Below are 111,428 nucleotides of genomic sequence, written 5' to 3'. Positions count from 1 at the left end.
CACGCTGGTGTTCGTCGTCGACATCCGCGGCTCCTTCAACGGCAAGAGCTCCGCCAAGGGCAAGGAGGTCGCCCAGGACAACATCGACCTGCCCAAGGTCGGCACCAACACCGACGGCAAGGCCCCCTCCATCGACGTACCGAAGAAGCCCGCGCCCAAGGACCTGGTCGCGAAGTACGTCCTGGAGGGCGACGGCCCGGCCGTCAAGCCCACGGACAAGCTGCTGCTCCAGTACAAGGGCGTCCTGTGGGACGGCGGCAAGGAGTTCGACGCCAGCTACAAGCGGGGCGAGCTGGCCGAGTTCCCGCTCCAGAGCCTGATCAAGGGCTGGCAGCAGGGCCTGGCCGGCAAGAAGGTCGGCAGCCGCGTGATGCTCGTCGTCCCGCCCGAGCTGGGCTACGGCGCCCAGGCGTCCGGCGACATCCCCGCCAACTCGACCCTGGTCTTCTCACTCGACATCCTCGCCGTGATGTAAGACTGTCCCGGTTGATCTGTACATCTCTGAGGAGCACTGTTTTTCGTGAACATCGACAAGCCCGAGATCGACTTCCCCGAGGGCCCGGCGCCGACCGAGCTCCAGATCGAGGACATCTGGGAGGGTGACGGTCCCGAGGCCAAGGCCGGTGCCACGGTCCAGGTCCACTACGTGGGCGTGGCCTTCTCCACCGGCGAGGAGTTCGACGCGTCCTGGAACCGTGGCAAGCCGCTGGCGTTCCAGCTCGGTGCCGGCCAGGTCATCGCGGGCTGGGACCAGGGCGTGCAGGGCATGAAGGTCGGCGGCCGCCGCAAGCTGACCATCCCCGCGCACCTCGCGTACGGCGACCGCGGCGCCGGTGGCGGCCTCATCGCGCCCGGCGAGACGCTGATCTTCGTCTGCGACCTGGTCTCCGTCTGACGGTCACCCCGAGGGCCCGTGCCGCACGGCACGGGCCCTCGGCCTTGCCACGAGGCCCACGAGGCCCGCGGGGCCCGGTGCGGGGGCCGGACGTGACTTTTGCCGCGACACCCCGGGGCGGTACGTTGAGCGGTAAAAGTGACTCCATAAGAAGAGGTGCAGGGCGTCGATGGCCATTGCCAAGGCCGAGCGGCTCATGAATCTGGCGCTGTGCCTGCTGGGGACCCGGCGCCCGCTCAGCAAGCGGGAACTGCGCAGCTCGATCGAGGCCTACCTGGAAGCCGGCTCCGACGACTCCTTCAACCGGATGTTCGAGCGCGACAAGGACGATCTGCGCGAGCTCGGCCTGGTCATCGAGACCGTGGAGAACCTGGACGGCGAGACCGGATACCTCGCCCGCCGCGACTCCAACCGGCTGCCCCCCATCCAGCTCGACGCCGAGGAGGCCGCCGCGCTGGGCCTCGCCGCCAAGGTCTGGCAGCAGGCCCGCCTGGCCGGTGCCGCGAGCGGCGCCCTCCAGAAGCTGCGCGCCGCCGGCATGCCCGAGGCGGAGGACTCCTACGACATCCCGCACAGCGCCCTCGAACCGCGCATCCCGGTCCACGAGGCCGCCTTCGAGCCGCTGATGCTGGCCTGCCGGGACCGGCGCCCCGTCGTGTTCGAGTACCGCAAGGGCAACGCCGCCCGTCCCGAGACCCGGCACGTCGAGCCGTGGACGCTGGAGTGCTGGCGCGGCCACTGGTACCTGGCCGGCTGGGACCGCGACCGGGGCGCCGAGCGCGTCTTCCGGCTCTCCCGGATCACCGGCAAGGTCCGCTCTCGCGCCGGGGTGTTCACCGCGCCCGTACCGGACGTGTCGACCGTGCGCGAGACCGTCGAGAGCTGGGCGGGGGAGACGGCGACGAGGTCCGCCCGCATCCGGCTGCGCACCGACTGCGGCTACCCGCTGCGCGCCCGTGCCCTGTCGGTGCGGGAGCTGGGGGACGGCTGGGACGAGCTGGAGATCCCGTACGGGCACGGACTGGACGCCTGGCTCGTCGAGTTCGGCCCGGACGTCGTCGTACTGGAACCGGCCGATCTGCGGGCCGATGTGGTGGACCGGCTGCGCGCCGTGGCCAAGGGCTGAGGGGGACGGAAAGACGATGGCCGCGAACGCGATCGACCAGACCAGGCGGATGCTGTCCCTGGTGACCTATCTGCGCGAGCGCCCCGGTGCCCACGTCGGGGACGTCGCCCGGGCGTTCGGCATCACCGAGGACGAGCTGATCTCCGACCTGGACGTACTGCCCATGTGCGGGACCAGTTTCCGGGGCGGTGACCTGCTCGACATCGACACGGACGGCGAGCAGATCTGGTGGCACAACCCCGACGACGTCGCCGAGCCGCTGCGGCTCGCCGCCGACGAGGCCACCGCGCTGCTGGTCGCCGCGCGGGCCGTCGCCACCCTGCCCGGGCTGCGCGAGGGCGACCGGGAGGCGCTGCTGCGCGCCACCGCCAAGCTGGAGGCGGCCGCGGGCGAGGCGGCGGGCGCGAGCTCCCGGCTGTCGGTGACGTTCGAGTCCGAGGGCGGTGTGTTCGCCGAGGTCGACCGGGCCATCTCGGAGCGGCGCCGGCTGTGGCTGCGCTACTACTCGCCCGCGCGGGACGAGCTCACCGAGCGCGAGGTGGACCCGATCCGGCTCTTCGCCGTCGGCCACACCTATATGGAGGCCTGGTGCCGCCTGTCCGAGGACCGGCGCACCTTCCGCCTCGACCGGGTGGCCGAGATCCGGCTGCTGGACGAGCCCTCCGCACCGCCGGAGATCGAGCTGCGCGACCTGTCCGAGGGCCTGGTCCAGCCGTCGGCCGACGACCCCGAGGTCGTGGTCGAGGTGGGGCCGGGCGGCCGGTGGGTGGCCGAGTACTACCCGCACGACAGCGCGGAGGAGCTGCCCGACGGGGGCTTGCGCATCACGCTGCGCACGCCGGACCCGGCGTCGCTGCGGCGGCTGGCCCTGCGTCTGGGCAGGGAGGGCCGGATCGTCTCCCCGCCGGAGCTGGCGGCGAGTGCCCGGCAGGCGGCGTGCGAGGCGCTGGCCGCGTACGACGACCAGGAGTAGGGCCAGGACCAGGAGGAGGACCAGGACAGGAGCAGGCGGTGCCGCGCCGGTCGAGGCGCGGTACAGATCCCGTGCAGACCTGCACGGAACCGCCTACGGGCCCGGTACAGCCCCGGTTCAGGCAGCCGTTGAGGGAATTGATGGAATTGAGGGATTCGTCCGTGATGTCCGGAGTCATCTCGTCGCCGTCGGCCTCGGTCGGCCCGGTCCTCTTCAAGGCCGCCTGCCCCGAGTGCCAGGCCCGCTTCGAGCTCTCGGCCGGCTCCTTGCGGCTCGCCATCGGGGCCAGTCGCCGCACCACCTTCTACTCCTTCACCTGTCCCGAGTGCGGCTCGGCCGTGCGAAAGCCCGCCGGTGAGCGCATCGTCGAGCTCCTCACCGGCGGCGGAGTGCGGACGCTGCGCCTCCACTCCACCGTCTGAGCGTCGTCTAGGCTCTGCGCATGTTCTGGCCCATGCTCGCCATCGCCCTCGGGTTCCTCGGTATCGCCGTCCTCGGCGTCCTCGGCATCCGGGTGTTCATCGAGGCGCAACGCCTCGGTCGTCAAGTGACGCACACCACACAGCGGATCAACCGTGCCGCCGAGGACCTGGAGCGGGCGGCCACCGATCTCGCCCGTACCGGCGACAGTTTGCGATGACGCGCGGTCTCCTCGCACGCAGGTGCGGGAGGTACGCTGCTGATTCCGGTGCGGGTGTTCGCGGGTGTTGAGGCACCTGCCCGGAACGCGGAGTATGCACGGGGATTGCCCGGCGTTTACCCGTGCGAGTTACGATCCTTGCAGCATGGGGCTGGACAACCGTCCGGTCGCACAGGTAAGTCCCACTCCCCCCAGCCGCCACGGTGAGAAGGAAGTAGCACATGATCGGCAATCTGAAGCCCCTCGAGATCGTTCTGATCATCGTCGTCATCCTGCTGCTTTTCGGTGCCAAGAAGCTTCCTGAGATGGCTCGTTCGCTGGGCAAGTCGGCTCGCATCCTCAAGAGCGAGGCCAAGGCCATGAAGAAGGACGACGCCGAGTCCGCCCCCGCGCCCACCACGGACACGACGGCCCAGCAGCAGCCCGCCCCGCGCACGATTCAGGCCGCCCCCGGCGACGTGAGCAGCGCCCGCCCGGTCGCGGAGCAGAACACCACCAAGAGCTGACGCACACGCGCGCGGATGACGCGCTGCGCGTTACGCGCTGACGGCTGCCGCACATCGCACGAGACAAGGGAAGTGGGTTGCTCAAGTCTGCCCGCAAGCGGGAGAAGAACGACGAGGGGCGGATGCCCCTTGTCGATCATTTGCGTGAACTGCGGAACCGGCTGCTGAAGTCGGTAATCGCCATTGCGGTAGCGGTGATCGTCGCGGCCTTCTTCCAGAAGGCCATCTTCGAGTTCCTGATGGAGCCGATCCTGGAGTCGGTCGGCTGTACGGGAGGCCGGGTCGTCACCAAGGACGGCAGGCCGTGCGCGGACATGACGACCAACGGTCTGTTGTCGCCGTTCACGATCGCGCTCAAGGTGGCGCTGATGGCGGGCGTCCTGGCGGCCACCCCCGTCTGGCTCTACCAGCTCTGGGCCTTCGTGGCCCCGGGCCTGCACAAGCAGGAGAAGCGCTACGCGCTCGGCTTCGCGGCCATCGGCGTCCCGCTCTTCCTCCTCGGGGCGTGGGTCGCGTACACGATCCTGCCTCAGACGGCGGAGATCATGCTGAGCTTCACGCCGGACGGCGCGAAGAACCTGATCCCGCTCGACGACTACCTCGACCTGATCACCCGTATGGTGATCGTCTTCGGACTGGCCTTCGAGCTGCCCCTGCTGCTGATCCTGCTGAACTTCACGGGCGTCCTCACCGGTCGGCGCATGCTCCGCTGGTGGCGGGGCATGATCATCGGCCTCACGGCGTTCGCCGCGATCGCCACCCCCGGCGGTGACCCGCTCTCGATGATCCTGCTGGCCGGTCCGCTGGCGGTGCTCTACTTCATCGCGGTCGGCATCTCGCTGCTCAACGACCGGCGCCGGCAGTTCGGGAACCCCGACCGCGGGCTGTCCGACGACGAAGCCTCCGAGCTGGACCTCACCCCCGCGTCCATCGACGCGGCCGAGCCCATCCCCTCCGTCCCGGCGCTGCCCGAGCAGGCGGACGGCAGCCGCTCACAGCGGGTGAACGGGTACGACGACATCACCTGACCTGTGCGCCCCCGGCGCACGCCCATGCGGAGCGAAGGCCCTCCAGGAGCCCCCTGGTGGGCCTTCGCCCGTTCTCGCTGCGTAGCCCCATGGTCACGGGCTGCCGGGCCGATTAAAGATCGGCTGACTGTCAGTGCCGGCGGGTAGGCTCGATAGCAAGATGACAGAAGAACTCACACCCGCGGAGGCGTACGCGGCCGCCAGGCTCCGCGCCGCCGAGCAGGCAACCGCGCTCGCTGCTTTCCGCGCCCTCTACGACTTCGAGCTGGACCCGTTCCAGGTCGAGGCCTGCCGTGCCCTGGAGGACGGCAAGGGAGTACTCGTCGCGGCGCCCACCGGCTCGGGCAAGACCATCGTCGGTGAGTTCGCCGTGCACCTCGCCCTGGAGCAGGGGCGCAAGTGCTTCTACACCACGCCCATCAAGGCCCTGTCGAACCAGAAGTACGCCGACCTGGTCAGGCGGTACGGACCGGGCAAGGTCGGCCTGCTGACCGGCGACAACAGCGTCAATTCCGAGGCCCCGGTCATCGTGATGACCACCGAGGTCCTCCGCAACATGCTGTACGCGGGGTCGCAGTCCCTCCGGGGGCTGGGCTATGTGGTGATGGACGAGGTGCACTACCTCTCCGACCGGTTCCGCGGGGCCGTCTGGGAGGAAGTGATCATCCACCTCCCCGAGTCCGTGACCCTGGTGTCGCTCTCCGCGACCGTGTCGAACGCCGAGGAGTTCGGTGATTGGCTCGACACCGTCCGTGGCGACACCGAGGTGATCGTCTCCGAGAGCCGGCCGGTGCCGCTGTGGCAGCACGTCCTGGCCGGGCGCCGGATCTATGACCTCTTCGAGGAGGAGACCGACCACGGCGGCCGCGGTTCCGCCCGGCGGGAGGTCAACCCCGACCTGGTCCGCCTGGCCCGCATGGAGAACTCCCGCCCGTCGTACAACGGCCGGGACCGGCGCCGCGGCCGGGAGGCCGACCGCGAGCGCGAGCGGCGGCAGCGGTCGCGGATCTGGACGCCCGGGCGGCCCGAGGTCATCGAGCGGCTGGACGCCGAGGGGCTGCTGCCCGCCATCACGTTCATCTTCAGCCGGGCCGGCTGCGAGGCCGCCGTACAGCAGTGCCTGTACGCGGGCCTCCGCCTCAACGACGAGGAGGGGCGCGCGCGGGTCCGGGAGATAGTCGAGGAACGCACCGCCTCGATCCCCACCGAGGACCTGCACGTCCTGGGCTACTACGAGTGGCTCGAAGGCCTGGAGCGGGGCATCGCCGCGCACCACGCGGGCATGCTGCCGACCTTCAAGGAGGTCGTCGAGGAGCTGTTCGTACAGGGCCTGGTCAAGGCCGTGTTCGCCACCGAGACGCTGGCGCTGGGCATCAACATGCCGGCCCGGTCGGTGGTGTTGGAGAAGCTGGTCAAGTGGAACGGCGAGCAGCACGCCGACATCACCCCGGGCGAGTACACCCAGTTGACCGGGCGCGCGGGCCGGCGCGGCATCGACGTCGAAGGCCACGCGGTGGTCCTCTGGCAGCGCGGCATGGACCCCGGCCACCTCGCGGGCCTCGCCGGCACGCGGACGTACCCGCTGCGCTCCAGCTTCAAGCCCTCGTACAACATGGCGGTCAACCTGGTCGACCAGTTCGGCCGGCACCGCTCGCGCGAGCTGCTGGAGACGTCTTTCGCGCAGTTCCAGGCGGACCGGTCGGTCGTCGGCATCTCCCGCCAGGTCCAGCGCAACGAGGAGGGGCTCCAGGGCTACCGGGAGGGCATGACGTGCCACCTCGGGGACTTCGAGGAGTACGCGCGGCTGCGCCGCGAGCTGAAGGACCGTGAGACGGAGCTGGCCAAGCAGGGCGCCGCACAGCGCAGGGTGGCCGCCGCCACGTCCCTGGAGCGGCTCAAGCCGGGTGACGTCATCCATGTGCCGACCGGCAAGTTCGCCGGGCTGGCGCTGGTCCTGGACCCGGGCCTGCCGGCCGGGCGGTCCAACGGACACCGCGGCTTCGAGCACGTCGACGGGCCGCGCCCGCTGGTGCTCACCGCCGAACGGCAGGTCAAGCGGCTCGCGTCGATCGACTTCCCGGTGCCGGTCGAGCCGCTGGAGCGGATGCGCATCCCGAAGTCGTTCAACCCGCGCTCCCCGCAGTCGCGGCGCGACCTGGCGTCCGCGCTGCGCACCAAGGCCGGGCACATAGCCCCGGAGCGACACCGCAAGCAGCGCTCCGCGGCCGCCGACGACCGCGAGATCGCCCGCCTGCGCGCCGCGCTGCGCGCGCACCCCTGCCACGGGTGCAGCGAGCGGGAGGACCACGCGCGGTGGGCCGAGCGGTACCACCGCCTCCAGCGCGACACACGCCAGTTGGAGCGGCGCATCGAGGGGCGGACGAACACCATCGCCCGCACCTTCGACCGGATCGTCGCGCTCCTGACCGAGATGGACTACCTGCGCGGCGACGAGGTCACCGAGCACGGCAAGCGACTCGCGCGCCTCTACGGCGAACTGGACCTGCTGGCCAGCGAATGCCTGCGCGACGGCGTCTGGGAGGGCCTCAACCCGGCCGAACTGGCCGCGTGCGTCTCGGCCCTGGTCTACGAGGCCCGGCAGTCGGACGACGCGGTCGCCCCGAAGCTCCCGTCGGGCAAGGCCAAGGCGGCCCTCGGCGAGATGGTGCGGATCTGGGGGCGGCTGGACGCGCTGGAGGAGGAGTTCCGGATCAACCAGGCCGAGGGCGTCGGCCAGCGCGAACCGGACCTGGGCTTCGCCTGGGCCGCCTACCAGTGGGCCTCCGACAAGAGCCTCGACGAGGTGCTGCGCGAGGCCGAGATGCCGGCGGGCGACTTCGTCCGCTGGTGCAAGCAGGTCATCGACGTACTCGGTCAGATCGCGGCGGCCGCGCCCGGCGAGGGCAGCACGGTCGCCAAGAACGCCCGCAAGGCGGTCGACGCCCTGCTGCGGGGCGTCGTCGCCTACAGCTCGGTGGGCTGACGCGCCCGTCGTCGTACGTGAGGGCCCGGCCGGGGTTTCCCCTGGCCGGGCCCTCACGTCACCGTGGGGAGCGGCTCAGCTCGGGGGACCGGCTCACCGAGGTGGCCGGCTCAGCCCGAGGTGGCCGGCTCAGCCCGGGGGCGGCCGCGAGGGCCTCGGCCAGCGCGATGAGCTCCGGCGCGCGCAGCACCCGCCCGCCGTGACCCGGCAGCGGCACGTGCAGGGCGGCCGCCCAGCGTCCCGGAACCGCCCCGGCCCCGTACACGGCGCCCGCCAGCATGCCCGTGACGGCCGCGACCGTGTCGGTGTCGCCGCCCAGGTCGATCGCCGCCGCCAGGGCGTCCTCGAACGAACCGGTCGTCCGCAGCGCCCAGAGCGCCGAACCCAGGCACGGCCACACCGCCCCGTTGAACTCGGTGGCCAGGTCCGGGTGCCAGTCGGGGGCCAGGACGGTTGCCCAGCGTTCCCGGTGATCCGCGTGGACGGCGGCCAAGGCGTCCGGCACGGCCGCCAGAGGGTCCGCCCCGTCCAGGGCCACCCGGACCAGCTCGTGCAGTACGGCCGTGCCCTCCCACGCGGCACGGTCGCCGTGCGTGAGCGCGGCGAGCCGCCGGGCGGCGTCCATGGTCCCGGTGCGGCCGGCGTTCGCGAAGTACACGGCGGACGTGGAGGCCCGCATCAGCGAACCGTTGCCCGCGGCGCGCCCGTTCAGGGAGAAGTGGAGCGCGGCCGCGCGGTTCCAGGGCGCGCCGTTCGTCAGGACGTCCTCGGTCTGGAGCCCGATGTCCTTCGGCTCCCCGGCCGCCCACCGCCGGAACCGTTCGAAGACGTCCGGGAGGTCGAGCCCGTGGCGTTCCAGCAGTGACTCGCCGACGAGGACGGCCATCTGCGTGTCGTCCGTGGCCTCGCCGGGGTCCCAGCCGCCCCCTCCGCACATCTCACCGACGCCGTCCGGGAAGCGGGCGGAGTAGACGCCCGGCAGCCCGAACTCGAAGGGCGCGCCGAGGGCGTCACCGACGGCGGACCCCAGGACGGCGCCGCTGACGCGGTCGGCGCGGCCGACACGGTCGGCAGGTTCCGTCCGGCCGAGCCCGTCGGCGGGGTCGGTGCGGTCGGTGGGGCCGGGGGCTGACATGCGGTCAGCCTAGGGGCCCTGGGGTCAGGCGGCGGTGGGCGGGGTTTCCTGCTCGCGTTCCACCTGCTCGTTCCAGTCGCGCTTGATGGCGCGCCAGGCCTCGTCCGTCTTGCCCAGGCGCCAGTAGCCGGAGATGGAGAGGCGTTCGCGCGGCACCTGGCGCTCCAGGCGGAGGTGGCGGCGCAGGTCCTTGACGAAGCCCGCCTCGCCGTGGACGAAGGCGTGCACGTCGCCGGGCGGGAAGTCCAGGGCCTGGACGGCGGCCAGCAGCGCGTCGCCGACCGGGCGGCCGGCGCGGTGGAGCCAGCGGAGCTCGACGCCGGCCGGCAGGGCGATCTTCTGCTCGTCGTCCGGCGACTCGACCTCGATCAGGGCGTGCCCGACGGCGCCCTCCGGGAGCCGCTCCAGCGACGCGGCGATCGCGGGCAGGGCGCTCTCGTCGCCCACCAGCAGGTGCCAGTCCGCCGCCGGGTCCGGCGCGTAGCCACCGCCCGGCCCGAGGAAGCGGACCGTCTCGCCCACGCGGGCCCGCGCCGCCCACGGGCCGGCCAGGCCCTCGTCGCCGTGGACGACGAAGTCGACGGTGAGCTCCCGCTGGGCGGGGTCCCACGCCCGTACCGTGTACGTACGCGTCGTGGGCCACTGCTCGCGCGGGAACTCCTCCCGGATCCGCGTCATGTCGAACGGCTCCGGATACGTCACGCCCGGCGCCGCGAAGATCAACTTGATGTAGTGGTCCGTGAACTCGTCCGCGGCGAACCCGGCCAGCCCCTCGCCGCCGAGGACGATGCGCACCATGTGCGGCGTGAGCCGCTCGGTGCGCACGACACGCGCCTCCTGCGCCTTGGGTGCCTTACGGGCCGGCTGTTCCGCCACGGTGGTCTCCCGGGGAGTGTGGTTGCTTAGGCTTACCTAAGCTAACACCTCAGCCCCGGAGAGTCGTGAGAAGCCGCTCCAGGGAGCCCCCCAGCCCCCACCGCGCCGCCAGCGCCTCCAGTGCCGCCGCGTCCCGCGGCTCCGCCGGCAGCGCCGGGTCGAACGCCGGCAGCGGTACGTCGTCGGCGACCCGCACCACCTTCGGCGCGACCGCCAGGTAGTCCCGGGACTCGTCCAGCCGCCTCCGCTGCGCGGGCGTCAGCTTCGAGCGCGGATCGTCCACCGCCGCCATGATCCCGGCCAGGTCGCCGTAGCTGTCGAGCAGCTTGGCCGCCGTCTTCTCACCGATGCCCGGCACGCCCGGCAGCCCGTCGCTCGGGTCACCGCGCAGCAGCGCCAGGTCCGCGTACCCCGGCCCGTCCACCCCGTACTTCGCGCGCAGCCACGCCTCGTCCGTCACCTGGAGCGTGCCCACCCCCTTGAGCGGATACAGCACCCGCACGCCCCGGGCGTCGTCCACCAACTGGTACAGGTCCCGGTCGCCCGTCACGATGTCCACCGGCCCCGCCGCCCGCCCGGCCAGGGTGCCGATCACGTCGTCCGCCTCGTACCCGGCGACGCCCACGCGGGCGATCCCCAGCGCGTCCAGCACCGCCTCGATCACCGGCACCTGGGGCGACAGCGTGTCCGGGATCTCCTCCTCGTCCGGGCCCACCTCCGTCTCCTCGGCGACCCGATGCGCCTTGTACGACGGGATCAGCTCCACCCGCCACGCCGGCCGCCAGTCCGCGTCCATGCAGGCCACCAGGTCGTCCGGCCGCCGGTCCTGGACCAGCCGGGCGATGAAGTCCAGCAGCCCGCGCACGGCGTTGACCGGCGTGCCGTCCGGCGCCCGCACGGAGTCGGGGACCCCGAAGTAGGCGCGGAAGTAGAGGGAAGCGGTGTCGAGGAGCATCAGGCGTCGCGTCACATCTCCGATCATGCCGCACCCCACTGACACCCACGGGCGCTCGACATGACGCCGCGTGAAGTGGATCACCTTTCCGTTTGTCCGGTGTGCGCAAGGGCAGGTGCGGCACCGGAGCGGGGTCTGTCCTGTTTCAACCAACCCGTTCCGTTCGTTCCCACGCGTGAGGTGTATGTGTCCAGGCTCCAGGCGGAGCACCTGTACAAGGTGTTCGGCAGACGACCCGACGAAGCGGTACGCAGGCTCCAAGCCGGTGCGGACCGCGACGAGTTGCGCGCCGACGGGGCGACCGCGGCGGTGATCGACGCCTCGTTCGCCGTCGAGCCGGGCCAGATCTTCGTCGTGATGGGGCTGTCCGGATCCGGCAAGTCCACGCTGCTGCGCATGCTCAACGGACTGCTGGAACCGACCGCCGGACGCGTCCTCTTCGACGGCGAGGACCTCACCGCGCTCAGCCCGCGCGAGCTGCGCCGCGTACGCTCCACGAAGATCAGCATGGTGTTCCAGCACTTCGCGCTCTTCCCGCACCGCAGCGTGCTGGAGAACGCCGCCTACGGCCTCGAAGTGCAGGGCGTCCCGCGCCGCGAGCGCGAACGGCGCGCCGCCGAGGCCCTGGAGCTGTGCGGCCTGGGCGGCTGGGAGGCGTGCTGGCCGGACGAGCTGTCCGGCGGCATGCAGCAGCGCGTCGGCCTGGCCCGCGCGCTCGCCACCGACGCCGACCTGCTGCTGATGGACGAGTCCTTCAGCGCCCTCGACCCACTGATCCGCCGCGACATGCAGGACCAGCTCCTGGAGCTCCAGAAGCGGCTGAAGAAGACGATCGTCTTCATCACCCACGACCTCAACGAGGCCATGCGCCTCGGTGACCGCATCGCCGTCATGCGGGACGGCCGGATCGTCCAGCTCGGCTCCGCCGAGGACATCCTCGTCCGGCCCGCCAACGACTACGTCGCCTCCTTCATCCAGGACGTCGACCGGTCACGCGTCCTGACGGCCGGCGCCATCATGGCCGCCCCGGACACCGTGTTCGGCACCGCCGACGCGAGCGGCGATGAGCCGCGTACCGCCGCCGACGTCCTGGCCGCCGCGCCCGCCACGGTCCCGCTCGACACGCCGCTGGCCGAGCTGTGCACCCCCTGCTCCACCAGCGGCGCCGCGGTCGCCGTCACCGACGACACGGGCGAGCTCGCCGGCGTGATCACCCGTGCCCGCCTGCTCGCGGCCCTCGGCGAGCCGGTCACGGAACGCCCGTCCACCGACCGGCCGACCGCCGACCAGTCGGCCACCGGCGAGCCCGCCGCCGACCAGCACGTCACCGACCAACCGGCCGACGAACCGACCCCCCACCAACCGCCTTCCACCTCGCCCGTGCCGGAAAAGCCCGCGGCCATCACAGCCACCATCACCACCGACACCACGACCCCGGCCACCACGACCAAGGAGGCGCCCCGTGCCTAGGCTTCCGCTCGGTGAGTGGGTCGACCGTGGTGTCGACTGGCTCCAGTCGCACCTGTCCTGGCTCTTCGACGCCATCAGCTCCGTCGTCACCGGCATGTACGACGGCATCGACGCCGCCCTCTCGGCGCCCGAGCCGCTGCTCTTCGCCGGAATCCTCGCCGTCCTCGCCTGGTGGCTGCGCGGCCTGCCGGCCGGCGTGCTCGCCTTCGCGGGCCTCGCGCTGATCGACGCCGTCGACCTGTGGGACGACGCCATGTCGACCCTCAGCCTGGTGCTGGTCGCCACCGTCGTCACGCTGGCCATCGCCGTCCCGCTGGGCATCTGGGCCTCGCGGTCCAAGGCCGTCAGCGCCGTGACGCGGCCCGTCCTGGACTTCATGCAGACCATGCCCGCCATGGTCTACCTGATCCCTGGGATCATCTTCTTCGGCGTCGGCGTGGTCCCCGGCATCATCGCCACCATCATCTTCGCCCTGCCGCCCGGCGTGCGGATGACCGAGCTCGGCATCCGCCAGGTCGACAAGGAGCTGGTGGAGGCCGCCGAGGCGTTCGGCACCACCCCGCGCGACACACTGCTGCGCGTCCAACTGCCGCTCGCCCTGCCCACGATCATGGCCGGTGTCAACCAGGTGATCATGCTGGGCCTGTCCATGGTCGTCATCGCCGGCATGGTCGGCGGCGGCGGACTCGGCGGCGCGGTCTACCGGGCCATCGGCAACGTCGACATCGGTCTCGGCTTCGAGGCCGGCATCTCCATCGTCATCCTCGCCATGTACCTGGACCGGATCACCGGGGCGCTCGGCCGCCAGGTGTCGCCCCTCGGCCGCCGCGCCCTGGCCAGGGCGAAGGCCCTCACCGGGGGCCGTGCCACGGTCCTCAACCACCGCCCCCGGCCGGCCGTCGCGGTCGTCGGCGCCGTCATCCTCGCCCTCGTGGCGGGCGGCATGAACGTCTTCGGCGGCGCGGCCACGTCCACCGCCGCCGGCGGCGGCACGGACGTCGGCCAGGGCAGGAAGATCTCCCTGGGCTACATCCCGTGGGACGAGGGCATCGCCTCCACCTTCCTCTGGAAGGAGGTACTGGAGCGGCGCGGCTTCGAGGTCGACGCCAAGCAGTACGAGGCCGGCGCCCTCTACACCGGGATGGCCAACGGCCAGATCGACGTCCAGACCGACTCGTGGCTGCCCGTCACGCACGCCACCTACTGGGACAAGTACCACGACCAACTGGAGGACATGGGTGCCTGGTACGGCCCCACCTCTCTGGAGCTGTCCGTCCCCTCGTACCTCAAGGGCGTCGACTCCCTCGCCGACCTCAAGGGCAAGGCGGACCGCTTCAAGGGCCGGATCATCGGCATCGAGCCGAGCGCCGGAATGATGGGCCTGCTCAAGGACAAGGTCCTGAAGGAGTACGGCCTCGCGGGCGAATACGAGGTCGTCGACGGCTCCACACCCGGCATGCTGGCCGAGCTGAAGCGCGCGTACGCCAAGAAGGAGCCGGTCGTCGTCACCCTCTGGTCGCCGCACTGGGCGTACTCCACCTACGACCTGAAGAAGCTCAAGGACCCGAAGGGCACCTGGGGCAAGGGCGACGGCGTGCACACCCTCGCCCGCGAGGGCTTCACCGCCGACAACCCCGAGGTGGGCCGGTGGCTGAAGAGCTTCCGCATGACCGAGCAGCAGCTCACCAGCCTTGAGGCGACCATCCAGCGGACCGGCAAGGGCAAGGAGCAGGAGGCCGTCCGCACCTGGCTCGACGCCAACCCGGGCGTCGCCGACAAGATGGCACCCGTGTAGCCGTCCGGTGGGGCGGCCCTGTCGCGGGCCCGCCCCACCGCGGCTTTCCCTCCGGTTGCGCTACTCGGCGGTACCGCCGCTGCGTAAGGTGGTCGCAGAGGGAGGGAGCCGAGGAGATGGACGACAAGGAAACGCTTCGGGTGGGCGTGGCCGTCCGCAGGAGGCGAAGAGCCATGGCGCTCACCCTCGCCGCGGTCGCCGAGCGCAGTGGGCTGTCCGTGCCCTTCCTGAGCCAGATCGAGAACGAGCGCGCGCGGCCCAGCGAGCGCTCGCTCCAGCAGATCGCCGACGCCCTGGAGACCACCACGGTGGCGCTGCTGGACGCCGCCGACCCGGCGCGCACGGTCGACGTCGTACGCGCCGCCGACGACCCCGGCCGGCCCGGCGCGCGGGCCCTGGTGCGCGGCGAGCACCAGATGCACGCCGAGGAGTTCACCGGCGAGCACGACGCGGGCCGGGAACTGGTGCTGCGCAACGACGCCATGCTGTACGTCGCCGACGGCGCCGCCCAGGTGGAGGCCGAGGGCCGGGCGTACCGGCTGGAGCGCGGCGACACCCTGTACCTCTCCGGCGGCGTCCGCCACCGCTGGCGGGCCGGCGACCCACGCACGCGTGTCCTCGTCGTCTCGGTCGCCGACCACATCGAGACGATGACCCCGGCCGCGCCGACGGCACCGCCCACCACGCCCCCGGCGACGTGATGCGGGTCGTCTCCCTCGTCCCCTCCCTCACCGAGGCCGTCGCTGTCACGGCCCCCGGCCTGCTGGTCGGTGCCACGAACTGGTGCACCCACCCCGCCGGGCTCGATGTCACCCGTATCGGCGGAACCAAGAACCCGGACGTCGCCGCGATCGTGGCCCTCCGACCCGACCTGGTGGTCGCCAACGAGGAGGAGAACCGGGCCCCCGACCTCGCCGCGCTGCGCGCCGCCGGGCTGGACGTCCTGGTCACCGAGGTCCGTGACCTGGACCGGGCGTTCACCGAACTGGACCGGGTGCTGCGCGCCTGCGGGGTGCGGACCCGGCCGCGCTGGCTGGACGCGGCGGAGGCGGCCTGGGCGGCGGTGACACCGGACCCGTACCGCCGTGCGATCGTGCCCATCTGGCGCCGCCCCTGGATGGTGCTGGGCCGCGACACCTTCGCGGGCGACCTGCTGGACCGCCTCGGCGTCGGCAACATGTACGGCGAGCACGCCGAGCGCTACCCGCGCGTCCCGCTCGACGAGCTGCGCGCCTCCGGGGCCGACCTCGTCGTCCTGCCGGACGAGCCGTACCGCTTCACCGCCGACGACGGGCCCGAGGCGTTCGGCGGGCTGCCCGCCGCGCTCGTCGACGGGCGGTACCTCACCTGGTACGGGCCGTCGCTCGCCGGGGCACCGGAGGCGCTGCGAGCAGCGCTCCGCCGGCCAGTCCCCGGGCCGTCCTGACGGCGGCCGTCAGCCACGCCGCCACCAGCAGGGCGTACAGCCCCACCGCCAGCCACCGCAGCGCCGCCAGCCCGGTGTGCTGGGCCAGCCCCGCCGCGCCCGTGACGCACGTCCCCACCGGGAAGGTGAACGCCCACCACGTCATGGCGAACCCCATGCCCCGGCGCCGGGCCCGCAGCACCATCGCACCGGCCAGCGCCAGCCACATCAGGGCGAAACCCATCACGGGCACCCCGTACAGGACCGCGATCTCTCCCGCGTACGGCACGCCCGGCGCCGCGTCGGCGAACTTGGTGGCGGCCGTCGTGGACTGGCCCAGCGGCCCCAGCACCAGGAACAGCGTCGGCGTCAGGGCGAGCGGCAGCGGCCCGCCGGTCAGCAGCCGGCCGAAGACCAGCGGCAGCATCACCAGCGTCGCGAGCAGGCTCAGCCCGAACATCCCGTAGCAGGCGATCAGCAGCGTCCGCTGCCACTGGCCCGGCGGGAGATGCGGTACGAGCAGGGGGCCGAGCGCGGCGGACACCATGGGCGACACGACGGGCAGCAGCCACACCGGCGAGGCCGACTCGGCCCGGTGGTGCACCACCATCAGGTACGGGATCGTCACCGCGACGGTCAGGCCGATCGCCGTCCCCGCCACGAACAGCGCCGCGTCGAGGGCGACCGCCGCGTCCGCCCCGATCCAGTCCACGCCGACGACGAGGGCGCCGCCGCCGACCGAGACCAGGGCCATGGCCAGGCACCCGTAGAACGGGGCAATGGCCGGGTCCAGGAGGTGGGCCCGGGCCTGGTCCCTATGGTGCGTCCAGTGCAGTGCGCGCGCCACGAGCAGGGTGAGCAGCATCAGCAGGGACAGCGCCCACACGGCCGCGCAGGCGGTGCGGAGGCCCGGTACCCGGAGGGGCAGCGTGGCGCCCGCGTTGGCGACGATCGCGGTGCCCATCACCGTCGCGTACCAGTTGGGTCCGAGGTGTCGGACGGCCGTGGTGCGGGATACGCGGGGGAGTGGTGGGTGCTGCGCCAGAATTGCCATGGAAACACCCTGACCTGCGGTGATGCCCCCCACCAGAGATCGCTTCCCTATGACGTCATAAACTTAATTTATGAGCGTCTCGCATCGCGTGCCCGATCTCGGGGCCCTGGAACTGCTTCTGGCCGTGGCCCGGCACGGCAGCCTGGGCCGGGCCGCGCGCGAGGTCGGGATCACCCAGCCGGCCGCCAGCAGCCGCATCCGCTCCATGGAGCGGCAGTTGGGCGTCGCCCTGGTGGACCGCTCCCCGCGGGGGTCCCGCCTCACCGACGCGGGGGCGCTGGTCACGGACTGGGCGCGGCGCGTCGTCGAGGCCGCCGAGGCGTTCGACGCGGGCGCCCAGGCGCTGCGCGACCGGCGCGACTCGCGACTGCGGGTCGCCGCGTCGATGACGATCGCCGAGTACCTGCTGCCCGGCTGGCTCATCGCCCTGCGCGCCGAGCGCCCCGACACGGCGGTCTCGCTCCAGGCGGGCAACTCGACCGCCGTCGCGGCCAGCCTGCTCGCCGGGGAGGCGGACCTCGGGTACGTCGAGGGCCTCACCGTCCCGGAGGGCCTGGACGCGGTGGTCGTCGCCCACGACAGGCTGGTGGTGGTCGCCGCGCCGTCCCACCGCTGGGCCCGCCGCCGCGCCCCGCTGACCCCCGCCGAACTGGCCGCCACCCCGCTCGTGCTGCGCGAGTACGGCTCGGGCACCCGCCAGGTCCTGGACGCGGCACTGGCCGAGCACGGCGGCCTCGCCGACCCCCTGCTGGAGCTCGCCTCCACGACGGCCGTGAAGGCGGCCGCGGTCACCGGAGCGGGCCCGGCGGTGCTCAGCGAACTCGCGGTCACCGAGGAACTCGCCTCCCGCCGCCTCGTCGAAGTCCCCGTCGAAGGCGTCCACCTCCACCGCGCCCTCCGCGCGGTCTGGCCCACGGGCCCCCTCCCCACCGGCCCGGCCCGCGACCTGCTGTCCCTGGCGCGGGGGTAGGGGGACGTATCCCCGGCGCGGGATCGAGCCGGCCGTATCCCCGCGGGGCGGCGCCCGACGGGCTCATCCGGAAGCGGCGACCAGTCCCTCCATCACGCGGAGGTCCTTGCCCATCTCCGGGTGCCACTGGACGCCCAGGGCCCAGCGCACGCCCCCCAGTTCGACCGCCTCCACGGTGCCGTCCTCGGCGTGCGCGCACGGCATCAGGCCGTCGCCGAGCCGGTCCACGGCCTGGTGGTGGTACGTCGGGACCGTCGTCGTCTCGCCGACGAGCGAGGCGTACCGGGTGCCCGGGACCGGCTTGACGGTGTGGGCGCCGAAGACGCCGACGCCGCCGGTGTGGCCGTCCAGGTGCTGGAGCAGGGTGCCGCCGAGGGCCACGTTCAGCAGTTGCATGCCGCGGCAGATGCCGAGCAGGGGCGTGCTGGTGGCCAGGGCCGCCTGGATCAGGGCGAGCTCCCAGGCGTCCCGCTCGGCCGCCTCCGGGCCCGTGCGCGGGTCGCGGTCGGCTCCGTACCGGGAGGGGTCGACGTCCGCGCCGCCCGCGACGACGAGGCCGTCGAGGCGGGCGACCACGTCGGCGGCGAGGGACGGCGCGTCCGGCGGGAGCATCGCGGCGATGCCGCCCGCCGCCTGGACCAGGCGGGGGTACGCCTCCGGGAGCAGGGCGGCGGGCAGCTCCCACACGCCCCACTTCGCGGGGTCCAGGTAGGTCGTGACGCCGATCAGCGGCTTGGGCACGTTCGGGTTCCTCTCAGGTGCGGTCGAGGGTGCGGTCGAGCTCGGCCTCGGCCGCGGCCAGCGCCGCGAACTCCTCCTCGGGCGCGCTCGCGACGAGACGGTGACGACTGTAGAAGGCGAAGTAGGCGAGGGCGACGACGTAGACGCCCAGCGCGATGAACGCCGCGTCCTTGTCCACCAGGAACGTCGCCACCAGCGCGGCCAGCGCCAGCACGAAGGCGACGGAGGACGTCACGATCCCGCCGGGCGTGCGGTACGGGCGCGGGAGGTCCGGCTCGCGGCGCCGCAGCACGATGTGGGACAGCGCCATCAGGGCGTATGAGATGGTGGCGCCGAACACCGCGATGTTCAGCATCCGCGCGCCGTTCCCGGTCCCGGCCGCCAGCGCGAAGCCGAGCGCGCCGGGGATCAGCAGGCCCAGGTACGGGGACTTGCGGCGGCTGGTCAGGGACAGGAAGCGGGGCAGGTACCCCGCCCGGGACAGGGCGAACAACTGGCGGGAGCCCGCGTAGATGAGGGAGAAGAAGGAGGCCACCAGGCCCGCGAGCCCCGCGTAGTTGACGAACCGGCTCAGCGCGGTCGGGTCGCCGTCCCCCTGGAGGGCCACCACCAGCGGGTTGCCCGCGTCCTGGATGGCGGCCGAGCCGCGCACGCCCGTCGAGGCGAAGAACGTCAGCACGGCGAGCAGCACCAGGATCAGCATCGACAGCGACAGCGCCCGCGGCATGGACCGCACCGGGTCCTTCGCCTCCTCGGCGGCGAGCGGCACGCCCTCCACGCCCAGGAAGAACCACATCCCGAACGGGACCGCCGCCCAGATGCCGAGCAGACCGTACGGCAGCCAGGAGTTCGCGCCGAACGCCGCCGGATCGGCCGGGATGTCGTTGAGCCCGTCGGCGTTGAACTCCGTGAACGCGCCCACCACGAAGATGAGCAGGGCCGCCACCGCGATGGCCGTCACGATCAGGCTGAAGCGCAGCGCCTCGCCGACGCCCCACAGGTGGATGCCGATGAAGATGACGAAACACGCCAGGTAGACCGGCCAGCTCGACTCCAGGCCGAACAGGCCGAGGGATTCGACGTAGTCGCCGATGAAGATGGAGATGGCGGCCGGGGCGAGGATGTACTCGATGAGGATCGCCGTCCCCGTGAGGAACCCGCCCCAGGTGCCGAGCGCCCGGCGCGCGAAGCCGTAACCACCGCCCGCCGCGGGCAGGATGGCGGACAGCTCGGCGAGCGCGTAGACGAGACAGGCGTACATCACGCCCATCAGGACGGTGGCGATGGCCAGCCCGCCGAAACCGCCCTCTTGGAGGCCCATGTTCCAGCCGGCGTAGTCGCCGGAGACGACGTACCCGACACCGAGCCCGGTGAGCAGCAGCCAGCCGGCGCTGCCCTGCCGCAGGGCCCGGCGCTTCAGATAGTCGTCGGCGGCGGCCGGTGTGTCCTTGGTTTCTTCCAGCGTCATGGCAGCGTGCTCCCGCGTCAGTGGTCGGGATTCAATGGAGTGGTGCCATACCTTTGCGGTGCTCCCGCCGGAACGCAAGACCCGTGCGTTACTTTCGGGTTACGCCGCCCGGTCCGGCGCGGCTACGTCAGGAACCCGCGCAGCAGCGCCGCCGTCCCCGCGCAGTGCTCCCGCATCACCTCGCGCGCCGCGTCCGCGTCCCCGTCCAGGACGGCCTCCACCAGCGCGGTGTGCTGGTGCTGCGAGTGCTCCAGGTTGCGCACGAGCAGGGGGATGCAGTCGAGCAGGTCGTTCACCGACGCCCGTACCGCCGCGTACTGCGCCGTGAGCGTGGGCGAGCCGGACAGTTCGGCCAGCGTCAGGTGCAGCAGCGTGTCCTGGCGGCGGTAGTCGTCCAGCGGCGCGTCGTGCGTCGCCCGCAGCGCCGTACGCAACCGCTCGGCGCCCTCGTCCGTCAGCCCGTGCGCCGCGCACAGCCCCGCCGCGCCCACCTCCAGCACCTCGCGGAAGCGCAGCGTGTCCTCGACGTCCACCGACGCGATCCGGCGCCGCAGCTCCTCCTCCCCGGAGTCGCCGGCCGCGCGGTCCCGGTGCAGCACGAACGTTCCGCCGTACCGGCCGCGCCGGCTCTCGACCAGGCCCTGCTCCTGGAGCACCTTGAGCACCTCGCGCAGCGTCACCCGGCTGATCCCCATCCGGTCCGCCAGCTCCCGCTCCGCGGGCAGCCGCTCGCCGCCCGGCACCAGGCCGAGCCGTACGACCTGGAGGATCTGCTCCAGCGCCTCCTCGAAGCCGTTGCCCGCCCGCACCGGCCGCAGCACGGGCGCCAGCCGGTCCTCGGACTCACGTCCCGAGCTCTTCTTCGCCACCTCGCGGTTTCCCCTTCCCAAGCAATGGTCTTCCGCAATACCTTATGGCTCCCGGCTGACCGAAGGAGGAGTAATCCCGTGGCAGACCGCAAACCCCCGCTCGGTGTCGAGGAGCTGCGTGCCCTCGTCGCGAGCGGTGAGATCGACACAGTGGTCCTGGCCTTCCCCGATATGCAAGGGCGGCTCCAGGGCAAGCGGTTCGCCGCACCGTTCTTCCTCGACGACGTGCTGGAGCACGGCACCGAGGGCTGCAACTACCTGCTCGCCGTGGACGTGGAGCTCAACACCGTCGACGGCTACGACATGTCCTCCTGGGCCAAGGGCTACGGCGACTTCGCCATGCGCCCGGACCTGTCCACCCTGCGCCGCGTGCCCTGGAACGAGGGCACGGCCATGCTGGTGGCCGACCTCACCTGGAACGACGGCTCACCCGTCGTCGCCGCGCCCCGCCAGATCCTGCGCCGCCAGTTGGAACGGCTCGCCGAGCACGGCTACACCGCCCACGTCGGCACCGAGCTCGAATTCATCGTCTTCAAGGACACCTACGAGCAGGCCTGGAACGCCGACTACCGCGACCTCACCCCGGCGAACCAGTACAACATCGACTATTCGATCCTCGGCACCGGCCGCATCGAACCCCTCCTGCGCCGCATCCGCAACGAGATGGCAGGCGCCGGACTGACCGTCGAGTCCGCCAAGGGCGAGTGCAACCCCGGCCAGCACGAGATCGCGTTCAAGTACGACGAGGCCCTCGTCACCTGCGACCAGCACGCCATCTACAAGACCGGCGCCAAGGAGATCGCCTCCCAGGAGGGCGTCTCGCTCACCTTCATGGCGAAGTACAACGAGCGCGAGGGCAACTCCTGTCACATCCACCTGTCGTTGCAGGACGCCGACGGCCGCAACGTCATGGCGGGTGACGGCCCCGGCGGGATGTCCCCGGTCATGCGGCACTTCCTCGCCGGACAGCTCGCCGCGCTCCGCGACTTCTCCCTCCTCTACGCGCCCAACATCAACTCCTACAAGCGCTTCCAGCCCGGCTCCTTCGCACCCACCGCCGTCGCCTGGGGCCACGACAACCGCACCTGCTCCCTCCGCGTGGTCGGCCACGGCCGCTCCATGCGCTTCGAGAACCGCCTCCCCGGCGGCGACGTCAACCCGCACCTCGCCGTCGCGGGACTGGTCGCGGCCGGCCTGTACGGCATCGAGCAGGAGCTGGAACTGCCCGAGCCGTGCGACGGCAACGCGTACACCGCCGACTACGCCCACGTACCCACCACGCTGCGCGAGGCCGCCGAGCTGTGGGAGAACAGCCCCATCGCCAAGGCCGCCTTCGGCGACGAGGTCGTCGCCCACTACCGCAACATGGCGCGCGTCGAGCTCGAAGCGTTCGACGCCGCGGTGACCGACTGGGAGCTGCGCCGCTCCTTCGAACGCATGTGAGGCCCCTGCCTTGACCACCGAGCACCTCGTACTCAACCCCGCCACCGAAGAGGTCGTCGCGACCGTCCCGGCCACCACCGCCGCCGGCGTCGACGCCGCCGTCACCCGCGCCGCCAAGGCCCAGCGCGACTGGGCGGCCGCCGCGCCCGCCGACCGCGCCCGCCTGCTGCGCCGCTTCGCCGCCGTCGTCGACGAGCACGTCGAGGAACTGGCCCGGCTGGAGGTCCGCGAGGCCGGCCACACCCTCGGCAACGCCCGCTGGGAAGCCGGCAACGTCCGCGACCTGCTCGACTACGCGGCCGGGGGAGTCGAACGCCTGAGCGGCCGCCAGATCCCCGTCCCCGGCGGCCTCGACGTCACGATCCTCGAACCCCTCGGCGTCATCGGCGTGATCGCCCCCTGGAACTTCCCCATGCCCATCGCCGCCTGGGGCACCGCCCCCGCCCTCGCGGCCGGCAACGCCGTCCTCCTCAAACCCGCCGAGACCACCCCCCTCACCGCCCTCCGGCTCGCCGAACTCGCCCTGGAGGCCGGGCTCCCCGAACACCTCTTCCAGGTGCTCCCCGGAGCGGGTGACGTCGCCGGGAACGCCCTCGTCGAACACCCCGGCGTCGCGAAGATCGTCTTCACCGGCTCCACCCGCGTCGGCAAGGGCATCATGGCCAAGTGCGCCGACCGCGTGAAGCGCGTCACCCTCGAACTCGGCGGCAAGAGCCCCAACATCGTCTTCGCCGACACCGACATCGAGGCCGCGGCCGCCGCCGCCCCCATGTCCTTCCTCGACAACTCCGGCCAGGACTGCTGCGCCCGCACCCGCATCCTCGTCCAGCGCGGCGCCTACGACCGCTTCCTCGAACTCCTCACCCCCGCCATCGAGGAGATCGTCGTCGGCGACCCGTCCGACGAGAAGACCCAGATGGGTCCGCTGATCTCCCGCGTCCAGCTCGAACGCGTCCGCTCGTACGTCCCCGATGACGCCGCCGCCATCCGGGGCAAGGCCCCCGAGGGCCCCGGCTTCTGGTTCCCGCCCACCGTCCTCACCGGCCTCGCGCCCGACGCGCCCGCCGCCGTCGAGGAGGTCTTCGGCCCCGTCGCCGTCGTCCTGCCCTTCGACGACGAGGACGACGCGGTGCGGCTGGCCAACGCCACCGAGTACGGCCTGTCCGGCTCCATCTGGACCCGCGACGTCGGCCGCGCCCTCCGCGTCTCCGGCGCCGTCCGGGCCGGCAACCTCTCCGTCAACTCCCACTCCAGCGTCCGCTACTGGACCCCGTTCGGCGGCTACAAGCAGTCCGGCCTCGGCCGCGAACTCGGCCCCGACGCCCTCACCGCCTTCACCGAAACCAAGAACGTCTTCATCAGCACGGAGGCCTGAACCACCATGACCGAAACCCCTGTGTGCCGTCGCCTCACCGGCCGTACCGCCGTCATCACCGGCGCCGGCAGCGGCATCGGCCTCGCCACCGCCCGCCGCCTCGCCTCCGAGGGCGCGAACGTGGTGTGCGGCGACATCGACGAGAAGGCCGGCAAGGCGGCGGCCGACGAGGTCGGCGGCACGTTCGTCCGCGTCGACGTCACCGACGCCGACGAGGTCGAGGCGCTCTTCAAGACCGCGTACGACACCTACGGCAGCGTCGACATCGCCTTCAACAACGCGGGCATCTCCCCGCCCGACGACGACTCCATCCTCACCACCGGCCTGGAGGCCTGGAAGCGGGTCCAGGAGGTCAACCTCACCTCCGTCTACCTCTGCTGCAAGGCCGCCATCCCCTACATGCAGCGCCAGGGCCGGGGCTCCATCATCAACACGGCCTCCTTCGTGGCCATCATGGGCGCCGCCACCAGCCAGATCTCGTACACCGCCTCCAAGGGCGGCGTCCTCGCCATGTCCCGCGAGCTGGGCGTGCAGTTCGCCCGCGAGGGCATCCGCGTCAACGCCCTGTGCCCCGGACCGGTGAACACCCCGCTCCTCCAGGAGCTGTTCGCCAAGGACCCCGAGCGGGCCGCCCGCCGCCTCGTCCACATCCCGGCCGGCCGGTTCGCCGAGGCCGAGGAGATCGCGGCCGCCGTCGCCTTCCTGGCCAGCGACGACTCGTCGTTCATCAACGCCACCGACTTCCTCGTCGACGGCGGCATCTCCGGCGCGTACGTCACCCCGCTGTAGCCCCGGCGGTTCACCTGCCTTCCACCATCCCGACAGCCGGGCGTCGCACGACGCCCGGCTGTCCCGCGTAGACCAGGAGCGTGTACGTGACAGACATACGCCGCTGGGCCGCCGCCGTGGCCGCCCTCACCCTCACGGTCACCGGCCTCACCGCCGCCTCGGCGACGGCCCGTGCGCAGGGGCCGCAGTGCCCGGGCCTCACCGTCGCCGACGGCTGGTACGGCGACAACAAGGCCCGGCTCCAGCAGATGATCGACCGCCACGGCCACTGCGGGGACAACCGCACGGGCGGGCACAAGCCCGTCGCCGTCTTCGACTGGGACAACACCGTCATCAAGAACGACGTCGGCGACGCCACCATGTTCTGGCTGCTCCGCAACAGCCGCATCCGCCCGCCGCAGGGCGGCGACTGGCACACCACCAGCCGCTACCTCACCGACGCGGCCGCCGCCTCCCTCGCCGCCGCCTGCCCCACCGGCGTACGCACCCTCCCCACCGCCACCGACACCGACTGCGCCGACGAGATCCAGAGCGTGTACGCGGACGGGGAGACCACCCACGGCGACCCCGCCTTCGCCGGGTTCGACCACCGGCGCATGGAGCCGCAGTACGCCTGGCTCGCCCAGCTCCTGCGCGGCTGGACCACCCGCCAGGTCGAGTCCTTCGCGGCCGCCGCCCGCGCCGAGAACCTCGCCGCGCCGATCGGCGCCGAACAGCGCGTCGGCAGCGGCACGGCCACCGGCTGGGTCCGCTACTACGACCAGCAGCGCGACCTCGTCCGCACACTCCAGAAGGCCGGGTTCGACGTGTGGATCACCTCCGCCTCGCCCGAACCCGTCGTCGACGTCTGGGCGAAGGGCGTCGGCATCAAGCCGTCCCACGCCATCGGCATCCGCAACGTGACCGAAGCCGGCCGCCTCACCGGCCGGCTCCAGGGCTGCGGCACCGTCCGCGACGGCGACGACTCGATGATCACGTACATCGACGGCAAGCGCTGCTGGATCAACCAGGAGATCTTCGGCGTACGCGGCCCCGCCGCCGAACAGGTCCAGCCCGCCCACCGCAGGCAGGTGTTCGCCGCCGGCGACTCCGACACCGACGTCTCCTTCCTGCGCGACGCCACCGCCCTGCGCCTGGTCCTCAACCGCAACAAGGACGAGGTGATGTGCCGGGCGTACGACAACGACGACGGCCGGTGGATCGTCAACCCCATGTTCATCCAGCCCAAGCCGCGCAAAGCCACCCCGTACCCGTGCGCCACGTCCGGCTACACCACCGCCGACGGCTCCCCGGGCCCCGTGCGCAGGGCCGACGGCAGCGTCGTACCGGACCAGCGGGACACCGTGCACGCCCCCTAGAGTGACCGCATGAGCATGACGCCTCCCGGCTGGTACCCCGATCCGGGCAACCCCGCCGTCGAACACTGGTGGGACGGCACCGCCTGGACCGGGCACACCCGGCCCACCGGCTCCCCGCCCCCGGGGAGGCGGACCGGCCGCCTGGTCGCCCTCGCCGCGGCGGGCGTCGCGGTGGTGGCGGCGGTCGCCGCGGGGGCGGTCGTCCTCGCTTCCGGCGAGGAGCCGGCCGTGGAGGCCAAGAACAGTCCCGCGCCGCCGCCGGTGAGCTCCACGTCCGCGCCGGCGTCCTCGTCCCCGTCCGCCCCGGCCGACACCACCGTCGTCACCGACCAGCTCAACGGCATCACCCTGCCCATCCTCGACGGCTGGGAGAAGCCCGAGCACACCACGGACGACCTGCCGACCGTGTCGACGGTCGCCGACGACCCGTGCCCCGCCGCCGCCAGCCGCACCTGCAAGCGCGGCTCGGTCTTCTCGTTCACCGCCACGGCCACCGGGAGCGACGACCCGCGCGCCATCGCCCGGGAGGACATCAAGGAGGCCGCCGACCGGGCCTTCGAGGAGGACACCCTCGGCGTACGTCCCCACGGCGGCATCCGCTCCCACCAGGTGCTCGCCGAGCGGCCCGCCGTCGTCGCCGGACGCACCGGCTACCTGGTCCGCTGGCGGGTCACCACCAACCAGGGCCCCGGCGGCTACGTCCAGTCCCTCGTCTTCCCGTCGTCGCTCGGCAGCGAGTCGCCGGTCGTCGTGCGGTTCGTCTTCTCCGCCGGACCGGACGCCCCGCCACCGGCCGTCATGGACGAGATCATGAAGGGCATCCGCCCGATCGGCAGCTCGGCCGGCGGGGGAGTCGGCAGCACCATCGGGCCGTGACGTCCAGCCCTCCAGGTCCTACAGGAACGTGCGGCCCTCGCCCCGGTACGTCGGTACGGTCGCCGTGACCCGGTCGCCCTCGATCAGGTGCAGCGCGTCGAACCGCTCGCACAGCTCGCCCGCCTTCGCGTGCCGGAACCACACCTTGTCGCCGATCAGCAGGTCGTCGGCGGGGGAGCCCAGCAGCGGCGTCTGCACCTCGCCCGCACCCTCCTGCGGGTCGTAGCGCAGCCCCTCCGGGAGGTACGGCACCGGCAGCCGGTCACAGCCGGCCGCACCCGAGGCGGGGTAGCCACCGCCCAGCACGGTCACCACGCCCACGCCCGGCCGGCGCACCACGGGCTGCGCGAACAGCGCCGCCGGACGGCCCGTGAACGACGTGTAGTTGTCGAACAGCCGGGGCACGTACAGCCCCGAACCGGCCGCGATCTCGGTCACCGCGTCCTCGGCGGCCGTGTGCTGCACGCTGCCCGTCCCGCCCCCGTTCACGAACTCCAGGTCCGGCGCCACCGCCCGTACCGCCGCCACCACGGCCGCCCGCCGCGCCGCCAGCTCCCTGCGGGCCGCGGCCTGCATCAGCCGCACCGCATGGGAGCGCACCGGCCGGCCCGCGATCGCGTCACCGACCCCGGCGACATGCCCCTCGTACGCCATCAGCCCCACCAGCCGGAACCCCGGCCGGCGCGCCACCGACCGCGCCACCTCCGCCACCTGCGCCGGCGTGCGCAGCGGCGAACGCCGTGCCCCGATCCGTACCCGGCCGCCCAGCAGGTGCAGCGACGTGTCCAGCTCCAGACAGACCCGGACCTCCTCCGCGCCGCAGTCCCGGGCCCGGTCGATCAGGTCCAACTGCGCCGGATCGTCCACCATCACGGTCACCGCGCCGGCGAGCTTCGCGTCCCGCGCGAGCTCCGAGAAACCGGCCCGGTCGGCCGACGGGTACGCCAGCAGTACGTCGCCGAACCCGGCGCGCGCCAGCCACAGCGACTCGTCCAGCGTGAACGACATGATCCCCGCGAACCCGTCCCGTGCCAGCACCCGCTCCAGCAGTGCCCGGCAGCGCACGGACTTGCTCGCCACCCGTATCGGCTTCCCGCCGGCCCGGCGGACCAGATCGTCGGCGTTCGCGTCGAACGCCTCCAGGTCGACGACGGCGACAGGCGCGTCGAGATGGGCGGTGGCCCGGTCGTACCGGGCTCGGTCAGCGGCACGCGGAGTCATGGCCAGAGCCTGCCAGACCTGCCTACCTGGGGGTAGGGGGATGTTCCGGTCAGATCCGCCCCGACCTGCGGCCTCGTTCCCGTGCAGGCGGCCGCAGCCCGTAGAGTTACCCGCACGCGCTGACGAACGGGCCTGCCCCGCAAGGCGATCCGGACGACACCGAGGGGGGCGGATGAGCACCGAGGCACGACACCCCGCGCGTACCTCGATACCGCCCACCACGCCTCCCCACCGCGACCCCGAGCCGCCCACGCCCACACGGCCCGCCCCGCCGGTCGCCGCACCCCAAGCCACGCCGCCCGCACCGCCGGTCGCCGCACCGAGCCCGGCGCCCACCGCACCGCCCGCGCCCGCGCGGCCCGCGTCGCCCACGCCCGCACCGGGCGCGCCGGGCACGCCCGCGCCTGCCGCGTCGCCCACCGCTGCCCCGCCCGCGCCCACCACCGCACCGCCGGTGCCCACCGCGGCCCCCGGCACGCCCGCGCCGCCCCCGGCGCCCACCACCGCGCCCCCGGCGCCCACCGCACCGCCGGTCGCCGCACCGAGCGCACCCCCATCCGCCCCCTCCTCCACCCGGCGGCGGCCGGTCGGGGCCGTCGATATGACTCCCCGTCCGGGGGGCGCCGCGCCGCAGGGGCCCCGGGCGCACTGGGTACCGCCCGAGACGCCCGTGGAGACCACCACGCGGCTGCGGCCGGTTCGCAGCAGGCACCCCCTTCGCGCGGCCGCCGCCGTGGCGTGCCTCGTGCTCGGGCTCGGGCTCACCGGCGGGGCCGCCGCCGGGGCGTGGCTGGTGGGCGACTCGGCCGCGCAGACGTCCGACGGGGACCGGTTCGCCGAGGCCCGCGGCCTCTGGCACACCGTGCCCGTCGACACGCTCTTCCCCCGCACCCTCCACGGCGAGGGGGCCGGACCCGGCGGCGCGGACCGGACGTGGACGCGCGTCGCCGTCGCGCCCGACGGGCCGTGCGCCGGGGCGTTCGACCCGCTGCTGCTGCGGACCCTGCGTCCGGTGGGCTGTGAGCGCGTGCTGCGCGCCACGTACACCGACGCCACCTCCACCAGCGTCACCACCGTCGGCATGGTGTTCACCGACGCCGACCGCCCCGGCATGACCGCGCTGCGCGACCGCTTCACCGACGAGAGCCTCGACGAACGCACCGACCTCCTGCCCCGCACCCTCGCCGGCCCCGGCACCGTGGCCGCGGGCTTCGGCGACGCGCAGCGCGCGAGCTGGCGGGTGAGCGTCCTCACCGACGTACCCGTCATCGTCTACGCGGTGTCCGGCTTCGCCGACGGCCGCACCGTGGAGGACCCCCAGCCCGCCGCCGAGGCGATGGCCGAGGGCCAGACCAGCACACCCGCCCAGGCGGGGCTGGGCCATGACGCCGACGGCATCGCCGACCGGATCGAGCGCGGCCTCCGTACGACGGCGACCACCGGAAAGGCCACCCAGAACCACCGATGACGTACCGACGCCGGACCGCGGCCGCCCTCGCCGCCCTCGCGTTCGCCGTGCTGCCCGCCACCCCGGCCCACGCCGACGCCATCCGCGCCCAGCAGTGGGGCCTCGAAGCCATGAACACGGCCGAGGCCTGGCGCACCACCAAGGGCGAGGGCATCACGGTCGCCGTCCTCGACACCGGTGTCGACGCCACCCACCCGGACCTGGTGGGCAACGTCCTGCCCGGTAAGGACCTGATCGGCTTCGGCGCCAAGCGGGGCGACCGCGCGTGGGCCCGCCACGGCACCGCCATGGCCGGCATCATCGCGGGTCACGGACACGGCTCCGGCCGCGAGGACGGCGTCCTCGGCATCGCGCCCGAGGCGAAGATCCTGCCCGTCCGCGTCATCCTCGAAGGCGGCGACCCGGCCCGCACCAAGGCCCGCAACACCCGGGGCACCGCCCTGGCGCAGGGCATCCGCTGGGCCGTCGACCAGGGCGCCGACGTCATCAACCTCTCCCTCGGCGACGACAGCGAGTCCGCGCACCCCGACGCCGGCGAGGACGCCGCCGTCCAGTACGCCCTCTCCAAGGGCGCCGTCGTCGTCGCCTCGGCCGGCAACGGCGGCGACAAGGGCGACCACATCTCGTACCCCGCCGCCTACCCCGGCGTCATCGCGGTCACCGCCGTCGACCGGTACGGCACCCACGCCGCGTTCTCCACCAGCCGCTGGTACGCCACCGTCAGCGCGCCCGGCGTCGACATCGTGATCCCCGACCCCGACCGCAAGTACTACCAGGGGTGGGGCACCAGCGCCGCGTCCGCGTTCGTCTCGGGCGCCGTCGCCCTGGTCAAGGCCGCCCACCCCGGCCTGACCCCGGCGCAGGTCAAGCGACTGCTCACCGACACCGCCCGCGACCGGCCCGAGGGCGGCCACGACATCGACAAGGGGTACGGGACGGTCGACCCGGCCGCCGCGATCAAGGCGGGCGGGCAACTGCGCCCGGCCGACCTCAAGGCCGCCTCCACCGGCTACGCCAAGCGGTACTTCGGCACGGGACCCACCGCCGAGCCCGAGGAGGACCGGGGCGTCGGCCTGCTCGCGCCCGTCACCGGCGGCATCGGCGTGCTCCTGCTGGCCGCCGCGCTCGTCCTGTGGCGCGGGGGCCGCGCCGCGGGGCGCTGAGCCGCGCGGTTAGGCTCGTCGCGTGGCGCTCAAGAACATCCCGGACCCCGGTTTCTCCGACGACGACGGCACCGCCGACCCCGAGCTCAGCGCGGCCCTCGCCGCCTGGGCCCAGGACCGGGCGGCCGAGCCCCGCGTCCTCGCGGCGCTCAGGGGCGCCCGGCTCCTCGTGCCCGTCGTCGCCGTCCTCGGCGAGGTCGAGGAGGACGCGGAGACCGGCCTGCGCCGCGAGAAGACCAGCGACATGGCCGTGCCGACGCTCACCGCCGGCGACCGCCGCGCGCTGCCCGCCTTCACGTCCACCGAGTCGCTCGCCCGCTGGGACCCGGCCGCCCGCCCCGTCGCCGTACCGCTGCACCAGGCGCTCCAGGCCGCCGCCCACGAGAAGGCGGACACGCTCGTGCTGGACCTCGCCGGACCCGTGCCGTACCAGGTGACCGGCCCCGCGCTGCTCGCCCTCGCCGAGGGCCGCACCTCCGCCGACCCGCTCGCCGACCCGGCCGTCACGGAGGCGGTACGCGCCGTGGTCGCCGCCGAGCCCGCGGTCCTCCGCGCCCACCTGGGCCCCGGCAGCGCCGACGGCACCCTCGCCCTGGTCCTCGCCCCCGACGCGCCCCCCGCCGAGGCGGCCGGGCGGGTCGCCCGCGCCCTGGCGGCCGACGACACACTGAGGGCCCGCCTGGTGCGCGGCCTGGACCTGGCACTCCTGCCGGCCACGGCCACCCCTCCGGGCGAGCCCTTCTACGTAAAGCCCTGAAACGGATCCCGACCCCGGGCCGTCACCCGGGGCGCCCCCGCGCCCCCATGCACGGCCCGCCCCGGCGCCCCGGGCCCGGCCTCAGCCGTACACCGCCCCCGTGTACTTCTCGCCCGGCCCCTGGCCCGGCTCGTCCGGGACGAGGGACGCCTCGCGGAAGGCGAGCTGGAGCGACTTGAGCCCGTCGCGCAGCGGTGCCGCGTGGAACGAGCTGATCTCCGTCGCGCCCGCGTCCAGCAGGCCCGCCAGGGCGTGGATCAGCTTGCGGGCCTCGTCGAGGTCCTTGTACTGGTCGCCCTCCTCGGTGAGGCCGAGCTTGACGGCGGCGGCGCTCATCAGGTTGACGGCGACCGTCACGATCACCTCGACCGCGGGGACCTCCGCGATGTCGCGGGTCATGGTCTCGAAATCGGTGTTCTGGGCGGCGGAGGCGTTGCTCGGCGTGGCGTCACTCATGCCCACACGATATGCGGCCCGCGCCCCGTTAGCCCCACCCACCAGGAGCTGCTAACCTGGTGTGACGACCGGCTGGACACGACTCGTGATCCGGCCCACAAGTGGAGGCTCCGATCTCCCACCTGGCCGTCCTCCGGGACGGCGGGTCACCGGTCAGGTGGCGCCCATCGTTCCGTACGGACGATGGAGCCGCCCGATGTGCGCCCCGCGGTACGCCGTGGCGGTGCTCCGGTAACACGAGGAGCCCCGCCTGTGTCCCGTCCGGGGCATTTTTCATGCACCGGCGCGGTTGGTCTTACTAAACAGACGTTACGCGTCCGTCCGCCAGGCGGTCGCGTGGTGCTACCGAGGAGGATCCATCAGCGCCGAGCCCCGCATCAACGACCGGATTCGCGTTCCCGAGGTGCGACTTGTCGGTCCCAGCGGCGAGCAGGTCGGGATTGTCCCGCTTGCCAAGGCCCTGGAGCTTGCGCAGGAGTACGACCTCGACCTCGTCGAGGTCGCGGCGAACGCCCGTCCGCCGGTCTGCAAGCTCATGGACTACGGGAAGTTCAAGTACGAGTCGGCCATGAAGGCCCGTGAGGCGCGCAAGAACCAGGCGCACACGGTCATCAAGGAGATGAAGCTCCGGCCGAAGATCGACCCGCACGACTATGACACCAAGAAGGGTCACGTCGTCCGGTTCCTCAAGCAGGGCGACAAGGTCAAGATCACGATCATGTTCCGTGGTCGCGAGCAGTCCCGGCCGGAGCTCGGCTACCGGCTGCTCCAGCGGCTCGCGGAGGACGTCCAGGACCTCGGTTTCGTGGAGTCGAACCCGAAGCAGGACGGCCGGAACATGATCATGGTTCTCGGACCGCACAAGAAGAAGACCGAGGCAATGGCCGAGGCCCGTGAGGCGCAGGCCGCCCGCAAGGCGGAGCGCCAGGGCCAGCCCGCCCAGGCGGAAACGCCCGCCGACGAGGCTGCCGAGGCCTGATTCCCGGGCACCCGCCCAGGATTCAACCGACACATCTGACGCTCCCGCGTGCCGGTCCCCGGACCGGCTGGGAGCGCCACTGACGAGGAGAGAACGGCGCTATGCCGAAGAACAAGACGCACTCCGGTGCCAAGAAGCGCTTCAAGGTCACCGGCTCCGGCAAGATCCTGCGCGAGCGCGCCGGCAAGCGCCACCTGCTCGAGCACAAGTCGTCCAAGCTGACGCGTCGCCTGACCGGCAACGCCGAGATGGCCCCGGGTGACAGCGCCAAGATCAAGAAGATGCTGGGCATCTGATTGACCTCCCGCCCTCGGCGACGAGGGCAGCCCGACACCGGGATCCATATCGTTTCCGGGCCGTGTGAGTCCACCCACGGCCCCGCTACAAGGAGTTAACAAGTGGCACGCGTCAAGCGGGCAGTCAACGCCCACAAGAAGCGCCGGGCGATCCTCGAGCAGGCCAGCGGCTACCGCGGTCAGCGTTCGCGCCTGTACCGCAAGGCCAAGGAGCAGGTCACCCACTCGCTGGTCTACAACTACAACGACCGCAAGAAGCGCAAGGGCGACTTCCGTCAGCTCTGGATCCAGCGCATCAACGCCGCTGCCCGCGCCAACGGCATGACGTACAACCGCCTCATCCAGGGTCTGAAGGCCGCCAACATCGAGGTGGACCGCAAGATCCTGGCCGAGCTCGCGGTCAACGACGCCAACGCGTTCGCCGCGCTCGTCGAGGTCGCCCAGAAGGCGCTCCCGAGCGACGTCAACGCCCCGAAGGCCGCTGCCTGATCCTCAGGCCGCAGTTCTTCCCTCCGGACCCGCAGGCCCCGAGCCTGCGGGTCCGGTCTGTTCAACCCCCCGTGCGTACGAAGAAGAGAGCCGCCGACCACATGGGCACCCCCGAGCTGATCTCCCCCCGTTCCCCCCGCGTCATCGCGGCCCGGCGGCTCGCCAAGCGCAATTTCCGGGGCAAGGAGCGCCGGTTCATCGCGGAGGGCCCCCAGGCCGTGCGCGAGGCCGTCGCGCACCGCAGCGGCGGGGAGCCCACCCTGGTGGAGTTGTTCACCACGGTCGAGGCCGCCGAGCGGTACGCCGACATCGTCGAGGCCGCCCGCGCCACCGGCGCCCGGGTCCACCACGCCTCCGACGCCGTGCTCGCCGACGTCTCCCAGACCGTCACCCCGCAGGGGCTGCTCGGGGTGTGCCGGTTCCTGGACTCCCCCTTCGAGGAGATCCTCCGCAGCCGCCCCAAGCTCGTCGCCGTCCTCGCCCACGTGCGCGACCCCGGCAACGCCGGGACCGTGCTGCGGTGCGCCGACGCGGCCGGCGCCGACGCGGTCGTCCTCACCGACGCCTCCGTGGACCTGTACAACCCCAAGGCCGTGCGCGCCTCCGTCGGCTCGGTCTTCCACCTGCCGGTCGCCGTCGGCGTGCCGGTCGAGCAGGCCGTCGCCGGGCTGAAGGGCGCGGGCGTGCGGATCCTGGCCGCCGACGGGGCGGGCGAGGACGACCTGGACGCCGAGCTGGACGCGGGCACCATGGGCGGGCCCACGGCGTGGATCTTCGGCAACGAGGCATGGGGCCTGCCCGAGGAGACCCGGGCCCTCGCCGACGCCGTGGTGCGCGTCCCGATCCACGGCAAGGCCGAGAGCCTGAACCTGGCGACCGCCGCGGCCGTATGCCTCTACGGCTCCGCGCGTGCGCAGCGCGCTGCCGGAGGGTGCCGCTCCGTCACCTCCAGCTAGTAGGGTGGCGGGCTCGGGGGCCCACTGCGTGACACGGAGGGGTGGGAGACGGGGATGACGGTCGGCACCAGCAGGCCCGCGGTACGGGAGGGCGCCTTAGTGGGCGTGGGCGCTCCCGCCGGTCCCGGCGTGCCCGGGATCGACCCGGACGACCTTCCCGATGGGCTCGTCGTCGCCGACGAGAACGGCCGGGTGGTGTGCTTCAACGCCGCGGCCGTGCGCCTCACCGCCGTATCGCGCGCCGAGGCGCTGGGACGGCCCCTGGAGCAGGCGCTGCCGCTGGAGGACCTCAAGGGCAGGCGCTGGTGGGCGCTCACCGACCCGTACGGCGGCCTGGCGATCCGCGCCGGGCAGCCCGAGCGCAACCTGCTGCTGCCGGGCAACCGCGAGGTCCTCGTCGCCGCCCGCTACGTGCGCGACGAGCCCCTCGGCCCCGTGCGCAAGGTCGTCGTCACGCTGCGCGGCACCGAGGCACGGCGCCGCACCGAGCGCAGCCACGCCGAGCTGATCGCGACCGTCGCCCACGAACTGCGCTCGCCGCTCACCTCCGTCAAGGGCTTCACGGCGACTCTGCTCGCCAAGTGGGAGCGGTTCACCGACGACCAGAAGCGGCTGATGCTGGAGACCGTCGACGCCGACGCCAACCGGGTGACCCGGCTGATCGCCGAGCTCCTCGACATCTCCCGAATAGACTCCGGCCGCCTCGAAGTGCGCCGCCAGCCGGTCGACATCGCCGCCGCCGTCGGCCGCCACATCCAGGCGCACACCGCCCGCGGCCAGTCCCCGGACCGCTTCTTCGTCCGGGTGCGCCGCCCGCTGCCCGATCTGTGGGCAGACCCGGACAAGATCGACCAGGTCCTCGGCAACCTGCTCGAAAATGCGGTGCGCCACGGTGAGGGAACCGTCACCATCGACGTGGCACCCACCGGCCCGCACGACGACGAGAAGGGAACGGCCGTCACCGTGAGCGACGAAGGCCCCGGCATCCCCGAGGAGTCGATGGGCCGTGTCTTCACCCGCTTCTGGCGGGGGAGCAAGCGCGGCGGGACCGGCCTCGGCCTGTACATCGTCAAGGGCATCGTCGAGGCCCACGGCGGCACGATCGCCGTCGGCCGGGGACCCGCCGGTGGCGCCCAGTTCCGATTTACGTTGCCCGTGGGCGCCCCCTCGTACCTCACGTAACAGAGGGTCCAGGACGTCCACGGGCTGATCCGCGGCTCATCCGCCTGCCCACACCCCGTTAGACTCGTCCTTTGGCACCTTTGCGTCCTCGGTCGTCGAGCGGGGGCCCCAGCCAGCCCATCGGAAGTACGGGAAGAGATGTCGGCACCGAACAAGTCGTACGACCCAGTCGAGGTCGAGGCACTGAAACCGGAAGAGATCGAGCGCATGCGGGACGAGGCGCTCGCCGCCTTCGCCGCCGCCGGTGACCTCGACGCCCTCCACGAGGCCAAGGTCGCGCAGACCGGCCCCACCTCGCCGCTCGCGCTCGCCAACCGGGAGATCGGCGCCCTGCCGCCGCACGCCAAGGCCGAGGCCGGCAAGCGTGTGGGCCAGGCCCGGGGTGCCGTGAACAAGGCCCTGGCCGCCCGCCAGGCCGAGCTGGAGGCGGAGCGCGACGCGCGCGTGCTGGTCGAGGAGGCGGTGGACGTCACCCTGCCCTACGACCGCACCCCGGCCGGCGCCCGCCACCCGCTGACCACGCTCATGGAGCGCATCGAGGACATCTTCGTCGGCATGGGCTACGAGGTGGCCGAGGGCCCCGAGGTCGAGTCCGAGTGGCTCAACTTCGACGCCCTCAACATCGCCGTCGACCACCCGGCGCGCGGCGAGCAGGACACCTTCTTCGTCGCCGACGCCGAGGGCAAGTCCGGCTCCGGTGTCGTGCTGCGCACGCACACCTCGCCCGTCCAGGTCCGCTCCATGCTGGACCGCGAGCCCCCGGTCTATGTGATCTGCCCCGGCCGGGTGTACCGCACGGACGAGCTGGACGCCACGCACACCCCGGTCTTCCACCAGGTCGAGCTGCTCGCCGTGGACGAGGGCCTCACCATGGCCGACCTCAAGGGCACGCTGGACCACATGGTCCAGGCGCTGTTCGGCGGTGAGGGGATGAAGACCCGGCTGCGGCCGAACTTCTTCCCGTTCACCGAGCCGTCCGCCGAGATGGACATGGTCTGCTACGTGTGCCGCGGCGAGTCCGTCGGCAACCCGGACCGCCCCTGCCGCACCTGCTCCAGCGAGGGCTGGATCGAGCTCGGCGGCTGCGGCATGGTCAACCCCAAGGTGCTGACCGCCTGCGGTGTGGACCCCGAGAAGTACAGCGGATTCGCCTTCGGGTTCGGCATCGAGCGGATGCTGATGTTCCGCCACAACGTGGAAGACATGCGAGACATGGTCGAGGGTGACGTCCGGTTCACCCGGCCGTTCGGGATGGAGATCTGATGCGGGTCCCGCTTTCCTGGCTGCGGGAGTACGTCGACCTGCCGGCGACGGCGACCGGCCGTGACGTACAGACCAAGCTCATCGCGGCCGGTCTCGAGGTCGAGACCGTCGAGCAGCTCGGCGCCGGCCTCAAGGGCCCGCTGGTCGTCGGCCAGGTCCTCACCATCGAGGAGCTGACCGAGTTCAAGAAGCCCATCCGGTTCTGCACGGTCAACGTCGGCGACGCCAACGGCACCGGCGAGCCGCAGGAGATCATCTGCGGCGCCCGGAACTTCGCCGAGGGCGACAAGGTCGTCGTGGCCCTGCCCGGCGCCGTGCTGCCCGGCGACTTCCAGATCGCCGAGCGCAAGACGTACGGCCGGATGTCCCGCGGCATGATCTGCTCCACCGACGAGCTCGGCATGGGCGACGACGGTACGCACGGCATCATCGTGCTGCCGCCCGAGATCGAGATCGGCACCGACGCCACCGAGCTGCTGGAGCTGTACGACGAGGTTCTCGACATCGCCGTGACCCCGGACCGGGGCTACTGCCTGTCGATGCGCGGTGTCGCCCGCGAGGCCGCGACCGCCTACGGTCTGCCGCTGCGCGACCCGGCGCTGCTCGACGTGCCCGCGCCCAACTCCTACGGCTACCCGGTGAAGGTCGCCGACCCGATCGGCTGCGACCGCTTCACCGCGCGCACGGTCGTCGGGCTCGACCCCGAGGCCCGCTCCCCGATCTGGCTGCGCCGCCGCCTCCAGAAGGCGGGCATGCGCCCGATCTCCCTCGCCGTCGACATCACCAACTACGTGATGCTGGAGCTCGGCCAGCCGCTGCACGCCTACGACCGCACCCGTGTACAGGGCGCGATCGGCGTGCGCCGCGCCGAGCAGGGCGAGAAGATCACCACCCTGGACGGCGTCAAGCGCGTCCTCGACGCCGGGGACCTGGTGATCACGGACGACCGCGGGCCGATCGGCCTCGCGGGCGTGATGGGCGGCGCCAACACCGAGATCGCCGACTCCGTCACCGACCCCGAGACGGGCGAGGTGCGCGGGACGACCGAGGTGGTCATCGAGGCCGCGCACTTCGACGCGGTCTCCATCGCCCGCACGGCGCGCCGCCACAAGCTGTCCTCCGAGGCGTCCCGGCGCTTCGAGCGCGGCGTCGACCCGCAGGCCGCGGCGGCCGCCGCGCAGCGCACGGTCGACCTGCTGGTCCTCCTCGCGGGCGGCACCGCCGAGGCGGGGGTCACCGAGATCATCGCCCCGTCCGCGCCGCGCACGGTCACCATGAGCGCCGACCACCCCGACCGGGTCGCCGGTGTCGCCTACGGCCGCGAGACCGTCGTACGCCGCCTCCAGGAGGTCGGCTGCGACGTCTACGGGCAGGACGAGCTCACCGTCACCGTGCCGTCGTGGCGCCCCGACCTCGCCCACCCGAACGACCTCGCCGAAGAGGTCATCCGGCTGGAGGGGTACGAGAACCTCCCCTCCACCCTGCCGCAGCCGCCGTCCGGCCGCGGCCTGACCGCCCGGCAGCGGCTGCACCGCCGCGTCGGCCGGGTGCTCGCGGGCGCCGGGTACGTCGAGGCGCCGAACTACCCGTTCGTCGCCGAGCAGGTCTTCGACCAGCTCGGACTGGCCGAGGACGACCCGAACCGCGAGGTCGTCAAGCTCGTCAACCCGCTCTCCGACGAAGAGCCCGCGATGCGGACCACGCTGCTGCCGGGCCTGCTCGGCGCGCTGCGCCGCAACGACGGGCGCGGCAGCCACGACCTGGCGCTCTTCGAGACCGGGCTGGTCTTCCACCCGGCCGGTGAGGCCGGGGCCGCCGTGGTGCTGCCGGTCGACCGCCGCCCCACGGACGAGGAGATCGCGCGGCTCAACGCGCCGCTGCCCGCGCAGCCGCGGCACGTCGCCGTCGTCCTCGCCGGGGCGCGCGAGCAGGCCGGCTGGTGGGGCAAGGGCCGCCCGTCCGAGTGGGCCGACGCCATCGAGGCCGCCCGGTCCGTCGCCCGCGAGGCCGGCGCCGAGCTGATCGTCCGCCAGGGCCAGTACGGGCCGTGGCACCCCGGCCGCTGCGCCCAACTGGCCGTTGTCGTGGACGGCGAGGAGCAGGTCGTCGGGTACGCCGGTGAGCTGCACCCGCGCGTGGTCAAGGCGCTGCACCTGCCCGCCCGCACGTGCGCGATGGAGCTGAACCTCGACACCGTCGAGCGGGCTTCGGCGGGTGCCCTGCGCGCGCCGCGGATCTCGACGTTCCCGGTCGCCACGCAGGACGTCGCCCTGGTCGTCGGCAAGGACGTGCCGGCCGCCGAGGTCGAGGCCGCTCTGCGCGAGGGCGCGGGCGAACTGCTGGAGTCCATCCGGCTGTTCGACGTCTTCACCGGCGAGCAGATCGGCGAGGGCGGGAAGTCGCTCGCGTACGCGCTGCGGTTCCGCGCGGGCGACCGCACGCTGACCGTCGAGGAGGCCTCGGCCGCCCGTGACGCCGCCGTGGCGCTCGCCGCCGAGCGGACGGGCGCGGTGCTGCGCGGCGCCTGACGCTCACCGCTCGATGAGGGGCATGCCGGGATTTTCCCCGCATGCCCCTCACTCGTTCGAGTGGGAAGTCTGGTGCATTTTCCCCCGACACCTGGACGATCGACAGAATCGTCCCGACCGCGAGGAGGGGCCTGGAGAAGGGCGGTCCGCATGCCGCGTACGCATCCCCGGCTTCGTACGCATCACTGGCTTCGTCACCTGGCCCCGGCCGCCCCACTCGCACTTCCCGCCCTGTGGGGTGCCGTCGCCGTCCTGTGGAAGCTCACCTGCCCGATCGCCCAGCAGGAGGACACGGCCACCCGGATCGCCACCAGCGCCGTCTTCTTCACCGTCGGCACCGGACTGGTCCTCGGCATCCGGTCCGGGCTGGTCAGGGAGCTGAAGCAGGTCCGTGAGGTCGCCCAGGCCGCCCAGCGGGTGCTGCTGCGCCCGCTCCCGCCCCGGCTCGAGGGGCTGTCCGTCGCGGCCGGCCAGCTCTCCGTCTCGCGGGGCGCGGCCGTGGGCGGTGACCTGTACGAGGCGGTCGCCACCCCGCACGGTGTGCGGGTCGTCATCGGTGACGTACGCGGTCACGGGCTGGCCCCGCTCGGGGCGGTCGCCGCCGTGCTGGGCAGCTTCCGGGAGGCCGCGCACGACGAGCCCGAACTCGGGGGCGTCCTGCGGCGGCTGGACCGGGCGCTCGGGCGGCACCTGCGCGAGCGGGCGCGCGAGGAGCACCCGGCGTCGGGCGGGTGGGACCCGGCGGGCCCGTCAGCGGAGGAGTTCGTCACCGTACTGCTGCTGGAGATCCGCCGGGACGGTGCCGTACTGGCGCTCAACTGCGGGCACCCATGGCCCTACCGGCTGGGCGGGCGGTGCGCCGAACCGGTCGCGGCGGGGGACCCGTTGCCGCCGCTCGGTGCCTTTCCGCTGCCGGACGAGCTGCCCGTGCACCGGTGCGCGCGGCTCCTGCCCGGCGAGGCGCTGTTCCTGCACACGGATGGCGCCGAGGACGCCCGGGACGCCTCCGGCCGGTTCTTCCGGCTCCAGGACGCGCTCGACGAGGCGCTGCGCGATGCGCCGGTGCCCCCGGCGGCCCTGATCCACCGGGTGCACGCGGCGCTGCTTCGCCACACCGGCGGGCGGCTCACCGACGACGTGGCCCTGCTGGTCGTGCGCAACGACCGTCGCGACGACCGCTCCCGGGTGCCGGCGCAGTCCGCGGACCCGGGTCTGCGCCGTACCCGGCCTGCACCCTCCAATCGATAGCGGCTGTACGGACATGGACGGTGCGGCCGGCGCCGCCCGCCCTGCCGCGGAGTGTCGGGCAGATCCGGCAGGACGGAACGGCGCTTCAGCGGGCCGTCGCACTGTACGAGGGGGAGCCGACGGCCCGGCCGCCTCTGTGAGAGACCGCCCAGTCAACCGGCGCCGGAAGCACGGCGGCAGAGCACGCGGGGCACGGATACGGGCATTCCGTTCACACCCCGTGCGAACGCGGCTCCACTAGTCTGGGCACACCGAGTCACCGGAGGGGCACCCATGCAGCCCAACACCCTGCTCGACGCCCTGCTCGACGAGGCGGGGATATCGCACGCGGGCCTGGCCGCCCACGTCAACCAGGCCGGCCGGGCGAGAGGCCTGGCGCTGCGGTACGAACACACGGCCGTGGCACGCTGGTTGAAGGGCCAGCGCCCGCGCGGCCAGGTGCCGGACCTGATCTGCGAGGTGCTCGGCGCCCGGCTGCACCGCCCGGTCACCCTCGACGACATCGGGCTGGGCGTCCCCGGCGAGGCGGCCGTCACGCACGGCTCGCCGCTGTCCGGCTTCGTGGAGCGGGCCACCGCGCTGTGGCGCTCCGACGAACAGCAACGGCCGCACATACTGGGCGCTCCCGCGGTCACCGGCACGCCCGCCGTCATGCCCGTCTGGGAGTGGGAGAACCCCCCGGAGGACGCGGACGTCTCGCGCGACGGCCAGACCCGCGTCAGCATGTCCGACATCACCATGCTGCGCGCGGCCCGGGCCCACTACGAGCTGATGTACCGCCGGGCGGGCGGGATCGCCACCCGCGCCCGGATCGTCGGCTTCCTGAACGCGGAGACCGCGCCGCTGCTGCGCGGCAGCTACAACGACGCCATGGGCCGCCAGTTGCACCGGGCGACCGGCGGGCTGGTCGCGGTGGCCGGCATCTGCGCCTACGACTCGGACGCGCACGGCCTCGCCCAGCGCTACTTCCACCAGGCGCTGCGGCTGGCGAAGGCGAGCGGGGACCGGGGGCTGGGCGCTTATGTGATCGCCCTGCTGGTCAACCAGTCGCTGTTCATGGGGGAGTACCGGCAGGCGGTGGCGTTCGCGGAGGCGGCGCTGCGCACCGCCGGGGCGCAGATCACCCCCGCGCTCGCCGCGGACCTGTACGCCATGCAGGCGAAGGCGTACGCGCACCTCGGTGACGGGGCCGGTGCGCTGCGGTGCATCAGGCGCGCCGAGTCGGAGGCGGAGCGCATCCGGCCGGGGCACGAGCCGGACGAGACCGGCTACGTACAGCCGGGCCTGGTCAACGTGCAGGTCGCCGAGGCCCTGCTGAGCCTGGGGGACCTGGACGGGGCGCGGGAGCACGCCGCGGCCGCCGTGCGCACCCCGGCGCACGACCGGGGGCGGGTGCACCGGCTCGCCATGCTGAGCCAGATAGAGCTGCGCCAGGGAGAGGCGGACCGGGCGGCGCAGACGGCTGCCGAGATGGCCGAGCGGGCGAGGGGGATGGAGTCGCAGCGGCTGCGGGACCGGCTGCGGGAGGTGCGGGAGCACCTGGTGGCCAGCGGGTGCAGCGACGCGGAGGAGGCGGCCGACCTCATCGACGGGGCCCTGCGCGTGCCGCTGTGACCTTGCCGTGCTTCCGGTGCGACGTTCCGCCGACTCGGTGAGCCTGCTGCGATATTGCCATCTACTTGTCGGAAGGTGGCAGAAACGTGCAGTGGACGAACCTGAGTGAGCAAACCATCTATGAAAACCGCTGGTTCAAGGTCAACCTGGCGGATGTCGCACTCCCCGACGGCCGGCACCTGGACCACTTCCTCATCCGGCTGCGGCCGGTCGCCGTCGCGACCGCCGTCAACGAGGCCAATGAGGTGCTGATGCTGTGGCGGCACCGCTTCATCACCGATAGCTGGGGCTGGGAGCTGGCCGCCGGGGTGGTCGAGGACGGCGAGGACATCGCGGCCGCCGCCGCCCGGGAGATGGAGGAGGAGACGGGGTGGCGCCCAGGGCCGTTGCAGCACCTGCTGACCGTCGAGCCGTCCAACGGTCTGACCGACGCCCGCCACCATCTGTACTGGGCGGAGGACGCGACCTACATGGGCCACCCCGAGGACGACTTCGAGTCCTCCCGCCGCGAATGGATACCGCTGAAGCTGGTCCCGGACATGATCGCGCGCGGCGAGGTCCCGGCCGCCAACATGGCGGCCGGGCTCCTGATGCTGCACCATCTCCGGCTCGGCTGACGCCGCCTCAGTTGCCGAGCGCCTGCCAGACCGCCACCGCGAGGGCGCCCACGGCGGTGAGCGCGGACACGGCGGGAAGTGGCCACTTGGCCTGCTCCAGCGCCGCGACGCGCGCGGCCAGATCGGTCAGATCACGGTCGATCTGGCCGTGGCGCTGGGCGAGCAGCGCGAGCTGCCCGTCGATCCGGGCGAGCCCGACGTCGAGACAGCGGCGCAGCTCTGCGAACTCCTCGACGGCCGTTAAGTGATCGGGATCGGTGGTCACGGTTTCCGCTCCTGTTCGTCGACTGGGGCGGATCCGAGTCAACTCTCCCAGGTGGGGCGGGGGGAGCGTGTGCGCAGGGCATATGCGAACACGCTCCGCACACCCCGTGCGAAAGTTCGTCGCTCTGGGTTACGACCCGGAGGTCACGATCCGTACGGGTAGAACCCGGAGCCCGTCTTCCGGCCCAGGCGCCCCGCGTCCACCATGCGCTGGAGCAGCGGCGGAGCGGCGTACAGCGGCTCCTTGTACTCGGCGTACATCGAGTCCGCGACCGAGGCGACGGTGTCCAGGCCGATCAGGTCGGCCAGCTTGAGCGGGCCCATGGGGTGGGCGCAGCCCAGCTCCATGCCGTTGTCGATGTCCTCGCGGCTGGCGATGCCCGACTCGAACATCCGGATCGCGGAGAGGAGGTAGGGGATCAGCAGCGCGTTCACCACGAAGCCGGAGCGGTCCTGGGCGCGGATCGCGTGCTTGCCGAGCACCTTCTCGACCACGGCCTGCGAGCGGCTGATCGTGCCCTCGGAGGTGGTCAGCGCCGGGATCAGCTCGACGAGCTGCTGCACCGGGGCGGGGTTGAAGAAGTGGATGCCGATGACCTGGTCGGGGCGGGACGTCGCCACGGCCAGCTTCACCAGCGGGATGGAGGAGGTGTTGGAGGCGAGGATCGCGTCCTGACGGGTCACCACCTGGTCGAGGACCTGGAAGATCTCGGTCTTCACCTGCTCGTTCTCGACGACCGCCTCGATGACCAGGTCACGGTCGGCGAACTCGCCGAGGTCGGTGGTGAAGCTCAGCCTGGCGAGCGTCGCGTCGCGCTCCTCCTCGGTGATCTTGCCGCGCTGGGCGGCCTTGGAGAGGGAGTTGTACAGCCGGGTACGGCCGATCTCCAGGGCCTCGCCGGTGGTCTCGGCGACCTTGACCTCCAGGCCGCTGCGGGCACATACCTCCGCGATGCCCGCGCCCATCTGGCCGCAGCCGACCACTCCGACGCGTTCGATGTCGGTCACATCGTGCCTTTCGCTGATCTTCCATGCGGCAGGACCCCCGTGTGATTCCGGTGCCCGCCTCGACCCCACGACGTTACTCCGTTCGCGCGGATGGAGGGCGGTCCGGGGCGGGCATGCTCTGCGGGGAAAGGGAGAGACCGGGAGCAACCCACTCGTTAGGGGCATATGCATGCGGCATATCGGCAGAAGAGGCCTGGCGGCGGCAGCGGCCGGGGTGGTGGCGTCGCTGTGGGCGACCGGGGACGCGGGCGCGGTGGCGCGGCCCGACCGCGAGGACCGGAGGACGCACAGGAGCCGGAAGGCGGCCGGCAAGGAGTTCCGGGGGATGTGGCTGGCGACCGTCGCCAACCGCGACTGGCCCTCCAAGCCGGGACTGCCCGCCGACCGGCAGCGGGCCGAGCTGCTGGCCTTCCTCGACAAGGCGGTGGAGCGGCGGCTGAACGCGGTGATCTTCCAGGTGCGGCCCACCGCCGACGCGCTGTGGCCCTCGCCGTACGAGCCGTGGTCGCAGTACCTCACCGGCGTCCAGGGCAGGGACCCCGGCTGGGACCCGCTGGGCACGGCGGTGGCCGAGGCGCACGCGCGCGACCTGGAGCTGCACGCCTGGTTCAACCCGTACCGGGTGGCCAACCACACCGATCCGGCCAGGCTGGCGGACGGGCACCCGGCCCGGGTGCACCCGGACTGGGTCCTGCCCTACGGCGGGAAGCTTTACTACAACCCGGGGCTGCCCCAGGTGCGGCGCTTCGTCGAGGACGCCATGCTCGACGCCGTACGCCGCTACGACATCGACGCCGTCCACTTCGACGACTACTTCTACCCGTACCCGGTCGCCGGCCAGTCCTTCGCCGACGACGACACCTACGCCACCCATGGCGCGGGCTTCCCGGACAAGGCCGCCTGGCGGCGCGACAACATCGACCGACTGGTGCGGGAGATGTCCGAGCGCATCCGCGAGATCGACAAGGACGTACGGTTCGGGATCAGCCCGTTCGGCGTGTGGCGCAACGTCGCCACCGACCCGCTCGGCTCGGACACCCGGGCGGGCGTGCAGACCTACGACCACCTGCACGCGGACACCCGCAAATGGGTGAAGGAACGCTGGATCGACTACGTGGTGCCGCAGCTCTACTGGCACATCGGATTCACCGCCGCCGACTACGCCAAACTGGTCCCCTGGTGGGACGACGTGGCCCGCGGCACGAACGTGGACCTGTACGTGGGGGAGGCCCTGTACAAGGCCGGTGACCCCGCGCAGCCCGCCGCCTGGCAGGACCCGGCGGAGCTGTCACGCCACCTCACGCTGGCCGGGGAGTACCCCCGGGTGCGCGGCCATGTCTTCTTCTCGGCCAAGGAGGTCGTGACGGACCGCATCGGGGCGATGGCCAGGGTCGTGGCCGACCACTACCCGACGCCGGTCCGTCCGCCGGGGTGAGACCTCGGCCGGGGCGGGCCGGCTCCTGGGCGGACCGGTGTTCCGGGCGGGCCGGACTAGCTGGGCTCCTTGTGGCGTACGACGCTGTCGGGGCCCGGGGACATCACGGCTTCGTGTCCGTCGTCGGTGAAGCGGACGCGGTACGGGGGTGTTCCGTCCGGCCCGAGCACTTCGATGACCTCGGCGGTCCTGTCGTGCTGGCCGACGACCCTGCCGTGCACCAGCAATGTGTCGCCCACAGTCGCGTGCATCGAGTGACCTCCTCGCGACGGTTTTGCCCTACTTGTCGTTCCGTATGGGGAGTCTACGTCCGCAGGTGTGGTCCGCGTCACCCGAGGAAGCCGTTCGGTCGGCTTCCACCGGGCGGGCCCGCCCTGCCAGAGTCCGATCATGGACGAGACCACGACGACCCCGGACGCGGGCCTGGACGCGTACGAGATCTCCACCGACGCCGCCCGCCTGGACCGGGCCCGCATCCACCACTGGCTGTCCACCGACGCCTACTGGGCGCTGGGCCGCAGCCGCGACAAGCAGGACCGCGCCATCGACGGATCGCTCAACTTCGGCGCGTACGAAGTGGCCTCCGGCGAACAGGTCGCCTACGCCCGCGCCGTCACCGACCACGCCACCTTCGCCTGGCTCTGCGACGTCTACGTCGACCGCCCGGCCCGTGGCCGGGGGCTGGGCACCGCACTGGTCGAGGCGGTCCGCGACCACTTCGCCCCGCTCGGGATCAAGCGCATCATGCTCGCCACCCATGACGCGCACGGCGTGTACGAGAAGCTCGGCTTCCGGCCGCTGGACGTGCCGGAGCACTGGATGGCGCTCCGGTTCCCCGAGCCCCCGGACCACCGGCTAGCCTGAGCGCACGATGAACCGTTTGACCACGTCATGGGGCGATTACGCCCTCACCCGCTTCCCCGAGGACCCGCGCGACCGGCTGCGTGCCTGGGACGCCGCCGACGAGTACCTGCTGCGCCACCTGGCGCGGACGCCGGGGGAGGCCGAGGAGGACGCGGCGCAGCCCCACGGGGAGGCCCCGGAGGAGCCCGCCCTCCCCGGCTCCGGCACCGTGGCCGTGGTCGGCGACCGGTGGGGCGCCCTGGTCACCTCCCTCGCCCGGCACCGCCCCGGGCAGGTCGTCCAGATCACCGACTCGTTCCTCGCCCGCGAGGCCACCCGCGCCAACCTCGCCCGCAACGGGCTCGATTCCGCCGCCGTGCGGCTGCTGACCACCAGGGACACCCCGCCGGACCGCGTCGACGTGCTGCTGGTCCGCGTCCCCAAGAGCCTCGCGCTCCTGGAGGACCAACTGCACCGCCTCGCCCCCGCCGTGCACCCCGGGACGGTCGTCGTCGGCACCGGCATGGTCAAGGAGATCCACACCTCCACGCTCAGGCTCTTCGAGCGGATCATCGGCCCCACCCGCACCTCCCTGGCCGTCAAGAAGGCCCGGCTCATCTTCTCCACGCCGGACCCCTCCCTGCCGCGCACCCCCAGCCCCTGGCCGCACCGCTACGCCCTGCCCGACGACGCCCCGGCCCCCGTCGCCGGCCGGACCGTCGTCAACCACGCCGGCATCTTCTGCGCCGACCGCCTCGACATCGGCACCCGCTTCTTCCTCCAGCACCTGCCGCGCGGGCTCGGTGACTCCCGGGTCGTCGACCTCGGCTGCGGCAACGGCGTGGTCGGCCTCGCCGTGGCGCTGGCCGAACCCGGCGCCCGGCTCGTGTTCGCCGACGAGTCGTACCAGGCCGTGGCCTCGGCCGAGGAGACGTTCCGGGCCGGTGCCGCGCCCGGCGCCGAGGCGGAGTTCCTGGTGGGCGACGGACTCGCGGACATGCCCGCCGGCTCCGTCGACCTCGTCCTCAACAACCCGCCGTTCCACAGCCACCAGGTGATGACCGACCTGACGGCCCGGCGGATGTTCTCCGGGGCGCGGCGCGCCCTGCGCCCCGGCGGCGAACTGTGGGTCGTCGGCAACCGGCACCTCGGCTACCACGTGACGCTGCGCCGCATCTTCGGCAACTGCGAAGTGGTGGCGAGCGACCCGAAGTTCGTCGTCCTGAGGGCGGTCAGGAAGTAGACGTCTCCGCCGCCGGCAGCCGCGTCCCGCAGCGCCCGCAGAAGCGGACGTCGGACTCGTCGGGCGCGAGCCGCCCGCACTCGGGGCACACCCGGTGGAGCAGGCACGCGGCCTCGCCTCCGCCGGCGGGTGCGGCGGTACGGATGGTGAGCCCCGGGCGGCGGCGGTGCACCGTCAGGTACGTCAGGCCACCCGGCCCCGCCGCCACACCGCGCCGGGAGCCGCGCGGCAGCCACACCAGGGACCCCGCCTCCAACGGCTGCTCCCCGTCCCCGGTGTCGAGCCGCCCGCCGCCGTCCACCACGTACAGGAGCACGTCCAGATCGGGCTCCACGTGCGCCGGGACCCGGGTGTCCGGCGTGACCCGGATCAGGTTGGCGTCCAGTTGACGCCCGTCGGCCGCGAGCCGCCACAGCGCGCCGCCCCGGTCGGCCGGCACGCCGCGGAACAACTCGCCCGCCCGGGCCAGTACCGCCGCCTCTCCGTTCCCCGTCACCCGTTCCTCCACGTACGCCTGTGTCGCCGGACCTGTGCGGAAGCGGATGCTACCCGCCCGGGCGCGCGTGTCCGGACGATGTGGTTCATGAGGCGTGCGGCCCCACCAGGCCCGACTCGTAGGCCAGGATGACGAGCTGGACCCGGTCACGGGCGCCCAGTTTGCTCAGCAGCCGCGCCACGTGCGCCTTGGCGGTGGCCACGCTGATGACGAGCCGGGCGGCGATCTCGCCGTTGGACAGGCCCCGCCCCACCAGGGTCAGCACCTCGCGCTCCCGCTCGGTGATCCCCGCCGGCAGTCGCGCGGCCGGCCGCCCGGGATTCTCGGGACGGGCGGCGAACTCCTCGATCAGGCGCCGTGTGACGCTCGGCGCGATCAGCGCGTCCCCGGCGGCGACCACCCGGATCGCCGAGAGGATGTCCTCCAGCGCCATGTCCTTGACGAGGAACCCGCCCGCGCCCGAGCGGAGCGCCGCGTGCACGTACTCGTCGTCGTCGAACGTGGTGAGGACGAGGACGCGCGTCGCCCCCGATCCGTCGGCCGTGATCAGCCGGGTGGCCTCGATGCCGTCCATGCCGGGCATCCGGATGTCCATCACCACCACGTCGGGGCGGGTCTCCCGCACCAGTTGGACCGCTTCGGCGCCCGTCGCGGCCTCTCCGACGACGTCGATGCCGGGGGTGTCGGCCATCAGGACGCGCAGACCGGCGCGGATCAGCGGCTGGTCGTCCGCGAGGACGACCCTCACGGTGGTGCCGGTCAGGGGGTGTGTCATGGGACCTGGACTCCTTCGGGCAGGGGCAGTAGGGCCGCTACGCGGAAGCCGCCGCCGGGACGCGGGCCGGCGCTGAACCGGCCGCCCAGCAGCCCTACCCGCTCCCGCATGCCGACCAGTCCGTACCCGGTGGCCGCGACGGGCCCGCCCCGCCCGTCGTCCTCGACGTCGATGGACAGCTCGCCGTCCCGGTGCTCCACCGTGACGCGGCAGTCACGGGTGCCCGCGTGGCGCACGACGTTGGTCAGCGCCTCCTGGACGATCCGGAACGCCGCCAGGTCCACGTCGGCGGGCACGGGGCGCCACGCGCCGCGCCGGCGCACGTCGACCCGGACTCCGGCGTCCAGCACCGAGGCCGCCAGCCGGTCCAGGTCCGCCAGCCCGGGGGCGGGGCCGAGCGGGGCGGTGCCGGGCCCGGCGGGGTCCGCGTCGGTACGGCGGAGCGCGCCGAGCGTGCGGCGCAGTCCGGCGAGCGTCTCCCTGCTGGTGGCCTCGATCGTGGCGAGCGCGGCGCGTGCCTCGTCCGGCCGGGTGTCGATGACCCGCCGGCCCACGCCCGCCTGGATGGCGATGACGCCGACGCTGTGCGCGATGACGTCGTGCAACTCGCGGGCGATCCGGAGCCGTTCGGCGGCGACCGCCCGGGCCGCGGTCTGGGCGCGCAGCGCGGCCGCGTGCTCCCGCCGCTCGCGTACCGAATGCCCCGTCAGCCAGGCCGCGGCGGCGGCGAGGGCGAGGAGGACGGCGTTCCGGGTGAACTGGTCCGCCCCCGACGTGTAGTAGCCGGCGGAGCCCATGTGCACGGCCAGCGCCGCCACGGCCGCGGCGATCCCCTCGCGGCGGGGGCGGGTGGCCACGACGTACCCGACGGCGACGTCGTTCACGAGGACCAGCAGATAGGCGACCTCGGTCGACGGCCAGGTGGTCGCCGCCGCGAACATACCGGCCAGCATCAGGCCGAGCGCCGGCAGCGGCCGGCGCCGCAGCAGGGCGACGGGCAGCACCGTGAGGGCGGCCGACAGGCAGAACCGGAGGACGGCGGAACGGTAGGGCCCGGCCTGGACGGCGAAGAACAGCGCGACCGGGTACGCGAGCGCCCCGCACCACGCCAGGGCGCTCCACGCGCCCGGCCGGACACGCTCGCGCAGCGGGGTGCGCGGTGTGGCGGCGGCGGACATGCCGCGATCGTATGCGCCCGCGCACGGCGGGACATCGGCCCACGGGCGTACGCCCGGAGGCCACATGGGCCCCGGCGAGTGTGGCCGGCGGCCCGATGCCCCGGGCCCGGCCCGCGCGGCACCGTGGGCCGGGTGATCGAAGTCAACGAACTGACCAAGCGATACGGCGACACCACCGCCGTCAACGGCCTGACCTTCACCGTCCGCCCCGGCCATGTCACCGGCTTCCTCGGCCCCAACGGCGCCGGGAAGAGCACCACCCTGCGCATGCTGCTGGGCCTGAACACGCCCACCGCCGGAACCGCCACCATCGACGGCCGTCCCTTCCGCGACCGCCCGCGCGGGCTGCGTCACGTCGGCGCGCTGCTCGACGCCCAGGACGTCCACGGCGGTCGCCGCGCCGCCGCGCACCTGTCCGCCCTGGCCCGTAGCAACGGCATCCCCCGGCGCCGGGTGGACGAGGTGCTGGAGGAGGTGGGGCTGGCGAGCGCGGCCCGGCGCCGCATCGGCGGGTTCTCCCTCGGGATGAGGCAGCGGCTGGGCATCGCCGCCGCGCTGCTCGGAGACCCGCCGGTGCTGCTCTTCGACGAGCCGGTCAACGGCCTGGACCCGGAGGGCGTGCTGTGGGTGCGGGGCCTGTTCCGGAGGCTGGCGGCCGAGGGGCGGACCGTGTTCGTCTCCAGCCACCTGATGTCCGAGATGGAGAGCACCGCCGAGCAACTCGTGGTCATCGGCCGGGGCCGGCTGATCGCCGCCGAGAGCGTGGCGGAGTTCGCGGCCCGGGGCACCCGCCGCGGGGTGACCGTCAGGACGCCCGACACCGCGGGCCTGGCGGCCGTCCTGTCCTCCGAGGGCGCCTCGGCCCACCCCGACGGCGACGGAACGCTCACCGTGACCGGCATGGAAGCGGCCCGCGTCGGCGAGCTCGCCGCCCACCACCGCATCCCGCTGCTGGAACTGTCCGTCCGTACCTCCTCCCTCGAAGAGGCCTTCATGGAGCTCACCGCCGACAGCGTCGACCACCTCGCGGGGAGAGACCGATGACCGTCCGCTTCACCGACCTCCTCGCCGCCGAGTGGATCAAGACGTGGTCGCTGCGCTCGACCCCCTGGGTTTTCCTGCTCGGCGCCCTGGCGGTGGTCGGGATCAACGTCAACGGCTCGCTCGCCGACTACCGCAACTATCCGAACTACCCCCAGGCCAACAAGGACTTCTTCGTCCCCCTCTGGTCACTGCGGGACGCCTTCACCGTCGAGTCGTCCATGGTCCTGATGCTCGCCACCGGCAGCATCGGCGCCCTCACGGTGATCAGCGAGTACGGCACCGGGCAGATCCGCACCACCTTCGCGGCCGTGCCCGCCCGCCACTCGGTGGTGGCGGCCAAGCTGGCCGTGGTCACGGTGCTCATGACCCTCTACGGCGCCCTCGTCGCCGCCACGTCCTTCGGCGTGACCCAGGCGATCCTCTCCGGGCGGGGCGTCGGAGTCGCCCTCGACCACCCGGGCGCGCTGCGCGTCGTCGTGGCGTCCGCCCTGCTGGCGCCGGTGTGCGCGCTCGCCGGCATGGGGCTCGGCGCGATCATCCGGCACACGGCCGGCACCATCGTCGCCGTCACCGGCGTCCTCCTGCTGCTGCCGTCCCTCTTCACCGACCGCGACCGCTGGTCGGCCACCGTGCTCCACGCACTGCCCCACGGCGCCTGGCGCCGCCTGGTCGAGATCGAGGTGACCGGCTGGCCCGCGCCCCCGGTCGCGTACCCCTCCACGATCGCCGGATCATGGATCGTGTACGGGGTGTGGGCGGTGGGCGCGGCGGTCGTGGCCCTGGTGATGATCGACCGCCGGGACGTGTGAGACGTCCGGGGGCGAGGAAGGCTTTGCATAAAACTGCAAGGCAGCGTATAGTCATGCCATCGACGAGGAGGGTTCGATGGCAGTACGAGCAGCAGTGGCAGGCGCGAGCGGATACGCGGGCGGAGAGGTACTCCGTCTGCTCCTCGGCCACCCCCGAGTCGAGATCGGCGCCCTGACCGGCCACTCCAACGCCGGGCAGACCTTCGGCACGCTACAGCCCCACCTGCTGCCGCTCGCCGACCGCGTCCTGGAGCCGACCACCCCCGAGGTGCTCGCCGGCCACGACGTCGTCTTCCTCGCCCTGCCGCACGGCCAGTCCGCCGCCGTGGCCGAGCAGCTCGGCGACGACGTCCTCGTCGTCGACATGGGTGCCGACTTCCGGCTGAAGGACGCCGCCGACTGGGAGAAGTTCTACGGCTCCCCGCACGCCGGTACCTGGCCCTACGGCCTCCCCGAGCTGCCGGGCGCCCGCGCCGCGCTGGAGGGGTCCAAGCGCATCGCGGTGCCCGGCTGCTACCCCACCGCCGTGTCGCTCGCGCTGTTCCCCGCGTACGCCGCCGGCCTCGCCGAGCCCGAGGCGGTGATCGTCGCCGCCACCGGCACCTCCGGCGCGGGCAAGGCGCTCAAGCCGCACCTGCTCGGCTCCGAGGTCATGGGCTCCATGAGCCCCTACGGCGTCGGCGGCGGCCACCGCCACACGCCCGAGATGATGCAGAACCTCGGCATGGTCGCCGGCGAGCCCGTCACCGTCTCCTTCACCCCGACCCTCGCCCCCATGGCGCGCGGCATCCTCGCCACGTGCAGCGCCAAGGCCAAGCCGGGCACCACGGCCGAGGACGTCCGGGCCGCCTACGCCAAGGCGTACGCCGACGAGCCGTATCTCCACCTCCTCCCCGAGGGCCAGTGGCCCGCGACGGCCTCCGTCTACGGCTCCAACGCCGTTCAGGTCCAGGTCGCGTACGACGAGGCGGCGGGCCGGGTCATCGCGATCAGCGCCATCGACAACCTCACCAAGGGCACCGCCGGCGGCGCGGTGCAGAGCATGAACATCGCCCTCGGGCTCCCCGAGGAGACCGGGCTTTCCACGATCGGAGTCGCACCGTGAGTGTCACGGCAGCAAAGGGATTCACGGCCGCGGGCATCGCCGCCGGGATCAAGGAGAACGGCAACCCGGACCTGGCCCTCGTGGTCAACACCGGTCCCCGCCGTGCCGCCGCGGGCGTCTTCACCTCCAACCGCGTCAAGGCCGCGCCCGTGCTGTGGTCCGAGCAGGTCCTGAAGGCGGGCGAGCTGACCGCCGTCGTCCTCAACTCGGGCGGCGCCAACGCCTGCACCGGCCCCAAGGGCTTCCAGGACACCCACGCCACCGCCGAGAAGGTGGCGGAGGTCCTGGACATCGGCGCCGGCGAGGTCGCCGTCGCGTCCACCGGCCTCATCGGCGTACTCCTGCCCATGGACAAGCTCCTGCCCGGCGTCGAGAAGGCCGCCAAGGAGCTGTCCGAGCACGGCGGCGAGAAGGCCGCCATCGCCATCAAGACCACCGACACCGTCCACAAGACGTCCGTGGTGACGAAGGACGGCTGGACCGTCGGCGGCATGGCCAAGGGCGCGGGCATGCTCGCCCCCGGCCTCGCCACCATGCTCGTCGTCCTCACCACCGACGCCGACGTCGACGCCCCGACGCTCGACAAGGCGCTGCGGGACGCCACCCGGGTCACCTTCGACCGGGTCGACTCCGACGGCTGCATGTCCACCAACGACACCGTCCTGCTCCTCGCCTCCGGCGCCTCCGGCCTCACCCCCGCGTACGCCGACTTCGCCGACGCCGTGACGAAGGTCTGCGACGACCTCGGCCGCCAGCTCATCGGCGACGCCGAAGGCGCGTCCAAGGACATCCGCGTCGAGGTCGTCAACGCGGCGAGCGAGGACGACGCCGTCGAGGTGGGGCGCTCCATCGCCCGCAACAACCTGCTCAAGTGCGCCATCCACGGCGAGGACCCCAACTGGGGCCGGGTCCTGTCCGCCATCGGCACCACCAAGGCCGCCTTCGAGCCCGACCGGCTCAATGTCGCCATCAACGGCGTCTGGGTCTGCAAGAACGGCTCGGTCGGCGAGGACCGCGACCTCGTCGACATGCGGTACCGCGAAGTGACGATCACCGCCGACCTCGCGGCGGGCTCCGCGTCCGCCGTCATCTGGACCAACGACCTCACCGCCGACTACGTCCACGAGAACAGCGCGTACAGCTCATGAGTACTACTCGCAAGCACACCGCCCTGCCCAAGGCGCAGATCCTCATCGAGGCGCTGCCCTGGCTGACGCGCCATCACGGCAAGACCGTCGTCATCAAGTTCGGCGGGAACGCCATGGTCGACGAGGAACTGAAGGCCGCCTTCGCCCAGGACGTCGTCTTCCTCCGCCACGCCGGACTCCGGCCGGTCGTCGTGCACGGCGGCGGCCCGCAGATCAGCGCCCAGCTCGACAAACAGGGCCTGGTCAGCGAGTTCAAGGCGGGCCTCCGCGTCACCACGCCCGAGGCGATGGACATCGTACGGATGGTGCTCGCCGGACAGGTCCAGCGGGAGCTCGTCGGGCTGCTCAACCAGCACGGCCCGTTCGCCGTCGGCATGACCGGCGAGGACGCGCACACCATCACCGCCACCAAGCACCGGCCGCGCATCGAGGGCGAGCTCGTCGACATCGGCCGGGTCGGCGAGATCACCGAGATCGACACGGGTGCCATCGAGGCACTGCTGGACAACGGCCGCATCCCGGTCGTCTCCTCGATCGCCCGTTCCCAGGACGACGGACATGTCTACAACGTCAATGCTGATACGGCGGCTGCGGCACTCGCTGCGGCGCTGGGTGCCGAGACCCTGATGGTCCTCACCGACGTCGAGGGCCTCTACGAGGACTGGCCCAACAGCGACGAGGTCATCAGCCGCCTCACCGCCAGTGAACTGGAGAAACTGCTGCCCGAGCTCTCCAGCGGCATGGTCCCCAAGATGGAGGGCTGCCTGCACGCCGTGCGCAACGGCGTCACCACCGCGCGCGTCATCGACGGGCGCGTGCAGCACTCCATCCTGCTGGAGATCTTCACCGACGAGGGCATCGGCACGATGGTCGTGCCGGACGGACAGGGGGAGTCATGACCGGCAACGAGCACCTGACCCGGCGGTGGCAGGGCGCGCTGATGGACAACTACGGCACGCCCCGGATCCCTCTCGTACGCGGTGAGGGCGCCCGGGTCTGGGACGCGGACGGCACCGAGTACCTCGACTTCGTCGGCGGCATCGCCGTCAACGCCCTGGGCCACGCGCACCCCGCCGTCGTCGAGGCGGTCTCGCGGCAGATCGGCTCCCTCGGCCACGTCTCCAACCTCTTCGTCGCCGAGCCGCCGGTCGCCCTCGCCGAGCGGCTGCTCCAGCTCCTCGGCCGCCCCGGCCGGGTCTTCTTCTGCAACTCGGGCGCCGAGGCCAACGAAGCCGCCTTCAAGATCGGCCGGCTGACGGGCCGGACCCACATGGTCGCGACGACCGGCGGCTTCCACGGCCGCACCATGGGCTCCCTCGCGCTCACCGGCCAGCCCGGTAAGCAGGAGCCGTTCCTGCCCCTGCCCGGCGACGTCACGCACGTACCGTACGGAGACGTCGAAGCGCTGCGTGGGGCCGTGACGGAGAGCACCGCCCTTGTCATCATCGAGCCCATCCAGGGCGAGAACGGTGTCATCGTCCCGCCGCCCGGCTACCTGAAGGCCGCCCGCGAGATCACCCGTGCCACCGGCACCCTGCTCGTCCTCGACGAGGTGCAGACCGGCATCGGCCGGTGCGGCCACTGGTTCGAGCACCAGGCGCACGGCGTCGACCCCGACATCGTCACCCTCGCCAAGGGCCTGGGCGGCGGTCTGCCCATCGGCGCGACCGTCGCCTTCGGGGAGGCTGCCGAACTGCTCAAGCCCGGCCACCACGGCACCACCTTCGGCGGCAACCCGGTCGCGTGCGCCGCCGGACTCGCCGTACTGGACACGCTCGCGGCCGACGGAGCCCTCGACAAGGTCAAGCGCCTCGGCGAGAAGCTCCGCGACGGAATCGAGGCCCTGGACCACCCGCTGGTCTCCCACGTCCGTGGCGCGGGCCTGCTGCTGGGTATCGTGCTCACCGAGCCCCTCGCGCCCCAGGTGCAGCAGGCGGCTCAGGACGCCGGCCTCCTGGTGAACGCGCCCGCCCCCGATGTCGTACGGCTCATGCCGCCGCTGATCATCGGCGACGACGACGTGGACGCCTTCCTCCGGGCCCTGCCCGGCGTCCTCAGCAGCGTGCACGGGGAAGGACGATCCGGAGAATGAGACGACGATGACCGACGCGCAGGACCTTGAGCACGGAGGGCCGTCCGTTCCGCAGACCCGCACCGCACGCCACCGCCGGATCGTGGACATCCTCAACCGGCAGCCGGTGCGTTCCCAGAGCCAGCTCGCGAAGCTCCTCGCCGACGACGGGCTGAGCGTCACCCAGGCGACGCTCTCCCGGGACCTCGACGAGCTGGGCGCGGTGAAGATCCGCAACACCGGCGGCGAGCTGATCTACGCGGTGCCCAGCGAGGGCGGCTTCCGCACCCCGCAGGCCCCGCTCGGGGAGTCGGCCAAGGAGGAGCGGATGCGGCGCCTCTCGGGCGAGCTGCTGATCTCCGCCGAGGCCTCCGCCAACCTGGTGGTGCTGCGCACGCCGCCGGGCGCCGCCCAGTTCCTCGCGTCGGCCATCGACCAGGCCGAGCTGCACGCCATCCTCGGCACCATCGCCGGTGACGACACGCTGCTGCTCATCTCCCGCGACCCGGCGGGCGGCCAGGCCCTCGCGGACCACCTGCTGCGGCTGGCGCAGAAGGAGCGGTAGGCCCGCCGGCAGCCCGGCGGCGGTGCCTCAGTACCGCACGATCGCCGTCGGGCCGCCCCCGCCGGTGCCGATGGCGATGTGCGGTCGCCGCCAGGGCTTCGCCCACGCCAGGATGCGCCGCATCGCACCCGCCGGCACGGCGACGCAACCGGCCGTCGGGCGCTGCCCCGCGACGTGCAGGAAGATGCCCGCGCCGCGCCCGCGCACCGGGCGGTCGTAGTTGAAGCCGATCACCAGCGCGTGCGCGTACAACCGCCCGTACGTGATGAGGTGCTCGGCCTCCGCCGCCCGGCAGTCGGCGGGCAGCCCCTCCACCCAGCGGTTGTACGCGCGGGAGCGGTTGTCCTGGCACCACCAGGAGTCGCGCGTCACCCGGCGGTGGCGGACGGCCGTGCCCGCCGGGGCGGCGTCGATGCCGAAGGCGTACGGGAGGCGGTAGAGCCCCGTCGGTGTGGTGGACGTGCCCTGGCGCCGCCGGCCGCCCTCCACCAGGCCGTTCGCCCCGAACCTGGCCGGTGCCGACCCCACCCGGACCCACCGCCCGAGGCGCCGGTCCCACCACGTGACCGTCCCGGTGGTGGACCCGGCGCGTGGCGCCTCGGCCGTGATGAGCTGCGTACCGCCGCCCGTGTCGGCCATCCGCTCGGGCAGTGGCGCCCGGTCCACGGGCGTGAGCGTCAGGAGCAGGGCCGCGAGGGCGAGACCGAGGCGCATGCCGGGACCGTACGCGTCCGGCCCGCGCGCCGCTCACCGGGCGCGGCCGAACAGGGGCCGGACGACGCCCGGACGACGGACGACGGACGCCCGGAGACCGGACGTCTAGAGGGCGTCCGTGCGCGGCGGCAGCGGCAGCGGGAGGGCCGGCAGCCCGTCCAGGCTCACCCCGATGTGCTCCTTCTTCGCGCAGTACGCCGCGAACTCCTCGTCCGTCTTGCGGGCGAAGTACTCGGCGTGCTGCGTGCGCTCTTCCCGGTAGTCCATGAACGGCACGGCGAAGCCGCACGAGTCACTGACCCGCTGGGCGTGGACGACGACGATGGCGCGGGCCGACGGGCCGTCGGCGTCCTTGAAGTACGGGATGTACTCCGCCCACCGCGGGTCGTCCCGGAAGACGGTCTCGCCCTTCCCGTGCACCCGCAGCACCTTCGGCGGGCCGCTGAACGCACACCACATCAGGGTGATCCGGCCGTTGCCCTCCTCCCGCAGGTGGGCCACGGTCTCGGCGGTGCTGCCGCCGAAGTCGAGGTAGGCCAGGGTCAGTTCGTCGATGACGGCGAGCGTGCCCTTGCGGCCCTTGGGGGAGAGGTTGACGTGCCCGTCACCCGTCAGTGGCGCGGTGGCGGTGAAGAAGACCGGCTGCTGTTCGATGAAGTCCCGTATCCGGCCGTCGATGCGCTCATATCGTTTTCCCATGGGTGCGATTATCGTCCCCCCGATCATCGTCACCCGCCCGGCACGGGCTGCCGCGCACCGCCGCCGCCCGACAGGGACCGGTAATGGCCGCTGGTGTCCAGCAGTTCATCATGGCTGCCGGTGGCGATGACGCGCCCCTTGTCCAGGACGACGATGAGGTCCGCCGCGCGGATGGTCGACAGCCGGTGGGCGATGACCAGCAGCGCGCACTCGCCGGCGGTCTCCCGGATCGACCGGCGCAGCGCCTCCTCGCTGGCCGCGTCCAGGTGTGCCGTCGGCTCGTCGAGCAGCAGCAGCTCGGGCCGGGCGAGGAGGGAGCGGGCGATCGCGATCCGCTGGCGTTCGCCGCCGGACAGCGACATGCCGTGCTCACCGGCGTCGGTGTCCAGGCCGCGCGGCAACCGGGACACCAACTCGGTGAGGTGGGCCAGCTCGACCACCCGCTCCAGCTCTTCCGGCCCGGCGTCCGGGGCGGCGTAGGTGAGGTTCTCGCGCAGCGTCCCGTACATCACCGGGGTGTGCTGCTCCACCAGCCCGATGCGGGCGCGGTGCTCGGCGCGGCCGACGGCCGAGACGTCCCGGCCGTCGAAGAGGATGCGGCCGCTGTCCGGCTCGTAGAAGCGCTCGATGAGCGCGAAGACGGTCGACTTGCCGACACCGGAGTGACCGACCAGCGCCACATGGGACTTGGCCGGCACCTGGAAGCTCACCCCGCGCAGGACAGGGCGGTGCGGCTCGTAGCCGAACCACACGTCGCGGAACTCCAGCACCGGTGTGCGCGGCGGCGCGGACACCGGCCGGGGGGCGGGCCGGCGAACGGCGTCCCGCTCGGTGGGCATGGCCATCACCTCCGTGACCCGGCGGTAGGCGCCCACGCCCTGCTCCATGGTGCTGAGGGACTGGAACAGCATGCCGATCGGTCCCACCAGGTAGATCATGTACAGCAGGAACGCGGCGAGATCGGCCAGCGAACCCTGCCGGTCGGCGACCCGCAGCCCGCCGATGACCAGTACGACGATGAACGAGCCCTTGACGGCCAGCTCGATCGCCGGAGTCACCACCGCGTCGAGCTTGGCCATCCGTATGCTGCCCGCGTACGCCGACCTGGCCCCGTCCCCGATGCGGCCCGTCTCGCGCTCCTCGGCGCGGCTGGCCCGGACGGTACGGATGGCGGCGAGCGCCCGTTCCAGATCGGCGGTCATGGCGCCGGTCGCCCGCTGGGTGACCAGCGAGGCGGCCTCGATGCCCCGCAGGACCGAGGCCACGACCACCGACGCGACCGCCACCATGACCAGCACGACCAGGAAGAGCAGCCAGTCGAGCCACAGCATCAGCGCCACCACGCCGGCCAGCGCGATGGTGCCGGTCAGCGCGTCCGTGAAGCCCTCGGCGATGAGCAGCCGCAGGGTGGTGCTGTCGGTGCTGGTGCGGGAGATCAGGTCGCCGATGCGGTGCCGGTCGTACACGTTGATGGGCAGCCGCAGCAGATGTCCGACGAGGCGCAGCCGGATGCCCAGCACGATGCCCTCGCCGGTCCGGGCCACCACGTACTGGGCGAACCCCTGCACCAGCACCTGCGCCACGAAGAAGACGACCAGCAGCACGATGACGGGTCCGACCGGGTGCCCCGACGACGTCGACTCGATCACCCGCCGCACCAGCAGGGGCTGGGCCAGGCTCAGCGCGGTGGCGCCCAGCGTCAGCAGTACGGCGAGGCCGACCCACCGCCGGTGTCCGCCCAGCAGCCGCAGCACCTCCCTCGGCCCGACCCCGCGCCGCTCACCCGCCGGCCGGGACGTCACGGGCTCTGGCTCCACGGGCTCGGACTTCGCCGGCCGGGACGTCACGGGCTCTGGCTTCACGGGCTCGGACTTCACGGGCCGGTGCGGTCGGCCGGGACGGTCAGCAGCGGCCGGAAGTAGTCGGGCGGGTACTCCTCGCCCACGGGCACCCCTTCCGCCTCCACCCAGGCGTGCGCGCCGAAGGGAGGCAGCCGCCGGGCGCCCACGCACCAGGTGGGCCACTGGCCGTGCAGGCGGCACAGCAGGGCCGTGGCCAGGGACCGGGGCAGGCACCCCTCCCTGCCCCCGCAGGCCAGGCTGACCGCGACCACGGCGTCCCGGGCCGCCCGGGTCTCCTCCACGGTCGCCGGACGGGCGCCCCGGCGGAGCCGGTCCAGGACCGTGCGGATGCGGCGGGGGCGCTGGGTGGCCAGCAGCCGCGCCAGTCCCACGACGAGCCGCACCAGGACCCGGCGCCGGAACGGCACCGAACGCGGGCGGTGGAAAATGGCTTCCGGCGTGCTCATCGGGCCTTCTTCTCCCGGGCCTCACGGGCAAGGCCGGCCGCGCACAGTTCACCGACCAGTTCCCGCACGTCCCGGCGCGCGCTCGCACCGTCCACCGCGTACTCCGCGGTGAGCGACCGCACGGCGTCGTCGTCGGTGCCGCCGTTCAGCAAGGTCCGCAGAATGACGGCCGCGCTGGGATTGAGCGTCCAATACCGGTCCCGGTCCTCATCGAGGAGCACGATCCCGTATTCCGTTTCGGCGGTGAACACACCGTCACGCAGTTTGAGCGTCATGAACGGTCTCCCTCAACTGGGAATGGTGGCGGTCTCCTGCGCGCGCAGCCACACCTCGCACGCCACCGTCTGGTACAGCGCGTCGAACGGCAGGTCCGGGGGCAGCGGCCGGGAGCACACCTCGCGCAGCGCGTCGACGTCGATGAGGCCCAGCCGGGCCAGCCGGGAGTCCTCGCACAGGGCCAGCAACTCGCCCCGGTGCTCCCGCAGCCCCGCCTCCGCCTCGTGGTCCCCGCCGTCCTTGGTGTGGCGGGTGAGGATCTCGTCGGGAACGATCCCGCGCATCGCCTCGGCGATGAGCGGCTTGTACCGCCAGGGGGTGATCCTGTCCTGCGGCCGCACCGCCAGACCGGCCTCGATCACGCGGTCGTCGTAGTACGGGGCGGCGACGGTGAGCCCGAGGGGCGCGGACATCTGGTCCAACTGCCGCACCATGCGCGACGAGCCGCCCATGGCCTCCAGCTCGACGTGCTGTCCGCGCGTGCGGGCCAGCGGCTCGGCGGTCCTGGCCGCCGCGTGGATCAGGTCCCGTACCGCCCCCACCGCGTCCGGCGTCGCCCACGGGGGCATGCGCGGCGGTGTGCCCCAGCCCAGGGTGGGCGTCTCCAGCGGCGGTGGCGGGTCGGTGAGCCCGTCGCCGACCCGGGCGAGCCATGCCCGGTAGGGGCTGTCATCCCACAGTTGCCGCAGCGCCTCCCGGTAGGGCCACGGGCGCTGGGCGGCGAAGCCGCGCACGCGCTGCCACGCGGTCCTGGGATGCGTACGCATCAGCGTGTGCAGGTGCGCGGGCGAGCCGGCGAGCAGCTCGTCACCACCGAAGCCGGTCAGGTGGAGCCGTGATCCGCGTGCCGTGGCCAGCCGGGGGATGGCGAGCCAGCGGTCGCGCTGGGCGGCGACCGGGCTCGGCTCGTCGAAGCGGTCGTCCGCCTCCCGCAGGCCCTCGTACACCATCGGCATCCGGTCCCCGGGCAGGACGTGGTGCTCCACCTCGCCCCGCACGGTGCCCCGCAGTCCGGCGACCGCGCGTCGGGCCCAGGCCGCGTCGTCGCCCATGGGGTCCAGGCCGTCGGCGGTGTACGCCACGACCCGCGCCCCGTCCCGCGCGGCCAGGGAGCACACCGAGGTCGAGTCCAGCCCGCCCAGGTCGCAGCTCACCACGTCCCGCCCCCGTACGCGGGCCTCGACAGCGGCGGACAGCGCCTCCCGCAGCGCGGGCGCGCCCTCGGCCATCGGTACGACCGGCTCGGGAGCGGTCCACCAGGCGACCGTCCGGGGGCGGCCGTCGTGGTCGAGCGCCAGGTAGTGGGCGGGCCTGAGGACCGTCACGGGACGCCAGACCGGCTCGCCGGTCACCGGGTGCATCCCGAACGTGCTGAGCAGGTGGACCGCGAGGCGCTGCTCGTCGACATCCGCGTCCAGCAGCCCGGCCAGTACGTCGGCCCGGTCGGCGGCCACGGTGATGTCACCGATCCGGGCGTGGAACAGCCGGCGGAGGCCCGTGATGGTGCCCTGGGCGCGTACGCACCCGGCGACCGAGGCCGCCAGGTGCACGCTTCCGGTGAGGGACCCGGCCAACGCGTCGAGGCCGGCGACCGTGTCCGTCCGGCGGGCCGCCGTGGCGAGCCGCTCGGCGGTGATCGCGTGCTCCCCCACGACCGCGATCTTCACCCGGCCCGCCTCGCCCACGGCCAGGGTGCCGGGGGACCAGTGGCCGAGCAGCCAGGGCCGGCCCGACGGGTGGCTGATCCGCTGGATCTCCTGTGCCGCGCGGTCGCGCAGCGCGGCGCCGACGGGGGCGGCCGCGGCGCAGTCCGGAAGGACGACGAACCAGCCTGCCATGGCGGTCCTCTCCATGCGGGGAGCGGAAGAAAGCCCAAAAGACGGGGGCTGCGGGAGTCGAGACCGCAACCCGCCGCCATGGGGAATTGCTCACAAGCTGAACCGGAGGATTATGCGCTTTTCAGGCCCCCTGTCGGTGCCCAGGCCGGTCCTGCGGAAGCTACCTGCTGCGGTAAGCGTCGGACGCTCGTAGACGCGCATGTCGTACACCTCCTTCCGTATCCGGTTGAACTCTGGTCAGTTCAAGGAGTTCGTACGCCGACACTGAATTCATCAATGTCACTGCCCAGCCTAGACGTTGTTACCGTAATTGCAAGACGGTTTCCCGTTCAATTGATTAGCCGATAACTCAACTGCTCGAAAATTGAAGGCGGTTCTTTTCCGCATTCCGATAACGGGTCGTCAAGGTTGAACCGTCATCGATGCGGTCGCCGTGCGGCTCCGAAGGCCGCCCGGGGCGGCGGGGCCTCCAGGGGCCTCCCGGGGGTGCCCGGGGGCGCCCCCGGTGACGCGAGGGCGACGCGGGGCGGTGCGGGAGTGGTGCCCGGGTCGCGCCGGGCCGGTGCCCGGGTCGTGCCGGGGCGGCGGCCCCGGGTCCCGCTGGGCCCCCGACCCTCGCGTTGACAAAACATACGGGGGTCTGCATAGTTATACCTGTCAGTGAATGCACCGTAAGGAGAAACCCGTGACCGAGCGCGTCGTACTCGCCTACTCGGGCGGACTGGACACCTCCGTCGCCATCGGCTGGATCGCCGAGGAGACGGGTGCCGAGGTCATCGCCGTCGCCGTGGACGTCGGCCAGGGCGGCGAGGACCTGGACGTCATCCGCAAGCGCGCGCTCGCCTGCGGTGCGGTCGAGGCGGAGGTCGCCGACGCCAAGGACGAGTTCGCCGACGAGTACTGCCTCCCGGCGATCAAGGCCAACGCCCTGTACATGGACCGTTACCCGCTGGTCTCGGCGCTCTCCCGGCCCGCGATCGTCAAGCACCTGGTCGCCGCCGCCAAGAAGCACAACGCCTCGATCGTCGCCCACGGCTGCACCGGCAAGGGCAACGACCAGGTCCGCTTCGAGGCCGGTATCCAGGCCCTCGGTCCCGACCTGAAGTGCATCGCCCCGGTCCGTGACTACGCGATGACCCGCGACAAGGCCATCGCCTTCGCCGAGAAGGCGGAGCTGCCGATCGCGACCACCAAGAAGTCCCCGTACTCCATCGACCAGAACGTCTTCGGGCGGGCCGTGGAGACCGGCTTCCTGGAGGACATCTGGAACGCGCCGATCGAGGACATCTACGAGTACACCTCGAACCCGGCCACGCCCCGCGAGGCCGACGAGGTCGTCATCACCTTCAAGGAAGGCGTCCCGGTCGCCATCGACGGCAAGCCCGTCACCGTCCTCCAGGCGATCCAGCAGCTCAACGAGCGGGCCGGCGCCCAGGGCATCGGCCGGATCGACATGGTCGAGGACCGGCTGGTCGGCATCAAGTCGCGCGAGGTCTACGAGGCGCCCGGCGCCATCGCGCTGATCACCGCCCACCAGGAGCTGGAGAACGTCACCGTCGAGCGCGAGCTGGCCCGCTACAAGCGGCAGGTCGAGCAGCGCTGGGGCGAGCTCGTCTACGACGGCCTGTGGTTCTCCCCGCTCAAGCGGGCCCTGGACGGCTTCATCAACGAGGCCAACCAGCACGTCTCCGGCGACATCCGGATGACCCTGCACGGCGGCCGCGCCGTCGTCACCGGCCGGAAGTCCGACGAGTCGCTGTACGACTTCAACCTGGCGACGTACGACTCGGGCGACACCTTCGACCAGTCGAAGGCGCAGGGCTTCATCGACATCTTCGCCCTCTCCGCGAAGATCGCCGCGAAGCGTGACCTGGCCTGACGCCGACTCGTTCCACCAGCCGCCTCCCCGTTCCCCATCCGTGGAAGGGGAGGCGGTCGCACATCCCCACCCTCCCGAGGAGCAGCAGTGAGCAGCAACAACGGTGACGTCCGGCTCTGGGGCGGCCGTTTCGCCGACGGTCCCGCCGAGGCGCTGGCCCAACTGTCGGCGTCCGTGCACTTCGACTGGCGCCTCGCGCCGTACGACATCGCGGGCTCCCGTGCCCACGCGCGCGTGCTCCACAAGGCCGGGCTGCTGACCGAGGACGAGCTCACCCGCATGCTGGCCGGCCTCGACCAACTGGAGGCGGACGTCGCGGACGGCTCCTTCACCGGCACCATCGCCGACGAGGACGTCCACACCGCCCTGGAGCGCGGCCTGCTGGAGCGGCTCGGCCCCGACCTGGGCGGCAAGCTGCGGGCCGGCCGGTCCCGCAACGACCAGGTGGCCACGCTGTTCCGGATGTACCTGCGCGACCACGCCCGGATCATCGGCGGGCTCATCGCCGACCTCCAGGACGCCCTCGTGGGCCTGGCCGAGGCGCACCCGGACGTCGCCATGCCGGGCCGTACGCACCTCCAGCACGCCCAGCCGGTGCTCTTCGCCCACCACGTGCTCGCCCATGTGCAGGCGCTGTCCCGGGACGCGGAGCGGCTGCGCCAGTGGGACAAGCGGACGGCGGTCTCGCCGTACGGCTCCGGCGCCCTCGCCGGTTCGTCCCTCGGGCTCGACCCGGAGGCGGTCGCCAAGGACCTGGGCTTCGAGAACGGCAGCGCGGGCAACTCGATCGACGGCACGGCCTCGCGCGACTTCGTCGCCGAGTTCGCCTTCATCACCGCGATGATCGGTGTGAACCTCTCCCGGATCGCCGAGGAGGTCATCATCTGGAACACGAAGGAGTTCTCCTTCGTGACCCTGCACGACGCCTTCTCCACCGGTTCGTCGATCATGCCGCAGAAGAAGAACCCGGACATCGCCGAGCTCGCGCGCGGCAAGTCGGGCCGTCTGATCGGCAACCTCACGGGCCTGCTCGCCACCCTCAAGGCGCTCCCGCTCGCGTACAACCGCGACCTCCAGGAGGACAAGGAGCCGGTCTTCGACTCCTGCGACCAGCTCGAAGTCCTGCTGCCCGCCTTCACCGGCATGATGGCCACGCTCACCGTCAACCGGGAGCGGATGGAGGAGCTCGCCCCGGCCGGCTTCTCCCTTGCGACGGACATCGCGGAGTGGCTGGTCAAGCAGGGTGTGCCGTTCCGGGTGGCGCACGAGGTCGCGGGCGAGTGCGTCAAGGAGTGCGAGGCGCACGGCATCGAGCTGGACCAGCTCACCGACGAGCAGTTCGCCAAGATCTCCGAGCACCTCACCCCCGAGGTGCGGACGGTCCTCAACGTCCCCGGCGCCCTCGCCTCCCGCAACGGGCGGGGCGGCACCGCCCCCTCCGCCGTCGCCACCCAGCTCGCCGAGGTCAAGGCCGACCTGGTGATCCAGCACGCCTGGGCCACCGCCAAGCGGTAGTCCACCGCCAAGCGGTAATCCCTCCGCCAAGCGGTAGTCCACCGCCAAGCGGTAGTCCACCGCCAAGCGGTAGTCCGCCTCACGACACCAGCGCCGCCGTCCGGTTCCATCCGGGCGGCGGCGCTTTTTCGCGTGGGAGGTGAGCCACAGGCATCCCAGGTGAGACATTCATGTCTCATCTGGGTTATGGTTGTCTCATGACAGTCGATCGTGAGCAGGTGCTGCGCACCGCCGCCGCACTCCTCTCCCGCAAGGCGACCGCCACCATGGACGAGGTCGCCCGCGCCGCGGGCATCGGCCGCGCGACCCTCCACCGGCACTTCGCCGGGCGGGACGCGCTGGTCAGGGCGCTGGAGGCGCTGGGCATCCAGGAGTTCGAGGCGGCCATCGAGGCCGCCCGGCTCGACGACGGCACCGCCGAGGACGCGCTGCGCCGGCTCGTCGCCGGGCTGGAGCCGGTCGCCGGGCTGCTCGCGTTCCTCGTCACCGAGAACCAGCTCTTCGAGGGCGACCAGGTCAACGAGGGCTGGGCCCGCCTTGACGCCCGGGTCGCCGCGCTCTTCCGGCGCGGCCAGGAGCAGGGCGAGTTCCGGATCGACCTCACACCCGCCTGGCTCACCGAGGCGCTCTACGGCCTCATCGGCACCTGCGCCTGGGCCGTGCAGGACGGGCGGGTCGCCGCCAAGGACTTCCAGTACATGATCGCCGAGTTGCTGCTCGGCGGAGCACGCAGGAGCGTGGAGAGATGACCCGTACCGATCAGTTGGCCAGGGAATCGGAGGTTCTGCGCCGCCCGGGCCGGTGGCTGGCACTCGCCGTACTGGTCCTGGCCGTCCTGCTGGTGGCGGTCGACGCCACCGTGCTGGGACTGGCGACCCCGTTCCTCAGCGAGGACCTCAAGCCGACCGGCACCCAACTGCTGTGGATAGGCGACGTCTACTCCTTCGTCATCGCCGGGCTGCTCGTCTCCATGGGCAGCCTCGGCGACCGCATCGGCCGCAAGAAGCTGCTGCTGACCGGGGCCACCGCCTTCGGCGCCGTCTCCGTGCTCAACGCGTACGCCACCACGCCCGAGATGATGATCGTCGCCCGTGCGCTGCTCGGCGTCGCCGGCGCGACCCTCATGCCGTCCACGCTCGCGCTCATCCGCAACCTCTTCCACGACCCGCGCGAGCGCAGCCTCGCCATCGGCATCTGGGGCGCCATGGCGTCCGCCGGCGCGGCCGTCGGTCCCGTCGTCGGTGGGTTCCTGCTGGAGCACTACTGGTGGGGCTCGGTCTTCCTGATCAACCTGCCGGTCATGGTGGTCCTCGTCGTCGTCGGCGCGAAGTTCATCCCCGAGTCGAAGAACCCGGCGCCCGGCCCCTGGGACCTGCTCAGCGTCGCCCTGTCGCTCGTCGGCATGATCGGTGTCGTGTACGCGGTCAAGGAAGCCGCCGCGCACGGACTGCGCCTCGACATGGGCATCGCCGCCGTCATCGGCGTGGCCGCGCTGACCTGGTTCGTACGGCGCCAGCTCCGGCTGGACGCGCCGCTGCTCGACATGCGGCTGTTCCACCACCGGGGCTTCTCCGGCGCCGTGCTCGCCGACCTGCTGACCATCCTGGGCCTGTCCGGGCTCGTGTTCTTCCTCTCCCAGTTCCTCCAGTTGGTCCAAGGACGTCACCCCCTGGAGGCCGGTCTCGCGGAACTGCCCGCCGCCATCGGCGCGGTGACGGCCGGTCTCGTCGCGGGCGTCGTCGCCCGGCGCTTCTCGGTACGGTCCGTGGTGTCGGGCGGCCTCGCGGCCGTGGGCCTCGCGCTCGCCGTGCTCACCCTGCTCGACCGGTCCACCGGCTACCCGATGCTCGGCGCGTCCCTGCTGGTCGTCGGCGTCGGAGCGGGCTTCGCGTTCACGGTCACCGCCGACGTGATCCTCTCCAGCGTCCCGCGTGAGCAGGCGGGCGCCGCGTCGGCGGTGTCCGAGACGGCGTACGAACTCGGCGCGGCGCTCGGCATCGCCCTCCTCGGCTCCATCGTGACCGGCGTCTACAGCGACTTCGCCACCCCGCACGGCGTCCCCGCGGCCACCTCGGCGGCGGCGCACGAATCGCTGGGCGGCGCGGTGGAGGCGTCCGCCGGCCTGCCCGACGCGACGGCCGGGGCGCTGGTCACCGCCGCGCAGGACGCCTTCGTCGAGGGGCTCCGCATCGCGGCCGGCGTCGGCGCGGCCGTCCTGCTGGCCACGGCGGTCGCGGCCTGGTTCCTGCTGCGGGGCCAGAAGCTGGAGGAGGGCGTGGAGCACCCGTAAGGGGCGCGGGGCGTCCACCCCGGCACAGCAGCGCGGGGCGTCCACCCCGGCACAGCAGCGCGGGGCGTCCACCCCGGCAAAACAGCGGCGCCCCGGTACGGCACTCACGCCGTACCGGGGCGCCGCCCCGTGCCACGTTCCGCGGCGGCCGCCTACGCCGCCTTCGCCTTCGTGGCGTACATGTCCACGTACTCCTGCCCGGACAGCCGCATCACCTCGGCCATCACCGAGTCCGTCACCGCCCGCAGCACGTACCGGTCCCGGTCCATGCCCTCGTAGCGGGAGAACTCCATCGGCTCACCGAAGCGCACCGTCACCCGGCCCGGCCGCGGCAGGCCCGCGCCGCCCGGCTGGAGCTTGTCCGTGCCGATCATGGCGAACGGCACCACCGGCGCGCCCGTCATCAGCGTGAGGCGCGCGATCCCGGTGCGGCCACGGTAGAGGCGGCCGTCGGGGGAGCGGGTGCCCTCCGGGTAGATGCCGAAGACGTTGCCGTCCTCCAGCACCCGGCGCCCCGTCATCAGCGCGGCCACGCCGCCGTTGGCGCCGTCCCGGTCCACCGGGATCATGCCGACGCCCGTGAAGAACCACGCCATGAGCCGGCCCTTGAGGCCCTTGCCGGTGACGTACTCGTCCTTGCCGATGAAGAAGACCTGACGGTCGCACACGATGGGCAGGACGATGGAGTCGATGAACGTCAGGTGATTTCCCGCGAGGATGACCGGCCCGGTGCCGGGGATGTTCTCGGCGCCCTCCACCCGGGGGCGGAACATCAGGCGCATGACCGGGCCGAGCACTGCCTTGATGAGCGCGAAGCGGGACAACGAGTCCTCCGTCGAATCAGCCGACCACGTACGTGACCAGTATGTGCAGGTGAGGACGATACTCGTGGGTCACTCGCGGACGCACATCGGGTTCACCGAGTTGATACGCAGTGTTGACCCGTGTTTTCCACGAGTTCGTCCGGGGTCTCCCGTACGTAACGCACCGCTGCCTACGATCGGGCCTCGCTCAACAGTCCGAAAATCGTTTACGCAAGGAGCCTTCATGACACAGGGTGCGCACAGGATTCCCGGTCGGCGGACCGTGCTGGGAGCCGCGGCGGTCCTCGGTTCGGCCGCCCTCTCCGTGGGCGCGGGCGGCACCGCGGCGCAGGCGAAGGGCCGCCCGTCGGGGCCGCACCGACTGCCCGTGCCGACGGTCATCGCGCACCGGGGCGCCAGCGGCTACCGGCCCGAGCACACCCTCGGCTCCTACCAGCTCGCCCTCGACATGGGTGCGGACGTCATCGAGCAGGACCTCGTCCCGACCAAGGACGGCCACCTGGTCTGCCGCCACGAGAACGACATCACCGGGACGACGGACGTCGCCGACCACCCCGAGTTCGCCTCCCGCAAGACCACCAAGACCGTCGACGGCACCAAGTTGACCGGATGGTTCACCGAGGACTTCACCCTCGCCGAGCTGAAGACGCTCCGCGCGAAGGAACGTATCCCCGGCACGCGCCAGGAGAACACCGTGTACGACGGGCGCTGGGCCATACCCACCTTCGAGGAGGTGCTGCGCTGGGCCGAGAAGGAGGGCCGCCGCCGGGGCCGCCCCATCTGGTTGTACGTCGAGACCAAGCACCCCACCTACTTCCGCCGCCTGGGCCTCGCCCTGGAGGAGCCGCTGGCGCGACTGCTGCGCCGGTACGGACGCCACGGCGCCGACTCGCCGACGTTCCTCCAGTCGTTCGAGCCGACCAGCATGCAGCGGATGGCCAAGCTCGTCTCCACGCCCCGCGTCGTGCTGCTGTGGACGCCGGACGACCGCCCCTGGGACTTCCGCGAGGCGGGCGACCCGCGCACGGTCGCCGACCTCATCACGCCCGAGGGCCTGAAGTGGATCGCGTCGTACGCCCAGGGCATCGGCCCCCTGCTCGACCTGGTCATCCCCAAGGACAAGGACGGCAAGCTCGGCAAGCCGACCACCCTGGTGCGTGACGCGCACGCCGAGGGCCTGGTTCTCCACCCCTACACGCTGCGCAACGAGAACTCCTTCCTGCCCGCCGACTTCCGCCGGGGCACGGACCCGGCGGCGTACGGGGACGTCTTCGGCGCGTACCAGGCGTACTTCGCCACCGGCATCGACGGCATCTTCACCGACCAGCCGGACACCGGCCTGCTGGCCGCGGCGGACTTCCGCGCCGCCCGCTGACCCCGCCGGGGCGCGAGGCGGACCCCCTCGCGCCCCGGCCGGCCGCGTCAGTCCGGCGTTTCGCGGGCCGCCCGGACGGGCGGTTTCGGGCGGCGGCGGCAACCGGGCAGAGGCCGTGCCGTGTCGTGGCCGGCATGACACCCCCCGAAACCCATCCCGCGCCCCATCCCGAGACGCCCCCCGAACCACGCCGCGAAGCACGCCCCGGAACAGGCCCCGCAGCACGCCCCGAAACAGGCCGCGTAACACCACCCGAGACGGGCCCCGCAGCACCCCCCGGAACAGGCCCCGGAACGGGCTCCGAACAGCCGCCCGCCCTCCCCGAACTGTTCCGCACCCTCACCGCGCTGCTCGCCGCCGAGTCCGAGGCGGAGGCCGCGGCCGCCGGAGTCGAACCCGGCGACCTGCAACAAGCCGTCTGGCTCCGGCTCCTGGAGCGCCTCGACGGCGGCCCCGGCATGCCCCGGCGCCCCGCCGACTGGCTGCGCCGTGCCGTCCGGGCCGAAGCCCGCCGCGCCCGGCGCACCGTCGTGCGCGAACTGCCCTACACCGCCCACGAGCCCGTGTCGGACACGGAGCCGGAGAGCGCCGCCCTCGTCGCCGAACGGCGCCGGGCACTGCGTACCGCCGTCGCCCGAACCCCCGTCCACTGCCGGCGCCTGCTGACTGCGATGTTGTCGCCCACCGACCCCACCTACCGCGAAATCGCAGGGGAGTTGGGTATCTCACAAGGCAGTTTGGGGCCAATGCGTTCCCGTTGCCTGGGATGCCTGCGCAGAATGCTCACGGCAGAGGTTGCCGTTCCTGAACATCGGGGAAAGGAGCGGTAGACCCACAGGGCGGATCAGGTGAGCCGGAGGCATGCATACATGGGCATGAGCGTGACCATCTCAGCGGCGAGCGCGCAGGACGCCGAACAGATCCTCAAGTTGCAGTACCTGTGCTACCAGAGCGAGGCCGAGCTCTACGGCGACTACAGCATCGAGCCCCTCACCCAGTCCCTCGACGACCTGAAGGCCGAACTCGAACGCGGCCACGCCCTCGTCGCGCGGCTCGGCGACGAGGTCATCGCCTCCGTCCGGGGGCAGCTCGACGACACCGGCACGGTCACCATCGCCAAGCTCATCGTCCACCCGCGGCTGCGCCGCCACGGCCTCGGCGGCCGCCTCCTGGACGCCATCGAGGAGCACTTCGCCACCGACCCGTCGCCCGCCGCCAAGCGCTTCCAGCTCTTCACCGGCCACCGCAGCGAGGGCAATCTGCGCCTCTACCGAAAGAAGGGGTACGAAACCGTCGCCACCCACGAAGTGGGCCCGCGCCTGACCATGGTCACGCTGGAGAAGGCCGCCTAGCCTTCCGCAGCCACAGGATCCCGGTCACCGGCAGCAGAACCGGGATGAACACGTACCCGTATCCGTAGTCGGACCAGACCGTGGCGTCCGGGAACGCGCCGGGATCGGCCAGCGTCCACGTCCCCACGGTCATGACGCCCACCAGCTCGGCGGCGCAGCACACCAGCGCCGCCTTGCGGGCCGTCTCCCCGCCCCGCACCAGGGTGTAGGTGATGAACACGTACACCACGGCCGCCAGCGCCGACAGCGTGTACGCCAGGGGCGCCCGGCCGAACTCGGTGGCGATCTGCAACGCCGACCGCGACACCGCGCCGACCGACATCACCCCGTACAGCCACACCAGCAGCATGCCGGGGCCCTTGGCCAGGCCGCGCCCCGCCACCTCAGGCCGTCCAGATGTCGTAGAGGCGCACTTCCAGCACCGCCAGCACCACCGCGCCCGCCGCGACCGTCGCCGAGCCCCAGCGGCTGCGCTCCGCCAGCGACAGGAAGCCCGCCGCCGGCACCGCGCACAGGGCGCCGACCAGGTACGCCAGGAAGATCGCCGTGCCCTCGTCGGCCTTCTCGCCCCGCGCGAGCTGCACGATCCCGACCACGAGCTGGAGCAGCGCCAGCACGGACACCACGGCCATGCCGATGAAGTGCCAGTCCTTCGTCGGCTGGTCCCGGTACGCGGCGAAGCCGCACCAGGCGGCGAGGGCGAGCGCGGCCACGGAGACCGTGACCGTCAGGGCGTCAAGCATGCGCCCGAGACTATTACGGGCCAAAAGACCCGGTGCGACCGCCCCCGGCGGCGGAAACGTAGGCTCCATGACCATGAAGATCCACGCCGAAGCCCTCCTGTTCGACAACGACGGAACCCTCGTCTCCTCCCTGGAGTCGGTCCAGCGCTGCTGGAGCAGGTGGGCCGAGGAGTACGGCATCGCGGCGGACGACTTCGCCCGGGTCGAGCTGCACGGCCGCCCCGCCGTGGAGATCATCACCGAACTGCTGCCCGCCGATCGGGCCGGCGAGATACCCGGGGCCCTGGCCCGTATCGAACGGCTGGAGGTCGAGGACGTACCCGGCGGTGTGGAGCTGCTGCCCGGCACCAGGGCGCTCCTCGACGCCCTCCCGCACGGCCGCTGGGCCGTCGTCACCTCCGCCACCCGCCCGCTCGCCGAGGCCCGGCTGCGCGAGGCCGGCATCGACGCCCCGGTCGTGATCGCCGCCGACGACATCACACGCGGCAAGCCCGACCCCGAGCCCTACCTGCTCGCCGCCGCGCGACTGGGCGTCGAGCCGGCACGCTGCGTGGTCTTCGAGGACGCCCCCGCCGGGCTGACGGCCGGCCGCGCCGCCGGTATGACGACCGTGGCCTTGGCCACAACGCACGACCGCTCCGAGCTGGTCGCCGACGCCGTGGTCACCGACCTCTCCGAGGTGTCCGCGCAGGCCACGGCGGGTGGAGTGGAGATCACCGCGGGGGCCCTGGCGTCCGCATGACGTACACCGGCCGTCCGCTATTCGGACAGCCGCCCGGGCCCCGACAAGGCGTCTGGTTTACTGGCCCGCATGACCACGACGAGCTACCGCACCCTTGCGACCGAGGCGATGACGACGCCCGGTGCTCGTTGTATGTGTCGAATGTGCGCCTTCTGAGGGCCCCTGCCTGAGCCTCGCGCCCCGAAGCGAGACCCGACAGCCATGCCGTGTCCGTACGCGACCGAAGTCGACGGACCGCGCCTGCCCCGCGCACGTGCCATCCCCGGCCACCCGCCGAACCAGCCGTGCCGCGCGTCGGAATGACGAATGCCCCGTGCCCGGCGGACACCGCGCCGTGCACTCGACAGTGACGGAAACCCCTGTGATCACCACTACGGGCCTGACCAAGGTCTACGAGTCGCGAGGCCGCCAGGTCACCGCTCTGGACGGCGTCGACCTGCATGTCCGCGAAGGCGAGGTCTTCGGCGTCATCGGACAGAGCGGCGCCGGCAAGTCCTCGCTCATCCGCTGCGTCAACCTCCTGGAGCGCCCCACCTCCGGCACCGTGACGGTCGACGGCGTCGACCTCACCGCGCTCGCCGGACGCGGCCGCCGCGCCGGGAAGGACCTGCGCCGGGCGCGCAGCCGCATCGGCATGGTCTTCCAGCACTTCAACCTGCTGTCCTCACGCACCGTCAAGGACAACGTCGAACTGCCCCTGGAGATCCTCGGCGTTCCCGGCGCCGACCGCTCCCGCCGCGCCCTCGAACTGCTCGACCTCGTCGGCCTCGCCGACAAGGCCAAGGCGTACCCGGGCCAGCTCTCCGGCGGTCAGAAGCAGCGCGTCGGCATCGCCCGGGCGCTCGCCGGCAACCCCAAGGTGCTGCTCTCCGACGAGGCCACCAGCGCCCTGGACCCCGAGACCACCCGCTCCATCCTCCAACTGCTGCGCGACCTCAACCGGCAGCTCGGCCTGACCGTCCTGCTCATCACCCACGAGATGGACGTCGTCAAGCAGATCTGCGACTCCGCCGCCCTGATGAAGAAGGGCCGCGTCGTCGAGTCCGGCACCGTCGCCGAGCTCCTCGCCACCCCCGGCTCCGAGCTGGCCCACGAACTCTTCCCGGTGACCGGCGAGGCCACCGGCCCCGACCGCACGGTCCTCGACGTCACGTTCCACGGCGAGTCCGCCACCCAGCCGGTGATCTCCCAGCTCTCCCGTACGTACAACGTCGACATCTCGATCCTCGGCGCCGCCATGGACACCGTCGGCGGCAGGCAGATCGGCCGCATGCGCATCGAACTGCCCGGCCGTTACGAGGAGAACGTCGTCCCCGTCGGGTTCCTGCGCGAGCAGGGCCTCCAGGTCGACGTCATCGACGCCACCGAAGCCGGCAACGGCACCGAAGAGCTGCTGGTCAAGGAGATCGCGAAGTGACCTGGGAAGAGATGCGGCCCCTGCTGGAGCAGGGCACCATCGACACGCTCTACATGGTGCTGTGGTCCACCGTCGTCACCGTCATCGGCGGCCTGCCGCTGGGCGTCCTCCTCGTCCTCACCGACAAGGGCGGACTGCTCCAGAACCGGCCGGTGAACAAGGTCATCGGCGTCATCGTGAACATCGGCCGCTCGCTGCCGTTCATCATCCTGCTGGTCGCCCTGATCCCGGTCACCACCCTCGTGGTCGGCACCTTCATCGGCCCCACCGCGATGATCGTGCCGCTGTCCATCGGCGCCATCCCGTTCTTCGCGCGCCTGGTCGAGACCGCGATCCGCGAGGTCGACCACGGGCTCGTCGAAGCCGTCCAGTCCATGGGCGGCGGGATCCCGACGATCGTGTGGAAGGTGCTGCTCCCGCAGGCCCTGCCGTCCCTGATCGCCGCCCTCACCACCACCGTCATCACACTGATCAGCTACTCGGCACTGGCCGGCGCCGTCGGCGGCGAGGGGCTCGGCTCCAAGGTCATCACCTACGGCTACCAGCGCTTCGAGACCGGCTTCATGCTCGTCACCGTCGTGCTGCTGATCGTCATCGTCACGGTCATCCAGCTCATCGGCGACCTGGCCGTACGCCTGCTCGCCCGCCGGGGCCGCACCGTGTCCTGACTTCCCCCGAAGAACAGCCCGCACTCCTTGTCCGGGCGTTGTCCGCACCACCAGAAAGAGGCACTTTTCGTGCGTAAGAACATCAAGCTCACCGGCGCCTTCGCCACCATCACCGCGCTCGCCCTCGGCCTCACCGCCTGCGGCACGGCCTCCGACCCCTCCTCGAAGTCCGGAGGCGGCAAGGCCGACGAGTCCAAGCCGCTCGTCGTCGCCGCGTCCCCGACGCCGCACGCCGACATCCTCACCTACGTCAAGGACAACCTCGCCGAGAAGGCCGGCCTCAAGCTGGAGGTCAAGGAGTTCACGGACTACGTCCTGCCCAACACCGCCACCCAGCAGGGCCAGGTCGACGCCAACTACTTCCAGCACAAGCCGTACCTGGACGACTTCAACAAGAAGAACAAGACCACCATCGTCCCGGTCGTCAACGTCCACCTGGAGCCCCTCGGCCTCTACTCCAAGAAGCTGAAGTCCCTCAAGGACCTCAAGCCCGGCCAGACCGTCGCCGTCCCCAACGACACCACCAACGGCGGCCGCGCGCTCCGACTGCTCGCCGACAACGGGATCATCACCCTCAAGGACGGCGTCGGCGCCAACGGCAAGCTGTCCGACATCAAGGACAAGAAGGGCCTGGAGTTCAAGGAGCTGGAGGCCGCCACCGTGCCCCGCGCCCTGAACGACGTCGACGCCGCCGTCATCAACGGCAACTACGCCATCGAGGCCAAGCTCAGCCCCGCCAAGGACGCCCTGGCCCTGGAGAAGGCCGAGGGCAACCCGTACGCCAACTTCCTCGCCGTGAAGGAGGGCAACGAGAAGGACGCGCGCGTGCGGAAGCTCGCCGAGCTCCTCAACTCGCCCGAGGTGAAGAAGTACATCGAGGACACCTACAAGGACGGCTCCATCGTCCCCGCCTTCGGCGCGGCGAAGTAACCAGGCGCGGTAACCGCGGCGAAGCAGCCCGCCCGGAACCCCGTCCCCAAGGGCCAGGCCCCGCGCACCCCGTCCGGTGCGCGGGGCCTGCCGCGTATCGACGCATCCGTACCGACCCGGCCATGCACACCGGCGACTGCATGCTGCATGCTGTGCGTTCACGGCCTTTACGGACGGTCCCCGGCATGGAGCTGCGCATGACTACCACCTTTCCGGACATCTCCATCAGCACGGAACGGTTGGTGCTGCGCCCCTACGAGGAGTCGGACATCCCCGCGCACACCGAGATGATGAACGACGAGATGGTCGTCGCCTGGACCTCCGTACCGCACCCGTACACCACCGCCGACGCCGAGGAGTGGGTGCGCAGGATCGCTCCTTCGGAGCGCACCGAGGGGCGCGGCGTCGTCCTCGCCGTCACCGAGTTCCTCACCCAGCGACTCGTCGGCACCATCCACCTCCGCAACACCAACTGGCGCACCCGTGCCACCGAAGTCGCCTACGTCACCGCCCCCTGGGCCCGCGGCGAGGGGTACGCCACCGAATCCGTCCTCGCCGTCGCCCAATGGCTCTTCCGCGACCAGCGCTTCGAACGCCTCGAACTGCGCACCGCCGCCGACAACACCGCCTCCCAGCAGGTCGCCCAGAAGATCGGCTGCATCAGCGAAGGCGTGCTGCGCAACGCCTGGATAGCGCGCACCCAGACGGAGGACGGCGGCTGGACCGACATCAGGACCGACCTGATCGTGTGGAGCCTGCTCCCCGAGGACCTCGAAGGCGCCACCGACCAGTTCACCGACGCCGGATACTCCTCGTTCACCGACTGGAACTGACACCCGGTACGCTCACCAGCACTCCACCCCGACCCGCACCAACACTCCAGGAGACAGACGAAGATGGCCGACCGGGTCATGGTGATCGGCTGGGACGGCTCGCCCCTCACCGCGGCCGCCAGGTCCGCCCTCTCGGCCGCCACCCTGGTGGCCGGAGCCGGCCACCACCTGGCGCTCCCGGAAATCCCGCCCGCCGCCGAACGCATCCGCCTCGGCAGCGTCGACCTCGCCGCCCGCCGCATCGCCGCCCACCGCGGCACCGCCGTCGTCCTCGCCGACGGCGACCCCGGCTTCTTCGGCGTCGTCCGCACCCTGCGCGCACCCCAGCACGGCCTGGAGGTCGAAGTGGTGCCCGCCGTCTCCTCCGTCGCCGCCGCCTTCGCCCGCGCCGGCATGCCCTGGGACGACGCCCACATCGTCGTCGCCCACAGCCGTACGCTGCGCCGCGCCGTCAACGTCTGCCGGGCCCACCCCAAGGTCGCCGTCCTCACCTCCCCGGGCGCCGGACCCGCCGAACTCGCCCTCCTCCTCGACGGCGTCCACCGCACCTTCGTCATCTGCGAGGAACTCGGCACCGAGCGCGAGCAGGTCACCGTCCTCACCTCCGACAAGGCCGCCGACCACACCTGGCGCGACCCCAACGTCGTCATCGTCATCGGCGGGTCCGCGACGGCGGCGCAGGGCGGGGGCTGGCTGATGGGCCGCGACCCCGGAGCGGTACGCGGCTGGGGGCTGCCCGCGCACACGTACGGCGGCGACCTCCGCACCGGGGAGTCGGCCGAGCTCCGTGCCGCCCAGCTCGCCCGGCTCGGCCCGCGCACCGGCGACCTCGTCTGGGACATCGGCTGCGGCGCCGGGGCGCTGGCCGTGGAGGCCGCACGGTTCGGCGCGGCCGTGATCGCCGTCGACGAGGACCCGGCCGCGTGCGCCCGCACCGAGGCCGCCGCGCGCCACTTCGGCGTGCAGGTGCAGACCGTGGCGGGCCGCGCGCCGCACCTGCTGGAGCGGCTGCCCGAGCCCGACGTCGTACGTGTCGGGGGCGGGGGAGTGGCCGTCGTCGCCGCCTGCGCCGACCGCCGCCCGGAGCGGATCGTCGCGCACGCCACCACCCGGGACGAGGCGGAGGCCATCGGCGCGGCGCTCACGGACGGCGGGTACGCGGTCGAGTGCGCGCTCCTCCAGTCCGTCGAACTCGACCCCGGCGCCTGGACCGAACGCGACCGATCGGTCGTCTTCCTGCTGTCCGGCCACAGGCCGGCGCCCTCCCCGTGACCATGTCACTACGGGACGGAAGGTAGGCTGGCCGATCGTTGTACCGCAGCCGGGCGTTCGGCGGTTTCTTCGCCAATGTCCGGAAAAAGGGACCCCTTTGAGGGGTGAGATGTGGTACAGCGCTACCGGGGGGTTGCGCAACGTGGCGCAGTCCACAGCCGACGGTGGCGGATCACGCTGCCACGGCGGCCGAAGGCCGCGACAATACGTGATGTCCGCGTGCCGTTCGTGCCGCGCGGCGCGCACGCTCGTTCTTGTTGGCGGGCGACGGTCTGAAGGAGCACAACCGATGGGCGAGGGGTACGCATGACTGACACCGGCCAGGTCCCGGGCGAGGGGCAGCCGGAGAGCGCGGGCATGGTGGAGCAGCCGGGCATCCCCGCTCCGGGTGCGTACACCTTCCTCGACCCCTCCGAGAACGCTGCCGACGATGACGACCTGCTGCTGATGCCGGGGTCGCAGGGAGCCTGGAGCGAGCCGCACGCCGGCGTCGCCCCGGCCGCGGCGCCGATGGCGATGCCCCCGGCGGCCGCCGCGCAGGTGGACCCGGTCGGCGCGGCGATCGTCGCCGAGCAGCAGGCGCAGCAGGCGCAGCAGGCCGCCCAGCAGGCACAGCAGCAGGCGCAGCAGCAGGCCCAGCCCGTGTACGAGCCGGTCGTGCAGCCCCAGCCGGTCATGCACGAGCAGGCCGTGCAGGCCATGCCCGAGCAGGCCGTGCAGGAGCAGGCCGTCCCCGAGCAGGCGGCTCCCGTGTACGAGCAGCCCGCCGTCCACGAAGTGGCCGCGCACGAGGCCGGCGTCCACGAGGCCGGAGCGCACGAGGCCGGTGGCCGTGACTCCGGATCGGTCGACCTGACCGGCGTACGGATGCCGGAACCGGCCACCGCGCCGGTGCCCGAGCAGCCCGTGCACGCCCAGGCCCCGGCACCCGTCCCGGCCCCGGCGCGGCGCCCGCTCCACATGGGCCCCCCGGTGCCCGACGCCTCGGCCGGGGTCGTCCGCTCGCTCGCCGACCGCGGCCCCGCCAACCCCGGTCCGGCGACCTCGGGTCCGGTGACGCCGGGTCCGGCGACCTCCGGCGGCCTGGAGTACCTGGACGTGCCGCGTGAGGAGCCGGCGTCCGCGCTGCCCGGCCCCCAGCTCGGCGAGCTCCCGCCGCAGAGCCCGGAGCCGTGGTCACAGCAGCCACAGCCGCCCCAGATGCCGCAGCCTGTCGCAGCAGAAACGGTCGTTCCCGAACCGGCGCCCGAGCCCGCCGCGCAGTTCGTCCCGGTCGAGGGCTCCGTCCCGACCACCCCGCACCTCGCCCCCACGCCGCCCGCCCCGGAGCCGGCTCCCGAACCCGTCGCCGAACCGGCCCCGGAACCCGTTGCCGAACCGGCCCCGGAACCGGTCGCCGTCGCCCCGCAGCCCGCCCCGGAGGCCGCCGTGACCGTCCCGGCCCCCCGCGACGGCGGTTCCCCGGCCCCGGTGGAGCAGGCCCCGGCGCCCGCCGCCCAGCCCGTCGAGGCCCAGGCCGAGCCGGTGGCCCCCGAGCCGGTCGCCGAGCAGCCGGCGCCCGCGGAGCCCGTGGCCGCCGAGCCGGTTCCCGCCGAGCCCGTGGCCGCCGAGGGCACCGCCCCGGAGCAGCCGGTGGCCGAGCAGCCGGTTCCCGCCGAACCCGTCGTCGCCGAAGCCCTCGTCGCCGAAGCCGTCGTCGCCGAGCAGCCCGCGCCCGTCGAGCAGCCCGCGCCCGCCGAGCCCGTCGCCGTGCCCGAGCAGGCCGGGCCCGAGCAGCCCGCACCCGCGCCCGAGGAGCCGGTCCAGGCGGCGCCCGTACCCGCGCCCACGGCGCCCGAAGAGCCGGTTGCCGCGGAACCTGTGGCCGTGCGGCCGGTGGCCGCCGAGCCCCAGGCTGAGCCCGAGCCCGTCGCGGAGGAGCAGCAGCCGGAGATCCTGGAGGCGGACGCCACCGAGCAGCCCGCCGCCACGGACGACGCCACCGAGGAGGCCGCCCCGCAGCCCGGCGCCCCGGCCCCCGGCTACGACGACGTCGAGCGCGAGGCCGTGCTCCGCGTCATGCGCGAGCGCCGTGACATCCGTAACGGCTTCCGCAGCGACCCGATCCCGCACGAGGTCCTCCTCCGCGTCCTGGAGGCCGCCCACACCGCGCCCTCCGTCGGCCACTCGCAGCCCTGGGACTTCGTCGTCATCCGTTCCGCCGAGACCCGGCGCACGATGCACGAACTCGCCCAGCGCCAGCGCGAGGCGTACGCCAAGTCGCTGCCCAAGGGCCGGGCCAAGCAGTTCAAGGAACTGAAGATCGAGGCGATCCTCGACACCCCGGTCAACATCGTCGTCACCGCCGACCCCACGCGCGGCGGCCGGCACACCCTGGGCCGCCACACCCAGCCGCAGATGGCGCCGTACTCCTCCGCGCTCGCCGTCGAGAACCTGTGGCTCGCCGCCCGTGCCGAGGGCCTCGGTGTCGGCTGGGTCAGCTTCTTCGACGAGCGCGAGATGGTCCGCGCCCTCGGCCTGCCCGAGCACCTCGAAGTCGTCGCGTACCTGTGCGTGGGCTACGTCGACGAGTTCCCGGAGGAGCCCGAGCTGATGCAGGCGGGCTGGTCCAAGCGCCGCCCGCTGTCGTGGGTCGTCCACGAGGAGACCTACGGCCGCCGTGCCCTGCCCGGCGAGGAGCCGCACGACCTGCTCCAGGAGACCGTCGCCAACATCCGCCCGCTCGACGCGAAGGCGCTCGGCGAGGCGTGGGAGCGGCAGAAGCGGATGACGAAGCCGGCCGGCGCGCTCGGCATGCTGGAGATCATCTCCGCCCAGCTCTCCGGGCTTTCCCGGATGTGCCCCCCGCCCATCCCGGAACCTGCCGCCGTGGCGATCTTCGCGGGCGACCACGGGGTGCACGCCCAGGGCGTCACCGCCTGGCCCCAGGAGGTGACGGCCCAGATGGTCGCCAACTTCCTGGGCGGCGGCGCGGTCTGCAACGCGTTCGCCAACCAGGTCGGCGCCGAGGTCTGCGTCATCGACGTCGGCGTCGCCGGCGACCTGCCCGCCACGCCCGGCCTCCTGCCGCGCAAGGTGCGCCCCGGCACCGCGGACTTCACCACCGGCCCGGCGCTCGGCCACGAGGAGGTCCTCGCCGCGATCGAGGTGGGCATCGAGACCGCCCGCGACCTGGTCGCCGCGGGCAACAAGGCGCTGCTCACCGGCGAGATGGGCATCGCGAACACCACCGCGTCCGCCGCGCTGATCTCCGTCTACACGGACGTCGACCCGGCGGAGGTCACCGGCCGGGGCACGGGCATCAACGACGAGATGCACGCCCGCAAGGTGGACGTCGTCCGGCGCGGGCTGGAGCTCCACCAGCCGGACCCGGCCGACCCCATCGGCGTCCTCGCCGCCGTCGGCGGCCTGGAGCACGCGGCGCTCGTCGGCTTCATCCTGGGCGGCGCGTCGCTGCGTACGCCGGTCGTCCTCGACGGCGTCAGCGCGGGCGCCGCTGCCCTCGTGGCCCGCGCCATCGCGCCCGAGTCCCTGGCGGCCTGCATCGCCGGCCACCGCAGCGCCGAACCCGGCCACGTCGCCGCCCTCAACAAGCTGGGTCTCCGCCCTCTGGTCGACCTCGACCTCCGCCTCGGCGAAGGCACCGGCGCCCTGCTCGCGCTCCCGGTCATCCAGAGCGCCGCCCGGGCCATGCACGAGGTGGCGACGTTCGACTCGGCGGGCGTCACGGAGAAGTAGCCCCCGGCGGTGGTGCCCGCGCCGAGCGGCGCGGGCCCGCCGTGCGGTGGGGCGCCGGTGTCGCCCACAGGGCGGAGCCGCCCAGGCGGCGCGGGCCGCCCGTGCGGGGTGCCCGTGCCACCGGCGCGGCGGGCAGCCGGCGCGGCCGTGGAGTGCGGGGGCACCGGCCCCCGCGCAACCCCTCCGCACCGCAACCCCTCCGCGCCGTCCCCCTCCGCACCGCAACCCCTCCGCGCCGTACCCCCGGCGCACCGCCCCGGACGGTCCGACGCACCGCACCGTAAGGTGGTCGCAAGCGCCCCACCGCCGCTCCACCCCCCGCCCCACCAGCCGCTTCACCGTCGCAGCGGCCCCGCACACCGCACCACCGCCTCGCCGAGGAGCCGCACCGCCATGGCCGAGTACGCCGAGCACCCCGCCTACCCCGTCGGACTGCGCCTGACCGGGCGCCGCGTCGTCGTCATCGGCGGCGGACAGGTCGCCCAGCGCCGCCTCCCCGCGCTCATCGCGGCCGGCGCCGACATCACCCTGGTCTCCCCGTCCGCGACGCCGTCCGTCGAGGCCATGGCGGAGGCGGACGAGATCGCCTGGGTCAAGCGCCGGTACGAGGACGGAGACCTGGCCGACGCCTGGTACGCCCTGATCGCGTCCACCGACCCCGAGGCCAACGCCCGTGCCTCCGCCGAGGCCGAGCGCCACCGCGTCTGGTGCGTACGCTCCGACGACGCCGAGGCGGCCACCGCCTGGACCCCGGCGACCGGCCGCAGCGAAGGCGTCACGGTCGCCGTGCTGACCGGCCACGACCCGCGCCGTTCCGCCGCCGTGCGGGACGCGATCGTCGAGGGGCTCCGCGACGGCTCCATCGCGGCGCCGCACCACCGCACCCGTACCCCGTTCGTCGCCCTGGTCGGCGGCGGCCCCGGCGACCCGGACCTGATCACCGTGCGCGGCCGCCGCCTCCTCGCCGAGGCGGACGTGGTCATCGCGGACCGGCTGGGCCCCCGTGACCTGCTGGACGAGCTGCCGCCGCACGTCGAGGTGATCGACGCGGCGAAGATCCCGTACGGCCGGTTCATGGCGCAGGAGGCCATCAACAACGCCCTCATCGAGCACGCCAAGGCCGGCAAGTCCGTGGTCCGCCTCAAGGGCGGCGACCCGTTCGTGTTCGGCCGGGGCATGGAGGAGGCGCAGGCGCTGGCCGAGGCGGGCATCGCCTGCACGGTCGTCCCGGGCATCTCCAGCTCGATCAGCGTTCCGGGCGCGGCCGGCATCCCGGTCACCCACCGGGGCGTGGCGCACGAGTTCACGGTGGTCAGCGGCCACGTCGCCCCCGACGACCCGCGCTCGCTCGTCGACTGGGCGTCGCTCGCCAAACTGACCGGCACCCTCGTCATCCTGATGGGCGTCGACAAGATCGGGGCGATCGCCGAGGCGCTGGTGGCCCACGGCAAGGCCCCCGACACACCGCTCGCGCTGGTCCAGGAGGGCACGACGGCCTCCCAGCGGCGCGTGGACGCGACGCTCGCCACCGTGGCCGAGCGGGTCAGGGCCGAGGACGTGCGCCCGCCCGCCGTGATCGTCATCGGTCCGGTCGTCGCCGAGGGCCCGCACAAGAGCACCAAGTAACCGCGAACCCCGTTGGCACCCCACACCGGACAAGGCAGTATCACCCTGTGGCCGATCTCATCACCATCGACGACCCCGACGACCCGCGCCTGCGCGACTACACGGGTCTGACCGACGTCGAACTGCGCCGCAAGCGCGAACCCGCGGAGGGCCTGTTCATCGCCGAGGGCGAGAAGGTCATCCGCCGCGCCAAGCAGGCCGGCTACGAGATGCGCTCGATGCTGCTGTCGGCCAAGTGGGTCGACGTCATGCGCGACGTCATCGACGAGGTCCCGGCGCCCGTGTACGCGGTGACGCCGGACCTCGCCGAACGCGTCACCGGCTACCACGTCCACCGGGGCGCGCTCGCCTCCATGCAGCGCAAGCCGCTGCCCACGGCGGACGAACTGCTCACCGAAGCACGCCGGGTCGTCGTCATGGAGGGCGTGAACGACCACACCAACATCGGCGCCATCTTCCGCAGCGCCGCCGCCCTCGGCATGGACGCGGTCCTGCTGTCGCCGGACTGCGCGGACCCGCTCTACCGCCGGTCGGTGAAGGTCTCGATGGGCGCCGTCTTCTCCGTCCCGTACGCCCGCCTCGACATCTGGCCCCGGGGCCTGGAGGCGGTACGGGAGGCGGGCTTCACGTTGCTGGCGCTGACCCCCGACGAGAAGGCCACCAGCATCGACGCGGCCGCCCCGCACCGCCTGGAGCGGGTCGCCCTGATGCTGGGCGCGGAGGGGGACGGCCTGTCCGCCAAGGCGCTGATGGCGGCCGACGAATGGGTGCGCATCCCGATGGCGCACGGCGTCGACTCGCTCAACGTGGGCGCGGCGGCCGCCGTCGCGTTCTACGCCGTGGCCACCGGGCGCCCGGAGTCCTGACCGGCCGCTACCCCTGAAGGCCCTGCGCGGCCGCGATGCCCAGCAGCACGATCAGCGTCACGACCACGAAGACGAAGATCCGCTGGCGCAGCAGCCGGGGGTTCGCCGGCCGGCGCGCGCCGCCCGCCCCCGTACGCACACCGGCGCCGGTACCGGGCCGGGACGCCGTACGGCCACCGCCGCCCGTCCGGGACGGCGGTCGTGACGGATTGCGCGGGGACGAGGCGCGCGGAGCCTGCGCGCCACGCGGCCCGGGGGCGGGGGTGCGCCCCTGGGTGGTGCGTTCCGTGTAGCGCTCGGTCAGCCGTCCCGTGGGCCGGTCGTCCAGCGGCCTGGCGGCCGGACGCGGTGCCGGCCGGCCGTCGGAGAGCCCCTGCGCCTCCCGCGCGGCGATCTCCTTGAGCCGCATGGACAGTTGCAGCGTGCTGGGGCGCTCCTCCGGGTCCTTGGCCAGACAGGCCCTCACGAGCGGGGCGAGCGCGTCCGGCACGCCGTGGAGCTGCGGCTCCTCGTGCACCACCCGGTAGAGCATGACCTCGGAACTGCCGTGCCCGAACGGCGAGTCCGCCATGGCCGCGTACGCCAGCGTCGCCCCCAGCGCGAACACGTCCGTCGCCGGGGTGACCGCGGCGCCCCGCACCTGCTCGGGCGCGAGGAAGCCGGGCGAGCCCACCGCCGTGCCCACGTGGGTGAGCGTGGACGCGCCGGTCGCCCAGGCGATGCCGAAGTCGATGATCCGGGGGCCCTTGGGGGAGAGGAGGATGTTCGACGGCTTCAGGTCCCGGTGGACCACCCCGGCCTCGTGGACCGCCACCAGGCCCTCGGACAGCGCCGCGCCGATGGCGGCCACGTCGGCCGCGGACAGGGGGCCCTCCTCGGCGACCTTGTCGTGCAGCGACGGCCCCGGTACGTACTGGGTGGCGAACCAGGGCCGGTCCGCCTCCAGGTCGGCCGCGACCAGGCGTGCCGTGCACCCCCCGCGGATCCGCCGCGCGGCGGACACCTCGCGCGCGAAGCGCGACCTGAACTCCTGGTCCTCGGCGAGATCCGGCCGGATCACCTTCAGGGCCACCCGCTGCCCGCGCCGGTCGGACCCGAGGTACACGACCCCCATCCCGCCCGCGCCGAGCCGCCGGTGAAGCCTGAATGAGCCGACGACACGCGGATCCTCGCGCCGGAGCCGCATCATCGCCATGTCCGTCCCCTACCTACGGTGGGGAGGCCCCACCCCGCTACACCGGTGTCCGTTTGACGTGGCACAGCTTACGTACCCATGCCCCGGCGCGCTCATAGGCCGCGCCCTCGCGGGCCGATCGATTGTCAGTGCCGGTCGGCCCCCGCGACTGGTCCGCCGCCCCAATCCCCCCTCGCCGAAAGGGGATTGATCCCCTGTCGGGTGCGGAGGTACGGGGAGGCGCGGTGGACGTGAGGGACGTCACCCCCCCCGTCACGTGCCCCCTCGGGCGCCCCACGGGGCCCTCCAGCCCCTCCGGGAAGACCCTCAGGCCCGGTGCCGAGTCTCCACCCAGGGGAGTACGCCATCCGGTGCCGGCTCATCCTCGCGGAGGCCCGCCAATGGGTACGCGGGCATGACGACCGGGGGCCGCCGCTTCCCTAATGTTGAGGTCAAGCGGCGGGTGCAGCACTCGTCCCCCGAGGTCAGACACCCGCCGCTGCTGGACACGAGAGGAGAGGAACCATGGCGGACACCGCAACGCGGACGATGATCCGGACGCAGGGTCGCACGCCGGGACGTCGTCACCCACTGGTGGCCACGGCGATGGTTCTCCCTCTGGCCGCGCTCCTGGTGGTCGTCTTCGGCGGCTGGGAAGCAGTGGTCACACAGGCGTCGTCCGTGGGCGTGATGCTGGGGCGCTGAGCGGCGCCCCAGGCCCGGGAGAGCGGCCCGGGTCGGGGACATCCGGCCAACAACCCCGTGGGGACGGGGGTGCGGCGGACGGCAAGCGGTGGCCGGCGGCTGGGGAGCCGCCGGCCACCGCTTTCTCCTGCCCGGCCCGTGCCCGTTCCCCCCTCTCGCGGAGCAGGGCGGCCGCCCTTGGTGGGCGGGAGTGCGGGCGCTGCGGGGAGGGGAGCCCAGACGGCCCCGGCCCCGGCCCACGAACCCCGAGCGCCCCCGTAAGGTCGGGGCGTGCAGCAGGAGATCGAACCACTCGTGCGGGAGCTCGGCGACGTCGCCCGGCGCGCCGCGCACGCCGAGGTGCCGTGCCGGGCCTGTGGCGACACCGGCACCGTTCTGGCCAACCGGCCCGACGGGACCGTCGTCCGCCACGGTGGAGCCGTCGCCAAGGCGCACGCCCCGGGCACCGAGGCCGCCGCCCACCGTGCCCGGCTCGCCGTCGCCGCGCACCCGCGCCTCGCCGGGGTCCTCCTGCCGCCCCTCCCGGTGACCGCGCCGGGGGTGAACGGCCGGCCGGTCACCGCCTGGCCCTACGGCAGCCCGGTGGACCCCGACGACCCGGACGCCGCCCCCTGGGAGGAGGCCGCCGCCCTGCTCGCCCGCCTCCACTCCGTACCGCCCGCCGAGCTGCCCGGGCCGCTGCCGCCGATGCGCGGCCCCGCCAAGGCGGCCCTGGCGGTGGCGCGCATGCGGGCGGCCGGGCCGCACCCGGCGGCCGCGCCGGTGCTGGCCGCCTGGCAGGGGCTGCCCGCCTGGGCCCGCGACGAGGCGCCGGACCCGGGTGCGGCGGTCTGCCACGGCGACCTCCACCTCGGCCAGCTCGTCCGCCACCCGGCGCGCACGGGCCCCTGGCTGCTCATCGACGTGGACGACCTCGGCCTCGGCGACCCCGCCTGGGACCTGGCCCGGCCCGCCGCCTGGTACGCGGCCGGGCTGCTGGCCCCCGGGGTGTGGGACCGGTTCCTCGGCGCCTACCGGGCGGCGGGCGGTCCGGCCGTACCCGCCGACGGGGACCCCTGGCCCCGGCTGGACGTGCCGGCCCGCGCGCTGACCGTCCAGACGGCCGCCCTGGCCATCGCCAAGAGCACCGCCGAGGGACGGGAGTTGGACGAGGTCGAGCTGAGCGTCGTGGAAGCTTGTACCAGAATCGCGACACTCCCACCCGAGTTGGACGCGGTGCCTCCGTCGTAGGGTGATGACACCATCCGAACGGCGAGGAGTTGAGCCGAGCATGCAGTGTCCCAAGTGCCATGCCCCCATGCACACCTACAACCGCAACGGCGTCCAGATCGAGCAGTGCAGCGGCTGCCGGGGGATATTCCTGGACTTCGGCGAGCTGGAGGCGCTGACCCGCCTGGAGTCGCAGTGGGTCCAGCAGGCCCCGCCCGCGCCGCCGGCCCCGCACGCCCCCGCCTGGGGCGCTCCGCAGCACGGGCACCACGGGCACCACGGCCACCGCCGCAGCTTCGGACGGATGCTCTTCTCCTCCTGAGCGGGGGGCAGCACGACGGAGCCCCGGTCGCGAGCTGCGACCGGGGCTCCGGATCATGTGGACGATACTGGGATTGAACCAGTGACCTCTTCCGTGTCAGGGAAGCGCTCTCCCGCTGAGCTAATCGTCCTCGGGACCATGATCGAGGATCATGGGCACTGCGTGCGCGATACTGGGATTGAACCAGTGACCTCTTCCGTGTCAGGGAAGCGCTCTCCCGCTGAGCTAATCGCGCGGGGGATCCGAAGATCCGGGATCCGAAGATCCAGTGGACGATACTGGGATTGAACCAGTGACCTCTTCCGTGTCAGGGAAGCGCTCTCCCGCTGAGCTAATCGTCCTTGGAGGTGGAGACGGGATTTGAACCCGTGTAGACGGCTTTGCAGGCCGTTGCCTCGCCTCTCGGCCACTCCACCAGGAGTGCAGGGGTTCGGGAATGATCCCCCACTTCGAGCGGACGACGAGATTCGAACTCGCGACCCTCACCTTGGCAAGGTGATGCTCTACCAACTGAGCCACGTCCGCTTGTCGTTTCCGTTTCGCTTCCGCGTCCCGGCGACGTGTTGAACTCTAGCGGATTCCTGGGCCAGTACAAAAACGCGTTTGCCCAGCGTGCTGCGCCGACCCCGCTGCGCAGCACGTCCGCGCGGTCCCGCCCGCCCCGGCCATAGACTCGCATCCGTGCACGACCTCGCTCCTCTGGCCCGCTTCGGCGGCCTCGTCGCAACCGACCTGCGGGATGTCACCAGTGACCCCGAGGCCCTGGACTCCGCCGGCTTCTGGGCCGTCTGCGCGGACTTCGAGGGCCGTCTGACCTGCGCACGCTTCGGTGACGTCCGGCCCGCGCCGGTGCCCGCGCCCGTCCCCGGTGCCTGGCGCGGTCCCGCCGCCGGTGACTGGACGTCCTCGCTCGACCGCGACGCGTACATCGCCGGCGTACGCAGGATCCGTGAGCACATCGCGGCCGGCGAGGTGTACCAGGCGAACCTCTGCCGGGTGCTGTCCGCGCCGCTGCCGGACCCGGCCGCCGATGTGGACGCGCTCACGGCGCTCCTCGCGCGCGGCAACCCGGCCCCCTATGCCGGAACGATTCGCCTGCCGGCCCACGGGGTGGAGATCGCCACCGCGTCGCCCGAGCTGTACCTGCGGCGCGACGGCTCCACCGTCGAGTCCGGCCCCATCAAGGGCACCGGCAGGACCGCTCAGGACCTGCTGGAGAAGGACCGCGCCGAGAACGTGATGATCGTCGACCTGGTCCGCAACGACCTGGGACGGGTCTGTGCCACCGGTTCCGTCACCGTGCCGGAGCTCTGCGCCGTCGAGCCGCACCCCGGCCTGGTCCACCTGGTCTCCACCGTGCGCGGTGAGCTGGCCCCCCGGGCGGGCTGGAGCGCGCTGCTGGACGCCACCTTCCCGCCCGGCTCGGTCACCGGCGCGCCCAAGTCCAGCGCCCTGAAGATCATCGACGCGCTGGAGACCGCCCCCCGGGGCCCCTACTGCGGCGGCATCGGCTGGGTCGACGCCGACCGCCGCACCGGAGAGCTGGCGGTCGGCATACGCACCTTCTGGATCGACCGCACGGCAGGGGGAGGCGTCCTTCGCTTCGGCACCGGCGCCGGCATCACCTGGGGCTCCGACCCCGAGCGCGAGTGGGACGAGACGGAACTGAAGGCCTCCCGGCTGCTCGCGGTGGCGTCGGGAACGTACGAGGCGAGCGGAAGGACCATCCGGAAATGAAGCTGTGGGTCAACGGCGGGCTGCGCGACGCGGAATCCGCCAGGGTCTCCGTACTGGACCACGGCCTGACCGTGGGCGACGGTGTCTTCGAGACGCTCAAGACGGTGGCGGGCCGGCCCTTCGCGATGGACCTCCACCTCGACCGGCTCACCCGCTCCGCGCGCGGCCTCGGCCTGCCGGACCCCGACCTCGACGAGGTGCGCCGGGCCTGCGCCGCCGTCCTGGAGGCCAACCCCGTGCCGCGTGGCCGGCTGCGGATCACCTACACCGGAGGGATCTCCCCGCTCGGCTCCGACCGCGGCGACGCCGGGCCGACCCTCGTCGTCGCGCTCGGCGAGGCCGGGCCCCGCGCCGACAGCACGGCCGTGATCACCGTCCCCTGGACCCGCAACGAGCGCAGCGCCCTGGCCGGGCTGAAGACCACCTCGTACGCCGAGAACGTCATCGCCCTCGCCAAGGCCCACGAACAGGGCGCGAGCGAGGCGCTGTTCGCCAACACCGTCGGCCTGCTCTGCGAGGGCACCGGCTCCAACGTCTTCGTCGTCCTGGACGGGCAGCTCCACACCCCGCCGCTCACCTCCGGCTGTCTCGCCGGCATCACGCGGGCCCTGACCGTCGAGTGGACCGGCGCCCAGGAGACCGATCTGCCGATGGACGTCCTGGAGCGGGCCGACGAGATCTTCCTGACCTCCAGCCTCCGTGACGTCCAGGCCGTGCACCGCGTCGACGGGCGCGAGCTGCCCGGCGCCCCTGGGCCGGTCACCGCCAAGGCCATGCGGATCTTCGCGGAGCGCGCCGCGCAGATGTGAGCACCCGGTCGCGGGGTGGGTAGAAGAGTGGCGATGACCACCACCCTGCGGCCGGCCGAGCCGCTCCAGCAGACCCCCGACGGCGCCCGGTCGCGCGTCTACGACGTCTGTGTGAACAGCCGCCGCGTGGGCGCCGTCGAGATCGGCACCGTGCCCGGGACCGGGCGGCCCGCCGGGGTGATCCGTTCCCTCCACATCGACGGGCCGGACCGGCGGCGCGGGCGCGGCACGGTGGCCGCGCTCGCCGCCGAGGAGGTGCTGCGCGGCTGGGGCTGCGACCAGGTGACGCTGGCCGTACCGGCCGATGCCACGGTCGCGCTGCGCATGGCGACCGCGCTCGGCTACACCGAACGCAGCCGCGACATGGCCAAGGACCTCGCCGTCCCGCCCCCCGAGCCGCCCGCTCACGTCGAGGTGCGGCCCATGACGGAGGCCGAGTACCGGGAGTGGGAGGCCCGGTCCACGGAGAGCTTCGCGCGGAGCTGGGCCGAGCACGGCGTACCGGAGGAGCAGGCCGGGGCGAAGGCCGAGGCGAGCCGCCGCCGGCACCTGCCCGACGGGCTCGCCACCGAAGGCGCCGCCTTCCACGTGGCCGTGCGGGACGGCACGCCCGTCGGGCACCTGTGGACCGGCCGCCTGGAGGAGGCCCCCGGCGAACGGATCGCGTTCGTGTACGACATCGCCGTCGCCGACGACCAGCGCGGCCAGGGCTACGGGCGCGCTCTGATGCTGCTCGCCGAGCGGATCGCCCTGGCGGCGGGGGAGCGCCGGATCGGCCTGCACGTCTTCGCGGACAACACCCCGGCCCTCCGTCTCTACGAGTCCCTCGGCTACCGAACGACCCGCATCCGCTGCTTCAAGCCGCTGCTCTAGCGGGCTCAGGGCCGCAACCGGCCCCGGAGCCGGCTCAGAGGCGGCCTTCCGGCTCGGACAGGAGTCGGTCGGCGATCCGCTCGACGCGCTCGCGGAGGCCCTCCTGGCTCTTGCCGCCGTCCAGTCGCTCGCCGCCGATCACGTACGTCGGGGTGCCGGTGACGCCGATCGCCTTGCCCTCGGCGTGGTCGGCGTCCACGATGAGCATGTGCCGGCCGTCGATGAGGGCGGTGTCGAACTCCTCGGCGTCCAGGCCCAGTTCCCGTGCCGTGTCGATCAGTACCGGTTCGCCCTTGGCCGCCAGCTCCTCGGTCCTGGCCAGCACCGCCTCCGCGTACGGCCAGCCCTTGCCCTGTGCGATCGCCTCCTCGGCGGCCTGCGCGGCGGCGTGGGCGTGCTTGTGCTTCTCCAGCGGGAAGTGCCGCAGGCGTACCTCCAGCCGGTCCCCGTACCGGGCGCGCAGCGCGCGCAGGTCCTCCAGGGCGGCGTGGCAGTCGGGGCACTGGAGCTCGCACCAGACGTCGAGGACGACGGGCGTGGCGGTGCGGTCGGTCGTGGAGTCGTTCATGGGGGCAGTCTTCCAGCAGGACGGCCGGCGCCCCAACCGGGAGGTGGGGCTCCAACCGGGAGGTGGGGCTCCAACCGGGACCTGGGGAGGAGGCGGCCCCGGAGATGTCCCGGAGATCTCCCCGGGGCCGGCCGGCACCATGGCCGCGGCCTGGCCGCGCGGTGCAGGATGGAAGGGACGTACCGCCCGACGCCCGCCAGGAGGACCGGATGCTTGCCGAGACGATTTGCTCCGCCGTGTCCGCGGCGGGGCTGGGCATCGCGGCGATCACCGCGTACCGCAGGAGGTTCCTCGCCGCCGCCCGTATCGCCGCGTACGCGCTCGTGCCGGTGGGGCTGGTGATGACCGGTGCCGTGGAGTGGCTGGCCGAGACCGCCTTCAGCCCGGTGGCGTGGGCCGGGTTCGGGGTGCTGGGCGCCGCCTGGCTGCTGTTCATGACGACCCGGGCCGTCGAACGGCGCAGGGGCGGCGGCACCCGCGGCGGCACCGGCAAGGAGCGCAAGGAGCGCAAGCAGCGCGAGAAGGGGCGCCCGGTGGTCGAGCCTTCGGCGTCCGCGCCCTCACTGGGCGCCGGTGAGCGCGCCACGGCGAAGCCCGCCGACGACTTCAGCGACATCGAGGCCATCCTGAAGAAGCACGGCATCTGAGCCGTCGCCCGGGGCCGGCGGGCCACGGGATGGGGTGAACTCCCCTGCCGATCATGCCGGTTCACCGCTCACGGGGCGGCGCGCTGCGCCATGATCGGCACCGAGATGCTGGAAACCTCGCGGGAATCCTCCCCCGCCCCCGAAGAAGTGACCGAGGAGCGGCGCGGATGCCTGTTCGCGCTCTCCCAGCCGCCGCTGATGATCTTCCTGGCGGTGATCGGCTGCCTGCTGCTGATGGCCGCCGTGCACGATCTGTACGTGCTGTGAGCGAGGGCTGAGGCGCCCGCTCAGCCGGCCGCCGCCTCCTTGCGGCGCGCCCGGTACGCCGCCACATGGAGCCGGTTACCGCAGGTACGGCTGTCGCAGTAGCGGCGCGAGCGGTTGCGGGACAGGTCGACGAAGGCCCGCCCGCAGTCCGGCGCCTCGCAGCGGCGCAGCCGGTCCTGCTCACCGGCCACCACGATGAAGGCCAGCGCCATGCCGCAGTCGGCGGCCAGGTGGTCGGCGACCGACGCGCCCGGCGCGAAGTAGTGCACGTGCCAGTCGTAGCCGTCGTGGTCGGTGAGCTGCGGCGTGGTGCCGGCCGCGGCGACGAGCTGGTTGATCAGCTCGGCCGCGGTACGCGCGTCGGGCGCCGCGAACACCTCGGCGAATCGTTTTCGTACGTCGCGTACGGCCCGCAGATCCTGCTCGCCGAGCTCACCGACACCGCTGACGTCATGGCCCCGTACGAAGGCGTACAGCGCCGCCACGTCCCCGAGCTCGTCGCCCCGTCCGCCTTCGGGCGCGGTGTTCATCAGATCGACGACGGTGTCGAGCGCGATCCGGGTGTCGTGGGGGATCAGCACGATTCGCTCCCTGGGCTGCCGCGGGCGGGTGCCCGCCGGATTGCGCCGACTCTAGCGGCTTCTCGCGGGGCGGCCCCGGGGGCGGTGGGGGAGGGGAGCGCCGGGCGGCCCGGAACGCGTCGGCGCCGTCACCGCGGGTGGTTTCCGCGGTGACGGCGCCGGTGTCGCCGTATCCGGCCGCTCACGGCCGTGCGAGCTCTCCGCGCGGCGCCGTCGCCCCGAGTCGGACGGCGCCGTGCGGCTGGCGGCCTGGCCTCAGCTTTCGGCCAGGATGTGCGAGAGCTCCGTATCGAGATCGAAGTGACGATGCTCGGTGCCGGGCGGCACCGCGGCGTCGGTCCGCTTCAGGAACGACTCCAGGGCGCGCGCCGGGGCCTCCAGCAGGGCTTCGCCCTCCGGGGAGCTCAGCGCGATGCAGACGACGCCCTGACCGTGGCTGCGGGACGGCCAGACTCTGACGTCGCCGGTGCCTGTGGGGCGGTGGAGCCCTTCGGCGAGAAGGTCGCGGGCGAACACCCACTCGACCGTCTCCTCGGCTCCGGTGTGGAAGGTGGCGTGCACGGCATAGGGATCGGCCGTGTCATACCGCAGGCCCGCCGGTACAGGCAGTGAGGACTCGCTCGACACAACGAGGCGCAGGTGCAGCTCGCAGCTGACCGTGGTGTTCATAAGCGCCAGGGCCTTTCGCTCAGTGTGCGCTCGGGGATTCGCACGTCGGCGAAATCGACATGCCACCTACGGTGCCGTTGTAAACCCCTCTGTCTGTTTTGTGGCCCTTGAGGTACCTCGTATGGCGGTGTGCAAGCGGCGGTTATGCGTCCATTCCGGTGTCCGGCTCACGTCGGGTAGGTTGGGCCTTATGAACGCGGAGAGTGACGAGCGGGAGAAGGTCACCCCATCGGTGACCGCGGCACCCGCCACGGGGGACGTGACGGAAGGGGTGACCGCCGAATCGCCACTGGGCTCGCGGGCGCCCGAGTTCATCAAGGCGCGCCGGACGCTCCACCTGAGCTGGCAGGTCGGCGTGTTCCTGGTCGGCCTGGCCGTGGTGGCCGCCGGTGCCGCGATGCTGGTGCTGCCGGGGCCCGGCTGGGTCGTGATATTCGGCGGCATGGCGATCTGGGCGACCGAGTTCGTCTGGGCGCAGTTGGTGCTCCGCTGGACGAAGCGGAAAGTGACCGAGGCGGCGCAGCGGGCACTCGACCCGAAGGTGCGGCGGCGCAACATCATCCTGACCACGGTCGGGCTGGTGATCATGGCGGCGCTGGCCGGCGTGTACCTGTGGAAGTACGGGTTCGCCCTGCCCTGGAACATCTAGCGGTCCACCGGCCCGCCGAAGTGGTCAGGGGCACCTGCTGACATGCGGTAATGTTTGCGGTGCGCCCGGGCGATTAGCTCAGTGGGAGAGCGCTTCGTTCACACCGAAGAGGTCACTGGTTCGAACCCAGTATCGCCCACCACCCGGACCGAAGGCCCCGGAGACGATCAGTCTCCGGGGCCTTCGGCATGCTCAGCGCATGCGGCCGACCGTGTCGCGGAGGCGCCGGGCGTCGCGCAGCCGGTGCTCGTACGTCGCGCCGACCGCGAGCAGCAGCAGACCGGCCAGCGCGGGCGGCAGCCAGCGGGGCAGCGCGCCGACCGCCTGGGCCACGTACGGCGCCAGCTCGTGCAGCGCGACCAGGGCGAGCACCGCGCCACCCAGCAGCAGCGGCGCCTGGAGCCGCAACCGGGCGCCGGTCAGCGTCACGGCGAGCGCTGCGAGCCCGAGCAGCAGCGGGCGCGGCCAGCCCGCGTCACCCCACGCCGCGAGCAGGCTCGGCACCAGCGTCACGGCCAGCCCCGGACCGTACGCCGTCCACGACGACGCCTCCCGGTCGCGACGCCTGCGCAGCACGCCCACGACCAGCGCGGGCACCGTCACCGGGAGCGTGTACGCCTCCGGGGCGGACACCCCCGAGTCGGCCAGCCGCACCCAGGTCGCCGCCACGAACAGCGCCGTGGCCGTGTACCCGGCGGCGGGGCGCCGCTCCGGACGAACGGCCGTGGCCGCCGCCACGACACCGCACAGGGCCAGCACGAGGGCCAGGACGGCCGGGCGGGCGGACGCGAGCCCGGCCGCGAGGGCACCCGCCGCCGCGCCCGCCAGCTCGACCGGCACCGCCACCGGGTGGCGCCGCAGGCCCGCCCCGACCGCCGCGGTCGCCACCGGCACGGCCAGCAGCGCCACGCCGGTCAGGTGCACCGGCAGCTCCACCGCCCCGGCGACGGCGCCCACCAAGCCGGTCGCCGCCGCCACGGCCGTACAGGCCGCGACCGCCCGCCGCCTGTTCCCGCCGCCGCTGTCGCCGGCGCCGCCGAGCAGCGCCGTGCCCGCGAACAGCCCGCCGAGGACCCCGAGGACGGTCACCGCCGCCGCCTCGGTGCCCCACGCACCGGCGGCCGCGACCGCCGCGCACAGCAGCGCTCCGCCCAGAGCCGCATCGCCCAGCACGTCCTGCCCGTCAGTCCCCACGGCCACCAGGGACGGGCGCACCGACAGGGCCAGGAACCCGGCCGTCAGCAGGAGCTGCGCCCCCAGCGTGGCCCCGTACGGCAGGCCCACGGCCTCCGGCAGGGCCATCGCCGCCGCCCAGCCCAGGGCGAGCGCCCCGCCGCGCGCCGGCACCGACCGCACGCACACCAGAACCCCGGCGACCGTCACCAGCACGGCCACCACCGGCCACGCGACGCCCGGCCGGACACCCACCAGCGCGGCCGCCACGTGCGGCAGCGCCCACACCACGGCCAGCGCCTGCACGCCCGCCGCCGCACCCGCCAGACCCCGGCCCACCGCGCGCGGCACCCCGCCGCGTACCGCCACCGCGCACACCACCACCGCGACCAGCACGTAAGCGGGCACCGCCCACACCTCCGGCGCCGCCTCCCGCACCAGCCCGCCGCCACCGGCCACCGCGACCAGCCCGGCCACCGCGGCCCACGCCTCCGCCGCGCCCGGCGCACGCCACGCCCCGTACAGCGCGAGCCCCGCCGCCACCAGCAGCAGCCCCGCCGGCTCGGCCCCGCCCCGCACCACCGAGAACCACGCCGCGGCCAGCGCCGCCGAGCCACCCGTGGCGCAGGCCGCCACGCACGCCACCGCCCGGACCGGGGCGACCAGGCCGGCCCGCAGCGCCACCAGCGCGTCGAGGGCGGCCGTCGCCAGCAGCGCCCAGCACACGGTGAGCGAGTCCGCGCCCGCCGCCACCGCCCCGAGCGGCAACGGAAGTTGCCCGGCCACCACCGCCGCCGGCAGCGGCACCCGCAGCCCGCCGACCCCGGTCCCGTAGGCCGCCCAGAGCGCCGCCAGCACCGCCGAGGCGACCGCCGCGTACCCCACCGCGTCGGTCTCCGGCAGCACCACCCGGTGCACGGCGTACGCGTCGAGCACCATCAGCAGCAGCCCCAGCGACGCCACCGCCTCCGCCGTCGAGCCCAGCGTGCGGCGCAGCAGCACCACCGGCGCGGCCAGCGCACCGGCCGTCACCACGGCGAGCACCGCCGCACGGCCACCGATGCCCAGCCGGCCCCAGCTCACCAGCGTGAAGGCCACCGCGGCGACCGCCAACAGCACGCCACCCAGCGTCAGCAGGACGTTCTGCGCACTGCGCGGCGCCGTCTCCGCCACAGGGCGCGACGCGGCGACCGGTGTGCGCATGATGCTCAGCAGCCACGCCCGGCGCGCCAGCAAGTACGACCGCCGGGCGTCCAGTTGAGCCAGCTCGCGATCCAGAACCACCAGCTCGTCGGCCGGTGACAGTGCGTTGTCCATGAGCGGAGTGTGGGCCGCGCCACAACGCGCGGCATGAGCGTACGTACTCAGATGACGCATGAGTACGCGTCGGCGGCGCAGACTCGGAGCATGGACTGGTGCCACTACCGCTTCCGCAGCGTCTGGGACGTACCCGCCTCTCCGGACACCGTCTACGCGGTCCTGGAGCGGCCCGAGGAGTACCCCCGCTGGTGGCCGCAGGTGCGCGAGGTGACCCGCCTCGACGACCGCAGCGGCACCGCCCGCTTCCGCTCCTTCCTCCCCTACGACCTCGTCGTCACCCTCACCGAACGGCGGCGCGACCCCGCCGCCCGGGTCCTGGAGACGGCGCTCGCGGGCGACCTCGAAGGGTGGGCCCGCTGGACCCTGACCTCGCCGGGCGGCGGCCGCACGCGGGCCCTCTACGAGCAGGAGGTCGACGTCCAACGGCCCCTGATGCGCCGCCTCGCCCTGCCCGGCCGGCCCCTCTTCCTCGCCAACCACGCCCTGATGATGCGAGCGGGGCGGCGGGGACTGGCGGCCCACCTGCATACGGTTTGAAGGAAACGGGCCCGGACCTGTATGGTTCAGTGCGTTCCCGGGCGATTAGCTCAGTGGGAGAGCGCTTCGTTCACACCGAAGAGGTCACTGGTTCGAACCCAGTATCGCCCACCGGGAAAGGCCGATCCGTCCATGACGGGTCGGCCTTTGCGTTGGGTCCCCCTTCGTCCCCCTTCGTTACGTCCCCTTCGTGCGTCGTCACGCGGCCGCCGGCAGCCCCGGGCGCAGCGGCCACGCCGGATCGACCGCCTCCTGCGAACCGTTGCGCGCGAACCACGCCTGCAGACCGCGCGCCTGCGCGGCATGCCACACCGCCTGCAAGGTGTGCAGCTCCGCCGGTGACAGCCGCTCCAGCCGGGCCGCGAACCGGCGCCCCACCGCCCGGACGACCTCCAGCGCCGCCGTCGCGTCCGCCGCCGCGTCGTGCGCCCCCTCCAGCGCCACCTCGTAGTGGGCGCACAGATCCGTCAGCGTGCGCCGGCCCTTGCGGTACCGGTCCAGGTGCTTGTCCAGCACCCGCGGATCGAGCACGCACAACGGGACGTTCTGGAGGTAACGGGAGAGCGACGAGGCGCGGTGGCGGCGCAGCTCCCGGTCCAGGAGGGTCAGGTCGAACGGGGCGTTCATCACCACCAGCGGCCGGCCCGCCGCCGACTGCTCGGCGAGCTGCCGCGCTATCTCCTCCATCACGGGTGAGGGCCAGCGGCCGTTGCGCTGGAGGTGATCGTCCGTCAGCCCGTGCACCTCCGTGGCGGCCGGCGGCACCGGCACGCCCGGGTTCACCAGCCAGCGGGTGGCCCGGATCCGCCCGCCCGGCGCGTCCTGGACGACGAGGGCGGCCGAGACGATCCGGTCCACCTCGACGTCAACTCCGGTCGTTTCCGTGTCAAATGCGGCCAGGGGCCCTTCGTACCAGAGCGTCATTCCCCGAACTCCTCGCACATGCCTGGCAGATGGCGTGATCCCCCTGCCCGAATCGGTGATACCCGCGCCGTTTGCACCGTACGCAACGCGGTGACAACACAGGTGAGGGGCAGCCGAACTGACGCCCCGTCGTCGCCTGGAAGGCATGGGGAGCCATGGCGCTCGCGCAGCCCGAACACGGGGGGCTGCTGCCCCAGCAGGCCGCACCGCTGCGGGGCGCACTCGCCACCACCGCCTGCATGGAGACCCTCCAAGTGGGCTACCTCCACGCGGTCGCCGCCGCGGCCGGCTGCTCGCTGTCGCAGCCCTTCCCGGACAACGGCATCGACTGGCACGTCAGCCACAGCGCCCCCGGGCACACCGTGGACGACGAGGTCACCATCAAGGTGCAGCTCAAGTGCACGTACCAGATCCCGCCGCACCCCCCGGGGGCCGCCTTCTCCTTCACCCTCGACAACGACCACCTGGTGAAGCTGGCCCGCACGCCCGTGTCGGTGCACAAGATCCTGGTCGTGATGATCGTCCCCAGGACCCGGGAGGAGTGGCTGCGCGCCGGCCACGACCGTCTCGACCTGCGGCACTGCTGCTACTGGACCAACCTCGCGGGCCACCCGGTCACCGGCAGGCGCCGCACCACCGTGCGCATCCCCACCAATCGGATATTCGACGACCGGGCGCTCTGCGAGATCATGACCCGGGTCGGGGCGGGAGGAAGACCCTGATGCACCGGCCGATCGACGAGCCCATGCGGCCGCACCCCACGACCACGCCCTCGGGGCCGGTCGGTCCCCTCGACCCCGCGCAGGTCGACCCCCGGGTCCTCGGGGCCCTGCTGGACCGGCACGGCTGGCGCCGGCGCGGCGGCGCCCCCGGGCGCTACAGCCGCTGGACCCCGCCCGGCCCCGGCGCGGGGCCCATGAGCCTCCTCGTCCCCGAGAGCCGCGCCTTCCCCGACTGCGAGGACCTCATCGGCGAGGCCCTCACCGCCCTCTCCCGCTGCGCCGCGCCCTCCGCGCGGGAAGTCCTCGTCGGCCTGACCGTGCCCAGCGACGAGGTCCGCTGGTGGCGGGACGTCCCCCAGGGCCCGTCCGGCACCGTCTCGTGGGCCGTGCAGGAACAGCTCCGCTCCGCCGCCCGGCAGCTCCTGCTCGCCGGCGCCCTCGCCGTGCGCGGCCGGGCCGGTTACCACGGCGCCCGGCACCGGCGGCAGGCCCAGGCATCGCTGGAGGGCGTCCTCGTCGGCACCGCCCAGGGCGGGCGCGGCCTGACCGCCTTCGTGCCGGTCGACCCCGGCCGGGCGGTCACCACACGGCTGTACCACGCGCTGTACGCCGCCCGGGAGGCCGTCGACTACCAGCGGGCGACCGGCAGGCCGGAGGCGTTCGACTCGGCCGTCGAGGCGGGCGTGAGCCGGGAGCTGACCGAGGCGCTCATCTCGCTCGTGCGCGGCGCCGAAGGGGCCCGGATCGCCCTGGCCTGGGCGCCCGCCGCAGGCGTGCCGGAGGGGTGCGCGGCCCGGCCCGAGCCGGTCGAGTTCTCGCCGGGCGACCTGCCCGCGCTGCGGGAGGCGGGCGCCCGCTACCTCCAGGACGAGCCGTCCGTGCCGGTGCGGATCACCGGGACGGTGGTGCGCATGCGCCGGTCGGGGCCGCGCGGGGCGGGCACGGTGCGGCTGCGGGTGCTGGCCGGGGCGGAGGTGCCCCACGTGCGGGTGGCGCTGGACGAGGACGCCTACCGCACGGCCGGGCACGCGCACCTGGTCGGGCTGCCGATCCGGGTGGCGGGGCGGCTGGAGAGCCGGGGCGGCTTCCGGCGCCTGACGGACGCCTCCGGGGTCGTACCGGTGCAGGTCGACGAGGCGGAGCGGGACCGGCTGATGAAGGCCCTCCACGAGAACCTGGGCTTCTTCGGGGAGGCGTGCGGGCCCGGCGACTGAGGACCGGACCGGGGGAAACCGTTTCGCGGGCGGGGCGGGCGGCTCGGTACCATGCGGTATTGCGTGCGCGATACGAACGCGGCGCTTCCCCTTCAGTCAGGAGAGACCGGTGTCAGACGTCCGTGTGATCATCCAACGCGATTCCGAGCGGGAAGAGCGCGTGGTGACGACGGGCACTACGGCCGCCGACCTCTTCGCCGGTGAGCGCACCGTCGTGGCCGCCCGCATCGCGGGCGAGCTGAAGGACCTCAGCTACGAGATCAAGGACGGCGAGAGCGTCGAGCCGGTCGAGATCTCCTCCGAGGACGGCCTGAACATCCTGCGTCACTCCACCGCGCACGTCATGGCGCAGGCCGTGCAGGAGCTGTTCCCCGAGGCCAAGCTGGGCATCGGCCCGCCGGTCAAGGACGGCTTCTACTACGACTTCGACGTGGACAAGCCGTTCACGCCCGAGGATCTCAAGGCCATCGAGAAGAAGATGCAGGAGATCCAGAAGCGCGGGCAGCGCTTCTCGCGCCGCGTCGTCACCGACGAGGCCGCCCGCGAGGAGCTGGCGAACGAGCCGTACAAGCTGGAGCTCATCGGCATCAAGGGATCCGCGTCCAGCGACGACGGCGCGGACGTCGAGGTGGGCGGCGGCGAGCTGACCATCTACGACAACCTCGACGCCAAGACCGGCGAGCTGTGCTGGAAGGACCTCTGCCGGGGCCCGCACCTGCCCACCACCCGCAACATCCCGGCGTTCAAGCTGATGCGGAACGCGGCGGCGTACTGGCGCGGCAGCGAGAAGAACCCGATGCTCCAGCGCATCTACGGCACCGCGTGGCCGTCCAAGGACGAGCTGAAGGCCCACCTGGACTTCCTCGCCGAGGCCGAGAAGCGCGACCACCGCAAGCTCGGCACCGAGCTGGACCTCTTCTCCGTCCCCGACGAGATCGGCTCCGGCCTGGCGGTCTTCCACCCCCGGGGCGGCATCATCCGCCGCGCCATGGAGGACTACTCGCGCAGGCGGCACGAGGAGGCGGGCTACGAGTTCGTCTACACCCCGCACGCCACCAAGGGGAAGCTCTTCGAGAAGTCGGGCCACCTGGACTGGTACGCCGAGGGCATGTACCCCCCCATGCAACTCGACGAGGGCGTGGACTACTACCTCAAGCCCATGAACTGCCCGATGCACAACCTGATCTTCGACGCGCGGGGCCGGTCCTACCGTGAGCTGCCGCTGCGCATGTTCGAGTTCGGGACGGTGTACCGGTACGAGAAGTCCGGTGTGGTGCACGGCCTGACCCGCGCCCGTGGCTTCACCCAGGACGACGCGCACATCTACTGCACCAAGGAGCAGATGGCGGACGAGCTCGACTCGCTGCTGACCTTCGTGCTGAACCTGCTGCGGGACTACGGTCTGACCGACTTCTACCTGGAGCTGTCCACCAAGGACCCGGAGAAGTTCGTCGGCTCCGACGAGGTCTGGGAAGAGGCCACGGAGGTGCTGCGCAAGGCCGCCGAGAAGCAGGGCCTGCCGCTGACCCCCGACCCGGGCGGCGCCGCCTTCTACGGTCCGAAGATCTCCGTCCAGGCCAAGGACGCCATCGGCCGTACCTGGCAGATGTCGACCATCCAGGTCGACTTCAACCTGCCGGAGCGGTTCAACCTGGAGTACACCGCGCCGGACGGCTCCCGCCAGCGGCCGGTCATGATCCACCGCGCCCTGTTCGGCTCGATCGAGCGGTTCTTCGCGGTGCTGCTGGAGCACTACGCGGGCGCCATGCCCCCGTGGCTGGCCCCGGTGCAGGCGGTCGGCATCCCGATCGGCGACGCGCACGTGCCCTACCTCCAGGAGTTCGCCGCCGAGGCGAAGAAGAAGGGCCTCAGGGTCGAGGTGGACGCGTCCTCGGACCGGATGCAGAAGAAGATCCGCAACCACCAGAAGCTGAAGGTGCCGTTCATGATCATCGTCGGCGACGAGGACATGAACGCCGGCACGGTCTCCTTCCGCTACCGGGACGGTTCGCAGGAGAACGGCATCCCGCGCGAGGAGGCCATCGCCAAGCTCGCCGACGTGGTCGAGCGCCGCGTACAGGTCTGACGCCGAAAGCCCGCGAGGGGCGGTCCCGGTCGCCGGGGCCGCCCCTCGCCGCTTCCCGCTTCACCGCCAGCGAATATGCTGGCCCGCATGACGAGTGAGCCGGAGCAGCAGATCGGAGTCGGGACGCCTGACGCGTTCCAGCGCCTGTGGACGCCCCACCGGATGGCCTACATCCAGGGCGAGAACAAGCCGACCGGCCCCGGGGCCGATGACGGCTGCCCGTTCTGCACCATCCCGGCCAAGTCCGACGAGGACGGTCTGGTCGTCACGCGCGGCGAGAAGGTGTACGCCGTGCTCAACCTCTACCCGTACAACGGCGGACACCTCATGATCGTCCCGTTCCGGCACGTCGCCGACTACACGGAGCTGGACGACGCCGAGACCGCCGAGCTGGCGCTGCTCACCAAGCAGGCGATGACGGCCCTGCGTACCGCCTCGGGGGCGCACGGTTTCAACATCGGAATGAACCAGGGCGCGGCGGCCGGGGCCGGGATCGCCGCCCACCTGCACCAGCACATCGTGCCCCGCTGGGGCGGCGACACCAATTTCATGCCGGTCGTCGGCCACACCAAGGTGCTGCCGCAGCTCCTCGGCGACACCCGCCGGATGCTGGCCGACGCGTGGCCCGCCGCCTAGCTCGCGTCGGTCACGCGTCGTAGGTGTCGGCCTTCTTCGGCATCGGGTCCTGGACGGAGCCACTGAGGATCAACGAGCGGTTGGTGAAGCGCTCGGTGTCCACGCCGTGCTCGTCGAGCATCTTGATGGTCGCGGCGTGCACGGCCCGCATCACGGGCGTGGCCGCGCGGATGGCGTCGTCGGCCATGAAGCGGTGGCGCCAGGGCTGGGAGGCCCAGGCATGCCGCAGGCCGAAGGGCTCGGGCAGTACCAGCTTGCCGCCCAGGAAGTCGAGGACCGGCGGGAACCAGGTCAGCGGGGCGCGGACGGCCAGCCGTACGACCTCGTCGTTGTCGATCAGTGGCAGCTCGATGTCCTTGGTCTCCCAGAACCGGATGGTCTTGGAGACGGTCTTCTTCTTGGGCTCCGGCTTCGTGGTGAACAGCCCGTGCACGGGCCCGAGCGCATGGCCGGTGACCTCGATGCGCAGCGTGTGCAGGAGCGCCGTGACGGTGACCATCATGGTGAGGACGAGCTGGCCGTCCCAGAGCACGAACTGCACGCCCAGGTAGTGGCGGTTGCCCTTGCCGAACTGGTTCTCGTTGCAGATGCGCTGTATCTCGTGCGGCTTGACCTGGTACGCGACGATGTCCTCGCCCTCGGGCCGGGCGACCTCCTTCGCGCCCTCCCCGACCGGGGTGACGATCCAGTGGTTGACGGACGGGGTGGGGAAGCCGGTCTTGAGGGTGCCGCGCTCCAGCATCTTGAGCTCGTCGTGGATGGGCCGGATCACGTCCCAGGTGCGGAAGGCGTGGATCTCCTTGCCCTCCTGGGGGATGAGCTCCTCGGCGAGGTGCCAGTTGCCCCAGCGGGTGCCCATGCCGAGGATGCCCTTGGGGCCGGCGTAGAAGAGGACGTTGGAGCGCTGCTCGGCGGTGAGCTTCTCCAACTGCTGGCGTAGTTCCTCGGCGGCGGTCTCGTTGGGGTCGTGCGGCACGGCCTCGGGGATCTTGGGGCCCATGCCGCCACCGCCGCTGAGCAGGGAGTCCCAGCGGGCGCGCAGGTCCTTCGCGGTCGATTCGCAGATCCGCTTGGCCAGGAACCAGCCCACCACCGGGGCGATGAGCATGGCGCGGAGGTAGATCGCCAGGAAGCCGGTGAACGGCAGCCGGAAGAGGAAGAGCGCGGCCAGGATGCCGGCCCCCACGAGCAGCAGGGTGCCCAGCGCGCCGGAACGCTTGCCGACGGCGCCGCCCGCCAGGGTGCGGCGCAGTTGGAAGACGGTCAGCCACAGCAGCATCCCGGGCAGGAACAGCACGCCGAAGACCACGGTGATGAGGGTCAGCAACTTGTCGCGCTGCTTGCGGATGCGGGTGGCGGCCAGGCAGTGCTCGACGATCGGCTGCGGCTCGGTGCCGAAGGACTGGATGAGCGGCTTGCGGGCGCCGCCGAGCATCCGGACCTGTACGGCACGGGAGAACGCCTCGCCCAGGGTCGGTTTGAAGAGCGAGAACTTGCCCTTCGTGACCGTCGACTCGTGCCATTCGTTGTTGGCCTTGAGGATCTCCTCGACGTCGACGTTCTCCCGGTACGCGGCGGAGGCCAGGGCGTGCGTCGCCACGGTCTGACCGGCCGAGCCCTGGAGCGGGACCTGAGCCCCGGGACCGAAACTGTCCATTGTCACTTCGCCGCCCCCATCGCCGCGTGTGTCCGCACTGCGGTCTGTTCCCAACCCCTGTGCTCCGCACACCTGCTGAGCTGGGCACTACAGCCTATCGAGGGCGTCGTCCGCGCGTCGGCGGACCGGCAGAATGCCGCCCGCCCAAGCGGAGTTGGGCGAGCGGCACGGCCAATGCTCCCTACCCTTCGGCGCGTTCGCGGACCTTCTCGGCGATCTGTGGCGGCATCGCCTCGTGACGGGCGTAGCTGCGGTCGAACCGGCCCGTGCCGTGGGAGATCGAGCGGAGGTCGACGGCGTACCGCCCGATCTCGATCTCCGGTACGTCGGCCCGTACGAGCGTCCGTCCCTGACCCGCCTGTTCGGTGCCGACCACGCGGCCGCGCCGGCCGGACAGGTCGCTCATGACGGGGCCGACGTACTCGTCGGGGACGAGGACCTGGACTTCGGCGACCGGTTCCAGGAGGTCGATGCGGGCGTCCGCCGCCGCCTCGCGCAGCGCCAGGGCGCCGGCGGTCTGGAACGCCGCGTCGGAGGAGTCGACCGAGTGCGCCTTGCCGTCGAGGAGGGTGACGCGCACGTCGACGAGGGGGTAGCCGGCGGCGACGCCCTTCGCGGCCTGGGAGCGTACGCCCTTCTCGACGGACGGGATGAACTGGCGTGGCACGGCGCCGCCGACGACCTTGTCGACGAACTCGATGCCCGACCCGGGCGGCAGCGGTTCGACCTCGATCTCGCAGATGGCGTACTGCCCGTGCCCGCCGGACTGCTTGACGTGCCGTCCGCGCCCCGCCGCCCTGTCGCCGAACGTCTCGCGCAGCGACACCTTGTGGGGTACGACGTCGACTTGGACGCCGTACCGGCTGCGCAGCCGCTCCAGCGCCACGTCCTTGTGCGCTTCGCCCAGGCACCACAGGACGACCTGGTGGGTGTCCTGGTTCTGTTCGAGCCGCATGGTCGGGTCCTCGGCGACCAGCCGGGCGAGCCCCTGGGACAGCTTGTCCTCGTCCGCCTTGCTGTGCGCCTGGATGGCGAGCGGCAGGAGCGGGTCGGGCATCGTCCAGGGCTCCATCAGGAGCGGGTCGTCCTTCGAGGACAGGGTGTCGCCGGTCTCGGCGCGGGACAGCTTGGCCACGCAGGCCAGGTCGCCGGCGACGCAGTGGTTGAGCTGCCGCTGCTGCTTGCCGAAGGGCGCGGAGAGGGCGCCGATCCGCTCGTCGACGTCGTGGTCCTCGTGGCCCCGGTCGGCCAGCCCGTGCCCGGAGACGTGGACGGTCTCGTCGGGGCGCAGGGTGCCGGAGAAGACCCGTACCAGGGAGATCCGGCCGACGTACGGGTCGGAGGAGGTCTTGACGACCTCGGCGACCAGCGGTCCGTCCGGGTCGCAGGTGATCTGGGGGCGTGGCCGGCCGTCGGGGGTGGTGATGGCGGGCGCCTCGCGCTCCAGGGGGGTGGGGAAGCCCCTGGTGATCAGCTCCAGCAGCTCGACCGTGCCGAGGCCCTGCTTTCCGCCGGGTGCTGCCGGGGCGGCGGCGAGTACGGGGTGGAAGGTGCCGCGTGCGACGGCCTTCTCCAGGTCGTCGATGAGGGTCTTGAGGTCGATCTCCTCGCCGCCGAGGTAGCGGTCCATGAGGGACTCGTCCTCGCTCTCGGCGATGATGCCTTCGATGAGGCGGTTGCGGGCCTCCTCGATGAGCGGGACCTGCGCCTCCTCGGGCGGATTCTCCTTCCGTTCGCCGGTCGAGTAGTCGAAGATCTTCTGGGTGAGCAGTCCGACGAGCCCGGTCGCGGGGGCGTGGCCGTCGGGCGTCTGCGGGCCCAGGACGGGCACGTACAGCGGAAGGATGGCGTCGGGGTCGTCACCGCCGAAGATCCGCGCGAGGACCCGGGTCAGCTCGTCGAAGTCGACGCGCGCGGTGTCGAGGTGGGTGATGACGATGGCGCGGGGCATGCCGACGGCAGCGCACTCCTCCCACACCATGCGGCAGGAACCGGCGATCGCGTCGGCCTCCTGGGCGGCCGAGACGACGAAAAGGGCCGCGTCCGCGGCGCGCAGACCGGCCCTCAGCTCCCCGACGAAGTCGGCGTATCCGGGAGTGTCCAGCAGGTTGATCTTGTACCCGCCCCATTCGAGGGGGACGAGGGAGAGCTGTACGGAGCGTTGCTGGCGGTGTTCGATCTCGTCGTAGTCGGAGACCGTGCCGCCGTCCTCGACGCGGCCCGCCCGGTTGACCGCTCCGGCGGTCAGCGCGAGGGCCTCGACCAGAGTCGTCTTGCCCGATCCGCTGTGGCCGACCAGCACCACATTCCGTACCGATGAGGGCTGGTCGGCCGTTACTGCCCTGCCGGCGGCTCCGGGGTGTGCGTTCGCCTTGTCGCCCATGATTCTTCCTCCTGATCGCGAGTGCACGGGTCACGTGCACGGTGGAGGTGGGGGGCGCGGGCGCGGGGGAGCCCCCTTGGGGCAGCTCCGGCGGTGCCCGCGGTCATCCTTCGAGCTTTCCACTCAGGCCAGGTTGCGTCCATACGTCCGACACCGCGACGGGAGCAGGGTGCCCGGGGGTGGCGGGTGCCCCTGCCTGGCTACGATGGGCCAGCCGGTGGCCGTAGGGGCCGCACGGCCCACCGACCCTCGGGAAGGCCATGCTGAACAAGTACGCGCGTGCTTTTTTCACGCGTGTTCTCACACCGTTCGCCGCGTTTCTGCTCCGCCGCGGGGTCAGCCCCGACGCCGTCACGCTGATCGGCACGGCCGGCGTGGTGGCGGGCGCGCTGGTCTTCTTCCCCCGGGGGGAGTTCTTCTGGGGCACGATCGTCATCACGCTGTTCGTGTTCTCCGACCTGGTGGACGGGAACATGGCCCGGCAGGCCGGCATCTCCAGCCGCTGGGGCGCCTTCCTCGACTCGACCCTGGACCGGGTCGCCGACGGGGCGATCTTCGGTGGCTTCGCGCTGTGGTACGCGGGCAAGGGCGACGACAATGTGTTGTGTGCCGTGGCCATCTTCTGCCTGGCGAGCGGCCAGGTCGTGTCGTACACCAAGGCGCGCGGCGAGTCGATCGGCCTGCCCGTCGCGGTGAACGGCCTGGTCGAGCGGGCGGAGCGGCTCGTGGTCTCGCTCGTGGCGGCGGGCCTGGCCGGACTGCACGGGTTCGGTGTGCCGGGCGTTCAGGTGCTGCTGCCCATCGCGCTGTGGGTGGTGGCCGTGGGCAGTGCGGTGACGCTCGGGCAGCGCGTGGTGACGGTACGCCGCGAGTCGGCGGAGGCGGACGCGGCGGCGGGCACCCCCGAGGTGGGCGGTTCCGGAGCCAGGGGGAGTGAGGCGACATGAGCGCGGTGCGTGAACGGTTGACCGACGCGCTGTACGGACTCGGCTGGAGCGCGGTGAAGAAACTGCCCGAGCCGGTGGCGGCCGGGCTCGGCCGGCGGATCGCCGACACGGCGTGGAAGCGGCGCGGCAAGGGGGTGCTGCGCCTGGAGGCCAACCTCGCGCGCGTGGTGCCCGACGCCTCCCCGCAGCGGCTGGCGGAGCTGTCGAAGGCGGGCATGCGCTCGTACATGCGCTACTGGATGGAGTCGTTCCGGCTGCCGGCGTGGAGCGCGGAGCGCGTCAAGGACGCGTTCGACGTCAAGGACGTGCACCACCTGACGGACGGCCTGGCCGCCGGCAAGGGAGTCGTCCTGGCGCTGCCGCACCTGGCGAACTGGGACCTGGCGGGCGTGTGGGTCACGCGCGCGCTCGGGGTGCCGTTCACGACGGTCGCCGAGCGGCTGAAGCCGGAGACGCTGTACGACCGGTTCGTCGCGTACCGGGAGTCGCTGGGCATGGAGGTCCTGCCGCACACCGGTGGCTCGGCGTTCGGGACGCTGGCGCGGCGGCTGCGGGCGGGCGGCCTGGTGTGCCTGGTCGCGGACCGTGACCTGTCCGAGTCGGGCGTCGAGGTGAAGTTCTTCGGCGACACGGCGCGGATGCCGGCCGGGCCCGCGATGCTGGCCCAGCAGACCGGCGCGCTGCTGCTGCCGGTGACGCTCTGGTACGACGGGACGTCGACCATGAAGGGCCGCGTCCACCCGCCCGTCGACGTGCCCGAGACAGGTACGCGCGCCGAGAAGACGTCCTCCATGACACAGGCGCTGGCCGATGCCTTCGCCACCGGAATCGCCGAGCACCCGGAGGACTGGCACATGTTGCAGCGGCTGTGGCTCGCCGACCTCGATCCCGCGAAGGGACCCGACGCGTGAGGATCGGCATCGTCTGCCCGTACTCCTGGGACGTGCCGGGTGGCGTCCAGTTCCACATCCGGGACCTGGCCGAGCACCTGATCCGGCTCGGGCACGAGGTGTCCGTGCTGGCCCCGGCCGACGACGAGACCCCGCTGCCGCCGTACGTCGTCTCGGCGGGGCGCGCGGTCCCCGTCCCGTACAACGGCTCGGTCGCCCGGCTCAACTTCGGCTTCCTGTCGGCGGCGCGGGTGCGGCGCTGGCTGCACGACGGCACGTTCGACGTGATCCACATCCACGAGCCGGCCTCGCCGTCGCTGGGCCTGCTGTCCTGCTGGGCGGCGCAGGGCCCGATCGTGGCCACGTTCCACACGTCGAACCCTCGGTCGCGGGCGATGATCGCCGCGTACCCGATCCTCCAGCCCGCGCTGGAGAAGATCAGCGCGCGGATCGCGGTCAGCGAGTACGCGCGCCGGACGCTCGTCGAGCACCTGGGCGGCGACGCGGTCGTCATCCCCAACGGCGTCGACGTCGACTTCTTCGCCGGGGCGGAACCCAAGGCGGAGTGGCAGGGCGGCACGCTCGGGTTCATCGGGCGGATCGACGAGCCGCGCAAGGGCCTGCCGGTGCTGATGAAGGCCTTCCCGAAGATCCTCGCCGCGTGCCCCGACACCCGGCTGCTGGTCGCGGGCCGGGGCGACGAGGAGGAGGCCGTCGCGTCCCTGCCGGCCGACATGCGCCGGCGCGTGGAGTTCCTCGGCATGGTCAGCGACGAGGACAAGGCGCGGCTGCTGCGCAGCGTGGACGTGTACGTGGCGCCCAACACGGGCGGCGAGAGCTTCGGCATCATCCTGGTGGAGGCCCTGTCGGCGGGCGCGCCGGTGCTCGCCAGCGACCTGGACGCGTTCGCGCAGGTCCTGGACCAGGGCGCGGCGGGCGAACTCTTCGCCAACGAGGACGCCGACGCCCTGGCGAAGACGGCGATCCGCCTGCTCGGCGACGAGGAACGGCGCCGGGAGCTGCGGGAGCGGGGCAGCGCCCATGTCCGTCGCTTCGACTGGTCGACGGTCGGCGCGGACATCCTGGCGGTCTACGAGACGGTCACGGACGGCGCGGCGTCGGTGGCCACGGACGAGCGGCTGGGGCTGCGGGCGCGGTGGGGGCTGGCGCGGGACTGATGGCGCGGTGAGCCCTGTCGGACGCCGGGTGCGGAGCGGCAGCATGGCCCGCATGCGCATCCACCGACTGGACCTGGGGTACTTCGTCCGGCCCGCCACCGAGGCGGGCACCGAGCATCCGCGCGTGGAGCCGGTGCTCGCGTATCTCGTACGGCACGACGAGGGGCTGCTGCTCTTCGACACCGGGCTCGGGGAAGGCGACCCGGAGGCGGACGCGTGGTACCGGCCGCGGCGCAGGAGCCTGGCGGAGGCACTGGCCGCCGGAGGCGTCGCCCCGGGCGACATCGACCTCGTCGTGAACTGCCACCTCCACTTCGACCACTGCGGCGGCAACCCGCTCCTGGCCGGCCGCCCCGTCCTCGTACAGCGCACGGAACTGGCCACCGCCCGCGCCGGCGACTACACGATCGACGCCCTGGTGGACTTCCCCGGCGTCCGATACGAGGAGCTCGACGGCGAGGCCGAGGTGTGGCCGGGGATACGGGTGGTGCCGACGCCCGGGCACACGGCGGGGCACCAGTCGCTGGTGGTGTCCGGCGCGGACGGCGCGGACGGCGCGGACGGCGCGGACGGCGCGGACGGCTCGCACGGCGTGGTCGTGCTCGCGGGGCAGGCGTACGACTCCGCGTCCCAGTACGCCTCCGACGAGATGGCCCGCGCCACCGGGGCGGGCGGGCCGTGGCCGCCCTGGCTGG

The 111,428-nt window shown here is 72.7% G+C and carries 108 protein-coding genes and 7 tRNA genes (2 of these 115 cut by a window edge); 77 read left to right on the top strand and 38 right to left on the bottom strand.

Translation table 11 applies throughout. The features are described from left to right. The 9 genes from ACZ46W_RS25610 to ACZ46W_RS25570 form a co-directional block, all read left to right on the top strand. On the top strand, window positions 1-475 hold the end of the coding sequence (locus ACZ46W_RS25610) for an FKBP-type peptidyl-prolyl cis-trans isomerase (protein ID WP_468341777.1). It extends 506 nt beyond the left edge of the window; the window shows 475 of its 981 coding nt (coding positions 507-981); the start codon falls outside the window, past its left edge; it ends in the stop codon at window positions 473-475. A gap of 45 nt (window positions 476-520) precedes the next feature. Then, window positions 521-895 (top strand): FKBP-type peptidyl-prolyl cis-trans isomerase, encoded by a 375-nt coding sequence (locus tag ACZ46W_RS25605; RefSeq protein WP_468341774.1) that lies wholly within the window; start codon window positions 521-523, stop codon window positions 893-895. 169 nt (window positions 896-1,064) lie between these two features. Further along, window positions 1,065-2,021, top strand: coding sequence for a helix-turn-helix transcriptional regulator (locus ACZ46W_RS25600; RefSeq protein ID WP_468341772.1), 957 nt, complete (start codon window positions 1,065-1,067; stop codon window positions 2,019-2,021). 16 nt (window positions 2,022-2,037) lie between these two features. Then, window positions 2,038-2,994 (top strand): helix-turn-helix transcriptional regulator, encoded by a 957-nt coding sequence (locus ACZ46W_RS25595; RefSeq protein ID WP_468341769.1) that lies wholly within the window; start codon window positions 2,038-2,040, stop codon window positions 2,992-2,994. A gap of 164 nt (window positions 2,995-3,158) precedes the next feature. Further along, window positions 3,159-3,416, top strand: coding sequence for a hypothetical protein (locus ACZ46W_RS25590; protein ID WP_468341766.1), 258 nt, complete (start codon window positions 3,159-3,161; stop codon window positions 3,414-3,416). Between the two features lie 20 nt (window positions 3,417-3,436). Continuing rightward, window positions 3,437-3,634 carry a hypothetical protein gene (locus ACZ46W_RS25585; RefSeq protein WP_366130610.1) on the top strand — a complete coding sequence of 66 codons (198 nt, stop codon included), beginning with the start codon at window positions 3,437-3,439 and terminating at the stop codon, window positions 3,632-3,634. A 221-nt stretch (window positions 3,635-3,855) separates the two neighbouring features. Further along, window positions 3,856-4,140, top strand: coding sequence for a Sec-independent protein translocase subunit TatA (tatA, locus tag ACZ46W_RS25580; RefSeq protein ID WP_366130611.1), 285 nt, complete (start codon window positions 3,856-3,858; stop codon window positions 4,138-4,140). Between the two features lie 77 nt (window positions 4,141-4,217). Continuing rightward, a complete protein-coding gene (gene tatC / locus ACZ46W_RS25575; protein ID WP_468341763.1) occupies window positions 4,218-5,168 on the top strand; it encodes a twin-arginine translocase subunit TatC in 951 nt (316 codons plus the stop codon). 160 nt (window positions 5,169-5,328) lie between these two features. Then, entirely contained in the window at window positions 5,329-8,151 is a 2,823-nt protein-coding gene (locus ACZ46W_RS25570; protein WP_468341760.1) for a DEAD/DEAH box helicase, read from the top strand. A gap of 58 nt (window positions 8,152-8,209) precedes the next feature. Here the strand turns inward: ACZ46W_RS25570 and ACZ46W_RS25565 are convergent, their stop codons facing one another. Genes ACZ46W_RS25565 through ACZ46W_RS25555 form a run of 3 tightly spaced genes read right to left on the bottom strand, consistent with a single transcriptional unit; the run spans window position 8,210 to window position 11,117 of the window. After that, window positions 8,210-9,286: an ADP-ribosylglycohydrolase family protein gene (locus ACZ46W_RS25565; protein WP_468341757.1), complete on the bottom strand. Its 1,077-nt coding sequence runs from the start codon at window positions 9,284-9,286 to the stop codon at window positions 8,210-8,212. Window positions 9,287-9,310: 24 nt separating this feature from the next. Next, window positions 9,311-10,162: a siderophore-interacting protein gene (locus ACZ46W_RS25560; protein WP_468341754.1), complete on the bottom strand. Its 852-nt coding sequence runs from the start codon at window positions 10,160-10,162 to the stop codon at window positions 9,311-9,313. 49 nt (window positions 10,163-10,211) lie between these two features. Then, window positions 10,212-11,117: a 5'-3' exonuclease gene (locus ACZ46W_RS25555; protein WP_468342347.1), complete on the bottom strand. Its 906-nt coding sequence runs from the start codon at window positions 11,115-11,117 to the stop codon at window positions 10,212-10,214. Between the two features lie 186 nt (window positions 11,118-11,303). Between ACZ46W_RS25555 and ACZ46W_RS25550 the strand changes: the two genes are divergently transcribed. The 4 genes from ACZ46W_RS25550 to ACZ46W_RS25535 all read left to right on the top strand — a co-directional run bounded on the left by ACZ46W_RS25550 (window position 11,304) and on the right by ACZ46W_RS25535 (window position 15,808). Next, window positions 11,304-12,587, top strand: a complete 1,284-nt coding sequence (locus ACZ46W_RS25550; protein ID WP_468341752.1) for a quaternary amine ABC transporter ATP-binding protein — start codon at window positions 11,304-11,306, stop codon at window positions 12,585-12,587. Continuing rightward, entirely contained in the window at window positions 12,580-14,382 is a 1,803-nt protein-coding gene (locus ACZ46W_RS25545; protein ID WP_468341749.1) for an ABC transporter permease/substrate binding protein, read from the top strand. The genes ACZ46W_RS25550 and ACZ46W_RS25545 overlap by 8 nt, the downstream gene beginning before the upstream one ends. A gap of 116 nt (window positions 14,383-14,498) precedes the next feature. Beyond that, window positions 14,499-15,083 carry a helix-turn-helix domain-containing protein gene (locus ACZ46W_RS25540; RefSeq protein ID WP_468341746.1) on the top strand — a complete coding sequence of 195 codons (585 nt, stop codon included), beginning with the start codon at window positions 14,499-14,501 and terminating at the stop codon, window positions 15,081-15,083. Further along, window positions 15,083-15,808 carry a helical backbone metal receptor gene (locus tag ACZ46W_RS25535; RefSeq protein WP_468341743.1) on the top strand — a complete coding sequence of 242 codons (726 nt, stop codon included), beginning with the start codon at window positions 15,083-15,085 and terminating at the stop codon, window positions 15,806-15,808. Before ACZ46W_RS25540 ends, ACZ46W_RS25535 begins: the two co-directional genes overlap by 1 nt. Here ACZ46W_RS25535 and ACZ46W_RS25530 read toward each other — a convergent pair. Continuing rightward, window positions 15,726-16,841: a TDT family transporter gene (locus ACZ46W_RS25530; RefSeq protein ID WP_468341740.1), complete on the bottom strand. Its 1,116-nt coding sequence runs from the start codon at window positions 16,839-16,841 to the stop codon at window positions 15,726-15,728. The two genes, ACZ46W_RS25535 and ACZ46W_RS25530, sit on opposite strands and share 83 nt — an antisense overlap. 70 nt (window positions 16,842-16,911) lie before the next feature. Between ACZ46W_RS25530 and ACZ46W_RS25525 the strand changes: the two genes are divergently transcribed. Continuing rightward, window positions 16,912-17,811 (top strand): LysR family transcriptional regulator, encoded by a 900-nt coding sequence (locus tag ACZ46W_RS25525; RefSeq protein WP_468341737.1) that lies wholly within the window; start codon window positions 16,912-16,914, stop codon window positions 17,809-17,811. Between the two features lie 63 nt (window positions 17,812-17,874). On the opposite strand, the gene ACZ46W_RS25520 is transcribed toward ACZ46W_RS25525, so the two are convergent. The 3 genes from ACZ46W_RS25520 to ACZ46W_RS25510 form a co-directional block, all read right to left on the bottom strand. Beyond that, window positions 17,875-18,552, bottom strand: a complete 678-nt coding sequence (locus tag ACZ46W_RS25520; protein ID WP_468341734.1) for a gamma-glutamyl-gamma-aminobutyrate hydrolase family protein — start codon at window positions 18,550-18,552, stop codon at window positions 17,875-17,877. A 13-nt stretch (window positions 18,553-18,565) separates the two neighbouring features. Next, a complete protein-coding gene (gene eat, locus ACZ46W_RS25515; protein ID WP_468341730.1) occupies window positions 18,566-20,020 on the bottom strand; it encodes an ethanolamine permease in 1,455 nt (484 codons plus the stop codon). 122 nt (window positions 20,021-20,142) lie between these two features. After that, window positions 20,143-20,889 carry a FadR/GntR family transcriptional regulator gene (locus ACZ46W_RS25510; RefSeq protein WP_468341728.1) on the bottom strand — a complete coding sequence of 249 codons (747 nt, stop codon included), beginning with the start codon at window positions 20,887-20,889 and terminating at the stop codon, window positions 20,143-20,145. A gap of 78 nt (window positions 20,890-20,967) precedes the next feature. On the opposite strand from ACZ46W_RS25510, the gene ACZ46W_RS25505 reads away from it, so the two are divergent. From ACZ46W_RS25505 to ACZ46W_RS25485, 5 genes are all read left to right on the top strand, one after another. Then, window positions 20,968-22,332 carry a glutamine synthetase family protein gene (locus ACZ46W_RS25505; protein WP_468341725.1) on the top strand — a complete coding sequence of 455 codons (1,365 nt, stop codon included), beginning with the start codon at window positions 20,968-20,970 and terminating at the stop codon, window positions 22,330-22,332. Between the two features lie 10 nt (window positions 22,333-22,342). After that, the gene (locus ACZ46W_RS25500) at window positions 22,343-23,707 is read left to right on the top strand and encodes an aldehyde dehydrogenase family protein (RefSeq protein ID WP_468341722.1); all 1,365 of its coding nucleotides are present in this window, start codon (window positions 22,343-22,345) and stop codon (window positions 23,705-23,707) included. A gap of 6 nt (window positions 23,708-23,713) precedes the next feature. Then, the gene (locus tag ACZ46W_RS25495; protein ID WP_468341719.1) at window positions 23,714-24,496 is read left to right on the top strand and encodes a 3-oxoacyl-ACP reductase; all 783 of its coding nucleotides are present in this window, start codon (window positions 23,714-23,716) and stop codon (window positions 24,494-24,496) included. 86 nt (window positions 24,497-24,582) lie between these two features. Continuing rightward, window positions 24,583-25,854, top strand: a complete 1,272-nt coding sequence (locus tag ACZ46W_RS25490; RefSeq protein ID WP_468341716.1) for an HAD family hydrolase — start codon at window positions 24,583-24,585, stop codon at window positions 25,852-25,854. A gap of 9 nt (window positions 25,855-25,863) precedes the next feature. Continuing rightward, window positions 25,864-26,730, top strand: a complete 867-nt coding sequence (locus tag ACZ46W_RS25485; RefSeq protein WP_468341713.1) for a DUF2510 domain-containing protein — start codon at window positions 25,864-25,866, stop codon at window positions 26,728-26,730. An 18-nt stretch (window positions 26,731-26,748) separates the two neighbouring features. On the opposite strand, the gene ACZ46W_RS25480 is transcribed toward ACZ46W_RS25485, so the two are convergent. After that, on the bottom strand, window positions 26,749-27,951 hold the full coding sequence (locus tag ACZ46W_RS25480) for an amino acid deaminase/aldolase (RefSeq protein WP_468341710.1): 1,203 nt from the start codon (window positions 27,949-27,951) through the stop codon (window positions 26,749-26,751). Between the two features lie 601 nt (window positions 27,952-28,552). Between ACZ46W_RS25480 and ACZ46W_RS25475 the strand changes: the two genes are divergently transcribed. From ACZ46W_RS25475 to ACZ46W_RS25465, 3 genes are read left to right on the top strand one after another with little or no spacing between them, the layout of a single operon-like run. Further along, entirely contained in the window at window positions 28,553-29,419 is an 867-nt protein-coding gene (locus ACZ46W_RS25475; protein WP_468342344.1) for a hypothetical protein, read from the top strand. Further along, window positions 29,416-30,582 (top strand): type VII secretion-associated serine protease mycosin, encoded by a 1,167-nt coding sequence (gene mycP, locus ACZ46W_RS25470; protein ID WP_468341707.1) that lies wholly within the window; start codon window positions 29,416-29,418, stop codon window positions 30,580-30,582. Before ACZ46W_RS25475 ends, mycP begins: the two co-directional genes overlap by 4 nt. 22 nt (window positions 30,583-30,604) lie before the next feature. Beyond that, window positions 30,605-31,339, top strand: a complete 735-nt coding sequence (locus ACZ46W_RS25465; protein ID WP_468341704.1) for an SseB family protein — start codon at window positions 30,605-30,607, stop codon at window positions 31,337-31,339. 81 nt (window positions 31,340-31,420) lie between these two features. On the opposite strand, the gene ACZ46W_RS25460 is transcribed toward ACZ46W_RS25465, so the two are convergent. Further along, entirely contained in the window at window positions 31,421-31,795 is a 375-nt protein-coding gene (locus ACZ46W_RS25460; protein ID WP_366130633.1) for a DUF1844 domain-containing protein, read from the bottom strand. A 289-nt stretch (window positions 31,796-32,084) separates the two neighbouring features. Between ACZ46W_RS25460 and infC the strand changes: the two genes are divergently transcribed. The 10 genes from infC (at window position 32,085) to ACZ46W_RS25410 (ending at window position 42,967) form a co-directional block, all read left to right on the top strand. Next, complete coding sequence (gene infC / locus ACZ46W_RS25455) at window positions 32,085-32,774, top strand: translation initiation factor IF-3 (RefSeq protein ID WP_366130634.1); 690 nt, start codon at window positions 32,085-32,087, stop codon at window positions 32,772-32,774. A gap of 101 nt (window positions 32,775-32,875) precedes the next feature. Then, window positions 32,876-33,070, top strand: coding sequence for a 50S ribosomal protein L35 (gene rpmI, locus ACZ46W_RS25450; RefSeq protein WP_041128339.1), 195 nt, complete (start codon window positions 32,876-32,878; stop codon window positions 33,068-33,070). A 102-nt stretch (window positions 33,071-33,172) separates the two neighbouring features. Then, window positions 33,173-33,559 carry a 50S ribosomal protein L20 gene (gene rplT / locus ACZ46W_RS25445; RefSeq protein WP_064068121.1) on the top strand — a complete coding sequence of 129 codons (387 nt, stop codon included), beginning with the start codon at window positions 33,173-33,175 and terminating at the stop codon, window positions 33,557-33,559. 101 nt (window positions 33,560-33,660) lie between these two features. Then, window positions 33,661-34,515: a TrmH family RNA methyltransferase gene (locus ACZ46W_RS25440; protein ID WP_468342341.1), complete on the top strand. Its 855-nt coding sequence runs from the start codon at window positions 33,661-33,663 to the stop codon at window positions 34,513-34,515. Between the two features lie 54 nt (window positions 34,516-34,569). Further along, window positions 34,570-35,697 carry a sensor histidine kinase gene (locus tag ACZ46W_RS25435; RefSeq protein WP_468341697.1) on the top strand — a complete coding sequence of 376 codons (1,128 nt, stop codon included), beginning with the start codon at window positions 34,570-34,572 and terminating at the stop codon, window positions 35,695-35,697. 138 nt (window positions 35,698-35,835) lie between these two features. Next, the gene (pheS, locus tag ACZ46W_RS25430; protein WP_366130636.1) at window positions 35,836-36,960 is read left to right on the top strand and encodes a phenylalanine--tRNA ligase subunit alpha; all 1,125 of its coding nucleotides are present in this window, start codon (window positions 35,836-35,838) and stop codon (window positions 36,958-36,960) included. Continuing rightward, window positions 36,960-39,488, top strand: a complete 2,529-nt coding sequence (gene pheT / locus ACZ46W_RS25425) for a phenylalanine--tRNA ligase subunit beta (protein ID WP_468341694.1) — start codon at window positions 36,960-36,962, stop codon at window positions 39,486-39,488. Before pheS ends, pheT begins: the two co-directional genes overlap by 1 nt. Before the next feature lie 150 nt (window positions 39,489-39,638). Beyond that, the gene (locus ACZ46W_RS25420) at window positions 39,639-40,736 is read left to right on the top strand and encodes a PP2C family protein-serine/threonine phosphatase (protein WP_468341692.1); all 1,098 of its coding nucleotides are present in this window, start codon (window positions 39,639-39,641) and stop codon (window positions 40,734-40,736) included. A 273-nt stretch (window positions 40,737-41,009) separates the two neighbouring features. Next, window positions 41,010-42,350, top strand: coding sequence for a tetratricopeptide repeat protein (locus tag ACZ46W_RS25415; protein WP_468341689.1), 1,341 nt, complete (start codon window positions 41,010-41,012; stop codon window positions 42,348-42,350). An 86-nt stretch (window positions 42,351-42,436) separates the two neighbouring features. Next, window positions 42,437-42,967, top strand: a complete 531-nt coding sequence (locus ACZ46W_RS25410) for an NUDIX hydrolase (protein ID WP_468341686.1) — start codon at window positions 42,437-42,439, stop codon at window positions 42,965-42,967. A gap of 7 nt (window positions 42,968-42,974) precedes the next feature. Here the strand turns inward: ACZ46W_RS25410 and ACZ46W_RS25405 are convergent, their stop codons facing one another. Further along, window positions 42,975-43,232: a hypothetical protein gene (locus ACZ46W_RS25405; RefSeq protein ID WP_366130641.1), complete on the bottom strand. Its 258-nt coding sequence runs from the start codon at window positions 43,230-43,232 to the stop codon at window positions 42,975-42,977. A gap of 143 nt (window positions 43,233-43,375) precedes the next feature. Then, the gene (locus ACZ46W_RS25400) at window positions 43,376-44,239 is read right to left on the bottom strand and encodes a 3-hydroxybutyryl-CoA dehydrogenase (RefSeq protein ID WP_468341683.1); all 864 of its coding nucleotides are present in this window, start codon (window positions 44,237-44,239) and stop codon (window positions 43,376-43,378) included. A 169-nt stretch (window positions 44,240-44,408) separates the two neighbouring features. On the opposite strand from ACZ46W_RS25400, the gene ACZ46W_RS25395 reads away from it, so the two are divergent. Further along, the gene (locus ACZ46W_RS25395) at window positions 44,409-45,674 is read left to right on the top strand and encodes a glycoside hydrolase family 10-like protein (RefSeq protein WP_468341680.1); all 1,266 of its coding nucleotides are present in this window, start codon (window positions 44,409-44,411) and stop codon (window positions 45,672-45,674) included. A gap of 56 nt (window positions 45,675-45,730) precedes the next feature. Here the strand turns inward: ACZ46W_RS25395 and ACZ46W_RS25390 are convergent, their stop codons facing one another. Then, a complete protein-coding gene (locus tag ACZ46W_RS25390) occupies window positions 45,731-45,925 on the bottom strand; it encodes a DUF1918 domain-containing protein (protein WP_468341677.1) in 195 nt (64 codons plus the stop codon). 139 nt (window positions 45,926-46,064) lie between these two features. Here ACZ46W_RS25390 and ACZ46W_RS25385 point away from each other — a divergent pair, with 139 nt between their 5' ends. Both ACZ46W_RS25385 and ACZ46W_RS25380 read left to right on the top strand, forming a co-directional pair. After that, entirely contained in the window at window positions 46,065-46,538 is a 474-nt protein-coding gene (locus ACZ46W_RS25385) for a GNAT family N-acetyltransferase (protein ID WP_468341674.1), read from the top strand. Window positions 46,539-46,545: 7 nt separating this feature from the next. Further along, window positions 46,546-47,760 (top strand): methyltransferase, encoded by a 1,215-nt coding sequence (locus ACZ46W_RS25380; RefSeq protein ID WP_468341671.1) that lies wholly within the window; start codon window positions 46,546-46,548, stop codon window positions 47,758-47,760. Here the strand turns inward: ACZ46W_RS25380 and ACZ46W_RS25375 are convergent. The 3 genes from ACZ46W_RS25375 to ACZ46W_RS25365 all read right to left on the bottom strand — a co-directional run bounded on the left by ACZ46W_RS25375 (window position 47,750) and on the right by ACZ46W_RS25365 (window position 50,209). Continuing rightward, entirely contained in the window at window positions 47,750-48,256 is a 507-nt protein-coding gene (locus ACZ46W_RS25375; protein WP_468341668.1) for an AraC family ligand binding domain-containing protein, read from the bottom strand. The two genes, ACZ46W_RS25380 and ACZ46W_RS25375, sit on opposite strands and share 11 nt — an antisense overlap. A gap of 85 nt (window positions 48,257-48,341) precedes the next feature. Next, window positions 48,342-49,031, bottom strand: coding sequence for a response regulator (locus ACZ46W_RS25370; protein WP_468341665.1), 690 nt, complete (start codon window positions 49,029-49,031; stop codon window positions 48,342-48,344). Next, window positions 49,028-50,209, bottom strand: coding sequence for a sensor histidine kinase (locus ACZ46W_RS25365; RefSeq protein WP_468341662.1), 1,182 nt, complete (start codon window positions 50,207-50,209; stop codon window positions 49,028-49,030). Before ACZ46W_RS25365 ends, ACZ46W_RS25370 begins: the two co-directional genes overlap by 4 nt. A 132-nt stretch (window positions 50,210-50,341) precedes the next feature. On the opposite strand from ACZ46W_RS25365, the gene ACZ46W_RS25360 reads away from it, so the two are divergent. The 7 genes from ACZ46W_RS25360 (at window position 50,342) to ACZ46W_RS25330 (ending at window position 56,951) form a co-directional block, all read left to right on the top strand. Continuing rightward, complete coding sequence (locus ACZ46W_RS25360) at window positions 50,342-51,253, top strand: ABC transporter ATP-binding protein (protein ID WP_468341659.1); 912 nt, start codon at window positions 50,342-50,344, stop codon at window positions 51,251-51,253. Then, window positions 51,250-52,062, top strand: a complete 813-nt coding sequence (locus tag ACZ46W_RS25355; protein ID WP_468341656.1) for an ABC transporter permease — start codon at window positions 51,250-51,252, stop codon at window positions 52,060-52,062. The genes ACZ46W_RS25360 and ACZ46W_RS25355 overlap by 4 nt, the downstream gene beginning before the upstream one ends. Window positions 52,063-52,138: 76 nt before the next feature. Next, window positions 52,139-53,167: an N-acetyl-gamma-glutamyl-phosphate reductase gene (gene argC / locus ACZ46W_RS25350; RefSeq protein WP_468341654.1), complete on the top strand. Its 1,029-nt coding sequence runs from the start codon at window positions 52,139-52,141 to the stop codon at window positions 53,165-53,167. Further along, the gene (gene argJ, locus ACZ46W_RS25345; RefSeq protein WP_468341651.1) at window positions 53,164-54,315 is read left to right on the top strand and encodes a bifunctional glutamate N-acetyltransferase/amino-acid acetyltransferase ArgJ; all 1,152 of its coding nucleotides are present in this window, start codon (window positions 53,164-53,166) and stop codon (window positions 54,313-54,315) included. Before argC ends, argJ begins: the two co-directional genes overlap by 4 nt. Next, window positions 54,312-55,214 (top strand): acetylglutamate kinase, encoded by a 903-nt coding sequence (gene argB / locus ACZ46W_RS25340; protein ID WP_468341649.1) that lies wholly within the window; start codon window positions 54,312-54,314, stop codon window positions 55,212-55,214. The genes argJ and argB overlap by 4 nt, the downstream gene beginning before the upstream one ends. Then, window positions 55,211-56,407 (top strand): acetylornithine transaminase, encoded by a 1,197-nt coding sequence (locus tag ACZ46W_RS25335; RefSeq protein WP_468341646.1) that lies wholly within the window; start codon window positions 55,211-55,213, stop codon window positions 56,405-56,407. Before argB ends, ACZ46W_RS25335 begins: the two co-directional genes overlap by 4 nt. A 7-nt stretch (window positions 56,408-56,414) precedes the next feature. Next, window positions 56,415-56,951 carry an arginine repressor gene (locus ACZ46W_RS25330; RefSeq protein ID WP_064068099.1) on the top strand — a complete coding sequence of 179 codons (537 nt, stop codon included), beginning with the start codon at window positions 56,415-56,417 and terminating at the stop codon, window positions 56,949-56,951. A 27-nt stretch (window positions 56,952-56,978) separates the two neighbouring features. On the opposite strand, the gene ACZ46W_RS25325 is transcribed toward ACZ46W_RS25330, so the two are convergent. From ACZ46W_RS25325 to ACZ46W_RS25295, 7 genes are all read right to left on the bottom strand, one after another. Next, on the bottom strand, window positions 56,979-57,665 hold the full coding sequence (locus tag ACZ46W_RS25325; protein ID WP_468341643.1) for a L,D-transpeptidase family protein: 687 nt from the start codon (window positions 57,663-57,665) through the stop codon (window positions 56,979-56,981). 105 nt (window positions 57,666-57,770) lie between these two features. After that, on the bottom strand, window positions 57,771-58,364 hold the full coding sequence (locus ACZ46W_RS25320; protein WP_468341640.1) for a pyridoxamine 5'-phosphate oxidase family protein: 594 nt from the start codon (window positions 58,362-58,364) through the stop codon (window positions 57,771-57,773). A 29-nt stretch (window positions 58,365-58,393) separates the two neighbouring features. Next, window positions 58,394-60,166, bottom strand: coding sequence for an ABC transporter ATP-binding protein (locus ACZ46W_RS25315; RefSeq protein ID WP_468341637.1), 1,773 nt, complete (start codon window positions 60,164-60,166; stop codon window positions 58,394-58,396). Between the two features lie 71 nt (window positions 60,167-60,237). Continuing rightward, a complete protein-coding gene (locus ACZ46W_RS25310) occupies window positions 60,238-60,672 on the bottom strand; it encodes a lasso peptide biosynthesis B2 protein (protein WP_468341634.1) in 435 nt (144 codons plus the stop codon). Further along, the gene (locus ACZ46W_RS25305) at window positions 60,669-60,947 is read right to left on the bottom strand and encodes a lasso peptide biosynthesis PqqD family chaperone (protein ID WP_468341631.1); all 279 of its coding nucleotides are present in this window, start codon (window positions 60,945-60,947) and stop codon (window positions 60,669-60,671) included. Before ACZ46W_RS25305 ends, ACZ46W_RS25310 begins: the two co-directional genes overlap by 4 nt. Before the next feature lie 12 nt (window positions 60,948-60,959). Continuing rightward, window positions 60,960-62,801, bottom strand: a complete 1,842-nt coding sequence (locus tag ACZ46W_RS25300; protein WP_468341629.1) for a lasso peptide isopeptide bond-forming cyclase — start codon at window positions 62,799-62,801, stop codon at window positions 60,960-60,962. Window positions 62,802-62,876: 75 nt separating this feature from the next. Further along, window positions 62,877-62,987 (bottom strand): keywimysin-related RiPP, encoded by a 111-nt coding sequence (locus ACZ46W_RS25295; RefSeq protein WP_468341626.1) that lies wholly within the window; start codon window positions 62,985-62,987, stop codon window positions 62,877-62,879. Between the two features lie 484 nt (window positions 62,988-63,471). Here ACZ46W_RS25295 and ACZ46W_RS25290 point away from each other — a divergent pair, with 484 nt between their 5' ends. The 4 genes from ACZ46W_RS25290 (at window position 63,472) to ACZ46W_RS25275 (ending at window position 68,470) form a co-directional block, all read left to right on the top strand. Continuing rightward, window positions 63,472-64,665, top strand: a complete 1,194-nt coding sequence (locus ACZ46W_RS25290) for an argininosuccinate synthase (protein WP_468341623.1) — start codon at window positions 63,472-63,474, stop codon at window positions 64,663-64,665. A gap of 87 nt (window positions 64,666-64,752) precedes the next feature. After that, window positions 64,753-66,180, top strand: a complete 1,428-nt coding sequence (gene argH, locus ACZ46W_RS25285; RefSeq protein ID WP_468341620.1) for an argininosuccinate lyase — start codon at window positions 64,753-64,755, stop codon at window positions 66,178-66,180. A 197-nt stretch (window positions 66,181-66,377) separates the two neighbouring features. Beyond that, window positions 66,378-66,929: a TetR/AcrR family transcriptional regulator gene (locus ACZ46W_RS25280; protein ID WP_366130663.1), complete on the top strand. Its 552-nt coding sequence runs from the start codon at window positions 66,378-66,380 to the stop codon at window positions 66,927-66,929. Beyond that, the gene (locus ACZ46W_RS25275; protein WP_468341618.1) at window positions 66,926-68,470 is read left to right on the top strand and encodes an MFS transporter; all 1,545 of its coding nucleotides are present in this window, start codon (window positions 66,926-66,928) and stop codon (window positions 68,468-68,470) included. Before ACZ46W_RS25280 ends, ACZ46W_RS25275 begins: the two co-directional genes overlap by 4 nt. Before the next feature lie 152 nt (window positions 68,471-68,622). On the opposite strand, the gene ACZ46W_RS25270 is transcribed toward ACZ46W_RS25275, so the two are convergent. Continuing rightward, complete coding sequence (locus ACZ46W_RS25270) at window positions 68,623-69,252, bottom strand: lysophospholipid acyltransferase family protein (RefSeq protein ID WP_468342338.1); 630 nt, start codon at window positions 69,250-69,252, stop codon at window positions 68,623-68,625. Window positions 69,253-69,517: 265 nt separating this feature from the next. Between ACZ46W_RS25270 and ACZ46W_RS25265 the strand changes: the two genes are divergently transcribed. Together ACZ46W_RS25265 and ACZ46W_RS25260 are read left to right on the top strand one after the other, a co-directional pair. Further along, the gene (locus tag ACZ46W_RS25265) at window positions 69,518-70,669 is read left to right on the top strand and encodes a glycerophosphodiester phosphodiesterase (RefSeq protein ID WP_468341615.1); all 1,152 of its coding nucleotides are present in this window, start codon (window positions 69,518-69,520) and stop codon (window positions 70,667-70,669) included. 869 nt (window positions 70,670-71,538) lie between these two features. Next, a complete protein-coding gene (locus ACZ46W_RS25260; protein ID WP_468341614.1) occupies window positions 71,539-72,021 on the top strand; it encodes a GNAT family N-acetyltransferase in 483 nt (160 codons plus the stop codon). On the opposite strand, the gene ACZ46W_RS25255 is transcribed toward ACZ46W_RS25260, so the two are convergent. Then, complete coding sequence (locus tag ACZ46W_RS25255) at window positions 71,999-72,370, bottom strand: hypothetical protein (RefSeq protein WP_468342335.1); 372 nt, start codon at window positions 72,368-72,370, stop codon at window positions 71,999-72,001. The two genes, ACZ46W_RS25260 and ACZ46W_RS25255, sit on opposite strands and share 23 nt — an antisense overlap. A gap of 34 nt (window positions 72,371-72,404) precedes the next feature. Continuing rightward, entirely contained in the window at window positions 72,405-72,764 is a 360-nt protein-coding gene (locus ACZ46W_RS25250) for a hypothetical protein (RefSeq protein WP_468341611.1), read from the bottom strand. 73 nt (window positions 72,765-72,837) lie between these two features. Here ACZ46W_RS25250 and ACZ46W_RS25245 point away from each other — a divergent pair, with 73 nt between their 5' ends. The 9 genes from ACZ46W_RS25245 to ACZ46W_RS25205 all read left to right on the top strand — a co-directional run bounded on the left by ACZ46W_RS25245 (window position 72,838) and on the right by ACZ46W_RS25205 (window position 84,856). Then, on the top strand, window positions 72,838-73,506 hold the full coding sequence (locus ACZ46W_RS25245; RefSeq protein WP_468342332.1) for an HAD family hydrolase: 669 nt from the start codon (window positions 72,838-72,840) through the stop codon (window positions 73,504-73,506). Window positions 73,507-73,819: 313 nt separating this feature from the next. Then, on the top strand, window positions 73,820-74,923 hold the full coding sequence (locus tag ACZ46W_RS25240; RefSeq protein WP_468341608.1) for a methionine ABC transporter ATP-binding protein: 1,104 nt from the start codon (window positions 73,820-73,822) through the stop codon (window positions 74,921-74,923). Further along, window positions 74,920-75,591 (top strand): methionine ABC transporter permease, encoded by a 672-nt coding sequence (locus ACZ46W_RS25235; protein WP_468341605.1) that lies wholly within the window; start codon window positions 74,920-74,922, stop codon window positions 75,589-75,591. The genes ACZ46W_RS25240 and ACZ46W_RS25235 overlap by 4 nt, the downstream gene beginning before the upstream one ends. A gap of 69 nt (window positions 75,592-75,660) precedes the next feature. After that, window positions 75,661-76,521: a MetQ/NlpA family ABC transporter substrate-binding protein gene (locus ACZ46W_RS25230; protein WP_468341602.1), complete on the top strand. Its 861-nt coding sequence runs from the start codon at window positions 75,661-75,663 to the stop codon at window positions 76,519-76,521. Window positions 76,522-76,706: 185 nt separating this feature from the next. Beyond that, complete coding sequence (locus tag ACZ46W_RS25225) at window positions 76,707-77,354, top strand: GNAT family N-acetyltransferase (protein WP_468341599.1); 648 nt, start codon at window positions 76,707-76,709, stop codon at window positions 77,352-77,354. Between the two features lie 63 nt (window positions 77,355-77,417). After that, window positions 77,418-78,626: a precorrin-6y C5,15-methyltransferase (decarboxylating) subunit CbiE gene (cbiE, locus tag ACZ46W_RS25220; protein ID WP_468341596.1), complete on the top strand. Its 1,209-nt coding sequence runs from the start codon at window positions 77,418-77,420 to the stop codon at window positions 78,624-78,626. Window positions 78,627-78,932: 306 nt separating this feature from the next. Next, window positions 78,933-82,364, top strand: coding sequence for a nicotinate-nucleotide--dimethylbenzimidazole phosphoribosyltransferase (cobT, locus tag ACZ46W_RS25215; RefSeq protein WP_468341593.1), 3,432 nt, complete (start codon window positions 78,933-78,935; stop codon window positions 82,362-82,364). A gap of 393 nt (window positions 82,365-82,757) precedes the next feature. After that, entirely contained in the window at window positions 82,758-83,990 is a 1,233-nt protein-coding gene (gene cobA / locus ACZ46W_RS25210; RefSeq protein ID WP_468341590.1) for a uroporphyrinogen-III C-methyltransferase, read from the top strand. Between the two features lie 47 nt (window positions 83,991-84,037). After that, window positions 84,038-84,856 carry a TrmH family RNA methyltransferase gene (locus tag ACZ46W_RS25205; RefSeq protein WP_468341587.1) on the top strand — a complete coding sequence of 273 codons (819 nt, stop codon included), beginning with the start codon at window positions 84,038-84,040 and terminating at the stop codon, window positions 84,854-84,856. Window positions 84,857-84,863: 7 nt separating this feature from the next. Here ACZ46W_RS25205 and ACZ46W_RS25200 read toward each other — a convergent pair whose 3' ends face one another. Beyond that, window positions 84,864-86,051: a serine/threonine-protein kinase gene (locus ACZ46W_RS25200; protein WP_468341584.1), complete on the bottom strand. Its 1,188-nt coding sequence runs from the start codon at window positions 86,049-86,051 to the stop codon at window positions 84,864-84,866. A 504-nt stretch (window positions 86,052-86,555) separates the two neighbouring features. Here ACZ46W_RS25200 and ACZ46W_RS25195 point away from each other — a divergent pair. The 3 genes from ACZ46W_RS25195 (at window position 86,556) to ACZ46W_RS25185 (ending at window position 88,266) form a co-directional block, all read left to right on the top strand. Further along, complete coding sequence (locus ACZ46W_RS25195) at window positions 86,556-86,735, top strand: hypothetical protein (RefSeq protein WP_468341581.1); 180 nt, start codon at window positions 86,556-86,558, stop codon at window positions 86,733-86,735. A gap of 270 nt (window positions 86,736-87,005) precedes the next feature. Next, window positions 87,006-87,965, top strand: coding sequence for a phosphotransferase family protein (locus tag ACZ46W_RS25190; RefSeq protein ID WP_468341578.1), 960 nt, complete (start codon window positions 87,006-87,008; stop codon window positions 87,963-87,965). Between the two features lie 40 nt (window positions 87,966-88,005). Beyond that, window positions 88,006-88,266 (top strand): TFIIB-type zinc ribbon-containing protein, encoded by a 261-nt coding sequence (locus ACZ46W_RS25185; RefSeq protein ID WP_366130681.1) that lies wholly within the window; start codon window positions 88,006-88,008, stop codon window positions 88,264-88,266. 58 nt (window positions 88,267-88,324) lie between these two features. Here ACZ46W_RS25185 and ACZ46W_RS25180 read toward each other — a convergent pair. The 5 genes from ACZ46W_RS25180 to ACZ46W_RS25160 form a co-directional block, all read right to left on the bottom strand. Continuing rightward, window positions 88,325-88,396, bottom strand: a tRNA-Val gene (locus ACZ46W_RS25180). Window positions 88,397-88,429: 33 nt separating this feature from the next. Then, window positions 88,430-88,501 (bottom strand) — tRNA-Val (locus ACZ46W_RS25175). Window positions 88,502-88,535: 34 nt separating this feature from the next. Then, window positions 88,536-88,607 (bottom strand) — tRNA-Val (locus ACZ46W_RS25170). A 1-nt stretch (window position 88,608) separates the two neighbouring features. After that, window positions 88,609-88,682, bottom strand: a tRNA-Cys gene (locus ACZ46W_RS25165). 36 nt (window positions 88,683-88,718) lie between these two features. Further along, window positions 88,719-88,791: transfer RNA gene (locus ACZ46W_RS25160), tRNA-Gly, on the bottom strand. A 156-nt stretch (window positions 88,792-88,947) separates the two neighbouring features. Between ACZ46W_RS25160 and ACZ46W_RS25155 the strand changes: the two genes are divergently transcribed. From ACZ46W_RS25155 to ACZ46W_RS25145, 3 genes are read left to right on the top strand one after another with little or no spacing between them, the layout of a single operon-like run. Beyond that, entirely contained in the window at window positions 88,948-90,003 is a 1,056-nt protein-coding gene (locus ACZ46W_RS25155; RefSeq protein ID WP_468341575.1) for a chorismate-binding protein, read from the top strand. Continuing rightward, window positions 90,000-90,812, top strand: a complete 813-nt coding sequence (locus ACZ46W_RS25150; RefSeq protein WP_468341573.1) for an aminotransferase class IV — start codon at window positions 90,000-90,002, stop codon at window positions 90,810-90,812. The genes ACZ46W_RS25155 and ACZ46W_RS25150 overlap by 4 nt, the downstream gene beginning before the upstream one ends. Before the next feature lie 33 nt (window positions 90,813-90,845). Beyond that, complete coding sequence (locus ACZ46W_RS25145) at window positions 90,846-91,685, top strand: GNAT family N-acetyltransferase (RefSeq protein ID WP_468341570.1); 840 nt, start codon at window positions 90,846-90,848, stop codon at window positions 91,683-91,685. A 34-nt stretch (window positions 91,686-91,719) separates the two neighbouring features. Here ACZ46W_RS25145 and ACZ46W_RS25140 read toward each other — a convergent pair whose 3' ends face one another. After that, window positions 91,720-92,253, bottom strand: a complete 534-nt coding sequence (locus tag ACZ46W_RS25140) for a DsbA family protein (protein ID WP_468341567.1) — start codon at window positions 92,251-92,253, stop codon at window positions 91,720-91,722. Window positions 92,254-92,462: 209 nt separating this feature from the next. On the opposite strand from ACZ46W_RS25140, the gene ACZ46W_RS25135 reads away from it, so the two are divergent. After that, window positions 92,463-92,900 carry a hypothetical protein gene (locus ACZ46W_RS25135; protein ID WP_468341565.1) on the top strand — a complete coding sequence of 146 codons (438 nt, stop codon included), beginning with the start codon at window positions 92,463-92,465 and terminating at the stop codon, window positions 92,898-92,900. A 90-nt stretch (window positions 92,901-92,990) separates the two neighbouring features. Then, entirely contained in the window at window positions 92,991-93,167 is a 177-nt protein-coding gene (locus tag ACZ46W_RS25130) for a hypothetical protein (protein WP_468342385.1), read from the top strand. A 20-nt stretch (window positions 93,168-93,187) separates the two neighbouring features. Here ACZ46W_RS25130 and ACZ46W_RS25125 read toward each other — a convergent pair whose 3' ends face one another. Then, complete coding sequence (locus ACZ46W_RS25125; protein WP_468341562.1) at window positions 93,188-93,748, bottom strand: CGNR zinc finger domain-containing protein; 561 nt, start codon at window positions 93,746-93,748, stop codon at window positions 93,188-93,190. 255 nt (window positions 93,749-94,003) lie between these two features. Beyond that, window positions 94,004-94,417 (bottom strand): SsgA family sporulation/cell division regulator, encoded by a 414-nt coding sequence (locus ACZ46W_RS25120; RefSeq protein WP_003959770.1) that lies wholly within the window; start codon window positions 94,415-94,417, stop codon window positions 94,004-94,006. Between the two features lie 190 nt (window positions 94,418-94,607). On the opposite strand from ACZ46W_RS25120, the gene ACZ46W_RS25115 reads away from it, so the two are divergent. Further along, window positions 94,608-95,066, top strand: a complete 459-nt coding sequence (locus tag ACZ46W_RS25115) for a TIGR02611 family protein (protein ID WP_468341559.1) — start codon at window positions 94,608-94,610, stop codon at window positions 95,064-95,066. 67 nt (window positions 95,067-95,133) lie between these two features. Beyond that, a tRNA-Val gene (locus ACZ46W_RS25110) sits at window positions 95,134-95,208 on the top strand. 50 nt (window positions 95,209-95,258) lie between these two features. Here the strand turns inward: ACZ46W_RS25110 and ACZ46W_RS25105 are convergent. Then, on the bottom strand, window positions 95,259-97,556 hold the full coding sequence (locus tag ACZ46W_RS25105; protein ID WP_468341556.1) for an SCO7613 C-terminal domain-containing membrane protein: 2,298 nt from the start codon (window positions 97,554-97,556) through the stop codon (window positions 95,259-95,261). Between the two features lie 90 nt (window positions 97,557-97,646). Between ACZ46W_RS25105 and ACZ46W_RS25100 the strand changes: the two genes are divergently transcribed. After that, complete coding sequence (locus tag ACZ46W_RS25100) at window positions 97,647-98,096, top strand: SRPBCC family protein (protein WP_468342329.1); 450 nt, start codon at window positions 97,647-97,649, stop codon at window positions 98,094-98,096. Window positions 98,097-98,135: 39 nt separating this feature from the next. Then, a tRNA-Val gene (locus ACZ46W_RS25095) sits at window positions 98,136-98,207 on the top strand. A gap of 87 nt (window positions 98,208-98,294) precedes the next feature. Here the strand turns inward: ACZ46W_RS25095 and ACZ46W_RS25090 are convergent. Beyond that, a complete protein-coding gene (locus tag ACZ46W_RS25090; RefSeq protein ID WP_468341553.1) occupies window positions 98,295-99,020 on the bottom strand; it encodes an exonuclease domain-containing protein in 726 nt (241 codons plus the stop codon). Between the two features lie 155 nt (window positions 99,021-99,175). On the opposite strand from ACZ46W_RS25090, the gene ACZ46W_RS25085 reads away from it, so the two are divergent. The 4 genes from ACZ46W_RS25085 to ACZ46W_RS25070 all read left to right on the top strand — a co-directional run bounded on the left by ACZ46W_RS25085 (window position 99,176) and on the right by ACZ46W_RS25070 (window position 103,678). Further along, a complete protein-coding gene (locus ACZ46W_RS25085; protein ID WP_468341550.1) occupies window positions 99,176-99,742 on the top strand; it encodes a DUF4365 domain-containing protein in 567 nt (188 codons plus the stop codon). Then, window positions 99,742-100,956: a hypothetical protein gene (locus ACZ46W_RS25080; RefSeq protein ID WP_468341547.1), complete on the top strand. Its 1,215-nt coding sequence runs from the start codon at window positions 99,742-99,744 to the stop codon at window positions 100,954-100,956. The genes ACZ46W_RS25085 and ACZ46W_RS25080 overlap by 1 nt, the downstream gene beginning before the upstream one ends. Before the next feature lie 109 nt (window positions 100,957-101,065). Then, complete coding sequence (thrS, locus tag ACZ46W_RS25075) at window positions 101,066-103,042, top strand: threonine--tRNA ligase (RefSeq protein ID WP_468341544.1); 1,977 nt, start codon at window positions 101,066-101,068, stop codon at window positions 103,040-103,042. Window positions 103,043-103,117: 75 nt separating this feature from the next. Next, complete coding sequence (locus ACZ46W_RS25070; protein WP_366130693.1) at window positions 103,118-103,678, top strand: HIT family protein; 561 nt, start codon at window positions 103,118-103,120, stop codon at window positions 103,676-103,678. A gap of 10 nt (window positions 103,679-103,688) precedes the next feature. On the opposite strand, the gene ACZ46W_RS25065 is transcribed toward ACZ46W_RS25070, so the two are convergent. Both ACZ46W_RS25065 and ACZ46W_RS25060 read right to left on the bottom strand, forming a co-directional pair. Then, entirely contained in the window at window positions 103,689-105,335 is a 1,647-nt protein-coding gene (locus tag ACZ46W_RS25065) for a hypothetical protein (RefSeq protein ID WP_468342326.1), read from the bottom strand. A gap of 181 nt (window positions 105,336-105,516) precedes the next feature. Beyond that, window positions 105,517-107,718 (bottom strand): elongation factor G-like protein EF-G2, encoded by a 2,202-nt coding sequence (locus ACZ46W_RS25060; protein WP_468341541.1) that lies wholly within the window; start codon window positions 107,716-107,718, stop codon window positions 105,517-105,519. A 260-nt stretch (window positions 107,719-107,978) separates the two neighbouring features. Between ACZ46W_RS25060 and pgsA the strand changes: the two genes are divergently transcribed. The 4 genes in view from pgsA to ACZ46W_RS25040 are tightly spaced (at most 43 nt apart) and all read left to right on the top strand, a layout consistent with a single transcriptional unit that may run on beyond the window. Then, window positions 107,979-108,665, top strand: a complete 687-nt coding sequence (pgsA, locus tag ACZ46W_RS25055) for a phosphatidylinositol phosphate synthase (RefSeq protein ID WP_468341539.1) — start codon at window positions 107,979-107,981, stop codon at window positions 108,663-108,665. Beyond that, window positions 108,662-109,576 (top strand): phosphatidylinositol mannoside acyltransferase, encoded by a 915-nt coding sequence (locus ACZ46W_RS25050; protein WP_468341536.1) that lies wholly within the window; start codon window positions 108,662-108,664, stop codon window positions 109,574-109,576. The genes pgsA and ACZ46W_RS25050 overlap by 4 nt, the downstream gene beginning before the upstream one ends. After that, window positions 109,573-110,733, top strand: a complete 1,161-nt coding sequence (locus tag ACZ46W_RS25045) for a glycosyltransferase family 4 protein (protein ID WP_468341534.1) — start codon at window positions 109,573-109,575, stop codon at window positions 110,731-110,733. Before ACZ46W_RS25050 ends, ACZ46W_RS25045 begins: the two co-directional genes overlap by 4 nt. A gap of 43 nt (window positions 110,734-110,776) precedes the next feature. Then, a protein-coding gene (locus tag ACZ46W_RS25040) for an N-acyl homoserine lactonase family protein (RefSeq protein WP_468341531.1) crosses the window boundary here: on the top strand, window positions 110,777-111,428 show its 5' portion. Its footprint extends 101 nt past the window's final position; the window shows 652 of its 753 coding nt (coding positions 1-652); the start codon lies at window positions 110,777-110,779; the stop codon falls past the right edge of the window.

It is taken from the genome of Streptomyces sp. NPDC031064 (genome assembly GCF_055570965.1).
The sequence above is the reverse complement of the archived record's forward strand: the minus strand, read 5'-3'. Positions and strand labels throughout refer to the sequence as shown.

Excerpts from the sequence above, each read along its gene's own strand:
- ACZ46W_RS25525 (WP_468341737.1), top strand. The coding sequence starts at position 16,912 with ATGAGCGTCTCGCATCGCGTGCCCGATCTCGGGGCCCTGGAACTGCTT.
- ACZ46W_RS25565 (WP_468341757.1), bottom strand. The coding sequence starts at position 9,286 with ATGTCAGCCCCCGGCCCCACCGACCGCACCGACCCCGCCGACGGGCTC.
- ACZ46W_RS25130 (WP_468342385.1), top strand. The coding sequence starts at position 92,991 with ATGATCGGCACCGAGATGCTGGAAACCTCGCGGGAATCCTCCCCCGCC.
- ACZ46W_RS25435 (WP_468341697.1), top strand. The coding sequence starts at position 34,570 with ATGACGGTCGGCACCAGCAGGCCCGCGGTACGGGAGGGCGCCTTAGTG.
- ACZ46W_RS25060 (WP_468341541.1), bottom strand. The coding sequence starts at position 107,718 with ATGGGCGACAAGGCGAACGCACACCCCGGAGCCGCCGGCAGGGCAGTA.
- ACZ46W_RS25200 (WP_468341584.1), bottom strand. The coding sequence starts at position 86,051 with ATGGCGATGATGCGGCTCCGGCGCGAGGATCCGCGTGTCGTCGGCTCA.
- ACZ46W_RS25255 (WP_468342335.1), bottom strand. The coding sequence starts at position 72,370 with ATGCTGCTGGTGTGGCTGTACGGGGTGATGTCGGTCGGCGCGGTGTCG.
- cobT (WP_468341593.1), top strand. The coding sequence starts at position 78,933 with ATGACTGACACCGGCCAGGTCCCGGGCGAGGGGCAGCCGGAGAGCGCG.
- ACZ46W_RS25420 (WP_468341692.1), top strand. The coding sequence starts at position 39,639 with ATGCCGCGTACGCATCCCCGGCTTCGTACGCATCACTGGCTTCGTCAC.
- ACZ46W_RS25540 (WP_468341746.1), top strand. The coding sequence starts at position 14,499 with ATGGACGACAAGGAAACGCTTCGGGTGGGCGTGGCCGTCCGCAGGAGG.
- ACZ46W_RS25380 (WP_468341671.1), top strand. The coding sequence starts at position 46,546 with ATGAACCGTTTGACCACGTCATGGGGCGATTACGCCCTCACCCGCTTC.
- ACZ46W_RS25330 (WP_064068099.1), top strand. The coding sequence starts at position 56,415 with ATGACCGACGCGCAGGACCTTGAGCACGGAGGGCCGTCCGTTCCGCAG.
- ACZ46W_RS25390 (WP_468341677.1), bottom strand. The coding sequence starts at position 45,925 with ATGCACGCGACTGTGGGCGACACATTGCTGGTGCACGGCAGGGTCGTC.
- ACZ46W_RS25495 (WP_468341719.1), top strand. The coding sequence starts at position 23,714 with ATGACCGAAACCCCTGTGTGCCGTCGCCTCACCGGCCGTACCGCCGTC.
- ACZ46W_RS25475 (WP_468342344.1), top strand. The coding sequence starts at position 28,553 with ATGACTCCCCGTCCGGGGGGCGCCGCGCCGCAGGGGCCCCGGGCGCAC.
- ACZ46W_RS25570 (WP_468341760.1), top strand. The coding sequence starts at position 5,329 with ATGACAGAAGAACTCACACCCGCGGAGGCGTACGCGGCCGCCAGGCTC.
- ACZ46W_RS25135 (WP_468341565.1), top strand. The coding sequence starts at position 92,463 with ATGCTTGCCGAGACGATTTGCTCCGCCGTGTCCGCGGCGGGGCTGGGC.
- ACZ46W_RS25385 (WP_468341674.1), top strand. The coding sequence starts at position 46,065 with ATGGACGAGACCACGACGACCCCGGACGCGGGCCTGGACGCGTACGAG.
- ACZ46W_RS25355 (WP_468341656.1), top strand. The coding sequence starts at position 51,250 with ATGACCGTCCGCTTCACCGACCTCCTCGCCGCCGAGTGGATCAAGACG.
- ACZ46W_RS25310 (WP_468341634.1), bottom strand. The coding sequence starts at position 60,672 with ATGAGCACGCCGGAAGCCATTTTCCACCGCCCGCGTTCGGTGCCGTTC.
- ACZ46W_RS25370 (WP_468341665.1), bottom strand. The coding sequence starts at position 49,031 with ATGACACACCCCCTGACCGGCACCACCGTGAGGGTCGTCCTCGCGGAC.
- ACZ46W_RS25555 (WP_468342347.1), bottom strand. The coding sequence starts at position 11,117 with ATGCTCCTCGACACCGCTTCCCTCTACTTCCGCGCCTACTTCGGGGTC.
- ACZ46W_RS25280 (WP_366130663.1), top strand. The coding sequence starts at position 66,378 with ATGACAGTCGATCGTGAGCAGGTGCTGCGCACCGCCGCCGCACTCCTC.
- ACZ46W_RS25590 (WP_468341766.1), top strand. The coding sequence starts at position 3,159 with ATGTCCGGAGTCATCTCGTCGCCGTCGGCCTCGGTCGGCCCGGTCCTC.
- argC (WP_468341654.1), top strand. The coding sequence starts at position 52,139 with ATGGCAGTACGAGCAGCAGTGGCAGGCGCGAGCGGATACGCGGGCGGA.
- cbiE (WP_468341596.1), top strand. The coding sequence starts at position 77,418 with ATGGCCGACCGGGTCATGGTGATCGGCTGGGACGGCTCGCCCCTCACC.
- mycP (WP_468341707.1), top strand. The coding sequence starts at position 29,416 with ATGACGTACCGACGCCGGACCGCGGCCGCCCTCGCCGCCCTCGCGTTC.
- ACZ46W_RS25080 (WP_468341547.1), top strand. The coding sequence starts at position 99,742 with ATGCACCGGCCGATCGACGAGCCCATGCGGCCGCACCCCACGACCACG.
- ACZ46W_RS25145 (WP_468341570.1), top strand. The coding sequence starts at position 90,846 with ATGACCACCACCCTGCGGCCGGCCGAGCCGCTCCAGCAGACCCCCGAC.
- ACZ46W_RS25460 (WP_366130633.1), bottom strand. The coding sequence starts at position 31,795 with ATGAGTGACGCCACGCCGAGCAACGCCTCCGCCGCCCAGAACACCGAT.
- ACZ46W_RS25270 (WP_468342338.1), bottom strand. The coding sequence starts at position 69,252 with ATGCGCCTGATGTTCCGCCCCCGGGTGGAGGGCGCCGAGAACATCCCC.
- ACZ46W_RS25585 (WP_366130610.1), top strand. The coding sequence starts at position 3,437 with ATGTTCTGGCCCATGCTCGCCATCGCCCTCGGGTTCCTCGGTATCGCC.
- argB (WP_468341649.1), top strand. The coding sequence starts at position 54,312 with ATGAGTACTACTCGCAAGCACACCGCCCTGCCCAAGGCGCAGATCCTC.
- ACZ46W_RS25530 (WP_468341740.1), bottom strand. The coding sequence starts at position 16,841 with ATGGCAATTCTGGCGCAGCACCCACCACTCCCCCGCGTATCCCGCACC.
- ACZ46W_RS25295 (WP_468341626.1), bottom strand. The coding sequence starts at position 62,987 with ATGCGCGTCTACGAGCGTCCGACGCTTACCGCAGCAGGTAGCTTCCGC.
- eat (WP_468341730.1), bottom strand. The coding sequence starts at position 20,020 with ATGACGCTGGAAGAAACCAAGGACACACCGGCCGCCGCCGACGACTAT.
- ACZ46W_RS25150 (WP_468341573.1), top strand. The coding sequence starts at position 90,000 with ATGAAGCTGTGGGTCAACGGCGGGCTGCGCGACGCGGAATCCGCCAGG.
- ACZ46W_RS25485 (WP_468341713.1), top strand. The coding sequence starts at position 25,864 with ATGAGCATGACGCCTCCCGGCTGGTACCCCGATCCGGGCAACCCCGCC.
- cobA (WP_468341590.1), top strand. The coding sequence starts at position 82,758 with ATGGCCGAGTACGCCGAGCACCCCGCCTACCCCGTCGGACTGCGCCTG.
- ACZ46W_RS25275 (WP_468341618.1), top strand. The coding sequence starts at position 66,926 with ATGACCCGTACCGATCAGTTGGCCAGGGAATCGGAGGTTCTGCGCCGC.
- ACZ46W_RS25250 (WP_468341611.1), bottom strand. The coding sequence starts at position 72,764 with ATGCTTGACGCCCTGACGGTCACGGTCTCCGTGGCCGCGCTCGCCCTC.
- rpmI (WP_041128339.1), top strand. The coding sequence starts at position 32,876 with ATGCCGAAGAACAAGACGCACTCCGGTGCCAAGAAGCGCTTCAAGGTC.
- ACZ46W_RS25105 (WP_468341556.1), bottom strand. The coding sequence starts at position 97,556 with ATGGACAACGCACTGTCACCGGCCGACGAGCTGGTGGTTCTGGATCGC.
- pheS (WP_366130636.1), top strand. The coding sequence starts at position 35,836 with ATGTCGGCACCGAACAAGTCGTACGACCCAGTCGAGGTCGAGGCACTG.
- pgsA (WP_468341539.1), top strand. The coding sequence starts at position 107,979 with ATGCTGAACAAGTACGCGCGTGCTTTTTTCACGCGTGTTCTCACACCG.
- ACZ46W_RS25085 (WP_468341550.1), top strand. The coding sequence starts at position 99,176 with ATGGCGCTCGCGCAGCCCGAACACGGGGGGCTGCTGCCCCAGCAGGCC.
- ACZ46W_RS25600 (WP_468341772.1), top strand. The coding sequence starts at position 1,065 with ATGGCCATTGCCAAGGCCGAGCGGCTCATGAATCTGGCGCTGTGCCTG.
- ACZ46W_RS25115 (WP_468341559.1), top strand. The coding sequence starts at position 94,608 with ATGAACGCGGAGAGTGACGAGCGGGAGAAGGTCACCCCATCGGTGACC.
- ACZ46W_RS25065 (WP_468342326.1), bottom strand. The coding sequence starts at position 105,335 with ATGGACAGTTTCGGTCCCGGGGCTCAGGTCCCGCTCCAGGGCTCGGCC.
- ACZ46W_RS25100 (WP_468342329.1), top strand. The coding sequence starts at position 97,647 with ATGGACTGGTGCCACTACCGCTTCCGCAGCGTCTGGGACGTACCCGCC.
- ACZ46W_RS25070 (WP_366130693.1), top strand. The coding sequence starts at position 103,118 with ATGCTGGCCCGCATGACGAGTGAGCCGGAGCAGCAGATCGGAGTCGGG.
- ACZ46W_RS25225 (WP_468341599.1), top strand. The coding sequence starts at position 76,707 with ATGGAGCTGCGCATGACTACCACCTTTCCGGACATCTCCATCAGCACG.
- ACZ46W_RS25365 (WP_468341662.1), bottom strand. The coding sequence starts at position 50,209 with ATGTCCGCCGCCGCCACACCGCGCACCCCGCTGCGCGAGCGTGTCCGG.
- ACZ46W_RS25260 (WP_468341614.1), top strand. The coding sequence starts at position 71,539 with ATGGGCATGAGCGTGACCATCTCAGCGGCGAGCGCGCAGGACGCCGAA.
- ACZ46W_RS25535 (WP_468341743.1), top strand. The coding sequence starts at position 15,083 with ATGCGGGTCGTCTCCCTCGTCCCCTCCCTCACCGAGGCCGTCGCTGTC.
- ACZ46W_RS25140 (WP_468341567.1), bottom strand. The coding sequence starts at position 92,253 with ATGAACGACTCCACGACCGACCGCACCGCCACGCCCGTCGTCCTCGAC.
- ACZ46W_RS25265 (WP_468341615.1), top strand. The coding sequence starts at position 69,518 with ATGACACAGGGTGCGCACAGGATTCCCGGTCGGCGGACCGTGCTGGGA.
- ACZ46W_RS25300 (WP_468341629.1), bottom strand. The coding sequence starts at position 62,801 with ATGGAGAGGACCGCCATGGCAGGCTGGTTCGTCGTCCTTCCGGACTGC.
- ACZ46W_RS25335 (WP_468341646.1), top strand. The coding sequence starts at position 55,211 with ATGACCGGCAACGAGCACCTGACCCGGCGGTGGCAGGGCGCGCTGATG.
- pheT (WP_468341694.1), top strand. The coding sequence starts at position 36,960 with ATGCGGGTCCCGCTTTCCTGGCTGCGGGAGTACGTCGACCTGCCGGCG.
- ACZ46W_RS25090 (WP_468341553.1), bottom strand. The coding sequence starts at position 99,020 with ATGACGCTCTGGTACGAAGGGCCCCTGGCCGCATTTGACACGGAAACG.
- ACZ46W_RS25245 (WP_468342332.1), top strand. The coding sequence starts at position 72,838 with ATGAAGATCCACGCCGAAGCCCTCCTGTTCGACAACGACGGAACCCTC.
- ACZ46W_RS25440 (WP_468342341.1), top strand. The coding sequence starts at position 33,661 with ATGGGCACCCCCGAGCTGATCTCCCCCCGTTCCCCCCGCGTCATCGCG.
- ACZ46W_RS25415 (WP_468341689.1), top strand. The coding sequence starts at position 41,010 with ATGCAGCCCAACACCCTGCTCGACGCCCTGCTCGACGAGGCGGGGATA.
- tatA (WP_366130611.1), top strand. The coding sequence starts at position 3,856 with ATGATCGGCAATCTGAAGCCCCTCGAGATCGTTCTGATCATCGTCGTC.
- ACZ46W_RS25595 (WP_468341769.1), top strand. The coding sequence starts at position 2,038 with ATGGCCGCGAACGCGATCGACCAGACCAGGCGGATGCTGTCCCTGGTG.
- ACZ46W_RS25480 (WP_468341710.1), bottom strand. The coding sequence starts at position 27,951 with ATGACTCCGCGTGCCGCTGACCGAGCCCGGTACGACCGGGCCACCGCC.
- ACZ46W_RS25395 (WP_468341680.1), top strand. The coding sequence starts at position 44,409 with ATGCGGCATATCGGCAGAAGAGGCCTGGCGGCGGCAGCGGCCGGGGTG.
- ACZ46W_RS25120 (WP_003959770.1), bottom strand. The coding sequence starts at position 94,417 with ATGAACACCACGGTCAGCTGCGAGCTGCACCTGCGCCTCGTTGTGTCG.
- ACZ46W_RS25325 (WP_468341643.1), bottom strand. The coding sequence starts at position 57,665 with ATGCGCCTCGGTCTCGCCCTCGCGGCCCTGCTCCTGACGCTCACGCCC.
- ACZ46W_RS25195 (WP_468341581.1), top strand. The coding sequence starts at position 86,556 with ATGGCGGACACCGCAACGCGGACGATGATCCGGACGCAGGGTCGCACG.
- ACZ46W_RS25320 (WP_468341640.1), bottom strand. The coding sequence starts at position 58,364 with ATGGGAAAACGATATGAGCGCATCGACGGCCGGATACGGGACTTCATC.
- ACZ46W_RS25305 (WP_468341631.1), bottom strand. The coding sequence starts at position 60,947 with ATGACGCTCAAACTGCGTGACGGTGTGTTCACCGCCGAAACGGAATAC.
- ACZ46W_RS25050 (WP_468341536.1), top strand. The coding sequence starts at position 108,662 with ATGAGCGCGGTGCGTGAACGGTTGACCGACGCGCTGTACGGACTCGGC.
- ACZ46W_RS25185 (WP_366130681.1), top strand. The coding sequence starts at position 88,006 with ATGCAGTGTCCCAAGTGCCATGCCCCCATGCACACCTACAACCGCAAC.